Origin of the sequence: Sphingobium sp. B11D3B (genome assembly GCF_025961735.1) — a bacterium.
Taxonomy (GTDB): Bacteria; Pseudomonadota; Alphaproteobacteria; order Sphingomonadales; family Sphingomonadaceae; genus Sphingobium.
Genome location: NZ_JAOQOF010000001.1, coordinates 3140606 through 3251572, shown reverse-complemented (window position 1 = coordinate 3251572; position 110967 = coordinate 3140606). Strand labels below are relative to the sequence as shown.

Genomic DNA, 110967 nt, shown 5'->3' with positions numbered 1-110967 from the left:
GCCACCAGTCAGCGCCCGGCTCCGGCGCGCCCTTCTCCAGCAGGCCAACGACGAACTCGCTCACCGGCCCCATGCGCGCGAGATTGGGCGCCTTGGCCTTGTGAAACGTCTTGTCCGTCCGCAGCCGCTCGGTGAACGTCGCATCGCCCTTGGCCAGCGCCTCGCGGCACTGCGCCTGATAGGCATCGAGATCGCCGAAATCCTGGACGGCACGCGGCTGCAACTCGCCTTCTTCCAGTTCGTAATCCTCGGTCAGGATGAGGATCGCCGCCGTCCATGACTGGCCATTGCCGACATCCTCCGCGAAATCGGCGAGGGCATCCTGGATATCGTCTTCGTCGCTCAAAAGTCTCGTTCCTGTAAAAGCCCACTCAGGGAGAGGGTGTTTAATGTTCGTCACCCCGGACTCGATCCGGGGTCCAGCAGCCTTTCGGCGCTGCGTCGTAAGAAGCGGGATGCCGGATCAGGTCCGGCATGATGTGGGAGGACAGGGCAGAGGTCACCCCACCGAACCTTCCAACGAAATACCCAACAGCTTCTGTGCTTCCACCGCGAATTCCATCGGCAGTTGCTGGAGCACATCCTTGGCGAAGCCGTTGACGATCAGGCTCACCGCCGCTTCCTGATCCAGCCCGCGCTGCAGGGCGTAGAAGAGCTGATCGTCGCTGATCTTGCTGGTCGTCGCCTCATGCTCGACGATGGCGCTCGGATTCTTCACCTCGATATAGGGCACGGTGTGGGCGCCGCACTGGTCACCCAGCAGTAGCGAATCGCACTGGGTGAAGTTGCGCGCCCCTTCCGCATTGGCGCTCATCCGCACAAGGCCGCGATAGGTGCCGTTGGATTTGCCGGCGCTGATGCCTTTGGAGACGATCGTCGAACGGGTGTTCCTGCCGTTGTGGATCATCTTGGTGCCGGTATCGGCCTGCTGGCGGTTGTTGGTCACCGCCACCGAGTAGAACTCGCCAACGCTGTTCTCGCCGTTCAGCACGCAGCTGGGATATTTCCACGTGATCGCGCTGCCGGTTTCCACCTGCGTCCAGCTCACCTTGCTGTTGCGCCCTTGGCACAGCGCGCGCTTGGTGACGAAATTGTAGATGCCGCCCTTGCCCTCAGCATCGCCGGGATACCAGTTCTGCACGGTCGAATATTTGATCTCGGCATCATCGAGCGCGACCAGCTCGACCACGGCAGCGTGGAGCTGGTTCTCGTCGCGCTGCGGGGCGGTGCAGCCTTCCAGATAGGAGACGTAGCTGCCCTTGTCCGCGACGATCAGCGTGCGCTCGAACTGGCCGGTATTCTCGGCATTGATCCGGAAATAGGTGGAGAGCTCCATCGGGCAGCGGACACCCTCGGGAATGTAGACGAAGGTCCCATCCGAGAAAACCGCGCAGTTCAAGGTGGCGAAGTAATTGTCATGCATCGGCACGACCTTGCCGAGCCACTTCTTCACCAGATCGGGGAACTCGCGGATCGCCTCGCTGATCGAGCGGAAGATGACGCCGGCTTCCTCCAGCTCCTTGCGGAAGGTGGTCGCAACGGAAACGCTGTCGAACACGGCGTCCACAGCGACCCGGCGCGCGCCCGCGACATTGGCGAGCACCTTCTGCTCCTCGATGGGGATGCCGAGCTTCTCGTAAGTCCGGCGGATTTCCGGATCGAGCTCGTCCAGGCTGCCCAACTCGACCTTCTTCTTGGGCGCCGCATAATAATAGGCGTCCTGATAATCGATCGGCGGCACGTTGAGTTTCGCCCAATCCGGCGAGTCCATCGTCAGCCAGTGGCGATAGGCCTTGAAGCGCCACTCCAGCATCCATTCCGGCTCGTTCTTCTTGGCCGAGATGAAGCGGACAGTGTCCTCGCTCAGGCCCTTGGGCGCGAACTCCTGCTCGATGTCCGAACTGAAGCCCCACTCATAGTCGCTCACCTTCTTGGCGGCGGCGAGCGCATCTTCATTCTTGGGGCGGGTATCGACCGGGGCAGTCATTGCACGGACTCCATGGCGGTTGCGCTTGCAGGGCCAGTCAGGCCCGGAGGCGAGAAAGCCGCAACCGGCAGCGTTTCAGGGGAAGCGATGAGATGAGCCAGCGTGACATGCGCCAGCGCATCGCGGACCAGCGCGTTGACGCCGATCCAGTGCGGGCGGATGTCACAGGGCTGCGAGAGGGCGCAGCATTCCGCCCCGTGCGGCTCGAGGCAGCCAGTGAGCGCGATCGGGCCATCGACCGCTTCGATGATGTCGGCCAGCGTGATCGCCGCCGCCGGACGCGCCAGCTTGATGCCGCCGCCGCTGCCGCGCGTCGCCTTGATCAGCCCGGCCCGGCCGAGCAGGCTCGCAAGCTTCTGTCCCGTCGGCACCGGAATGCCGGCCTTGACCGAGAGGCTCGCCGCATTCGCACGCGCGCCACCGCACTGCGAGGCGGCGGTCCGCATCATCAGCACGGCATAATCGGCAAGGCTCGACAGGCGCATGTTTGCAAACGACTCTCAAATCGGAGTAAATCGGTCTGATTGCGCAAATGGGCCGACGCTCGGCGGAAATCAAGCCCGAAAGCAGAGCAATTCGCAGCGCGGGCGCTTCTGTGCCTTACGCGATGAGGGGCGAGCACGCGGCAGCGGCTGGCGGGTCAGCTGATCTGACTCAACCTGGCGATCCCGTCCTTGAGCTCCGCGCGCTTCATCGAGAGACGGATTACGATGCTGGCTCGCTCGCGCAGCTCCGTGGGCGTGAGGCCCGTGAAATGCTTGATCTCGCGGATGAAATGCGATTGGTCATAGAAGGCATCGCCACTCACTTCCGCCCATTCCAGATCTTCGCGCGCCAGAACCTGGGCACAGCGCAGCGCCCGATACTTGCGCGCCAGATATTTGGGCGGCGCGCCGTACAGCCGGTTGCACCAGCGCGCGAGCTGGCGCGCGGAAAGGCCCGTCGTCTCCTGCAGCACCTCGACCCGGGGCGACTGCTCGTCTGCCAGCCAGCGGTCCACAACCTCGATGAATCTGCGCTCTGCATCCGGGACGGGATGAAGGTGATCGCGGATGAAAGCCCAGAAGATATCTTCCGCGCTGCCAGGATCATCGATCCTCCGGAGCGCTGACAGCATATCGGTCCAGCCGGGGCCGAACCGCGCAGCGAGATCGACCACATCATCGGATGCCGCATCCGCATCGCCGGCCCGCAGCGCCGCCCAGCCCAGCGGCAGAACGGAAACGCCGAAGACCTGCAAAGGCCCGTACACATCGAAATGCGTCGCCGCGCTGGTCGCGCCGAGCAGGCAGCATTCAGGGGTCTCCGCCCGGTGCCCGTCCACGAACCGATAGGCACCCGAACCAGCGAGCATGAAGCGAATTTGCGCGAAGTCCGCACGGGTATGGTCCGCCACGCGCGGCTGGTCCGCGGTGAACAGGTACATCGCGCCAAAATAATGTGCCAGATCGACAGGCGGAACGAAGTAGCTGAGCGCTACCATGTCCGCAGTATCGGCAACGGAGAATCTGTGACGCACGCGCGACCCTGACCACTCTCCAGGGAAAGACGAGCCGAAATGTTCGATCGGAAGGACTGGCAGTTCGGCAGGGCCAAGGCCACGCCATCGCGTGCTCCACCCTGACCGACCTTTCGCACAAATCGCTGATGCGGCAAATAAAAAAGCGGCCCGGCAGGCAATATCACCCGCCAGACCGCTAAAGTTCAAGGTCTCTGAGCCAAATGACCAAGAGCCCTTCGGGTCGCAGCCTCGCCGTAACGCGATTCGTTCAGCTTGGATTGGACGGAATCGTCATGATAATGCGAATCGTAGCCCGGTTGAGATTCCGCGCCACGGCTCTGTTGCGCTGCCCTTTGACCGCTTGACCGAGCGCTGGCATAGCGCGCGGCATGTACCAGAAGCTCCGCCCTCTCCTGTTCGCGCTCGATGCGGAGCGCGCCCATGGCCTCGCCCTTGCCGCGCTGCGCCTGCCTTTGCCCTCAGCCCCCAAGCCGGACCCAATTCTGGCCCAACGGCTGTTCGGACTGGACTTCGCCAGCCCGGTCGGCCTCGCTGCGGGGTTCGACAAGAATGGCGACGTGATAGACCGGGTCGGCGCGCTGGGCTTCGGCTTTGGAGAATTGGGGACGCTGACCCCACGCCCACAGGTCGGCAATCCACGCCCGCGCATTTTCCGGCTGGTCGAGGATGGCGGCATCATCAACCGGCTGGGGTTCAACAATGGCGGGCAACCGGCGGCCTGCGCCCGGCTCGGTCGACGCGGCAAGCCACAGGGGCTGATCATCGGCATCAATATCGGCGCCAACAAGGACACCGAGGATCGCATTGCCGATTATGAGGAAGGCGTGCGGGCCATGAGCCCCCATTGCCATTACCTCACCGTCAATGTGTCCTCGCCCAATACCCCCGGCCTGCGGGCCCTGCAGGACAGGGGCGCGCTCGACGCCCTGCTCGGCCGCGTGATGGCCGCGCGTGCAGAGGACGGACCGCCGATGCTCCTCAAGATCGCACCCGACCTGGAGCCGGCGGACATCGACGACATCGCGGAACTGGCTTTGCAGCACCGCATCGACGGACTGATCGTAACGAACACCACGATCAGCCGCCCGGCCTCGCTCCGCTCCGCCAATGCCGGGGAATCGGGCGGCCTGTCCGGCGCACCGCTGCATGACATGGCCCTTGGCCGCCTGCGCGATTTCCGCCAGCGCCTGGGCGACCGGCTGCCGTTGATCGGCGCCGGCGGCATCCGTACCGCCGAGCAGGCTTATGCCCGCATCCGCGCCGGTGCGAGCCTCATCCAGCTCTATTCGGCGATGGTCTATGAGGGGCCGTATCTGCCCGCGCGCATCAATGCCGGTCTCGCCGATCTCTTGCGGCGGGATGGGTTCACATCGATCAGCCAGGCCGTCGGGGTAGATGCGCGCTGAGGAATTGGCGGCCTCAACGGATCGATATTGCCTTTGCGCTGTTTTTGCGATGAGGTCGCGCCAGACGAACTGAACGGAATTCGCCCAGCATGGATGCCAGCCCGCCACCCCGCAAGATCGAGGATCACGCCTTTCTCGCGCTGGTCATCCTCATCACGGTCGCCTTCGCGTTCATTCTGGAGCCTTATTTCCAGGCGATCCTGTGGGGCGTGATCATCGCCATCCTGTTCCAGCCGGTGCATCGCGAGATTCGCGACATCATGCCGCGCTGGCCCAGCGCCGCTGCCGGCCTGACGTTGCTGCTCATCATCGCACTGGTGATCGTACCGGCGCTGCTGCTCACCATCGCGCTGATCCAGGAAGCGAGCGTGTTCTACGCGCGCATTCAGTCCGGCGAGATCAACTTCGCGCAATTGTTCGATGATCTGCGCGCCAGCATGCCCGCTTGGTCCGAAAGCTGGCTCCAGCGTTACGGGCTCGACAATTTCAATGCCGCGCAAGAGCGGCTGCGCGAAGCGGCGGCAGACAGCTTCCAGTTCGTGGCAGCGCAGGCCGTCAACATCGGCCAGAGTGCGTTCAGCCTGTTCATCGCGTTCACCGTCATGCTCTATCTCACTTATTTCCTGCTGCGCGATGGCGAGACTCTGATGGAGAGCGTGATCAAGCGGACGCCGCTACGCGATGGCCCGCGCCGGGAATTGCTCCGCCAGTTCGTACTGGTGATCCGCGCGACCGTGAAAGGCAGCATTATCGTCGCCATCGTGCAGGGCTTCATCGGCGGGGTCGTGTTCTGGCTGCTGGGCGTCGAAGGCGCCTTGCTGTGGGGCGTGATGATGGGCTTCTTCTCGCTGTTGCCCGCCGTGGGCACCGGCATCGTCTGGGTGCCGGTCGCGGTCTACCTGCTAGTCAGCGGCGCGCTGGCCCAAGCGCTCATCCTCATCTTCTGCGGCATCTTCGTGATCGGGATGGTGGATAATCTGCTGCGGCCGATCCTAGTCGGGCGGGATACCCGAATGCCGGACTATCTGGTGCTCATCACCACGCTGGGCGGGCTGCAACTGTTCGGCTTCAGCGGGCTGGTGATCGGTCCGGTCATCGCTGCCCTGTTCATCGCCACCTGGAACATCGTAGCCGGGATGCGCGGGCAGGATGAGGCCGCGCTCCCCATCACGGAGCCAGACGACCTGCCGGATGCCGCTTCCGTGCCGGTCGGCGAGGTGGAAGCGCGCTTGCGCACGGATGCGGCAGGCACGCAGAAGCCGGCTTCATCGCCACAAGGCGGTTGACGCTGTCCCGGATCAGGGCTAATGGCCCGGCCTTCGCGCGCCTGCGGCTTCCGCCTGGCGAGTCGGGCCGCGCGCCCAAAAACAGTTTCGAGTTCGAGGAATTTCATGGCCAATACGCCGCAGGCAAAGAAGCGCATTCGTCGCAACGCACGTCGCGCCGAGATCAACGGTAGCCGCATGAGCCGCATCCGCACCCTCGTGAAGAAGGTGGAAGCAGCGGTCGCAGCGGGTGACAAGTCGGCGGCGCAGGCAGCCCTTTCCGCCGCACAGCCCGAGCTGTCGCGTGGCGTGGCCCGTGGCGTGCTCCACAAGAACACCGCCTCGCGCAAGTTCAGCCGCCTGACCAAGAGCGTCGCCGGCCTGGCCTGAGCGCTCTCGCGGATTTCAAGACAAGAACGGCGTCGGACTTTCCGGCGCCTTTTTTGTTGTCCGGACGAGCGGCTGGCCCCTCCCGTCCCTCATGATCAGCCGCGCCTCTCGCGGGCTCGTCAGTCCTGCCCGGCGATCTTGATCTTCTTCCCAAGCAGGGTCCGCACATAGATCCGCTGGACCATCACGAACACCACCACCGTCAGCGGCGCAGCCAGCAGCATGCCCATGAAGCCGAACAGAAGCCCGGCCGCCACTACCGCGAAGAGCAGCACGGCGGGCGGCACGTCCACGGCCTGCTTTTGAATCATCGGCTGCAGGAAATTGCCCTGCAATTGTTGGATGATGAGGAACACCAGGGTCGTCCACAGGGCAGTCATCGGCGACACGGTAAAGGCCAGCAACACGGCCGGCACGCCCGCGATGATCGGGCCGATCATCGGGATCACATCCAGCAGGCCCGCAATGATGCCAAGGCCGCCTGCTGCGGGCACGCCCAACGCCGCAAGCCCGGCCCAGGTCAACGCCGCCACGACCACCGACGAGACAGCCTGTCCCATCATCCAGCCTCGCAAGCCGCGCACCGCATCATCGAGTGCCTCGCCGAGCGGGGATTCGGCCCGCTGGGGCATCAGCAAGATGAGGCCGCGCCGATAGACGGCGGGATCGCTGGCGATGAAGATGGCGCCGACGAACAGCAGCACCAGATTGGCGATGCCGTTGCCCGCCGTGAGCGCATAACCGCCGGCCTGAGACAGAAGGTTGGAAAGGTCGCCCTGACCCTGCTCGATCAGGTCGCGGGTGGCGTCGCCGAGGCCAAACCGCTCCAGCAGCGCCTGCACCTGATCGATGGCGGGCGGGATGCTGTCCCGGATGGTGTCGAACTCACCCACGATCTGCGTGCCGAACAGCGTGAAGGCGCCGGTGATGACCGCCAGCAGCGTCACCACCGCAAGCGCCAGCCCCAGTCCGCGCGGCAGCCCGGGGATGCGGCAGATGACGCGGGTTATGGCATCGAGAATGGCCGCCAGCACCAAAGCCGCAAAGACCAGCAGCAGCAGGCCGGACATTTTGACGAACAGCCACGCCGTGCCCACGACCGCCAGAATGATCACGGTCGCCATGGCGATTCGCGCGCCCGGACCTTGCCGTTCGCGCGGCGCCGGATCCGCCTCGCGGTGCTGAACTGTCATGACATCCCCCTTATCGTTCACCGCCAGCTTAATGCTTGGTGGTGCCTGTGCAATGTACCGTTGGGCTCCCGCTCACCAGCCGAAGCGTGACGCGCCGCTTGCCAAAGGGCCGGCCGAAACGGTCTGCAGGCGCCGGTAACGTGCTTCGATCAGGCTGAACATGCCAAAGCCGAGCAAGCCGATGGCAATCAGAATGTCCCAGGGATTGGTCAGCCAGGCGAGCGCGTCCGACATGCCGCCGGCCTCGCTTGCCTGAGAATCCAGCCCCGCAGAGATCAGAAAGCCGCCGGTAATCAAAAACACTGCCCCGCGCGCGGCATAGCCCAACCGTCCGGTCCACTGCGCCCAGGCCTTGCGCGCGACCTGCGGTTCCAGATGCTTAAGATAGCTGCCCTTGGCGGCCTTGACGAGCTGGTACAGTCCCGTACCGATCAGGATCAGGCCGCCGATGATGAGCAGGATAAAGCCACCGGGCAGTTGGAGGGCGCTCTGTGCGCCTTCCTCCGTCCCGCCGCCCGAGCCACCGGAGGTGCCCTGCATCAACCGGATCGCCTGCCACGCCAGAAACAGGTGGATCAGGCCGCTCGCCGCCGCGCCGACGCGGCTGATCTTGCCCTTGGTATCATCATCATGCTGCTCGATGTTGAAAGCGGCGTCCGACAGCCGCCAGAGCCCATAGCCGATCAACCCCGCCGCCATCAGGCCAAGGAAAATCATGCCGCCGCCATCGCCGAGATATTCAAGGGCGCCCGACGGATCCTCGGCCCGCCCGGCCCGCAACACGAGAAAGGCAATGACGATGTAAAGCGCGCCACGGGTCGCGAAGCCGGCGCGCGCGAGCATCGTCAGTCTGGCTCCGGCATCCATGTACGCATCTCCCTGTTCACCGACGCTAACGATCAGGGCGCAGCGACGTTCCGCGCCGATGCGTCGAGCGGATCAGGTCCGCTCGACCGGGAGAGGTCGCTCATGAGGGAGGCCTTGGACCATGCAACGGTCAGGCGGTGGTGGTGCGGCTGTCCATGGGTGACACGTCCACCGAATTGAAGGTCTTCTGGGAATGGCCGCCGACGAACACGCCGTCGATCGGCGAGATGTCCGAATAATCCCGGCCCATGCCGACGACGAGATGATCGCCATTGGCGAGCACGCCATTGGTCGGATCAATCCCTACCCAGCCGCGCAGGGGACCGCACCACAAGGCCACCCAGGCGTGCATCGCATCCGCGCCGACCAGCCGCGCCTGCCCCGGCGGCGGATCGGTGCGCAGATAGCCGCTCACATAAGCCGCCGGCAAACCGGCGGCACGCAGCGCGACGATGAGGATGTGCGCGAAATCCTGGCAGACGCCGCGCCGGATGGAGAAGGCCTCGGCCACCGGCGTATCGGCTTCGGTCGCCTTGGTGTCGTAGTGAAAGCTCGCCTGAATGTGCCGGGCCAGCGCCAGCGCCGCGCTCAGGCAGTCGGCGTCGGGCGCCAGATGCGGCCGCGCCCAGGCGGCGATCTGCGGCACGAGCGGCAGCAAGCGGGATGGGAAGAGATAGGTCACGGGGGACATCGGCCCGACATCCATGACGAACAGCGCCGCCTGCGCGACCTCCGTTACGCTCATCCGGGCGCCAAGCAGATCCAGCTCGGCCTCGCTCACATCGGCGATGAACGTGGAGCGCACTTCCAGCGAGGCCACGGGCTTGAGCATCTCGATGCGGGTGAGGTTGAACGGATAGGCCCCGACGCGCTCTTGGCGCACGTCCGGCACAGGATCCACGATGAGGCGATAGTCCCGCACCTGCTGCCCCGGCCACGCGATGGGCGCGAGCCGCAAATTGAAATGCGCCAGCCGCACGGGCGGATCATAATCGACGCGGATGATGTGGCTGACCCGATATCTCATCGTCTGTTATACATCCGCCTCATCTATGCCAGCCGCGTCATGCCGGAGGCGCGCGGCGCATCCTCGCCCTTGAGGAAGAAGCGATCATCGATCCGGTCGGAGAGATCGAGCAGCGCCGTCTCGATGACCTCCAGATCGCGCGCCGTGAGCATCTCGGCCGAGGCGGCATGCAGACGGGCAGAGAGCGCCAGGGCGAGTTGCACCGGCGGCTCGGGCATCCCGTCGTCGCGCAGCGTCGGCAAGGCGCGCAGATGATCGAGAATCGCATCGACCTGAAAGGCAAGCGAGCGCGGATTGCCCGGCTCCAGCAGCAGCATGTCGCGCACCGGCGCCAGCGCCAGACCGGAGAGGTAGCGGGTGCGATAGCTGATCTGGCAATCGCAGAGATCCAGAAACAGATTGAGGTCGTGGCCATTGGCATCGTCACCCGCGAAGGTACGCGCCAGCCGGCACAGATGGATCGCGCGTTCGAGCCGCCGGCCTAGCTCCAGGAAACGCCAGCCCGCACCGCGCACCATATTCTCGGCAGACAGGCCGGAGAGCGCCGCGCAACGATCCAGCAGCCGCGCGACATGCGCCATGAGCTGCGACTCGCGCGCTTCGCTCACCCGGTCGATCTGGCGGCTGAGCAGGCGCCAGAAGTCCACCGCCAGCCGCTCGCGAAGGCCGCGACCGATCGCTTCGGCCGCCTCGAACAGGGATTGGACGCTACCCGGCATCTCCGGATCGCTGAGTGCATGGACGCAAAGCTTGCCGGTGCCTTCACCCAGCTTGTCCTTGCGGGCGCTGCCCCAGGCAACCAGCGTATCGGCCACGCGGCCGAGCGTCGGGCGGTCGAGCGCGGAGGCTGCCTCGCCTTCGATACTGCCGCCGATCAGCACGCGGATCATCCGCAGCACCATTTCGCCACGCTCCAGATAGCGCGCGAGCCAGAAGAAATTATCCGCAGCCTTGCTGGGCAGCGTGCCCGCGACCCGGCGAATGGCGACTGGCGCACCGCTGTCGAGCGTGACCACTGCCGTCTGCGGTTCATCAGCGACAATACAGACGTCGGCGGACATGTCGCCCTGCCCCATCAGCACCGCCCGCATGTCATCATGCGCTGCGAGCCGCGCAAACCCGCCCGGCATCGCCCGCCACTGGCCATGCGCGTCGCGGGCGAGGAAGGCGCGCAGGATGAACGGGCGGGGCAGCAGCACGCCATCGACCAGCGCCGGCGTGGTGGACAATTGCACCAGCTCCTGCCCGATATAATCCATCGGGCGCTGCTCCAGCTCGGCGAGGAACGCGGCATTCTCGGCAGGGCTGAGGCGCGAGGCCAGGCGCGCGCGGCCATGGGGGATCGCCGGCACCGGCAAGCCGAAGGCAGAGCCGATGGCCAACCGGTCCGCCTGCTCGCGAACATGCGCGCGCTCCTTCGCCTGCCCGCACCACCATGTCGCAACATTGGGAATGCGCAGCGGCTCGCCGAGCAGCTTGCGGCAGAGACGCGGCAGGAAGGCGGCGAGCGCCGGCGTCTCCAGCACCCCGGCGCCGGGCCAGTTGGCGATGACGAGGCTGCCGTGGCGCATCGCCTCGAAAATATCCGGCACGCCGATGGTCGAGCGCGAATCGAACGCCAGCGGATCGAGCAGGTCCGTGCCCATCCGCCGCCACAGCCCATCGACCCGCTTCACGCCCTCGACGGTGCGGACGTAAAGCTGCCCGTCGCGCACGGTGAGATCCTGCCCCTCGACCAGCAGGATGCCGAGATAGCGCGCGAGGTGCGCCTGCTCGGCATAGCTCTGATTGTAACGCCCCTGCGTGAGCAACGCGATGCGCGGATCGGGCCGGGCACAGACGGCGGCGAGGCCCTGCCGGAAATCGGAGAAGAAGGGCGCCAGCCGCACAAAATTGACGATGCCGAGCGCATCGTCCGTCGCGCGCGTCATCGCGAGGCGGTTTTCCAGCGCATAGCCGGCACCGACGGGCGTGCGCACATAATCCGCCAGCACCCGCCATTCGCCATCCGGCCCGCGCGCCAGATCGACCGCGTAAAATTGCAGCCGGTGGCCGCGCGGCGGCGGCAGGCCGCGCATCTGCCGCCAATAATCCGGCGCCCCGGCCACGATCGCCGCCGGCAGCTCGCCACTGGCGACAAGGCTGCACGCGCCATAAAGATCATCGAGCACATGCTCGAGCAGATCGGCCCGCTGTGCCAGACCCGCCTCGATGCCCTGCCACTGCGTCGCGTGGATCAGCATCGGCACGGGACTGAGCGGCCAGACGCGCTCCTCGACCTCACCGGTCAGGCGAAAGGCCATGCCGAGATCGACGACCTGCTGATCGGCCCGGGCCTGCAGACCGGCGAAGCCGCCCCGCGCGGCGCTGGCAATGGCACCGAACATCGCTTCCCAGCGATGCGCCATGGCAGGATCGCCCTGCGCCGCGAGCATGAGGTCACCGCGCCCGGCTTCGCGCGCATAGCGCGCGAGGGCCTGGCCGATGTCCTCTTCCCCGGCAGTCATGGCAAGCGACGCATTCAAAGGGTCGCGGGCCGTCGCAGATCGAGCGTCAATGGAAATTCCCCCGTTTTCTCGTCCGGTGGCAGCACCATGGAGCCCGGCGTATGGCCATGATCTTGGAACCGCGCCTTGCGCCGCGCCTCCGCCTCATAGGCATTCACCGGCACGTCGTCATAATTGCGTCCGCCCGGATGCGCCACATGATAGACGCAGCCGCCGAGCGACCGGCCGCTCCACGCGTCGAACACGTCGAACGTCAGGGGCGCATTGACCGGCAGGCGCGGGTGGAGACAGTCCGAGGGAGCCCAGGCCTTGTACCGCACGCCGCCCACGGCCTCGCCTGCCACGCCGGTGGGTGCCAGTGGCACGCGGCGGCCGTTGCAGGCGACGACATGCCGCCCCTCGACCAGCCCGGAGACGCGCACCTGCAGCCGCTCGGTTGAGCTGTCCACATAGCGCACGGTCCCGCCGATCGCGCCGGTTTCGCCCAGCACATGCCAAGGCTCCAGCGCGTGGGAAATCTCCAGCTCCAGCCCGCCGGCCCGCACCGCCCCATGGACCGGGAAGCGGAACTGCTTCTGCGCCTCGAACCAGTTGGGATCGAAATCATAGCCCGCCCGGCGCAGATCGCCGAGCACGTCGAGAAAATCCTCCCAGACGAAATGGGGCAGCATGAAGCGATCGTGCAGGCGCGTGCCCCAGCGCACCAGATTGCCCTCCTGCGGCGTGCGCCAGAACCAGGCGGTGAGCGCGCGCAGCAGCAGTTGTTGCGCCAAACTCATCCGCGCGTCCGGCGGCATCTCGAAGCCGCGGAACTCGACCAGCCCCAACCGCCCGGTCGGCCCATCGGGCGAGAACATCTTGTCGATGCAAATCTCGGTGCGGTGCGTATTGCCGGTCACGTCCACCAGCAGGTTGCGGAACAGCCGGTCGACCAGCCAGGGGGGTGGCGTGGCGCCTTCTCCCGGCCCTGATTTAAAGGGATGGGGCACCTGCGCCAGCGCCACCTCCAGCTCGTACAGCCCGTCATGCCGCGCCTCGTCGATGCGGGGTGCCTGGCTGGTGGGGCCAATGAACAGACCGGAGAAGAGATAGCTGAGCGAAGGATGGCGCTGCCAGTAGAGCACGAAGCTCTTGAGCAGGTCCGGCCGACGGATGAACGGCGAATCGGTGAGGCTCGGCCCGCCGAGCACGAGATGATTGCCGCCGCCCGTGCCCACGGCGCGCCCATCGACCATGAACTTGTCGGCCGTGAGCTTGAGCGCTCGCGCAACATCGTAGAGCGTTTCGGTCAGCTCGACCGTCTCGCCCCATGTCGCGACCGGCTGCACATTGACCTCGATGACGCCGGGATCGGGCGTGATCTTGAGCACCTGCAGGCGCGGATCGGGCGGCGGGGCGTAGCCTTCAATCCGCACTTCGACGCGCATGGCGCAGGCTGCGGCCTCCACCTGCGCGATCAGCTCCAGATAATCCTCCAGCTCGCGCACCGGCGGCAGGAAGACGGAGAGATAATGCGCCTTGGGCTCGACGGTGATCGCGGTGCGCACCGCGCCCTCGATGATCTCCTGCTCCACCCGCTCCTGCGCTGCCGCGCCGCCGGCCTCCGCGCGGGAGGCAACCATCTGCTCGCGCACATCCGGCCGGTGCGCCCGCTCCGCGCGCTGGACATGATAATCCGCAAGCGGCTCGCGCGGTTCGCTGGTGTCGCGCGGGTGGATATAGGGGAAGTCGGCCGGCGGCACGAAGGGCAGCGAGCCCAGCGGCAAGCGGTAGCCCAGCGAGCTGTCGCCCGGCACGGCATGGAGCTTGCCCCGGCGCACCGCCCAGACCTCGCTCTGCCAGCGTGGCTTGGTTTGCGCAGCCTGCCAGCGCTGGATGGGCAAGGCGTAGCCGACGGGCTCGACCAGCCCCATCGCAAACGCCTTCTTCATCCGCTCGCGCGCCTCGACATCGCTGAGCCTGTTATCGTCTGGCGTCACATTGACGGGCAAATCTTCCGCCTTGCGCGCCCACTCCTGCTCATCCTCATAGACCGGCGCGACATAATCGGGCTGAACCTCAAGGCCTGCGGCGATAGTCGCCAGAAAGCGCGCGGCAAGCGCCGGCGTCGCGAGCGGCTTGCCCTCGGCCTCTTCCCGCGCGATCAGCATCGGGTCGCGCCACACTGGCACGCCATCCTTGCGCCAGTAGACCGCATAGGCCCAGCGCGGCAGGCTCTCGCCGGGATACCATTTGCCCTGACCGTGGTGGAGCATCCCGCCCGGCGCGAATTTCTCCCGCAGCGCCCGCACGAGCTTGTCCGCATAGCCCTGCTTGGTCGGGCCGACGGCGCCGCCGTTCCACTCATCCTCCTGCCCGCCGTTCTCGGCGACGAAGGTCGGCTCGCCGCCGGTGGTCAGCCGCACATCCTGCGCGACGAGGTCGGCGTCGACCTGTTCGCCCAGCGCCTGCACGGCGGCCCAACGCTCATCGGTGAACGGCTTGGTGATCCGCACCGCCTCGGCAATGCGCGAGACGCGCATCTCGAAGCGGAAGTCCACTTCCGCCGGCTCGGCCAGCCCCTCGATGGGCGAGGCCGAGCGATAATGAGGCGATGCACAGAGCGGGATATGCCCCTCGCCGGCGAACATGCCGGAGGTCGCGTCCAGCGCGATCCAGCCCGCGCCCGGCACATAGACTTCCGCCCAGGCGTGGAGATCGACCACGTCGCGCGTCACGCCCTTGGGGCCTTCGACCGGCTCGACATCCGCGACGAGCTGGATCGAATAGCCCGAGACGAACCGCGCCGCGAAGCCCAGCCGCCGCACCAGCTGCACCAGCAGCCAGGCGCTGTCCCGGCAGGAGCCGGTGCCGATCTGCAGGGTCTCTTCCGGGGTCTGCACCCCGGTTTCCATGCGGATGACATAACCGATACGCTGTTCGAGCTGGCGATTGATCTCCACCAGAAAATCGATGGTGCGGCCCTGATGGCCCGCATGCTGTGCCACCAGCGCCTCGAACAGCGGACCCTGCGCCTCGACCTCGAAATAGGCAGCCAGATCCGTCTTCAGCGCCTCGTCATAGGCGAACGGATACTCCTCGGCATAAGGCTCGACGAAGAAATCGAACGGATTGATGACGTCGAGATCGGCGAGCAGATCCACTTCCACCACGAAACGGTCGACCGGATCGGGAAAGACCAGCCGCGCCTGCCAGTTGCCGTGCGGGTCCTGCTGCCAGTTGATGAAATGGCCCTCTGGCTCGATCCGCAGCGCATAGTTCGGCACCTTGGTGCGGCTATGCGGCGCGGGTCGAAGCCGGATGATCTGCGGCCCGAGACGGATCGGCCTGCTGTAGTGATAGGCCGTGCGATGATAGACTGCAGCTTTGAGCATCCGCGCAGTGAATGCGAATATTGTGCAATGCGCAATAGACAATGCGCGCCCGGTGGGCCAACGGCTCGGCCCGGCCTTTCCAAAACGTTAAGAAACGGCGGTCAGGGATTGCACGAGCAGGACGGCGCGCAAGCCGGGCGCAACAGAGGAAGGCATGGCGGAACAGGATTTCAGGCGGCAGGAGTATATTTCCGGGGCGCTTATCGATTGGGAGCGGCGCGGCGCTGACCATGGCGTCATCCTGACGCTGCATATCGCCGAAAGCGGCATGCGCGGCGGCCACCACCGGGTGTCGACGGCACTCAACGATCGCCAGTTGCGCGCGCTGACCCGCGATCTCATGCGGGCGGCGCGTGCGCGTGGCCTCAGCATCGAATCGCGCACGCCGCTGCGCACGCGAATCTGGCGGCGCCTCAAGTCGATGGTGAACTGAGCGGCGCTCAGCCCGCCCGGTCGATCAGCTTGCGAAATGCGTCGAGGAAGCTGCGGAAAAAATCCTCCGTCTTCTTGTCCGTCAGCCGGCCGTCATCCTCGAACAGCTTGGCCGCATTGCCGACATAGGCCTCGGGCTGCTGGAGGATCGGCGTGTCCTGAAAGACCAGCATCTGGCGCAGATGATGATTGGCGCCGAACCCGCCAAGCGCTCCGGGCGAGACGGTCATGATCGCCGCGGGCTTGCCCATCCACACGCTCTGACCATAGGGCCGCGAGCCAACGTCGATAGCGTTCTTGAGCACGCCCGGCACCGAACGGTTATATTCAGGCGTGACGAACAGCAACGCGTCGGCCGGGGCGATCTCGTTGCGAAAGCGCGTCCACGCTGCCGGCGGGCTGTCGGTCTCCGCATCTTCATCATAATGCGGCAAATCGCCGATCTCCACGATCCGCAGCGCCATATCGTCATCGGCGAGGCGCGCCAGCTCCAGCGCCGCCTTGCGGTTATACGAGTCCTTGCGCAGACTGCCCACGATTACCGCGACATCGATCTTCCCGCTCATCACTGACCCTTTCATCTGGTTGCTATCCGGCGCGGTCGAGGCGCTGCCGTCTCATCTTCCTGAACGGCCCGACGAGGCGCGCGTTCCCTGAACACGTTCCCTGCAAGCTGCGCCCGCCGACCGGGAATCGCAACCGAACCCTCGCTCAAGCATTTCATCGCCCGGAACAAACAGAAGGAAGACGATCATGAAACAGCGCGGCACATTGATTCTGCTGCTCGGCGCGGCCCTCGCACTCCAGGCTTGCGCAACTGTCAAAGGCGCCGGCAAGGACATTGAATCGGTTGGTCAGGCCGGGCAGGAAGTGATCGACGGCAACTAAGCGAGAGTGACACGGGCGGCCTTGATACGGCCGCCCGATCCTTCAAGAGCCCGCCCGCCGACTATCAACGTCCCAAGCATCACAATTTGACGGCGGCGTTGCCCCCATCCGCCCACAGCGCCGAGCCAGTGACAAAGCTCGCCATGTCGCTGGCCAGAAATAGCGCCGCCTGCGCGATTTCTTCTGGTTGTGCGATCCGCTTCATCGCGTGAAGACTAGCCGCCCAGGCCTGCTGATCGGCATCGCCTGCCATCCCTGTCGCTGTCCCGCCCGGTAGCAGAGCGTTGGCGCGGATGCCCTGCGCGCCATAATCGGCCGTGATGCCGCGCACGAGGCCAAGCAGCCCGGCCTTCGCCGTCCCATAAGCCGACATGCCCGGCAAGCCGACGCTGTTGCCTACGAAGCTGCCGGTGAAGACAAGCGCGCCGCTGCCTTGATCGAGCATGGCCGGAATCTGCACGCGGGCGCCGAGGAAAGCCGCCGTCAGGTTGACCGCCAGCACCTGCGACCAATCCTCCGGCGTGAGGTCTGCCAGCGGCTGCATCGTCCCGACAAGCCCGGCATTGTTGAATGCGACGTGCAGGCCCCCGAAGGTCTCACAGGCGACCGCAACGGCTCGGCGGTGCGTCTCCTCATTGCGCACGTCGCCCGCGACGATGGCCGCCCGCCCACCCTGCGCTCTGATGGACTCGGCCACGCTCTCAAGCGCCGCCTCGCGTCGGGAAACCAGCACGACGGCCGCGCCCTGTTGCGCGAACAGCAGCGCAGCGGCGCGCCCGATCCCCGAACTCGCGCCAGTGATGATGGCGACTTTGCGATCCAGTAATGTCATGATCCAGCTCCATAAGTGGAGCCGATCAGCTAGACGCGCGGCCGGACGGGCGCGTCCCGTTTCTTGTGGTCAAACCCCTCCCGCGCGGCTCAGCCCTGCGCGGAAGGCTCGTCCCCATAATACAGCTCGCCGATGCGGATTTCCTCACGGCCTTGGGCGACCCGGTGCGCGTTGGTATCCCGCAGCGAGAAGACGCAGCCGCAATATTCCTGCTGGTAGAAGCGCTCGCGCTTGCTGATCTCGATCATCCGCGCCGCGCCGCCACCCTTGCGCCAGTTGAACGTCCAATATTTGATGCCGGGATAATGCGCCGCCGCGCGCTCCCCGCAATCGTTGATCTGGTTCATGTTCTTCCAGCGCGAGATGCCGAGCGACGAGGTGATGACCGGAAAGCCGTGCTCATGCGCGTAAAGCGCCGTGCGTTCGAAGCGCATGTCGAAGCACATGGTGCAGCGCGCGCCGCGCTCGGGCTCATTCTCCATGCCCTTGGCGCGCTTGAACCAGTTCACCGTGTCATAGTCGGCATCGACGAAGGGAATATTATGCTGCTCGGCAAAGCGGATATTCTCCTCCTTGCGCAGCAGATATTCCTCCCTGGGGTGGATGTTCGGATTGTAGAAGAAGATGGTGTAGTCGATGCCGCTCGCGGTCATCGCTTCCATCACCTCGCCCGAGCAGGGCGCGCAGCAGCTGTGCAACAGCACCTTCTTCTCGCCATCGGGCGGCGTGATGACCGGGCGTTCGTAATCGAGGCTATTGGGGTTCGTCATGGCGCGCGCCCATAGCAGATCGCCGGGCGCGCGTCACCCTGTGCGGTGGGCGAGCGGACTGGTCTATGCCTTAACCCCGATCACGGTTCGGCCTTTCCCCACGCTGTTCGGGCTGAGCTTGTCGAAGCCCCGTTCTTCTACCCTCGAGGCTGAGCAGAGAAGGACAGCCCTTCGACAGGCTCAGGGCGAACGGAGATCATATATCTCATAATCCGCCCGACCAACCGACCGTCCTCTAAAAGGTCGAGGTCGTGGCACCGCCATCGATGGTGAGGCTCTGGCCAGTGGTGTAGTTGGCAAACTCGCTGCAGAACATCGCCACGAACGCTCCCACATCGTCCGCATTGCCGAAGCGCCCGCTGGCGATCCGCCAGTCTCGCACGAACTCGGCGACCTCATCCTCATAGGTCGTGCCCTTGGCCTTCGCGCGGGCATTGAACTGGTCCTCGACTGTCGCGGTGTGGTGCATGCCCGGCAGCAGGTTGTTGATGACGACATTGTGCTTCGCCACCACCTTGGAGACGGCGACGCTGTAGTTCACCAGCGCCGCCCGCGTGCTGCCGGAAAGCGCCCGGATTTCGCCGGGATATTTCGCAGCCACCGTGGCGATGTTCACCACCCGGCCCCATCGGCGCTCCACCATGCCATCGAGCACGCGGCGCATGAACTCAATGGGCGAAAGCAGCGAAATCTCGATAGCGCTCTGCCATTGCTCACCGGTGATCGCGCGATAGTCCGGCGTCATCGGCGGCGGGGCGCAGGTGCCGACGAGAATGTCCGGCTCCGGGCAGGCCGCCAGAATGCGCTCGCGCCCCTCGGCGCTGGCATGATCGGCGACGATTGGCACGACCCGCGCGCCGGTCTCATCGGCAATCTCCTGCGCCGCGTGCATCAGCCGGTCCTCGCCCCGCGCCGAGATGAACACGTCCACGCCCTCGCGGGCCAGCGCCATCGCCGCGCTCTTGCCCATGCCGGCGCTGGCGCCATTGACGATCGCCTTGCGGCCCCTGATGCCCAGATCCATGGCCTGCCTCTCCTGTGTTTCTCGTTCGGCCCAGCCTAGCGCGTCCGACTAAGCCGCGCCACCGCCCGCTCCCTCCGTCATTCCCGCGGACGCTGGAATCCAAGGGCGCGATGGAAATTCGGCTGGGTTCTAGATTCCCGCGTTCGCGGGAATGACGAACGGAAATGTCGTATCCTCTTATCCCAAAGGCCGCCCACTTGCCGTTTCCGCCGGCATCGCTTGCGTCACGTCCCAATGCTCGACGATCAGCCCGTCCTCGATGCGGAAGATGTTCATGACCGCACTGCCGCCATCTTCCGGCCCCATCCGTCCGATGATCTGCACGGTGGCATAATCGCCATCCACCAGCACCCGCCGGACCTGAATCTCCGTGCCTGGCTTGGAGAAGACCGGCTCCAGCCATTTGAGCGCATTTTCGCGGCCGTCGGCGATGATCGGGTTGTGCTGGATATAGTCCTCATGGACATATCCCTCAAAGGCCCGGCGGGGATCGCGCTGTTCATAGAGGATCGTCACGAAGTCGATCATCAACGCCCGGTTACGCGCCGTCAGCGCGATATGATCGGCGCTCCCGGCCTGCACCGGATCGACGACCGCGCCCTGCGCGATCGCCCGCTCCACGGGGAACAGCCCTGCAGAGGACTCCGCCATGTTCAGAGCACCGCCCAATAGTTGAACACGGACTTGGTCTTCTGCCGATCCGTCTTGCCGATGAACACGGTCCGGCTGAGCCAGCCATGCGGCCCTTCCGGCGCATCGAACTGCGGGGTCACCCGCATATAATATTCGGAGGGGTCGACCGGCTCATAATTCTGCAGGCGATCCAGCACTTCCTTGGGGCCATGGCGCACGCCGGTGTTGCGCAGCTGGATCAGCGTGCCGTCATCGGCCTCGATCAGGTAACGCGCGTTGAAGTCGCAGGTCTGGTCCGGGCGGATGCTGGGCCAATCGCCGCCGGTGTGGGGCACGATGCGCCCATTGAGGCGCGGACCGGTGATGCGGCCACCGAGCACGCCGACATAGCCGCGCTCCAGCCCGTCCGTGGTCGGGCCGTAACGAAAGCGAGGGCTCAGATCGATCTCGATGGTGAAGACATATTCCAGTTCAGGCGGTTGCATACCGGTTCCTTGCATGTGGGTGTGTGGATGAGGCGGGTGGCGGCGCTCAGGCGAGCGGCGGCGGCTTGGCGTTGACCTTGCCGGAAACGAAATCATCCTCGTCCGTCACCATGCGGACGCCATGGGTCTCGTATCGCAGCATCGAGGTGGCGAGGAAGCCAATGACCGCAAAGGCGGCGAGCGTGAGGAAGCCGGGCGTGATCGCGGCTTCCGTCGCCTGGGGCGAGAGCAGATTGCCGCTGCCGGCGATCAGCGCGAGAATGATCGGCCCGAGTAGCTTGCCGAAGCCGCTGACCATCTGGACGAGGCCGCCGCCCAGCCCGGCGAGGCGGACCGGGAATAATTCCGTCCCGTAGGGCGAGCTGTTGGAGGCGCCGCCATCGTAGAACAGCGATCCGCACATCAGGCACAGCAGGAACACGGGCACCCCGGCCACGAAATAAGGGTGCAGGAAGGCCGCCGCGCTGATCGTCACCGCCGTGCCGAACAGGCAGATGAGCGCGGAGCGCCAGCGACCGATGAAGTGCGGGGTGACCGTCCATAGCGCCCGGCCGGCGATGCCTGCGATGCTCACAAACACGAAATAGGCAGCCGCCTCGGCCGGCTGGATCTTGAGCAGCATGGTGAGCACCGTCGGCCCCCACAAGGCCACGCCGAAGCCGGCGATGCCGAGCCCGGAGCTGGTCGCCACGATCAGCCAGAAGCGACCCGGATAGAGGGCAATGTCGCGCAGGCGCGCGCGGCGCACTTCCTTGGGCACGCGCGGCAGCGGGATCTGCTCCTTGGGCAGATCGACATATTTGGCGAGCACATCATGCGCTTCGGTCGCGCGGCCCTGGGAGACCAGCCAGCGGACCGACTCCGGCACCAGGAAGTAGAGTGCGAAGGCGATGACGAGCGGGAAAAAACCGAGCAGGGCGAGGCCGCGCCAGCCGATGGTCGGCAGGAAATTGGCGACCAGCAACGAGGCCAGCAACACCCCGCCGGGCGCGATCAGGCCGCTCGCACTGGCGATCATGGTGCGCCAGCGCGTCGGCGCGATCTCGATCAGCAAGGTGATCTGCGTGCCGCCATAGCCCACGCCGACGATGAAGCGCAGGAACGCGAACAGCATCCAGCTCCCGTCCGGCACGAAGGCCGCGCAGCCGGCCGCCAGCGAATAGAGCACAATCCCGGAAATCAGTGCCGGCTTGCGCCCATAGCGGTCCGCGAACCAGGCGAAGGGCAGCGCACCCACCAATTGGCCCACGCCTGCCGAAAGCAACACGATGGAGACCTGGCCGAAGGTGAGGTTCCATTCCGGCCCGATGACGCTGACCAGAAAGCCGATGATGTAGAAATCGAAAAACTCAAACAGGCCCTGCGTCATCAGCAGGACGACGAGCAGCCAGTAGCGCGGCTTGAGCCGGGCCGATTCGAAGATGTCGATGCCATCCTGCTCTGGCATGGCCGTCGCTGCGGCAGTCATACGCGACCACCCGCGTCCGAGGCTGGGCAGACAAGGATGCTCATCCGCAGGGCGCGCCTCTCCACATCTCTCGAGAGCGACATCAATCCAGACAGTGAGAATATGGTATCCATCTCGCTCATGCTCTCATTAGTTGGCCGTGGTGATGCGGGAGTAGACCGGCGTTTCCTGTGGCGCTCCGGCCTGCTGCCGGGCGTATGCCTTGCTCTGCAGATCGATCAGATGGGCATGGATCGCCTGCACGTCGGCGCGCGTCAGCAGATCGTCCCAGCGCGGCATTCCGTTGGGCAGCAGCAGCCCTTCCAGCACGATCTGCTCGAACGCCTGATGCGCGCCCTCGCTCATGCGGGTCAGGCTCGGCAGCGGTGCGCGCGGCATGTTGGAATGGCAGATCGAACAGTTTTTCGAGAAGAGCACCCGTCCCTTCGCCAACCGATCGGCATCGGTGCCGGAGATCTGCACGGGCGGGGCCGGGATCGGCCCCTCCGCCGGGACGTCCGGCGGGATCGGCACTGGTCCGCCATCCAGCCGAAAGACTAGGATGCGATTGGCGTTCCCCTTGGCATAAGCCGCGGAATAATCGGGGACCAAGCCCCAGCCGCCCCCGCCCCAGCCGGTCTGCACCGCGATATATTGCACGCCCTTCACCCGGTAGGTCATGGGGGCGGCAAGGATCGAGCGGCCGGTGTCGATCGTGCGCAGCACCTTGCCGGTGTCCGAATCCAGGATAACCAGCTTGCCCGACAGCGTGCCGAAGATGGTGAGGCCGCTCTGCGTCGCAAGTACGCCACTGCGGTCCTGCCAGCCGTCCTCGCGCGGATAGCTCCAGATCGTCCTGCCCGTCACCGGATCAACGGCGCGCACATCGGCCGCCCAGGGCTTGTCCTTCACCCATTGCCATTGCGGCAGATCGGTGATGGTCTTCTGCACATCCTTGGGCAGACTGGGAAGCGCCGCTTCCAGAAAGGGCGTGAAGATCGATTCCGTGCCCGCGTTCAGCGCCAGCTTGCGCCGCGGCATCGCCAGATTGGCGGGCGGCACCATGATGAGATTGCCCATGTCGAGAAAATGGGCGACGTACATCTTGCGCTGCGGATCATAAGCCGCGCCATACCAGTTGCGCGCGCCGGGCGGTGCCGGGAAGACCAGCTTGGGGCCGGCATTGATGTCCGAATATTCCGGCGTGGCGATCGGCTTGCCGGTCTTGAGGTCCCAGCCCGAGGCCCAGCTTGTGCGCACCATTCTGTGCACCGCGAGCGGCTTGCCCGTCTCCCTGTCCAGCATGAAGAAGAAGCCGTTCTTGGGCGTGTGCAGCAGCACGGGGCGCTCGGCGCCGTTCACCGCCATACGCGTCAGGATCATGGGTTGGACGGAGGTGAAATCCCAGTTATCGCCCGGCGTTTCCTGAAAATGCCATTTCATCGCGCCCGTCTTGCGGTCGAGCGCGACCAGCGAACTCAGGTAGAGATTGTCCCCGCCGCCTGGCGAACGGATCGCCTGCGCATAAGGCCCGCCATTACCGACGCCGATGATGACTTGATCGAATTCGGGATCGTAAGTGATCGCATCCCAGGCCGTGCCGCCGCCGCCGATATCCCAGCGGCTTTTCGGGTTCCAGGTCTTCAGCGCCGCCTCCAGCGCCTTGCTTTCCTGCGGCCCAAGCGCGGGATCGCGCGGTATGGTGTAGAAGCGCCAGACCTCCTTGCCGGTGCGGATGTCGAACGCGATGACATAGCCGCGCGTGTCATATTCCGCGCCGGCATTGCCGATGATGACGATGTCGCCCGCCACTTCCGGCGCGCCCGTGCTGGTATAGGCCCGACTGCGATCGAGAAAACTGTCGACCTTCCAAACGACCGCACCGGTCTTCTGGTCGAGCGCATAGAGCCATCCGTCGAGCGCGGCGACGAACACTTTCCCGTCCGCCACCGCCACGCCGCGATTGGCCTGATCGCAACAGGCGTAGCGATTGACCTGCATGTCGACCTCGGGCGAGAAGACCCAGAGTTGCCGGCCCGTTGCCGCGTCCAGCGCATAGGCCCGGCCGAGATTGCCCGACGTATACATCACCCCGTCGATGACGACCGGCGTCGCTTCCTGCACGCGGGTGGTGCCGAGATCATAATCCCAGGCGAGGCCGAGCCGGCCCACATTGGTCTTGTCGATATCTGTGAGGCGGGAGTAGCGACTTTCCGCCCAGTCCCCGCCCGGATTGTCCCAATCGTCGCCCGCACCGAACGGAGGCGGTCCCGCCATGCTGCCGGGTGGCGCGTTCGAGCAGGCGGCCAGCAGGGCAAGGCCCAGCACGGCGCCAAGCAGGCTCGACAAACCGGAGGGTCGCACGGCAGGACGCCCGGACACTGCTCAGCCCATCTGCGTGACGGGGTTCACATATTCGGCGGCGCGGTCCTCCATGCACTCGTTCCAGATTTTGCGGAAGGTGAAGAGCCATGTGCCATCGACGCGGCGCAACTCATCTTCATAATGGCCATAGCCGCCGACATAGGGCGTGCGCAGGCGGGTATCGTTGTCGATTTCGAACCAGAAGGAGCGGCTCCAGGCCTTGTCGCCTTCCACCTTCACGGTGATGTTGGTGATGAAGTGGCGCAGCCGCGGCGGGCGGGTCGGCTCCTCGCCCTTGCCGCGCCCCGAGAAGTAGGTGCGCATGCCCTTGCATTCCTCGCGGATCGCCTCGCGCCCGCGCACGATGCCGCCCGCCCAATCCAGCACGCCTTCTTCGGCGAAGGTGCTGGCGTAACCATCCGGGTCCTGCCAATCGAGCGCGAACAGATAGCGCGCCTGCAGATCCTCGATTTCCGCGCGGTCGTCAGCGAAACTGGCCATGAACGTTCCTCTCCTCAGGTCTCAAATCTTGTCTTGGGCGCCGGAAGTGGGGTCAGCGCCTAGCGCCGCCAGGGTGTCAGCGCCTTGCGGGTATCGTCCCAATGCTCGACGACCTTGCCATCGGCGATGCGGAACATGTCGAAGGCTTCGCCAGAGTAGGTCTCGCCGGGATTGTGCGGATCGGGCTGCGGCTGGGTCCAGATCACCACCACATAGTCGCCCTGCGCGATTGCCTTCTTCAGCGTCTTCTTGCCGGGCGGGATCATTGCGGGCGGGGGATTGCGGATCAGCGAGATCAGCTCCAGCACGCCCTCGCGGCCCTGCCGCACATTGGGATTATGCTGGATGTAATCCTCATCGATGTATTTCATCACCGCATCGGGATCGGCGCGATTGATGACGCCGTCCCACATCGCCAGCACCATCTCGATATTGGCCTGCTCGCGCCTGCGCTCGTGATTGATCCCGAGCCACCAACTGATCGCGGCGGTCACGCCCACCAGCAGGAGGGCACCCAGCACTAGCGATATCTTCATCCTCTCACCTCTCCCCGACCCATGATCGTCCGATCCGGTGTCGCCGGCCCGTCGCGCACGCGCCGGACCGAATCGCACCCTCTCCGCGCGGTCGCCTGGCTGGCCCGACTCGGCGATCCGCATTCCCCCGCTCAACCGCTCCGCAACGAAATGGGAAACGGCAATTTTTTCTCATTGAACGGAACCAGCTTGCACTGAATGAACAAATTTGCAAGTTTCATCTCACGATTGCTAGACGATTCAGCAAAGAGTCGCGGCAGGAGCTTGGTTCACAGGAGAGGACAATGCTGCATCCCGGCTGCATCCGCGTGTCTCAGCGCGCCTTCCGATCACGGAAGGCGATGCGATGAGCGATCCGTTCTCCACCGCGCGCACAGGCGGCGCGTCACGGCGGCCACACATGGCCTTCTCGCGGCGCGGCCTGCTCGGCGCTGGCGTCGGATTGATCGCCGCGCCGTCGCTCGCCGCCATCGGCACCGTCGGTGAGCGGCCCATTGTTTCGACATCGGCCGGCAAGGTGCAGGGCATCACCGAGGGCGCGGTTTATGCGTTCAAGGGCATTCCCTATGGCGAGCCGACGGGGGGCGCCGCACGTTTCCTCCCGCCTGTCCCACGCAAGCCCTGGAGCGATGTGCGCGACGCCTCGCGCTACGGGCCGCGCTGCCCGCAGCATGGCTTTCTCGGCGGTCCCGACACGCCCACGCATTCCGAAGACTGCCTCGTCGCCAATGTCTGGACCGGCTCGCTGACCGGCAGCAAGCCGGTGATGGTCTGGGTCCATGGCGGCGGCTGGGAAGTCGGTGGCTCGGACGATCCCGTCAGCAATGGCGCCTGGCTGGCGCGCAATCATGACGTCGTGATGGTCTCGATCAACCACCGCCTCAACGTCCACGGTTATCTCAATCTCTCGGAAGCGGGCGATGAGCGTTATGCGCTCTCCGGCAATGCCGGCGCACTCGACATTGCGCTGGCCCTCGCCTGGGTGCGCGAGAATATCGGCCAGTTCGGCGGCGATTCCGGCCGGGTGATGATCTTCGGCCATTCCGGCGGCGGCCGCAAGATCAATGCGATGATGACGATGCCGTCGGCCTCGGGCCTGTTCCACCGTGCCATCTCGCAAAGCGGCCCCGGCATCCGGCTCGACTCACGTGAGGTCTCGCTAGATCGCGCCGACCGCCTCCTGCACAAGCTCGGCATCCGCAAAGGCGGGCTCCGCCGTCTGGCGGACGTGCCGACGCACACGCTCACCGCCACCGGCATCGAGGTCCGCAACGAGACCGGCCAGTTCCGTCCCTTCGTGGACGGGCTGAGCGTGGTCCAGCACCCGTTCCTGCCGCACGCGCCGCTGCTCAGCGCTGACGTGCCGATGATGCTCGGCACCACTATCGAGGAAACGACGATCTTCCTCGGCCATGTGCCTTCCTACGACACGATGAGCGATGCGCGGGTGCTGGAGGAGTCGTTGCGGTTCTTCCCGCCCGGCGAGGCGCCCAAGGCCATCGAGACCTGGCGGGGCATGTTCCCCGACCATAGCAACACCCGGCTGTTCGCACGGCTGACCACCGACCGGTCCTATCTGCTCGATGCGACGATTCAGGCCGAGAGCAAGGCCGCGCTCGGGCGGGCGCCGGCCTATCTCTATCTGGTCGACTGGCCGACCGACATCGGCAGCCTGCATGGCGTTTCGCCCCATGGCATCGAGCTGGCCTTCACCTTCGGCAATATCGAGGCGCACTCCGGCGTCGGCACGGTGACGCCCGAGGCCGATGCGTTGCGCGCAGCCATGTCCGGCGCGTGGACGTCCTTTGCGCGGACCGGCCGGCCGGACAATCCGCACATGCCGGTGTGGCTGCCCTATGAAACCTCGCTGCGGGCCACGATGCGCTTCGGCAAGACCGTGCGGCTCGAATCCGATCCGCTGGCCGCGCAGCGCAGCTACATGGCCCGCTTCGGCTCCGAGCAACTGGGCGAACGCGAGCCGCGCCCGCCCGGGCCTTGGATACGCTGATGAGCGGATCGGCAACGCCAGAGCGCCAGCCGCCCGCGCTCGATTTCGCCTTCGAGATCGAGATTGAGCTGACCAGGCGCTATCGCTATGGCCCCACCTTCTGGGGCGCCGAGCGCGGCTTCGTGGGTGTGGAAAGCGGCATCGTGCGCGGCCCGCGCCTCAATGGCATTGTGGTCCCGCACAGCGGCGGTGACTGGCCGACCATCCGCACCGACCACACCGTCAAGTTCGAGGCGCGCTATCTGATCCAGGCGGATGACGGCACGATCATCGAGCTGCAGAACCGCGGCGTGCGGCACGGTAACAAGGATGTGCTGGCCCGGCTCCAGAATTACGAGGCCGTCGACCCGGCGGACTATTATGCCGGCGCCAGCCCGGTGTTCGATGCACCGGAAGGCCCGCATGACTGGCTCTGCCGCACGATGTTCGTAGGCAAGATCGATCGCCGCGCCGACCGTGCGGTGTTCTCCTACTGGGCGGTGCTGTGATCGCGCGGCGATCCCTCACAGCTTTCAAGACCCTTGCTTTGGCGAGCCTGCTCGGCTGCGCCTCTGATGCGGTCGCCGCCGATGACGCGCCCGCCTTTGCCGATCGCTGCGCAGCGGCCCGCGCCCTCCTGCCCGCCGACGTGACGCTCACCTCACTCGAAACGGTGGCCCCCGCGCCACACTGGCAGAGCCCCACCTCGCCGACATCGCCGAAAGGCGAAGCGGTGCGGGCGGACTTCTGCCGATTGGCCGGCATGATCGACGGCGATATCGGCTTTGAGCTCTGGCTCCCGCGCGATTGGAATCGGCGCTTCCTCGGCACCGGCGTCGGCGGCGAGGCGGGCTATTATAATTATGCCGATATGGCGCGCGGCGTGGAGCAGGGCTTTGCTGCGGCCTCCAGCGATACCGGCCATCGCCAGGGCGAGCGCTGGATCGACGATGCCCGCAAGTCGGAAACGTACGCTCATCTCGCCTATCACCGGCTGACGCAGGTCTCTAAGGCGATCATCGATGGCTTTTACGGCGCGCCGGCCGCGCACGCCTATTTCCTCGGCTGCTCCGGCGGCGGACGGCAGGGCCTGCGTGAGTTGCAGCTCTACCCCGGCGATTATGACGGCGCCCTGATCGGTGCACCGGGTCTGGACGTGCCCCTGCTCGCCGCCCGGCTGCTGCATGTGCATCTCGCCCAGACGCAGAACGACGGCGTCGCGGTCAGCGCGGCGGACTGGGATCTGGTCTCGCGGCGCGCCATTGCGCGTTGCGATGAGAATGACGGCGCGGCCGATGGCATCATCGACGATCCGCGCACCTGCGCTTTCCGCGTCGAAGAGCTGGCCTGCAAGCCCGGCCAATCTAAAGACTGCCTTGCGCCCGCCACGGTCAAAACCATCGCGAACATCGTCGCCCCGCTCACCGACAGCACCGGCAAGACCCATGATTTCGGTCTGCTGCCCGGCATCACGGCCCGCCCCGGCGGCCTGCCACCGCTGCCCGTCCAGATGTTCGGCCATGCGCGTCACAGTGCAGGCCGGGGCGACGCCGGTTGGGACCCGGCCAGCTTCGATCTTGCCGCCGATCTCGCGGCCGCCCGCAAAAGCTTCGCGACCATGGATGCCCGCAGCGCGGACATGCGGGCCTTTGCGGCGCGCGGGGGCAGGCTGATCCTCTATCATGGCTGGGCCGATGCATCGGTGCAGCCACTCTCCACGCTCGATCTCTTCGCGCGCATGGGCGCAGAGGCGGAGCAGGACCGCGACGCCTTCGCCCGGCTCTACATGGTGCCGGGCATGCAGCACTGCCGGGGCGGGGCCGGCACGGACCGTTTCGGCGGATCGGAAGACCGCAGCGCGACCGGCAAGCCGGAGAGCGATCTGCTCGCGGCGCTGGTGGCATGGGTGGAGCAAGGCGCTGCGCCCGGAGCGATCCTCGCCCGGCATGCGGACGCGAACAGGGCCGTAACGGCGGTCCGCCCGCTCTGCGCCTGGCCCGCACAAGCATCACATTCCGAGGCCGCTAATACCGGGCCAAGCGCCGATCTGCGCTGTGACAGCCATGCGCGGGGAGGCACGTAACGACACTCGCGACACCCTATGGCTCGTCGCCTGAGCGACTCTGCCGGAGAGTGCGCGCCAGACACTGAAGAAGGAGGGGAAGAAGGGGGAGCAAGGCCCGATCCGGTTCACGCAATCGCGCAGAGACAAGCACGAAGCCAGAACGCAGCGACCGGGCACGACAGTTTTCAGACGACGTAAAAAGACAAATCCTGAGTCCAGACAGCCGATTTTTTCAAAATTCGAGTTGAGGGAGAGAGCCAATGATTTCCGAGTTTCTGAAAGGACGCGCGCGTGGCCATGTCCGCCTCGGTGGCATATCACGCATCACCCTGGCCGCCGCATTGTGCGTGCCCGCCAGCCTGTTCGCCACCGCGGCCGCCGCACAGACGGATGCCGCCCCGCAAGAGAGCGGGAAGACGGAAGACATCATCGTCACCGCCCAGTTCCGCTCGCAGAATGTGCAGTCGACACCGATCGCCATCACCGCGCTGAGCGCGCAGCAGCTTGAGGCACGCGGCCAGACCAGCATCACCGAGATCGCCACCAAGGCGCCGAACGTGAACCTGCGCGAGAGCAATCCGCAGGGCCCGTCGCTGCAGGCCCATATTCGCGGCATCGGCCAGGCCGACTTCAGCCTCGCCTTCGAGCCGGGCGTGGGCGTGTATGTGAATGACGTCTATTATTCGACGCTCACCGGATCGGTGCTCGATCTGCTCGATCTGGAGCGGGTCGAAGTGCTGCGCGGGCCGCAGGGCACACTGGCGGGCATGAACTCCATCGGTGGCGCCATCAAGCTCTACACCAAGAAGCCGGATGGCAATGACGGCGGCTTCGTGGAAGCGACCGTCGGCAGCCTCAATCGCGTGGATGTACGCGCTGCCGCCAACTTTACCATCGTGCCGGATCGTCTGTTCGCCCGCATCTCGGGCGTGTCGCGCAATCAGGATGGTTATGTGAAGGTCTATGACTTCGCCTGTACCCATCCGCAACTGGACGCGGTCTACAACATTCCCTCGCAAGCCGATGGCCGCAAGTGCCAGCTCGGCACGGAGGGTGGCAAATCTTATGTCGCGGCGCGCGGCTCCCTGCGCTGGGTGCCGACCGAGGATCTGGAGATCAACATCAGCGGCGACATCACCCGCGACGATTCGGAGGCCGCGCCGCAGACGCTGATCTTCGTCGGCACGGCCAACGCGACCAGCTACACGCCGGGCACGACGGGGCTGAACCTCAGCCGCAACTATCCGATGTATTCCACGGCCCCCACAAACGGCCTCAACCTGTGGAATCCCACGACCGGCACCTCGCCGTTCGTGCCCTATTCGCCCTGGGGCGTCGCGGGGGACAGCTTCACCAAGAGCCCCTATGTCAATTACTCCACCTACTGCGATGCGCAGCCCGTGGATGGCTCCGCGCCCTATTGCTTCAAGTCGCAGAGCCGCGTGAATGGCTGGGGCGTCAGCGGCAACATCGATTACAGCTTCTCTGACAATCTCAAGCTGACCTCGATCACCGCCTATCGCAGCTTCACGGCCAACTGGGTGCAGGATTTCGATGCCACACCGCTCAGCAACGCGCTGATCGATTATGAAGCGACCAACTGGCAGTTCAGCCAGGAACTACGCCTTGCCTCCAGCCTGTTCGACAACAAGGTCGATCTGGTCGTGGGCGGCTTCTATATCAATCGCTTCGGCACCTATCGCGGCACGATCAACCAGGGTCTGTTGATCTTCACCGAATATGACGAAATCCCCGCCACTAACTGGGCGGCCTTTGCCAATGCCTCCTGGCGGATCACCGACAAGCTCGAGCTGAATGGCGGCATCCGCTATTCCGAGGAGGAAAAGACGTTCCGCTTCTTCCGGGGCGGTCGTCCCGGCGTGCAGGCCGGCAACCCGGCGCCCTATTTCCCCTGCACGGTCAATGGCGTGAACTATGGCGTCGTCCACGTTGCGTTCTGCGGACTGAATGGCGCTGAGGGCGATTACAAGGGCAACAATGTCGATTGGCGCGCTGTGCTGCAATATCAGTGGACGCCGGACATCATGACCTACGCAAGCGTTGCCACCGGCTTCAAGGGTGGCGGCATCAATCCCCGTCCTTATACACCGGCGCAGGCGGTTCCGTTCGATCCCGAGAACCTCAAGGCGTATGAAATCGGCTTCAAGTCGCGGTTCTTCGATCGGCGCGCGCAGCTGAACGTCTCGGCATTCGTCAACAAATATTCGGACTTCATCGCGAGCGTCTTCTCCCGCGTGACGGCCGCACCGAATGCGGGCTGCCCGATTTCGCCCAACGACCTGACCTGCTCCTACTTCGTCAATGCAGGCAAGGCGACGCTCAAGGGTCTGGAAGCCGAACTGTCGCTCGAGCCGGTCGACAATCTGCTCATCGATGCATCGGCGGCGCTGTTGGACTTCAAGTACGATCAGCTGTCGGGCTGCTCGCCGGCCCTCACGCCGACGACCTGCACGGCACCGTCGGGCGGCCTGGGCGCCGGCCTGCGGTACGGCATGACGCTGCCCTATGCGCCCAAGCGGCAGATCAGCGTCGGCGCGCAATATAAGTTCGATCTCGGTTCCACCGGTTCGATCACGCCGCGCCTCGACTGGAGCTGGCGCTCACGGCAGCAGACCCTGACGGTGCAGAACAACGTGCTGTCCTATCTGCCCTCTTACGGTCTGCTCAACGGCCGCATCGCCTGGAACTCGGCGGATGATGACTGGCAGCTTGCCCTGCAGGTGACCAACATCACCAACAAGCTGTACTGGACCGGCATCGGCCCCAACAACAACTCGGGCACCGTGGCGGCCAACCCCGGCATGCCGCGCGAGTGGTCGCTGTCACTCAAGCGCACCTTCTGACGAACGGGCTGGCGGCGGCGGGATGGCCATCATCCCGCCGCCGCCCCGGCCATTTCTCAAATCCCCCGATGAAGCCGGAGAGGCAGCAATGTTGAACAGCAGCAGCAAGGCCCTGATATCCCTCGCACTCGGCGCGGCGCTGGCCACGGCGGCCCCAGCGACCACCTCCACCAGCGGCGGAGCCGGCCCCTATCGGGTGACGATGACCGATGAGATTGACGGCCTCGATCATCACACCGTCTATCAGCCGGCCAATCTGGCCACGCTTGGCGACAAGAAGCTCCCCATCTTCATCTGGGCGAATGGCGGCTGCGCGGACAAGGGCAATGCCTATCGCTACATGCTCGATCATATTGCCGCGCATGGCTATCTCGTCGTGGCGCTGGGCAAGATCGGTCGCAAGGGCGAGGAGAATAATTTCGGGCGCTGGCCGCGCGAATTCGGCATGCCAGCAACGCCGCCGCCGCTCGATGGCCCCACCGGCACCTTGCCGCACGAAATGAAGGCGGCGATCGACTGGGCAGTGGCGCAGAACAGCAAGGATGGCAGCCCGCTCAAGGGCCGGCTCGATACCAGCAAGATCGGCGTTTCCGGCCATAGTTGCGGCACGCTGCAGGCGCTGGCGATGTCCTCCACCGATCCGCGCGTCACGACCACGCTGATGCTCAATGGCGGCGTGTGGAACATCGGCACCGGCGGCCTGCCCGGCGCGCCCGAGATCACCAAGAAATCGCTTGAGACAATCCATGGCACCATCGCCTATATTCATGGCGAGAAGGACAGCGCCCTGCCCAACGGCACGGACGACTTCTCGCGCATCAGCAGCATCCCGGCGATGCTCGCGGTGCGCAAGGATGTCGCCCATTCCGGCACCTTCCTGCTCAAAAATGGCGGGGCTTATGGCACGGTGGCGCTGGCCTGGCTGGACTGGCAGCTCAAGGGCGACCCGCGCGCCGCGCGCTGGTTCGTCGGCGCGGACTGCACGCTCTGCACCGATCCGCGCTGGACGGTCCAACGCAAGAACTTCCCCTGAAGCCGCGCCGCAAATTGGCATTGCGCGCGACCGGGGTCCGGTGATTGCGAATTTACCGCCCACTCCCTAAGAGCCTGCGAAGCTGGGCTGCGCGGAGCGGGCGGGAAACGGCCGGCGCGGCAAGAAGGATGCGTGGTGATGGCAAAGGCCAGTGAAGCTCCCGAAATGACCGGCGCGATCGAGCGCGCGCTGCGGGCGCTCAAGTCGGTCGCCGAACATGGCGAGTTCACCCCGCGCGATCTCGCCGAGGATGTCGGCATCCCGACCAGCACCGCCTATCGCCTGCTCCAGTCGCTGGGCGCGATGAACTTCGTCGAGAAGTCGAGCCATGGCAGCTATCGCGTCGGCCGCGAGCTGGTGCGCCTCTCCTCCATGGTCGCCGCGCAATTCGATTATGGCGCCATCGCAAGGCCGTTCCTCGCCGACCTGTCGGATGCGTTTCAGGAGACCTGCGCCTTCGCGCTCTACCTGCCAAACGAGCATAGCTGCTCGATCATCGAGACGATCAACGCGCTCCACCCGCTGCAATATGTCGTGGAGACCTACAAGACCCGCGCGCTCGTCTGGGGTGCGCTCGGCCGCGCCATGCTGCCCTGGCTGGACGAGGCCGATGTGCGCATCGCCATCGAACGGCAGGGGCCACCGCTGGAGGCGGGCACGCCGCCAATGACCTACGAGCTGCTGCAGACCGAGAATGAGCGCGTGCGCAAGCAGGGCTGCTTCGTGGCGACCAGCCCCAGCGCACTCGGTACCAATGGCACGGCAGCACCGGTGTTCAATGCGCGCGGCCAGATCTTCGGGAGCCTTGGCGTGGCCATTCCCGCCGTGCGCTACGATGCCGAGATGCAGCCCAGCCTTAGCGCGGCCGTGATCAAGGCCGCGCGCGGGATGAGCGCGGCGCTCGGCCATGGCGGCAGCCGCCAGCGCAAGAGCCTCTGACCGATAGGGGCGTGGCGGAGACGCCTCGCCATGGGGCCGGGCTGCGGTCCGCGCGATCACGGCATCGCCGGGCTCGCTATCCCCCCGCCCCCATATCAGCAGACAGCAAAAAGCCCCGCCGGTCGTGCCAGCGGGGCCTTTTAAATACTTGGTCCGGTCAGGCCGGGCTGTGGCGGCCTCAGGCGGCTTCCAGCTCGTCCTCATCGGCGGTCTGCACCGGGCCGCTGTCCTGGCCCTTGGCGCTCTCGTCGCGGTCGACCAGCTCGATAATCGCCATCTGCACGGCGTCCGACGCGCGGATGTCCGCCTTGATGATGCGGGTATAGCCGCCGGCGCGATCCTTGTAGCGCTCGGCCAGCACGTCGAACAGCTTGGTGAGCTGCGTGTCATCGAGCAGGCGGGCATGCGCCAGACGACGGTTGGAGAGGCCACCACGCTTGGCGAGCGTGATCAGCTTCTCGACATAGGGGCGCAGTTCCTTGGCCTTGGGCAGCGTGGTCTTGATCTGCTCGTGCTTGATGAGCGCGGCCGCCATGTTGCGGAACATCGCGGTGCGGTGAGCGGAAGTACGCTGCAGCTTGCGGCCGCCATATCTGTGACGCATGAGTCCAGTCCTTCGTTCGTTATGGGGCCGTGCAAGGCACCCCGTACCAGGCGATGCATAACGGGCACCGCCAAAACCCGGCCTCCTGCAAGAAGGACTTGAAGCGCCGCCCTAAAGCGGGTTGGGGGCGAAGAGTCAAGGGAAAGTGCAAGGAGCGGATGCGTCACAGGCCGGCAGATCGCTGCCCCTCAAGAATTCCTGATATGACAGTTGGGACAGCGTCACGATTTAGGTTCCCGCGCACAGCATCCTACGTTCGACTGACCTCCTACAGGAAAGCTACCCAGATAGAAATTTGCTATCATGTCGTATATGCTGAGAGCTTGGGGGATGGCTCGGCAGTGAAGAACAATTTACAAACTTGGACAAGGCTGAGACGGCTCAGGCTTCAAGAACTCAGCATCGGCATTGGCGACAAAGCAATGGCCGCATTGAAGCACTGGCCCCTTTCGGGCGAGGGACGCCAAGTAAAAGCGGGAACCGAGCGCTTACTTGCTGGTCTTCACGCTACGCACGATCGAGACGTTCATTACGCGTTTGATAACCTTGCTCGAGCGATGACAGAACTACAGTTAATTTCCGACAACCCGTTTTTCGTGTAAGTGCTTTCTCAACAAGCTCATCAAATGAAATGGAGTGAAAAGCGTACCCTAGGGGAGCTTGTGACCAGCTTCATTTTAGAGTTTGATGAGTTTGTGTCCGCACACCGTCCCCAAAGATTGCTCCAAGCCGATCACGTTCACAGCAAGATGCCAGCAGTTCCCGATACTGGCGATCTCGGTCGAAAACTTATTGAAATTACACCGGATCAGCAACTCGGTCCACTTAAGTTCCAATTTCTAGATGGGTGGGTCCGTATCAAGCACGAGAAGTCCCATCCTTCTGATCAAGACCTCAGGAACGTAAAGCTTGCTCAGCGCGCTCTTGCCACAGAGGGGGCTCTGCTTGTCGAACAACTAGAAGATTCTAATTGCGACCGAAGGTTAGTTGAAATTATTCGGGACGTTAACGGGAAAATCGCAGATGAAGTCGACGTAATTGCGCTTGGGATCGTCAATCTTTCGTGCGTGCAGATGGCGGCGCGGTTCGAAAATGAATTACCTGATGTCATATCAGCACGTTTAGACGGCTTCAGCGCTGGCGTTGGCCTCTTTGTAGGTCAATATCCTGCATGGCAACGTTTTGTTGAGAACGCTGCTTCCACGGACGGCGATCTATTGGACGTAAAAAGTATATATAAAGCTGGCTCTGCACTTATTCCACATCTGAAGGCGTCTACTGAACTCGTTGACCCCGAAGTTCCGCGCTCGATCGAGTGGATTTTGGAAGCGATTTCAAATCCACGCGCGTCGAGTAAAAGGGCCTTATTCGGGGCAATTCGGACTTTAGAAAATTTGCTGGCGCTGATATTTACCGAATTCGCGGCCTTGTTGGGCTCCGCCAGTGCAGGCGTCAAAACCGGCACGCGCCGTGCTATTGCGACTATAGCTGGGGGTGCATTGCTACTCGCAGCAGCCACGACGGCTACAAATATTTCGCCCGCGGCAGGTCGTATCGCCAAAATCGACTGGCTTGAGAAAGCTGCGAAGATTGTGAAAAGGGGCTTAAACGACGCTGACTAGTTAATTCTTTTTGGCACCGATCAGGCATAGGACGTTTATAACCTACAAACAGAAAAAGCCCCCGCCTTCCGGCAGGGGCTTTTCTCATCATCAATGCTGAACCGGGTCAAAGATTACTTCGACCCGATGCCTTTAGCCCAGCAATTCCTGCTCGAGCTTCTTGGCGATCTCTTCGATGTTCTCCGGCGGCCAGCCCGGGATGTCCATCCCGAGGCGCAGGCCCATGCTGGAGAGCACTTCCTTGATCTCGTTGAGGCTCTTGCGGCCGAAGTTCGGCGTGCGGAGCATCTCGGCCTCGGTCTTCTGGACGAGGTCGCCGATGTAGATGATGTTATCGTTCTTGAGGCAGTTGGCGCTGCGCACGCTGAGCTCCAGCTCGTCCACCTTCTTGAGCAGATAGCGGTTGATCTGGTTGGCATCGCCCTCGCCTTCGTCGGCGGCAGCACCAGCGCCTGCACCCGTGCTCGGGCCGGCGGTCGGCAGCGCATCCTCGAAGTGGACGAAGAGCTGCAGCTGGTCCTGCAGGATGCGCGCGGCATAGGCCACGGCGTCCTCGGGGCTGACGGTGCCGTCCGTCTCGACGGTCAGATTGAGCCGGTCATAGTCCAGCTCCTGGCCGATGCGGGCGTTCTCGACCTTGTACGCCACCTGGCGCACGGGCGAGTAGAGCGCATCCACCGGGATGAGGCCGATCGGCGCATCGGCCGGGCGGTTGTTCACGGCAGGCACATAGCCCTTCCCGGTGTCGACGGTCAGCTCCATGTTGAAGCTGGCACCTTCGTCCAGATGGCAGATCACCAGATCGCTGTTCATCACGGCCATGTCGCCGGTCACCACGATGTCACCGGCGGTGACGGTCGTGGGGCCGGTGGCGCTGAGCTGAAGACGGCGCGGGCCTTCGCCCTCCATCTTGAGCGCGATCTGCTTCACGTTGAGCACGATGTCGGTGACGTCTTCGCGCACACCGGCCAGGCTCGAGAATTCGTGAAGCACGTTCTCGATCTTGATCGCGGTGACGGCGGCGCCCTGCAACGAGGAGAGCAACACGCGGCGAAGCGCGTTGCCCAGCGTCAGGCCAAAGCCGCGCTCAAGCGGCTCGGCGACGAAGGTCGCGCGGCGTTTCGGGTCGCCCCCGGCCTTGATCTCGAGGCCATTGGGCTTCTTCAATTCCTGCCAGTTCCGGATGTTGACAGTCATGTATTTCCCCTGGGAGTTGGGCGGAGGACGGTGGAGTGCAGCTGCGATCCGGCCCCGGCCTTAGAAGGAATGGTCGGGCAGGTATCGGGTTTCCGCAAAGAAACCCCCGCCCTGCTCGTCGGGCCGAATCAGACGCGGCGGCGCTTGCTCGGCCGCACGCCATTGTGCGGGATCGGCGTGACGTCACGGATGGACGTGATGGTAAAACCGACGGCCTGCAGCGCGCGCAGAGCCGATTCGCGGCCCGAACCGGGGCCTTTGACTTCCACCTCGAGGGTGCGCACGCCATGCTCGGCGGCCTTGCGGCCGGCGTCTTCGGCGCAGACCTGCGCGGCATAAGGCGTCGACTTGCGGCTGCCCTTGAAGCCCATCATGCCGGCGCTGGACCAGCTGATCGCATTGCCCTGCGCATCGGTAATGGTGATCATGGTGTTGTTGAAGCTGGCGTTCACATGCGCGACGCCTGCCGAGATATTCTTGCGCTCGCGCCTGCGAAGCCGCTGGGGTTCCCGTGCCATCTGACTAACTTTCCTACTCGAAACTGGTTGAACCGGTGCCTGCGCCTGTTTCGCAATTCCTGCGTCGCACACACCCTGCCATGCCTGTCCGCGCCGGGAGCATTATCCCTTTGCCGGTCCCCGTGCCGATCACCCATCCCGCCTTGGGCGCCGAATGATCGGCAGACCCGTGGGAAGAGGCGATCCCATGCGGGACCAGGACCGGAGCGTTTGAACGCTACCGGGGCGGGGAGCGAGGACCGGATGGTCCGGTGGTCGCGCCTTGCCCCTGCACGTCCCTGCCCTTGCGGGCCTTGCCGGGTCTGGCGCGCCTCCATTGGGGCGGGCCTGCTACGGCGGGGACGTCTGGTCCGGACTGTTCTGGCGGGTGCGGATGCGATGTTTCAGCACATGCGCCCGGCGGAACAGAAGAAGCCGGATCGCTCCGGCGCCGGGCGGCTCGCGATGGCATGGCCGCAGCCATGCCAGCATCGCGCCATCCGGCCTTGCGTTACTTCTTCTTGCCGGCGATCGGCTTGGCCTTGCCCTTGCGGGTGCGCGCATTGGTATGCGTGCGCTGGCCACGGACCGGCAGGCCCTTGCGATGACGCAGGCCGCGATAGCAGGCCAGATCCATCAGGCGCTTGATGTTCATCGCGGTTTCGCGACGCAGATCGCCCTCGACCGTCAGGTCGGCGTCGATCGTTTCACGGATCTGCAGCACTTCCGCGTCGGTCAGGTCCTGAACCCGGCGGCTGTGATCGATGCCGAGCTTGTCGGCGATGCCCACGGCGGTCCGGGGACCGATGCCATGGATGTAGGTCAGCGCGATGATCACGCGCTTGTTGGTCGGGATGTTGACCCCCGCAATACGTGCCATATATCCTCCTGCTCCACAGGATGCTCTGGCGGGCATCCTATCTCGTAGCGTTGAACCCGGACGCGCAAAGCACGGCGAGCGCTCGCTCGCGCTGCCGTTGACCTTGTCGCATTGGGAACGGCGGTCGTTACTGCAACGCTCGTGCCCTGTCAACGGCAGGCCGGAACGGACCGCCTCTTTAACAGTATCAAAACCCCTACCGGGTTCTTATGAGCCTTCCAGCCCGCCGCCCTGTCGCCCGTTTCCGAATCAGAGCCCCTTTTTCATGTCCCAAAGCGCTCCCACATCCTCGGTGACCACGCGACTCGTGAAGGGGGCCGGCTGGGTGATGACGTCGCAGGTCATCATCAACTTAGTCTCCTTCGCCTCGTCGATCGTGCTGGCGCGCCTGCTGATGCCGGAAGACTTCGGCCTGGTCGCCATTGCACTGGGGGTCAGCGCGGTGGTCACGGCTTTGACCTCCATGCCGCTGTCGGAGGCGCTCATCCAGATCAACGATATCGAGGACGATCACTTCCACAGCGCGTTCACGCTGGGCTTCATCCGCGCGATGATGCTGACGCTGCTGCTGGCCGGGGCGGCCTGGCCGGTGGCGGCCATGTATGACGACAGTCGCCTCGCTCCGATCATGCTTGCACTTGCAGGGCAGGCCTTCATCAGCGGCTTCTATAGCGCTCGCTGGCCGATGATCCAGAAGCAGCTCTCCTTTGCGCCGGATGCCATCGCCGGCGTCGTGACCCGCGTGGCGGCCGTTACCGCGTCGGTCGTGATCGCCTATCTGTACCAAACCTATTGGGCGATCGTGATCCCGATTGTGCTGATGCAGTTCCTCAGCGTGGTGGTCACGCATCTTTACGCGCCCTATCTGCCGCGCCTCAGGCTCTCGAAGGTGCGCGAGATCTGGTCCTTCTCGATCTGGATGACCTTCAGTTCCGTGCTGACGACCGTCAACGCGCGCATCGACAGTCTCGTGCTGGGCGGTGTTCTGGGGCAGCGCGAGGTGGGCTTCTATAGCTACGCCGATGAGAAGGCGCGGATGCCCACGCGCGAGCTCTCAACGCCGCTCATCCGGCTGCTGTTTCCCGGTCTCACCGCGGTTCGGCATGATCCCGCCCGGCTCGCCGCGGCCTATCAGCGCACGCTGACCGTCATTTTCGCCGTCTGCGTGCCGGCTGGCGCCGGCTTCGGCCTGGTTGCCGACATGTTCGTTCACGTGTTGCTCGGTCCGAAATGGATCGAGATCATCCCGATCATGCAAGTGCTGGCCTTTACCTTCGCGTTCGAGAATCTGGTCACCGCTACCGCGCCGCTCGCGATGGCAATGGGCGCGACCCGCGCGCTGTTCGTGCGCGATCTCATGACCTTTGCATTCCGCGTGCCGCTTATCATCACCGGGCTTCTGCTGTTCGGCATAACGGGGCTGTTGGGCGCGCGCGTGCTGTCCACCCTCGCCTCTGTCCTGCTCAACATGCTGCTCGCCAAGCAAATCGTGCATGTCAGCATCCGCCGTCAGTTTCTCGGCTGCGCGCGCACCTTTGTCGCCGTGGGCGGCATGTGCGCGGGAGTGATCGCCTTCAAGATGGCCCTGCCCGCCCATGTCGCGCACAGCGTGTCCGGTTTGCTGGCGACGATTGCGGTCGGCGGGGTGGCTTACATCGCCTGCCATCTGGGCGTGTGGATCCTGCGTGGACGGCCTGTAGGACCGGAAACGGATCTGATCGCCATCTTCGGCGGCGTCCTGCGCAAGCTGGGACGGTTCAAAAGGCCCCAGCCAGGACTATCCGAGCAATAAAAGGCAGGCTTAGCCGGCCGAGGCGGTCCCTGCCGTCAATCGCTGCAGCAGCATGTCGAGCTTGGGGCCATCAAGATGGCGCTTGATTGCCGCGAAGGCGCGCTCCGCGATGGCCCGGCATTCGTCGGGGCGCTTGAGCAAGTCCGCGACGACATCCTCCAGGTCCGATAGATCCCAGCGTACCGGCACATAGGTTTCCCCGGCCCGATAGATGTCGCAGAAGGTTTCCAGATGGCTCATGTCGGGCTTCACCAGCACGGCGCCGGTCAGCACCGCCTCCAGATCGCGCCAGCAGATCTCGCCAAAACCGAACGGGCTGAAGCACAGCTGCGACTGGTCCATCTCGCTCATGAACGCAGCCCGATCGACCCGCCCCTGCCACGCCACCTGATGGCGCGCAGCGAGGGCTCGCACGGCCTGCTCGGCCTCGCGGCGCATGATCACATACCAATGTGTGCGCTCACCCGCGTCGACGCGCCCCTCAGCGTGTAACTGCGCAGGTGCGAGCGCGAAGCGCGCATGAACGTCGATGGGGCGGGAACCGCTCGGGATCGCCTGACGCTGTTCGAACGCCTTGAGCAGCACCGGCGCGGTCGCAAAAGCCGGCGCTAGCACGAGGCGGTCGACGATGTCCGGCCGACAGCGCCAGTTTGGCTCGTCCACAGTCAGCCCCGCCTTGTCGCTGTAATAGGCCGCCAGATTGGTATGCGCTGCTTGAGGGACACGATAATGATCGCGATCCAGCATCAGCGATTTCTTGGCATAAAGATCGACATAATCCGCGACCCGGTCGGCAAAGCGGACATCGGTCGGCGCGAACCAGTCGAGATAGGTGATCGGCGCGTGCGGATTGGCGGACTTGACCCGCTCCAATACGCGCACGAGCTCGCCATCCGGCAACACATAAAAGGACTGGATCAGGATGGCAGACGCGTCCTTGATCAGATGCTCCGCATTCTCCGCCGGATAAGGCACGGCGCGGAACGCATAGCCCTGTCGGTCAAAGCGATCCGCGTCATGATAGAAAGGGTAGATTTGCGGCCAGGCGATCTGGTCATCGGCATAGATGAACAGAATCCGCGTCTGGGCCTGGCGAGGGAAGCGGCGCGCGAGATGGGACCGGATGACCGGCTTCACCGGATCGTAGCGGCGCCTTCCATCATCCAGAAGGCTTATCGCCCGCGCTTCGATCCCCATCACCACTATCGCTCCGTCCTCTTTGCGCCCAGCGCACCAGCCTCGTTTGCGAACGAGGGGAGGATCAGCGATCGAGAATGGTCACAATCGCGTTCGACACCTCATCGATATCCGCCATGCCGTCAACCCGGCTGACGATGTTGCGTTCCTCATAGATTGGCAGGATCGGCGCTGTTTTCGCGCGATACTCGGCCATGCGGGTGCGCACCGTTTCCTCATTGTCATCGGGCCGCCGCTTGAACTCGGTGCTCCCGCACCGATCGCAAACGCCCTCGACCTTTGGTGTCTTATACCGATCATGATAGCCTTCACCGCAGCTTGCGCAAGTGAAGCGGCCGGTGATCCGGTCGACCAGTGCATCCTCGTCGACCGCCAGTTCAATGACATGATCGAGCTGACGGTTGCGCGCGCCCAGCAGCGCGTCCAGGCTCTCCGCCTGCGCCGCCGTGCGCGGATAGCCATCGAAGATCACGCCGACATCCGGTGCGAGCTGATCCAGCGCCTCGCCGATGATGCCCGAGACGATCTCGTCCGAGACGAGCTCGCCGGCATCCATCACCGCCTTCGCCTTGAGACCTACCGGGGTGCCGGCCTTCACCGCCGCCCGCAGCATGTCGCCGGTCGAGAGCTGAACCATGCCAAGCGCAGCGACCAGACGCTGCGCCTGAGTGCCCTTGCCGGCGCCGGGCGGTCCCAGCAGGATGATGTTCATGTCACTCCCCCAAAATTCACAAGAAGGATAAGCCTGCGGCCGGGTTGCCCCGGCCGGCTCAGCGCATCCGGCCCTTCAGACGCGCCTTCTTGATGAGGTCGCGATACTGGTGGGCGATGAGATGGCTCTGGATCTGCGTGACGGTATCCACGGTCACGTTGACGACGATGAGCAGGCTCGTGCCGCCGAGATAGAACGGGATCCCGGCACGGGCGATCGCGAACTCGGGAATCAGGCAGACCAGGGCCAGATAGATGGCACCGATCACCGTGATCCGCGTCAGCACATAATCGAGATAGTTCTCAGTGTTCTTGCCGGGACGGATGCCCGGAATGAACCCGCCGTTGCGCTTGAGATTCTCCGCCGTCTCTTCCGGGTTGAAGACCACCGCGGTGTAGAAGAAGCAGAAGAAGATGATGCCCGCGCCGTAGAGCGCCATGTAGAGCGGCGTGCCGTGCGACAGATACTGGTTGATCGACAGCACGAAGTCGCCCCACGCGCCGGTCGACGCATTGGCGCCCGCACCGGAGAACTGCGTGATGGTGAGCGGCAGCAGCAGCAGCGACGAGGCGAAGATCGGCGGGATCACACCGGCGGTGTTGATCTTCAGCGGCAGGTGGCTGCGGTCCGCCTGCATCACGCCCTGCTTGGTCTGGCGCTTGGGATACTGGATCAGCACGCGGCGCTGGGCGCGCTCGACAAAGCAGATGCCCGCGATCAGGCCGAGGCCGACGATGATGATGCCGAGGATGACCAGACCCGAGATCGAACCGGTGCGGCCCGATTCGAAGAGGTTGGTGAGCGTCACCGGCAATTGGGCGACGATACCCGCCATGATGATCAGCGAGATGCCGTTGCCGATGCCGCGGCTGGTGATCTGCTCACCCAGCCACAGCAGGAACATCGTGCCGCCGATCAGCGAGATGACCGCGCTGATGCGGAACAACATGCCGGGATCGACCACGGCCTGCAGCCCGGATTGCGCGCCATAGGCCTCGAGCCCGACGGCAATAAAATAGCCCTGGATCGCCGTGAGGCCGACCGTGCCATAGCGGGTGTACTGGTTGAGCTTCTTGCGGCCGGCTTCGCCTTCCTTCTTGATCGCGGCCAGCTTGGGCGAGAGCGACGAGCCGAGCTGCACGACGATGGAGGCAGTAATATAGGGCATGATGCCCAGCGCGATGAGGCTCATGCGCTGCAGGCTACCGCCGGAGAAGGTATTGAAGATGTCGAGAATGCCGCCCTGCGTCTGTTGATAGAGCTGGGCCAGCACGGTCGGATCGACACCGGGGAGCGGGACGAACGAGAAAAAGCGGAAGACGATGAGCGCGCCCACCGTGAACCAGATCCGCTTCTTGAGCTCTGTAGCCTGGCCGAAGTTAGCGAGGCTCAGATTGGCTGCCATTTGGTCGGCGCGTGATGCCATGATCGCTTGCAATCCCGAAAAATGATGCTCGCCCAGGATTTGGGGGACGAACAGCCTTATCCCTTAGACGTCTGACCGGCGCCTGTCGAATAGCGGTGCCTGACTATATAACGGCATATGCAAGCGACCCCACCTGCCCATATCGGCGGGAGGGGTCGGCTATGCAAGCTCACAGTCAGGCCTGTCTCCCGATCAAGGAGATTATGCGGCCTCGGCCGGTGCAGCCTTGGCGAGAATCTCGACCTTGCCGCCAGCCTTCTCGACCGCCTCGATGGCAGCGCTGGAGGCGCCGGCCACCGCGAAGTTCGCCTTGGTGGTCAGTTCGCCCTTGGCGAGCAGACGCACGCCATGCTTGCCGCCTCGCGAAATGCCGGCCGCGCGCAGCGCGGCCTGGTCGATGGTCGCGGCCGCATCAAGCTTGCCGGCGTCGATCGCCTTCTGGACCATGCCGAGGTTCACGACCGCATAGTCCTTGCGGAAGATGTTGTTGAAGCCGCGCTTCGGCAGACGCATGTGGAGCGGCATCTGGCCGCCCTCGAAACCGTTAATGGCGACGCCCGAACGTGCCTTGGCACCCTTCTGGCCGCGACCGGCAGTCTTGCCCTTGCCCGAGCCGATACCACGGCCGACGCGCATCCGGCCCTTGCGGGAGCCGGCATTATCCTTGAGTTCATTCAGCTTCATAAGTGCACTCGCTTTCGCTGTTGTCGCGCTGGTGGAAAGTGCGGCCCATAGCCGCCGCACTTTGCTTTGTCACCCCATAGAATCTGTCTCGGCCGATCTCCGTCCTTCGCGTCCTGCACACGGCTCGGCGCTATCGGCGTGACAAGCCTCATGGTTAAGCGGCACCCCGGCATTCACAAATTTTGCAAGTGCGAAGGCTCAAAAAGTCATTCGCTTTAGGGCTTTACATGGTTAACGCTCGTGATCAGTCGCGCCCGAGCGCGCCCGGCTCCATCGACGAGTTGCGCATTATCGCGACCGTTCTCCTCGTCGCCTTTCATGTCGTGGGGCAGACCGACAGCGGCCTGCGAATCGAGGACGGTCATCCCGCGCGGTTCATCGTCGATCTGGGCGCCAGCTTCCGGATGCCGGCCTTCGCCTTCGTCGCCGGTTTCATCTACTGCCTGCGCCCGCCCACGCGAGGCCATATGCGCGACTTTCTGCGCGGCAAGGCGCGGCGGATCGCGCTCCCTGGCCTGATCGCCGCCGTCCTGTTTGGATCGGTTGCCTACATGCAGGGTTCGCGGTTCGGCATCCCGCCCGAAGCCCTGTGGGGGCTGGCCATCTTCCCCTATGCGCACTTCTGGTTTTTGCAGGCGATCCTCGCGCTGTTCATCGTCGTCGGCCTGATCGACATCGCACTCGATCATCGCGGGCAGTGGCCAATGTTCGCCGGCGCCTTGCTGCTTGCTTTGTGGCCCCCGCCCATCCCGACACTTTTCGCACTGCCGCAAGCGATCGTTCTGGCGCCCTTCTTCATCTTCGGCATGTGCGTCTATCGAAGCTGGGCGTGGATTGCGCAGCATGGGCGGCTGATCGTCCCGCTGGCCGCCGTGGCTGCATTGCTTGCCTTCAGTGGCGCCTTCTATGATTATCTGATGCTCGGCGTCTCTCCGAACACGAGCATTGCCTCATCGCTGCTGCTGGGCATGTCGGTCAGCCTGCTCATTCTGCTGCGCTGGCCGCACCACCCCTATGCACGCAAGGTTGGGCAGTTCAGCTTTACCATCTATCTCTATCATGTGTTCGCCACCGCCGGCGCGCGGATGGCGCTCCACACAGTCGGTATCGACGCGCTCGCGATTCATCTGCCGGTCGGCATTCTCGCGGGGCTGCTCGGCCCGGCCGCACTGCATCTCATTCTGCTCAAGACGCCCGTTGTCGGCCCACTGGCCCTGGGCATCCGGACCAAGGCGCCCGCGCCCCGCAGCGCGCCGGCCCAGCATGTCAAAGCGCGTGCACCTGCATCCGCTCTGGCTCTTCCGGCAACATCATCCCGCCCGGCCGTCCCGCGCGGTCAGTGAGCCGTCTCCAACGAGCACACGTTCGGCAGACCCACAAACGAAAACGGAGCGCGTAACCCTCAAGGCTACGCGCTCCGTTTTCAATGTCGGTCGTAAAAGGCTTCAGCCTTCGACGATCTGCACCATGTGCGGCAGCTTGCGGATCGCGCCGCGCACTTCCGGCGTGTCCTCGAGTTCGACGACACGGTTCATCTTGCCCAGGCCGAGGCCGATCAGGATCTTCTCCTGAGAGGCCGGACGGCGGATCGGGGACCCGATCTGCTTCAGCTTGATCTTCGCCATGTCAGTTACTCCGCAATCGCTTCGGCGTCAGCCGCAGCGACCTCGGCAGAGGCGCCACCGCGACGAAGCAGGTCAGCGACCTTCTTGCCGCGACGCTGAGCGACCGACTTGGGGCTGGTCTGCTCGGTGAGAGCCGCGAACGTCGCCCGGATCATGTTGTACGGGTTCGAGGTGCCGACCGACTTGGTCACCACGTCGGCCACGCCAAGGCTCTCGAACACGGCGCGCATCGGACCGCCGGCGATGATGCCGGTGCCTGCCGGCGCGGTACGAACGGTCACCTTGCCGGCGCCGAAGTGCCCGCGACCATCATGGTGCAGCGTGCGGCCTTCCTTGAGCGGAACGCGAACCATTGCCTTCTTGGCAGCGGCGGTCGCCTTGCTGATCGCCTCGGGAACCTCACGAGCCTTGCCATGGCCGAAGCCGGCACGGCCCTTGCCGTCACCCACGACCACGAGCGCCGCAAAGCCGAAGCGCTTGCCGCCCTTCACGGTCTTCGAGACGCGGTTGATGTGGACGAGCTTCTCGACGAATTCCTCGCCATTGTCGTCCTCACCGCCACGGCCGCGACGGTCGTCACGACGGCCACGGCCGCCACGATCCCGATCGCCACCGCTGCGGCCGCCACGGCCACGGCGCTGTTGCTGCTGCGGCTCGGCGGCCACACCCGTCACGTCCTGGGGCGTGGTCTCGGGCGCGAGAACAGCCTCGGGCTGATTGCCCTCACCGGTGGTGTTTTCGTCTGCCATCATCAGAACTCCAGTCCGCCTTCACGAGCGGCATCGGCCAGCGCTTTCACGCGACCATGAAAGAGGAAGCCACCACGATCGAACACGACCTTGGTAACGCCGGCCTTGGCAGCAGCCTCGGCCACGCGCTTGCCGACATCGGCTGCAGCCGATGAGGTGGCGCCGGTCTTGCCACGCACGTCCTTGTCCAGGGTCGACGCTGCGGCCAGGGTCTTGCCCTGCGTGTCGTCGATGACCTGCGCATAGATATGCCGGCCGGAACGGTGCACGGACAGACGGGGCTTGCCACCCGCCCGCGCCTTGATCGCGGTACGCACGCGCCGGGCGCGACGATCGAAGAGAGAGAGTTTCGCCATGGCTTACTTCTTCTTGCCTTCTTTGCGGAAGATAAACTCGCCGCGATACTTGATACCCTTGCCCTTATAGGGCTCCGGCTTGCGCCAGCGACGGATTTCCGCCGCGACCTGGCCGACCTGCTGCTTGTCGATCCCGCTGATTTCCACCGTGGTGTTATCGGGGGTCTTGATCTCGATGCCGGCCGGAACCGGGAAATCGACATCATGGCTGTAGCCGAGCTGCAGCTTCAGGTTCTTGCCCTGGGCCGTGGCACGATAGCCGACGCCGGTGATCTCGAGCACCTTGGTGTAACCCTCGGTCACGCCCGTGACGAGGTTCTGCACCAGCGTGCGCTGCATGCCCCAGAATGCTCGAGCCGCCTTGGTGGCGTTGGCCGGCTTGATCGAAATCGCACCGTCTTCCAGCTCATAGCTGATCTCGTCGCGCATCTGGAGCGCCAGCGTGCCCTTGGGGCCCTTCACGGAAAGCTGACCGTTCTCGATGGTGGCCGTCACCCCGCTGGGGATCGTGACCGGCTTTTTGCCGATGCGGCTCATCAGAACACCTCCGCCAGCACTTCGCCGCCGACATTCTGTGCGCGCGCTTCGGCATCCGAGAGCACGCCACGGGGCGTCGAGACGATGGTGATACCGAGGCCATTGCGCACCACCGGAAGCTCCTTGGAGCCCGAATAGACGCGACGGCCAGGCTTGGAAACGCGCGCGACGTGCTTGATCGCCGGCTCGCCTTCAAAATATTTCAGCTCGATGCGCAGGCCATCATGGCCAGCCACCTGCTCTTCGGAATAGCCGCGGATGTAACCCTCGCGCTGAAGCACGTCGAGCACACGCGCACGCAGCTTGGACGCGGGCGAAACCACGCTGTCCTTGCGGGCCCGCTGGCCGTTGCGGATGCGGGTGAGCAGGTCACCCAGGGGATCGGTCAGTGCCATCTCTTAATCCTTACCAGCTCGACTTGGTGACGCCGGGGATCAGGCCCTTGTTGGCCAGATCGCGCAGCTGAACACGGCAAAGCCGGAACTTGCGATAGTAAGCGCGGGGACGACCGGTCAGCTCGCAGCGGTTGCGTACCCGGGTCGGGTTGCCGTTGCGGGGGATCTCGGCCAGCTTGAGACGCGCGATCAGACGCTCGCTGTCATCAAGCGACGTGTCATTCGCCACTGCCTTGAGACGGGCATATTTGCCGGCGTACTTCTTCACCAGCTTCTTGCGCCGTTCGTTCTTGTTGATCGAACTCAGTTTCGCCATGGACTTAAGCTCTCTTCCTTAGAAATTGGATCCGGCCACGCTCACGCAGCCTCTTTTTCCGCCTCGGCGGGGAACGGGAAACCGAAAAGACGCAGCAGTTCGCGCGCTTCTTCGTCCGTGCGGGCCGTGGTGGTCACGATGATGTCCATGCCACGCACCTTGTCGACGCGGTCATAGCTGATCTCGGGGAAGATGATCTGCTCCTTGATGCCGAAGGCATAGTTGCCACGGCCGTCGAAGCTCTTCGGGTTGAGACCACGGAAGTCGCGGATGCGGGGCATCGCGATCGTCACGAGACGATCGAGAAACTCGTACATGCGCTCGCGACGCAGGGTCACCTTTGCACCGATGGGCATGCCTTCACGCAGCTTGAACTGCGCGATCGACTTCTTCGCCTTGGTGATGACCGGCTTCTGGCCGGCAATCAGTTCCATTTCCTCGGCGGCCTGGGTGACCTTCTTCTTGTCCTGGGTCGCCTCGCCCACGCCCATGTTGAGCGTGATCTTCTCGATCCGGGGGATTTCCATGTGGTTCTTGTAACCGAACTTCTCGCTCAGCGCCTTGACGATGGTCTCGTCATACAGCTTGCGCGAGCGCGGGATGTACTTGTCAGCCATCAGATGACCTCCCCGGTCTTGACCGCGACGCGGACCTTCTTGCCGTCACGGTCCTCGAAGCGGACGCGCGTGGCCTTGCCGTCGACAGCCAGTGCAACATTGGAAATGTGCAGCGGCGCCGGCTTGCGATCGATGCCGCCCTGCGGATTTGCCTGGTCGGGCTTGCGGTGACGGGCGTGGACGTTGATGCCGTCGACCAGCACCTTGTCATCCTTGGGCATCACCTGGAGGACGGAACCGGTACGGCCCTTGTCCTTGCCGGCGAGCACGACGACTGTGTCACCCTTCTTGATACGTGCAGCGCTCATCACAGCACCTCGGGAGCAAGCGAAATGATCTTCATGAAGTTCTTCGCGCGCAGCTCGCGGACCACGGGGCCAAAGATACGCGTGCCGATCGGCTCCGCATTCTTGTTGACCAGCACGGCCGCATTGCCGTCGAAGCGAATGACGCTGCCGTCGGGACGACGAACGTCCTTGGCGGTGCGCACGATCACGGCGCGGTGAACGTCACCCTTCTTCACGCGGCCACGGGGGGCGGCGTCCTTCACGGAGACGACGATGATGTCGCCAACGCTGGCAAAACGACGCTTCGAGCCGCCGAGCACCTTGATGCACTGGACGCGCTTGGCGCCGCTGTTGTCAGCGACATCAAGATTGGATTGCATCTGGATCATCGATCCGGTTCCTTCTCAATTGGCCTGCCGGGACACAGCCTGTGTCTGGCCCGGTGGTTCCGTTAAATCCTTGAGACCTGCTCAGGCTGCTGCGTCTGCAGCAACCTGCTCGGGAGACTTGTGGGTGTCGACCCGCGCGATGACCTTCCAGGTCTTCAGCTTCGAGATCGGCGCCGTCTCCTCGATACGGACGGTCTCACCCTCGTGATACTCGTTGGCATCGTCGTGGGCGTGATACTTCTTCGAGCGACGGATGATCTTGCCGTAGAGCGGGTGCTTCACCTTGCGCTCCACCTTGACGACGACCGTCTTGTCACCCTTGTCGGAAACCACCGTTCCCGTCAGCACGCGCTTGGGCATGGGCCTGTTTCCTTCTTACTTCGCGGACGAGCGCGAACGCTCGGCCTGGAGGGTTTTGATCCGCGCGATGTCGCGACGCACTTCGCGCACGCGGCTCGGCTTCTCAAGCTGGTTGGTCGCAGCCTGAAAGCGCAGGTTGAACTGCTCGCGCTTCAGCTCGCCCAGATCGGTCGAAAGCTGATCGTCGCTCTTCGCCTTGAGGTCAGAAATCTTGGTCATGACCATCATGCTCCCAGATGCGAGGTGTCGCCGAGACGCGCCACCACCTTCGTCTTGATCGGCAGCTTCATCGCTGCGCGGCTGAATGCTTCCGCAGCCAGCGGACCGGGCACGCCGTCCAGCTCGAACAGGATGCGGCCGGGCTTTACGCGCGCCGCCCAATATTCGATCGAACCCTTGCCCTTACCCTGACGGACTTCGGCAGGCTTCTTGGACACCGGCACGTCCGGGAAGACGCGAATCCAGAGACGGCCCTGACGACGGATGTGACGCGTGATCGCGCGGCGAGCCGCTTCGATCTGGCGCGCAGTGAGCCGCTCCGGTTCCAGAGCCTTGAGGCCGTAGGATCCGAAATTGAGGTCCGTTCCACCCTTGGCATCGCCCTTGATGCGACCCTTGAAGGTCTTGCGGAACTTGGTTTTCTTCGGCTGTAGCATGATGCTTTACCTTGCTCTCAATTCTCAGCGAGCCGGACGCACACCGGAGGTCTGAGCCTCCAGCATGAGACGGTCGGTCGCCATCGGATCGTGGCCGAGGATCTCGCCCTTGAAGATCCAGACCTTGATGCCGCAAACGCCATAGGCCGTGTGGGCCTCGGCTTCTGCATAATCGACGTTCGCACGCAGCGTGTGCAGCGGAACGCGACCTTCGCGATACCACTCGACACGGGCGATCTCCGCGCCGCCCAGACGGCCGCCGCAGGTGATCTTGATGCCCTCGGCGCCGAGACGCAGCGCGCTCTGCACGGCGCGCTTCATGGCGCGACGGAAAGCGATGCGACGCTCGAGCTGATCGGCAACGCCCTGGGCGACGAGCTTGGAGTCGATTTCCGGCTTGCGGATCTCGACGATGTTCAGGCTCACGTCGCTGGACGTCATCGCGCTCAGCTTCTTGCGCAGCTTCTCGATGTCCGCGCCCTTCTTGCCGATGATGACACCGGGACGGGCTGCATAGATCGACACGCGGCACAGCTTGGCCGGACGCTCGATGACCACCTTGGAGATCGCGGCCTGGGGCAGCGTCTTCATGACATACTTGCGGATCTTGAGATCCTCAAGCAGCAGGCGACCATAGTCCTGGCCTTCCGCGAACCAGCGGCTGTCCCAGGTGCGGTTGATCTGCAGGCGCAGACCGATGGGATTGCTCTTGTGACCCATGGATCAGGCCTCCTCTTCCGCAGCTTCACGCACGACGATGCGCACGCGGCTGAAGGGCTTCAGGATGCGGGTGGACTTGCCGCGACCACGCGCATGGAAGCGCTTCATGGTGAACGACTTGCCGACACTCGCCTCGGCGACGACGAGCGCGTCGACGTCGAGATTGTGGTTGTTCTCCGCATTGGCGACCGCGCTGGCGAGCACCTTGCGAACATCGACCGCCATCGCGCGCTTGGAGAAGGCGAGCACGTTCATCGCGTCCTCGACCTTGCGGCCACGGATGAGCGCGGCGACCAGGTTCAGCTTCTGGGCCGAACCGCGGATCTGCGTGCCGACGGCCAGCGCCTCATTGTCCGAGACGCGGCGGGGAGCTTTTGCCTTGCCCATCAGCGCTTGCCCTTCTTGTCAGCGGCGTGGCCGGGGAAGTAGCGCGTCGGCGCGAATTCACCCAGCTTGTGACCGACCATGTCTTCGTTCACCGAAACGGGAACGTGCTTGCGACCATTGTAGACGTTGAACGTCAGGCCAACGAACTGCGGCAGGATGGTGGAGCGGCGCGACCAGGTCTTGATCGGACCGCCACGGCCGTTGTTCTCCTGCGCGGTTTCTGCCTTCTTGAGCAGATGCAGGTCCACGAAGGGACCCTTCCAGACGGAGCGAGCCATCGCTTACCTCTTCTTCTTGGCGTGACGCGACCGGATGATCATCTTGTCGGTCGACTTGTTGTGACGGGTACGAGCACCCTTAGTGGGCTTGCCCCACGGGGTAACCGGATGACGGCCGCCCGAGGTCCGACCTTCACCACCGCCGTGCGGGTGGTCGACCGGGTTCTTGGCGACACCGCGGGTGAGCGGACGACGGCCGAGCCAGCGGCTGCGGCCGGCCTTGGCGAGGTTCTGGTTCTGGTTGTCGGGGTTCGACACCGCACCGATGGTCGCCATGCAGTCCGAGCGGATGTAGCGCTGCTCACCCGAGCCGAGACGGACGATGACCATGCCGCGATCGCGACCGACGAGCTGGGCATAGGTGCCCGCGCTGCGTGCGATCTGAGCGCCCTTGCCCGGCTTCATCTCGATGTTGTGGATGATCGTGCCGACCGGCATCTGACCCAGTTCCATCGCGTTGCCCGGCTTCACGTCGGTCTTCTTGCCTGCGATCACCTTATCGCCGACAGCCAGACGCTGCGGGGCGATGATGTAGGCCTGCTCGCCATCGGCATAGCTGACCAGCGCAATGAACGCCGTACGGTTGGGGTCATATTCCAGACGCTCCACCGTGCCTTCGACGTCCCACTTGCGACGCTTGAAGTCGATGATGCGATAGCGCTGCTTGTGACCGCCGGCGATACCGCGCGAAGTCACATGACCCTTGTTGTTGCGGCCACCGGTCTTGCGCTTGCCTTCGGTCAGCGCCTTGACGGGCTTTCCCTTGTGGAGGCCGGACCGGTCGACGAGGATCAGGCCGCGCTGGGCCGGGCTCGTCGGGTTATAATGCTTGAGTGCCATTGTTCAGTCCGCCCTCAAATGCCCGTGGTGATGTCGATCGACTGGCCTTCGGCCAGGGTCACGACAGCCTTCTTCACGTCCGAGCGCGTGTAGGGCTTGCCCTTCCAGCGCTTGGTCTTGCCCTTCTGGACGATCGTGTTGACCGACTTGACGCTGACATTGAACAGCGCCTCGACAGCGGCCTTGATCTCGGGCTTCGAAGCGTCACGCGCGACCTTGAACACAACCGCGTTGTGTTCGGAGACCAGCGTCGCCTTTTCGGTGATGTGCGGGGCGACAATCACGTCGTAATGACGCGTGGCCACCGCTGCTGCCTGCTTCTTAGCCATTGAAGCGCGCCTCCAGCTGCTCGACCGCGGCACGGGTCAGCACCAGGCTGTCCGCACGCAGGATATCGTAGACATTGGCACCGATGGCGGGGAGCACATTGACACCGACGAGATTGGACGAGGCCTTGGCGAAGGAGAGGTTGGTCGCCTCGCCGTCGATGAACAGCACCTTGCCGAGGTTGAGCTTGGCCAGCTGACCCGCCAGTTCCTTGGTCTTGCCGTCCTTGACGTCCAGATTGTCCAGAACCGTGAGCGAGCCGCCCTTGGCCTTGGCCGAAAGCGCCATCTTGAGGCCCAGTGCACGCACCTTCTTGTTGAGCGAGTGCCCGAAGGTACGGGCGCGCTGACCGTGCGCCTTACCACCACCGATGAAGATCGGGGCGCGGCGATCGCCGTGACGAGCCGTACCGCCGCCCTTCTGGCGACCGAACTTCTTGCCCGTGCGGGCAACGTCAGAACGCTCGCGCGTCGCCGAGGCCGGGGCACGGCGCTTTTCAAGCTGCCAGGTGACGACACGGTGCAGAATGTCCGCGCGCGGCTCGAGGCCGAACACTTCGTCATTCAGCTCGACATCGCCGGAGGCCTTGCCGCCGTCCAGAGTGAGAACCTTGATCTTCATGACTTAGCCCTCCTGGCCTTCAGTGGCCTCGGGCGCCGCGACGTCCTGCGCAGGCGTATCGGCCGGAGCCTCGGCGTTATTGTTCGCAGCCGACTTGATGCTGGCCGGGTACGGCACGTCAGCCGGACGATCGACCTTCACGGCGTCCTTGACGAGAAGCCAGGCGCCCTTCGAGCCGGGCACGCTGCCCTTCACGAACAGCAGGCCGCGCTCGACGTCCGTGCGGACGATCTCGAGGTTCTGCTGGGTGCGCTGACGGTCGCCCATGTGGCCGGCCATCTTCTTGTTCTTGAACACGCGGCCCGGATCCTGACGGTTACCCGTCGAACCATGGGCACGGTGGCTGATCGACACGCCGTGCGTGGCGCGCATACCGCCGAAGCCCCAGCGCTTCATGGCGCCGGCAAAGCCCTTGCCCTGCGTCTGACCCGTCACGTCGACGAGCTGACCAGCGATGAAGTGATCGGCAGCGATTTCCGCGCCGACATCGAGCAGGGCGTCCTCGGCCACGCGGAACTCGACGACCTGCGCCTTGGGTTCCACCTGAGCCTTGGCAAAGTGCTCGCGCTGCGGCTTGGCAACATTCTTCGCCTTCGCAACGCCGGCACCCAGCTGCACGGCTACATAGCCGTCCTTATCCATTTCGCGACGGGCAATGACCTGGTTGCCTTCGAGCGCCAGGACGGTGACGGGCACATGGCGGCCATCATCCTGGAACAGGCGGGTCATACCCACTTTCTTCGCGATCACGCCGGTACGCATGATCCAATCCTCCAATAGAGGCCCCTGCATGATGCGGGGGCTTATCCAACGAAAAAACCGCCAGGGCCCTAAGACCCAGGCAGCCAACCCGATTTTGCGATGCGTTCCCCCGTCCGGGCTGGATGCTTCCGGACCCTCGACAAACGAGGCGGAAACGACGGAGGACGCTGCCCGGCCGAAGCCGGCGGTATCCAAATGTCCTGCAAGGCGACCCGAAGGCCGCCCCGCTACGGCCATCAGGCCAGTTTGATCTCGACGTTCACGCCGGCAGCCAGATCGAGCTTCATCAGCGCATCGACGGTCTGCGGGGTCGGCTGCACGATATCAAGCATGCGCTTGTAGGTGCGGACCTCGAACTGTTCACGGCTCTTCTTATCGATGTGCGGCCCACGGTTGACCGTGAACTTCTCGATGCGGGTCGGCAGCGGAATGGGACCGCGAATGAGAGCACCCGTACGACGAGCGGTATCGGCGATGTCGCCGGTCGCCTGATCCAGCACGCGATGATCGAATGCCTTGAGACGAATACGGATATTCTGCGTTTCCATGTCCACTAACCGATGTGAAAGAGCCAAAACAAAACCGCTTCACCCTGATGGCCCCGGTGCCATTCTGGCACTCACGAGCCCGCGCGAAGCGGCGAAAAAAGCAGGCCGCTCGAATCACCTGATCCGAGCGGCTCGCTGCCTATATTACTTCGAGATCGTCGCGACAACCCCAGAACCGACCGTGCGGCCACCTTCGCGAATAGCGAAGCGGAGGCCCGGGTCCATCGCGATCGGCGCGATGAGCTTGACGGCCAGCTTCACGTTGTCGCCAGGCATGACCATCTCGGTGCCCTCGGGGAGGACGACCTCGCCGGTCACGTCCGTCGTGCGGAAGTAGAACTGCGGACGATAGTTGGCGAAGAACGGCGTGTGACGGCCACCTTCGTCCTTCGACAGCACATACACCTCGGCTTCGAACTCGGTGTGCGGCGTGACCGAACCCGGCTTGGCCAGAACCTGACCACGCTCGACTTCTTCACGGCCAACGCCACGGATCAGCGCGCCGATGTTGTCGCCGGCTTCACCCTGGTCGAGCAGCTTGCGGAACATTTCCACGCCGGTGACGGTCGTCTTCTTGGTGGGCTTGAGGCCGATGATCTCGACTTCCTCGCCAACCTTCACAACGCCGGTCTCGACGCGGCCGGTCACCACGGTGCCGCGACCCGAGATCGAGAACACGTCTTCGATCGGCATCAGGAACGGACGGTCAACCGGACGGGCCGGCTGCGGGATGTAGGCGTCGACGGCATCCATGAGCGCCTTGATCGAATCCTTGCCGATCGCGTCGTCACGGCCTTCGAGAGCGGCCAGAGCCGAACCCTTGACGATGGGGATGTCGTCGCCCGGGAAGTCGTAGCTGGAGAGCAGCTCGCGCACTTCCAGCTCGACGAGCTCGAGGAGCTCCTCGTCGTCGACCTGGTCGACCTTGTTCATGTACACGACGAGCGCCGGCACGCCGACCTGACGGGCGAGCAGGATGTGCTCGCGGGTCTGCGGCATCGGGCCGTCAGCAGCGTTCACCACGAGGATCGCGCCGTCCATCTGGGCGGCACCGGTGATCATGTTCTTCACATAGTCAGCGTGGCCCGGGCAGTCGACGTGCGCATAGTGACGGGCGCCAGTCTCATACTCGACGTGTGCGGTCGAGATCGTGATGCCGCGCTCGCGCTCCTCGGGAGCCTTGTCGATGTTGGCATAGTCCGTGAACGTGGCGCCACCGGTTTCGGCCAGCACCTTGGTGATGGCGGCGGTCAGCGTGGTCTTACCATGGTCGACGTGACCGATGGTGCCGATATTGCAGTGCGGCTTGTTCCGCTCGAATTTAGCCTTAGCCATTTCCTACCTCTTTTCGCTCAATAGCTTGGGTTCAACCGCTCGGGGAAGCCTCGCGAAGGCGCCCCCATAACAGCAAATTTACATAAATCCAGATGAAAGTGCCGGCTTAGGCCAGCTTCGCCTTCACCTCGTCCGCGACGTTCTGCGGCACCTCGTCATAGTGCGAGAACTGCATGGAGTAGTTTGCGCGGCCCTGGGTGAACGAGCGGAGCGAGTTCACATAGCCGAACATGTTGGCCAGCGGGACCATCGCCTCGACAACCTGCGCATTACCGCGGCTGTCGGTGCCCTGGATCTGGCCACGACGCGAGTTCATGTCGCCGATGACGTCACCCAGATATTCCTCAGGCGTCACCACCTCGACCTTCATCACCGGCTCGAGCAGCGTGATGCCGGCCTTCTGCGCGACTTCACGCATCGCACCGCGACCGGTGATTTCGAATGCCAGCGCCGACGAGTCGACGTCGTGATAGGCGCCGTCATACAGGTTGATCTCGAAGTCGATGATCGGGAAGCCGATGAGCGAGCCCGTGGCCGCCGTCTCGCGCATACCCTTCTCGATCGCCGGGATATATTCCTTGGGAATATTACCGCCCTTGATCTCGTCCTTGAAGATGATGCCCGCACCGCGCTCGCCCGGCGTGACCTTCACCTTGATGCGGCCGAACTGGCCGGTGCCGCCCGACTGCTTCTTGTGAGTGTAGTCGACGTCGACGGCCTTCTTGAGATACTCGCGATAGGCCACCTGCGGCGCACCGACGTTCGCCTCGACCTTGAACTCGCGCTTCATGCGGTCGACGAGAATTTCGAGGTGAAGCTCGCCCATGCCCTTGATGATCGTCTGGCCCGATTCGTGATCGGTCGAGACGCGGAACGACGGGTCCTCGGCAGCCAGACGATTGAGCGCAACGCCCATCTTCTCCTGGTCGGCCTTGGTCTTGGGCTCCACGGACAGCTCGATGACCGGCTCGGGGAATTCCATGCGCTCCAGGATGATCGGCTGACGCTCGGCGCACAGTGTGTCACCGGTCGTCGTTTCCTTCATGCCGGCCAGCGCGACGATATCGCCGGCATAAGCCGTATCGATGTCCTCACGGCTGTTCGCATGCATCAGGAGCATACGGCCGATCTTTTCCTTCTTGTCCTTTACGGAGTTCAGATAGGTGCCCTTGCTCAGCGTGCCGGAATAGACGCGCAGGAAGGTGAGCGAGCCGACGAACGGATCGTTCATGATCTTGAACGCGAGACCCGAGAACGGCGCCTCGTCGCTGGTCGCGCGGCTGTCCGGCTCTTCCGTGTCGGGGTTGATGCCCTGCACGTCCTCGATGTCCAGCGGGCTGGGCAGATAGTCGACGACCGCATCCAGCAGCGCCTGCACGCCCTTGTTCTTGAAGGCCGAGCCGCACAGCACCGGCACGAAGCTCTGGTTCAGCGTGCCCTTGCGGATCAGCTTCTTGAGCGTCGCGACGTCGGGCTCGTTACCCTCGAGATAGGCTTCCATCGCGGCATCGTCCTGCTCGACGGCCAGCTCAACCAGCTTCTCGCGATACTCGGCAGCCTTGTCGGCGAGGTCGGCCGGAATTTCTTCATAGAAGAATTCGGCGCCCAGATTCTCATCCTTCCAGATGATCGCGCGGTTGTTGACGAGATCGACGAGACCCTTGAAGTCCGATTCCGCGCCGATGGGCAGATACAGGACGGCCGGGGTCGCGCCCAGGCGATCGATGATCGTCTGCACGCAATAATAGAAATTGGCACCTGTACGGTCGAGCTTGTTGATGAAGCACATCCGAGGCACGCCGTACTTGTCAGCCTGACGCCACACCGTCTCCGACTGCGGCTCCACGCCGGCAACGCCGTCGAACGCGGCGACCGCGCCGTCGAGCACGCGCAGCGAACGCTCCACCTCAATGGTGAAGTCCACGTGGCCGGGGGTGTCGATGATGTTCAGGCGATGCTCGGGGCCCTTGCCCTCATCGGCTTTCCACAGGCAGGTCGTCGCAGCCGACGTGATCGTGATGCCGCGCTCCTGCTCCTGCTCCATCCAGTCCATCGTGGCGGCGCCGTCGTGCACTTCGCCAATCTTGTAGGACTTGCCGGTGTAATAGAGGATGCGCTCGGTCGTCGTAGTCTTGCCGGCGTCGATGTGCGCCATAATGCCGAAATTGCGGTAACGCTCGAGCGGGTGGCTGCGGGCCATGATCTTTACTCCATTGCCCGCGTGCGGCGGGGCTGCGGTCTGAAAGGTTCCTCTCCGTTCGGGTTGGCTCGGCGGGGACCCGTTTCTCCCCTCACGGAAGAACAGCCCTTCGACAGGCCCGAGCGAACGGTGATGCAGGAAGCCGGGACAGTCCTGTGACGGCCCCGGCATCCAATATAGTGCTTACCAGCGGTAATGCGAGAAGGCGCGGTTGGCTTCGGCCATCCGGTGCGTGTCTTCACGCTTCTTCACAGCATTTCCGCGGTTGTTCGCGGCATCCAGAAGCTCGCCGGAGAGGCGGGCCGCCATCGTGGTCTCGCTGCGGCTGCGCGCCGCATTGATGAGCCAGCGAATGGCCAGCGCCTGGGCGCGCTCGGGACGGACTTCCACCGGCACCTGATAGGTCGCACCACCAACACGGCGGCTGCGGACCTCGATGCCCGGCTTCACATTGTTGAGGGCGTCATGAAAGACCGAGATCGGATCCTTCTTGGCGCGGGTTTCAACGGTGGCCAGTGCGCCATAAACAATCTGCTCAGCGACAGCCTTCTTGCCGTCATACATGACGCTGTTCATGAACTTGGACAGAACCTGATCGCCATACTGGGGATCGGGCAGGATGACGCGCTTTTCGGGGCGACGACGACGTGACATATCTCTGTTCTCCCCTGCTTACTTCGGACGCTTCGCGCCGTACTTGGAACGGCTCTGCTTGCGGTCCTTGACGCCCTGGGTATCCAGAACGCCGCGAAGAACGTGATAGCGCACACCGGGAAGGTCGCGCACACGGCCGCCACGGATCAGCACGACGCTGTGCTCCTGGAGGTTGTGGCCTTCGCCCGGAATGTAGCTGATGACCTCACGGCTGTTGGTGAGGCGCACCTTGCAGACCTTGCGGAGAGCCGAGTTCGGCTTCTTCGGGGTCACGGTGTAGACACGGGTGCAGACGCCGCGCTTCTGCGGGTTCTGCTCCATCGCAGGGACCTTGCTCTTGGCCTTCTGCGGCTCGCGGCCCTTGCGGACCAGCTGGTTGATCGTTGGCATGAAGCCCTTCACCTTTTTTCAGTTACTCTGCCATCTGCATGTCCTGGGTCGGCCGATGGCCAGCCGGGGCTGACCTCCAAACGACAAGAGACCCGGCGGTCGGTAAAGACCCCCTGGCCCCGCAAGAGCATAGGCAATGTTCAAGCTCTGTATGACCCAGCGGACGAGCGACCGAATCCTAGTGAAAGCACAGGTTGCGGGCCGCGAGGCAGGCGGGCCTATACAGAGAGGCCGCCAACCGGTCAAGCACGGCTCACCCCAAGGGGCACGCGTGGCGGCGAGGCGTTTTGAAATGCCGCCTTGCCTCTTTCGGCCTGCGCGCGCACATCCCAATCACCCGGCCCAATCACCCCGGCCCAATACCCTGGCAGCAAAGGCGAGAGCTGATGACCCTGACCATGCACGCGATCACCGTTCCCCTCCTCGTCAACAGCTTGACCAACATGGAGAGGTGGCTCGCGCGCCCGGATGTGCGGGCTGCCGAGGCCGATCTGCTGGCCGCCCGGCTGATCGAGGACATGCGCCCGCTCACGGCGCAATATCAGATGGCGTCGGACAGCGCCAAGAATGGCATCGCCCGTCTCGCCGGCATCGAGCCGCCCGCCATGCCGGACACCGAGGCGAGCCTCGATGCCCTGCAGGAGCGGTGCGCAAAGACCATCGCCTTCGTCCAGAGCGTGACGCCCGCGCAACTGGAGGGCAGCGAGGACCGCGAGATCGTGCTGCGCTTCCCGAACGGTCAGGGATATCGGTTCCACGGGCGGGATTATGTCACCGGCTTCATGCTGCCCAACTTCCTGTTCCACGCGACGACGGCCTATGCGCTGCTGCGGGCACGTGGGATCGCGATCGGCAAGCCGGATTTCCTGGCGCATCTCGGCGCGCCGGTCCCGCTCGCCGACCCGGCATGAGCTGACAGCGGCCTATCCCGCGCGGCATCGGCCGCTCCGGCATGGTTCGCCCTTTGCGCGACCGACAGAGTCGGCTAGAGCCCGGCCCCATGAGCGAGACAGTGTCCTTTGGCTATCGTGAGGTAGCCCCCGAGGAAAAGACGAAGCTGGTCGGCGACGTCTTCTCCAATGTCGCCCGCAACTACGACATCATGAACGATGCGATGTCCGGCGGGATGCATCGGCTGTGGAAGGACCAGTTCGTCCGCCGCATAAAGCCGCGCAAGGACGAGGCGATTCTCGACATGGCGGGCGGCACCGGCGACATCGCCTTCCGCATGGCCAAGCATGGCGCGCGCGTGACGGTGAGCGACATCAACGAGGATATGCTCGCCGTGGGCATGACGCGGGCGCAGAAGCGCGGCATCGAGGGGCTGGTCTGGCAGCCGCAAAATGCCGAGCAGCTGATCTTCGGCGATCGCAGCTTCGATGCCTACACCATCGCGTTCGGCATCCGTAATGTGACTGACATCCCGGCGGCGCTGCGGGAAGCACATCGCGTGCTCAAATATGGCGGCCGCTTCTTCTGCCTGGAGTTTTCCAGCACCACCTGGCCCGGTTTCGGCGATGTGTATGACGCCTATTCGCACAAGCTGGTGCCCAAGCTGGGCAAGATGATCGCAGGGGATGCGGAGAGCTATCGCTATCTCATCGAATCCATCCGTCGCTTCCCGGACATGCCGAAGTTCAAGGGCATGATCGAGGAGGCGGGCTTCGTGCAGGCGAAGGCCGAGCCGATCATGGGCGGCCTCGTCGCCATTCATTCTGGATGGAAGATATGATTCGCCAGCGCAGCAGCGCCATGGTGCGTTTCGCAAGGCGATAAGGTCATGACAGCCCACATCACCCATCTCTGGCGCCTGCTCTCATGGGGACGGACCCTCGCCCGGCATGGCGCGCTGCGCGGTATCGAGCGGGATGGCAATACGCCCGCGCCGGTCCGCCGCCTCGCACGGCTGGCACGGCTCGGCGCGCGCGTGCCCAAGGAGCCGCGCTATGCGGAGGCGTTTCAAGCCATTGGCCCGGCCGCGATCAAGCTCGGCCAGTCGCTGGCGACGCGCCCCGATCTGGTCGGTGAGGATGCCGCCCGCGATCTGCTGTCGCTGCAGGACGCGCTGCCGCCCATGCCCTTCTCCGCGATTCGCGCCGAGATCGAAGCCAGCTTCGGGCGACCGCTCGAATCGATCTACGCCAGCGTCGATGAGCAGGCCGTCGGCGCGGCGTCCATCGCGCAGGTGCATCGTGCCGTGACGACGGACGGCCGCGCGGTCGCCATCAAGGTGCTGCGCCCGGGCATTCGCGAGCGATTCAACCGCGACATCGACACTTATGAATGGGCGGCGGCGCATCTGGAGCAACTGGGCGGCGAGGCCTCGCGCCTCCGACCGCGTCTGGTTGTGGCCAATCTCAAACGCTGGACAGCGCGCGAGCTGGATCTGCGGCGCGAGGCGGCCTCTGCCTCCGAACTGGCCGAGGCCATGTCCGCCGTGCCGCGCTATCGCATCCCGCAGATCGACTGGGATCGCACCAACGGCCGGGTGATGACTCTCGAATGGATCGACGGCATCAAGATCAGCGACCGAGCGGCGCTGGTCGCTGCCGGGCATGATCTGAGCGATCTGGCCGCGCGACTGGTCAACACCTTCCTGCGGCAGGCCATCGCCGACGGCTTTTTCCATGCCGACATGCACCAGGGCAATCTCTTCGTGCAGGCCGATGGCACCATCGTTGCCATCGACTTCGGCATCATGGGGCGGATCGACCGGCGCGCGCGGCTGTGGCTGGCCGAGATCCTTTATGGTCTTATCACCGGCAACTATCGCCGCGTGGCGGAAATCCATTTCGAGGCGCAATATGTGCCGGCCCACCACAATGTCGCCGAGTTCGCGACCGCCCTGCGTGCCGTCGGCGAACCGATGCGCGGCAAGCCGGTCAGCGAGCTGTCCGTGGGCCAGATGCTGGATGGCCTGTTCGCCATCACCCGCGATTTCGATATGCAGACGCAGCCCCATCTGCTGCTGCTGCAAAAGACGATGGTCATGGTCGAAGGCGTGGCGACCATGCTCGACCCGACGATCAACATGTGGGACGTTTCCGGCCCCTATGTGAAGAGCTGGCTGCGCGACGAACTCGGCCCCGAAGCCAAGCTCGCCGATTCGATCCACGAAACGGTGGACACGATCCGCCGCCTGCCCGGCCTCGTCCGGCGGCTGGAGGAAGCCTATCCCGAGCCGGGTGGCGCCCCGCCCCCGCCGCCCTTGCCGGCGGTGAAGCTGGTGCAGGTGAAGGTCGGCTGGTTCTGGCGCTATGCGGGCGTGGCAATTCTCGCTGCGGCGGCCGGCGCGGGTGCCATGGCGCTCCTTGGCTGACATCCCGCCCCTGCCGATCCGCTAGCCGGACCGGCGCCCAGCCGCTATGGAACCATCATGACCCAGCGGATCCTCCTCATCGTCTCCGGCGGGATCGCCGCCTACAAGGCGCTGGAACTGGTGCGCCTGCTCAAGGGCAAGGGCCTTGCCGTGCGCGCCGTGCTGACCGACGCCGCCACCAAATTCGTGACGCCGCTCTCCTTCGGCGTGCTCACCGAGGATCATGTCTATGGTGACATGTTCGACCTCAAGGAGGAGCGCGAGATCGGCCATATCCAGCTCAGCCGCGAGGCAGACCTGATCGTCGTCGCGCCGGCAACCGCCAACATCCTCGCCAAGATGGCATCGGGCATCGCTGACGATCTCGCCGCAACCGTGCTGCTCGCCACCGACAAGCCGGTGCTCGCCGTACCCGCAATGAATGTGCGGATGTGGGACCACAAGGCCACCCAGCGAAACCTCGACACGCTGCGCGGCGATGGCATCCATGTGATGGAGCCTGACGTCGGCGCCATGGCCTGCAACGAGTGGGGCAAGGGTCGCCTGCCCGAGCCGGCCGCCATCGTGCAGGAAATCGAGCGGCTGCTGGCAGAGGCGCCGTCACCGGCCGCGCTGCTGACCGACACCAGCCGAACGATCCATGCGCCCGATCTCAGCCACGCCAATCTGCTTGGCCGCCATGTGCTGGTGACCGCCGGGCCGACACACGAACCGATCGACCCCGTGCGCTACATCGCCAACCGGTCGTCCGGGCAGCAGGGCTTTGCGATTGCCGCCGCCGCCGCCCAGGCCGGTGCGCGCGTCACGCTCGTCGCAGGGCCGGTCAGCCTGCCCACGCCGCGTGGCGTCACCCGGGTGGACGTGCAGACCGCGCGGGAGATGCAGGCCGCCGTGGAGGGAGCCTTGCCAGCCGATATTGCCATATTGGTCGCAGCAGTGGCCGATTGGCGCGCCGCCGACGAGGCCGGCCAGAAGATCAAGAAGGATGGCTCGGGCGCGCCTGCCCCGCTCGCGCTGGCCGAGAATCCGGACATTCTCGCCACACTGGCGCGGCACATCCAGCGGCCCGCCTTGCTCGTCGGCTTCGCGGCCGAGACGGAAACTGTCGTCGACCACGCCATCGCCAAGCGCCAGCGCAAGGGCGCGGACTGGATCGTCGCCAATGACGTGTCAGGCGATGTCATGGGCGGATCGCATAACAGCGTCCATCTGGTCACGGCGCAGGGCGTCGAAGACTGGCCGGACATGCCCAAAGGCCTTGTCGCCACGCGGCTGATTGAAAGGATTTCCGATGAACTGGCCGCTCGTTGACATTGCGGTGAAGCGCCTGCCCCATGGCGAAGACCTGCCATTGCCCAGCTACGCCACCGCCGGCGCAGCCGGCATGGACGTGGTCTCCGCCGAGGATGTGATGCTGCCGAGCATGGCCCGCCATGCGGTGGCCACCGGTCTCGCGCTTGCTATTCCCGAGGGGTTCGAGGTGCAGGTGCGCCCCCGGTCCGGGCTGGCGCTCAAGCATGGAATCACGCTGCCGAACACGCCTGGCACGATCGACAGCGATTATCGCGGCGAATTGAAGGTGATCCTGGTCAACCTTGGCGAGGATGATTTCGAGATCAAGCGCGGCGACAGGATCGCCCAGTTGATCGTGGCGCCGGTGCAGATCGCGCGCATGGTCGAGGTCGCGACGCTCGATGATACGGCGCGCGGTGCGGGCGGTTTCGGTTCCACCGGCGTCCGCACGGTCTGACGCACAGCCGCACTGATGGACTTCACCGACGATCAGCTTGAGCGATATGCCCGCCACATCGTGCTGCGCGAGATCGGCGGCGCGGGGCAGGCACGGCTGGCCGGAGCGCATGTCGCGATCATCGGCGCGGGGGGCATCGGGTGCCCGGCCATCGCTTATCTGGCTGCGGCCGGCATCGGCACCCTGCGCATCATCGACCATGATACGGTGAGCCTCTCCAACCTGCAGCGGCAAATCCTGTTCGCCAGCGACGACATCGGTCGCCCGAAGGCGGAAGCCGCGCGGGACGCCGTGCGCCGCCTCAACCCGGATTGTCATGCCATTCCGATCAACACCGCGCTGGATGCCGACAATACCGCGACGCTGCTGCGCGATGCCGACATCATTCTGGATGGCTGCGACAATTTCGAGACGCGCCTCGCCGTGTCTGACGCTGCGACGCGTCTGCGCATTCCGCTGGTGAGCGCCGCCGTCGGCCAGTTCGAGGGGCAGATCGGTGTCTGGCGGGGATGGGAGGACGGCCAGCCCTGCTATCGCTGCCTGGTCGGGGAAACCCGCACCGACCCCGCCCGCACCTGCGCCGAGGAAGGCATTGTCGGGGCGCTGACCGGCATCATTGGCTCGATGGCGGCGCTGGAGGTCATCCGCGCCCTCGTGCCCTTCGGTGAAGCGGCGACCGGCAAGCTCATTGTCTTTGATCTGCTGGCCCGTCGCCTGCGGACCATGGCCATTCCGCCGGACCCGGCCTGCAAGGCCGCGCTGGCCTGCGCATGAGCGCGCGGCCGCCTCTCGCTCTCGTCGTCGTCAGCGCCGATCCGGCCCGATTGCGCGCGGCCCTGTCGCTCGCGCGGGCGGAGGTCGCTCTGGGAAGTGCGGCCCGCGTCTTCCTGCAAGGCGAGGCGGCTGCCCTGTTGCACACCCCGATCGGCGCCCCGCAGGACACCGCCTGGGCTGCAGCCGGGGAGCCGACGCTCGCGCAATTGCTGGATGATGCGCTGGATGAAGGCGTGGCGATCAGCCTCTGCCAGAGCGGCCTCGCCATGGCGGGCGTGGCGGCGGACGGCCTCGACTCCCGTATCGAGATCACTGGCCCCATTGCCTTTCTCGCGGCGGCTGGGCCGGACATCCGCCTGCTGACGCTCTGACCATGAGCCTGGCTCTGTCTCCATCGCTGCTCGGGCTTCTCGCTGCTCTCGCCGCCGGCCTTCTGATCGGCCTCGAACGAGGCTGGACTCAGCGCGACAAGCAGGCCGGGCAACGGGTGGCGGGGTTCCGCACCTTCGGCCTGATCGGCTTTGCCGGGGGCCTGTCTGCGCTCCTGCCGGAGATGATCGCCGCGATCATGGCGCTTGGCGTGGTCGGCGCGCTGCTCATTGGTTTCGGTCAGGCGATTCGCGACGACCAGCTTTCCGCCACCACGATTGTCGCGGCGCTCCTGACCTTCGCCATTGGCTATGCCGCAGTGGCGCTCTCGCCAGCCATCGCTCTGGCGGCGGCGGGCGCGGCCTTCGTGTTGCTGAGCGCCCGCCACTCGATGCACACCCTGCTGCGCGGGCTGACGGAAGGCGAGATTGAGGGCGTTGCCCGCTTCGCGCTGGTCGCCCTCGTCGTCCTGCCGCTGCTGCCCGATGCCAATTATGGCCCCTACGATGCCTGGAACCCCCGCCAGATCTGGATGGTGGTGGTGCTGGTCGCCGGGCTCTCCTTCGCTGGCTATGTCGTCGCGCGCCGGTTCGGCAGCAGCCGGGGCGTATTGATGATGGCGCTGACCGGCGCCATCGTCTCGTCCACGGCGGTGACGGCCTGGTTCGCCCGCCGCCTGCGCACCGAGCCGGAATTACGCGGCGTGCTGACCGCTGGCATCGCCATCGCCACCATCGTCATGTTCGTGCGCGTGCAGGTGTTGACTGCCATCCTCGTGCCCCGCGCCCTGCCCACGCTCGCGCTGGTGCTGGCGCCGGCGCTGGTCGTCTCTGCCATCATGGCCCTGCTCGCCTGGCGCCGCGACGATTCGCCGGATGGGGCACCGGTGAAGCTCGGCAATCCCTTTGATTTTGGCCCGGCGCTGATGCTGGCGGGCTTCGTCGCGGTCTTCTCGCTGGTCGCGCGCTGGGCGCTGGATGTCTGGGGCGACGAAGGCATCGCGGTTGTCATCGGCCTCACCGGCTTCATGGATGTGGACGCGGCGGTGCTCACCCTTGCCGGCCTGCCCGCACAAACGCTCGACAATGCCACGGCGGGCTTCATCCTCGCCGCGCCGGTCTTCGCCAATACCGCCGTCAAAGGCGTGATGGCGCTCGTGCTGGCCGGGGGACGCAATGGCATCGTCGCATCCGCTCCGCTCTTTGCGTCCCTGCTCGCCTCGCTGGCGGGCGCTGCTCTGTTCTGGCTGAGCTGAGCGCGGCGCACCTGCAACGGCGCGGCAACCGATGCCACCAGCGGACGCGCGGGGGCATGACAGCCTGCGTTTATCCTGATACCGCCTGCGCCACCTGAACCCATCCAGCCTCAATGGACAGATTTCGCATGTTGGACTTCACGACCCAGCCGCTCGCCACCCCCACCTCGCCCGAGGACCGTGTTGCCGCCATGGCCACGCTCGGTTTCGGCACGCTCTTCACCGATCATATGGTGACGATCCGCTATACCGAGGGGCAGGGTTGGCATGATGCCGTACTGGGTCCGCGCCAGCCGATCCCGCTCGATCCGGCAGCGGCGGTGCTCCATTATGCGCAGGAGATTTTCGAGGGGCTCAAGGCCTATCGCCTGCCCGACGGCTCCGTCGCCAGCTTCCGCCCAGAGGCCAACGCCGCCCGCTTCAACCAGAGCGCCACGCGTCTTGCCATGCCGCATCTGCCCGAGGAGCTTTTCGTCGAGAGCATCCGCAAGCTGGTCGCGGCGGACATCGACTGGGTGCCGGATGCGGACAAGGGCAGCCTGTACCTGCGCCCCTTCATGTTCGCCAGCGAGGCCTTCCTCGGCGTCCGCCCGGCGCGCGAATATGTCTATTGCGTGATCGCGTCCCCGGTCGGCGGATATTTCAAGAGCGGCAAGTCGGCCGTGACGCTGTGGGTCAGCCATGATTATGTCCGCGCGGTCCCCGGGGGCACCGGTGCTGCCAAGTGCGGCGGCAATTATGCCGCGAGCCTGCAGCCGCAATCCGTCGGCATCGAGCATGGCTGCGACCAGGTGCTGTTCCTCGACGCGGTCGAGCGCAAATGGATCGAGGAACTGGGCGGCATGAACATCATGTTCGTGTTCAATGACGGCACGATCATCACCCCGCCGCTCAACGGTTCGATCCTGCCCGGCGTCACCCGCGATTCGCTGAGGCTCGTCGCCGAGGACGCCGGCTACACGGTGAAGGAGGAACCCTACAGCTTTGAGCAGTGGATGGCCGATGCCAAGAGCGGCAAGCTGAAGGAAGCGTTCGCCTGCGGAACCGCTGCCGTCATCACGCCCATCGGCGAGGTGCGCTCGACCCAGGGCGATTTCATCATCGGCAATGGCGATGGCGGCGAGGTGGCCCGCGCGCTGCGCGAGGCGCTGGTCGGCGTGCAGCTGGGCCAGAAGCCGGACCAGCATGGCTGGATGACCCGCCTGGCCTAAGCGGGTTGGCCTGAACGGGCCGGCAGACGGCCGGGAACGGAGCGGGTCATTCTGCAAGGATATGAACCAGTCTATCTGAAGGAACAGACCCGATGACCTTGCGCCCGACCGGCATCGACAATGTCGACATGATCATCCTGCCGCCCGTGCGCGATTTGGGCGACGGCTTTCAGGTCCGGCGCGCGCTGCCATCGGCCCATCGCCGGATGGTCGGCCCCTTCGTGTTCTTCGACCAGTTCGGCCCGACGACCTTCTCGGCCGGCGAGGGCCTGGACGTCCGCCCCCATCCGCACATCGGCCTCGCCACGGTGACCTATGTGCTGGAGGGCGAAATCCTCCACCGCGATTCACTGGGCAAGGTGCAGCCGATCCGCCCCGGCGCCGTCAACTGGATGACGGCGGGCCGCGGCATCGTCCATTCCGAGCGCAGCGCCGATGATACCCGCGCCGCAGGCGGGCCGTTGTTCGGCCTCCAGACCTGGGTCGCGTTGCCGCAAGCGAAGGAAGAGGTCGATCCGGCTTTCTTCCATCACCCCGCCGACACGATTCCCGAAACGGAGGCAGAGGGCGTGCGCATCCGCGTCGTGGCGGGCAGCAGCGACGGGCTGACTTCGCCGGTGCAGGCCTTCTCGGACATGCTGTACGCCGACGTCACCCTCCAGGACGGCGCGCGCTACCGGCTGGGTACCGACCATATCGAACGCGCGGTCTATGTCATCTCGGGCGGGCTGGCGGTGGAAGGCCAGAGCGGCGGTTTCAACGCCGGCGAGCTGGTGATCTTCAAGCCGGACAGCGAGATCGTCCTGCGCGCCAATGGCCCGACCCGCATCATGCTGGTCGGCGGCGAGCCATTAGATGGGCCACGGCACATCTACTGGAACTTCGTTTCCAGCTCCCGCGATCGCATCGAACAGGCCAAGGACGACTGGCGGCAGGGCCGATTCGACACCGTGCCCGGCGAGCGCGAGTTCATTCCGCTGCCCGACTAGGCCTGAACGATCTCAGGCCGGGCGGAGGCCTTCAATCCCGATCCATTTCCTGGATCGCCCGCTCCCGATCGAGCTGGACTTCGGCATTATGCGTCAGCGCATCGAATGTCGTCATGAAGCTATCGAGCTGGTCGGCAGGGATGCCCTGAAACAGGAACTCGCTGCGCCGAACCGCTGTCTCCTCGATGATCTGGCTCACCGCGCGTCCCTTCTCGGTCGGACCGAAGAAGCCGTGGCGGCGTCCCGGGCGTCCGGTCCGCTCGATCAGGCCGATCTCGATGAGATGATTGACGGTGCGGCCCGCCTGGCTCTGGTCGCGCGCCAATGCCAGCACCAGCTGGGGCCAGCTGATCGGCGGATTGCGGCAGATTTCCGCCATGACCCAGGTCTCGAAATTCGACAGGCTGGTCTGGCGCTTATGGGCAAGGGCACCGCCGCGCAGCATGTAGGAGCACAGAGTGACGAAGGGCGGCAACACGCGTGAGCGGTCCGCCGCCACACCGTTTTCGTCCGGCAGGCCTTCATCGACGAGATCCTGAAATGCCACGGTTTCGAGCCGCTGGTTGCTCGCCGCCTGCTTGCGCTCCTGCTCGAACAGGGCGATCGCGCGGGTCAGCAGCAGGTCCAGCACGCCGGAGAGCGTCTGAAGCTCCTCGTCGCTGATGCCGAAGGTCAGCTCCCGATTGCGCAGCTCGGCATGGCGCTGCAGCCGATCCGCCAGCTGCTTGCCGCTCGGGCTAAGCCGGATGGGGCTGCGGATGCCGCTGCGCAGCAGCAGGGCGACCTCGCCCATGCGCTTGATCGCACGGCTGATCTGCGCCTTGTCGACACCGCAGGCCAGGGAAATCTGCGCGAGGGTCATGCCGCCCTGGACATGAAGGAGCAGCAGGATCCGGCGGTCCAGCTCGTTGATATGCGCCGTGCGGGCGAAGGAGATATTCGCGCTCTCGCGGGCATTGCGCAGAAAGACCCAGAGCTTGGACTGGAACCGGGCCTGACGCTCATCCCGCGGCCCGGGCGCCGGCGACGGCGCATCGACGGCGATGCCGTCGAGCAGGACATCCAGCTGGCGATCGAAGGAACTGTCAGTCCCGGAAGGCTCTACGCGGGCCTGCTCGACCAGCGTCCACCCGATCACGAAATGCTCGAGCGCCTGCGCGATCACGCGGGCTTCATCGAGCGCGAGGCCGACTTCGCACAAGGGTGCGACGGCGTCCGGCGTCCCCACCGCGAGAGGAAAGCGCGAGGCGACATGCGCGAACAGCCTGGCGCCATCGCGACTGGAGAGCATAGCGACCCGGCTGGTCTGCGCGCGCAAGGCAAGGCGACCGCGCCAGCCCGGGCCTGCGGCGGCGCCCTCGGCAGCACGCACCATATCCTGCGCCAACGCCGTCAGAAGTTGATCGTCGCTCGCGAAATGCTCTTCGATTTCGGCCGGATCGGCTTCAAGGTCGGCAGCGACGGCCTGCAGGGTGCAGCCGTCCAGGCCCGCCCGGCCCAACAGGGCCAGCCCGGCGCTGATAATCGAAGCCCTGTTGATTCGCGCCCGGACCGAACCGAGCGCCGCGCGCCCCTTATTCATGATGACCGATCCCCAAAGACCCACCTTTCGCGTGATTCGGCCAGATTCATCGCATTTTCGAGCAGCGGTCAATGTTTATGCAAAATAATCAGACATGATCGTCATCCCCGAGCGATCCGTAAAATCGTTAGACCCGCAATAGATGGCGTAGTAAGATTTTCGCCACGCGGACGACCGCGTCACGAGAAGACAAGATATGTGGGAGCGAGAGGACCGGTGATCAGCAAATCCGTGGCGGCAGTCAGCGCCTTCATCATCGTCGCAACCGGACTGAGCGGTGTGGCCCAAGCACAGGGCAGCCTGAACGACCAGTTGGCAACCTGCGCGAGAATTGGGTCCACGGAAGCCCGCCTCGCCTGCTACGATTCGGTGGCGCAGCATAATCAGCCGCAAGGCGGTGCCTCTTCTCCCGCGCCTGTGCCAGGCGCCTCCGAGTCCGGCAGTGCGAGCCGCACGTCCACACCCGCACCGGCTGCCCTGCCTGCCCCTGCAGCGACGACCGGCTTTGGCGCCGAGCAGGTGGAGCGCGCCACGCGCCAGCCGCGCGCATCTCAGGACGACAAGGAAACGAGCGCCACCGTGGCAAGCGTGCGCGAGATCGGCCCGGGGCTCTGGCAGGTCACGCTCGGGGATGGCGCCGTCTGGCGGATGACCGAGCGGATGACCGCCTTCCAGCCGCCCGCCCCCCAGGACTCGGTCACCATCCGGAAGGGCGCGCTCGGCAGCTATCTGATGCAAGTCGGGCGGCAGGCAGCTGTGCGCGTCAACCGCGTGCGCTGATCGCGCGCGGCATCCGGCGGAAAGACCTAATCAACAAACCGCCGGCTTGCTGCGAGCGGGATCGGCCCCGCGCCTACCGCCAGGTTATCGCACATGGGCCCGTTGCTCGCCCCATCCACACCAGGCACGCGCTGCCGCTTTTTTGTGGACTTAGTCATTCTGATCTCGATAGGGCCGTGCCATCCCGCATGACCAGGCGGATTGAGGAGAGGTGATCTGATGTTGAACGTGAGTGGCAAGACGGCCTTCATCACCGGCGGCGCAAGCGGCATGGGCTGGGGCATGGCAAAGGCCTTCGGCGAAGCGGGGATGCGGGTCATTATCGCCGACATCCGTCAGGACGCGCTCGATCAGGCGATGGAAGGCTTTGCCAAGACCAATCTGGCCGTTCACGCCATCAAGCTGGATGTCGCAGACCGCGATGGCTGGGCACGCGCCGCCGATGAAGCCGAGGCGCAGTTCGGCAATATCCATGTGCTGGCGCTCAATGCCGGCGTGGGCGTGACCGGCTCGATGCTCACGGCGACCTACAAGGACTGGGATTTCAACATGTCCGTCAATGTCGGCGGCGTCGTCAACGGGCTCGTCACCATGCTGCCGCGGATGCTCAAGCATGGCGAGGAAGGGCAGATCGTCGTCACATCCTCGACCGGCGGCTTTTCTGCCGTGGGCAATGCCGGGCTCTATTGCGCCGCCAAGTTCTGCGTGGCCGGCATGTTCGAAAGCCTCGCCACCGATCTGCGCGGCACCGCGCTTGGCGCCTCGGTCTTCTTCCCCGGCCCGGTGCAGACCCAGCTCGGCAGCACGACCAACGCCACCCGCCCCGAGCATCTGCGCAATGATGCGCCGCCCCCGGCCCCCGAGGCCGTCGGCGCGAAGAAGGATGCGCGGCCGGCACCCGGCTTCGACCCAAGCCTCTTCATGTCCAGCGAGGAAGTAGGCGAGCGCGTGCTGCGCGGTATCCGCCGCCGCGACCTGTTCATCATGACCCACCCGGAGTTCCAGCACGGGATCGAAGCGCGCAGCAACGCGCTGGTCCGTGCCATTCCGGTTGAAGCGCCGAACGAGGCCCGGGCCAACCTCGTCGCCCAGTTCGGAACGCTCATGTACAACCCGATCTACGACGAGCAGCAGCCGCTCGACGAACCGCTTTGAGACGGCGGAACTGACCGCAACAGGAGAGAACAGATGGCAAAGGTCGTCCGCGTGCATGAACTGGGGCCGCCTGACGTGCTCCGTTTCGACGAGATCGCGGTCGGCGCGCCCGACCCTGGTGAAGTGCGGATCAGGGTCGAAGCCATAGGCCTCAACCGCTCCGAAGCGATGTTCCGCGCAGGGCGCTATCCCACCAAGCCGACATTGCCGACGCTGATCGGCTATGAGGCCTGCGGCATCATCGAAGCTCTGGGCGATGGCGTGTCCGGCTTCGCCGTCGGTGATCGGGTCTGTGCCCTGCCCATGTATCCGCTCGGCCAATATGGCGTCTGGGCCGAGCAGGCGATCGTGCCGGCCCGCTGCCTGCTGCACGCACCACCCGGGCTCAGCGCCGCGCAGGCTGCGGCAGTGTGGATGCAGTATATGACGGCCTATGCGATCATCGAGGTCGGCAAGGCCGGCATCGGCGATTATGTCATCATTCCCGCCGCCTCCAGCAGCGTCGGTCTCGCTGCGATCCAGCTCGCCAACTGGGCCGGCGCCGTCTCGATTGCCGCCACGCGCACCAGCGACAAGGCCGAGGCGCTTAAGGCGCACGGGGCCGCCCATGTCATCGCGACCGGGGAGACGGATCTGGTCGAGGCCGTGATGCAGATCACCGACGGCAAGGGTGCGCGGCTGGTGTTCGACCCGGTGCAGGGGCCCTATGTGCAGACGCTCACCAGCGCGATGGCCGAGCGCGGCATCCTGTTCATCTATGGCGGCCTGTCCGAACAACCGACCCCCTATCCGCACTGGAACATGGCCTTCAAAGGCCTGTCGATGCGTGGCTGGGTCGCCTCGGAAATCTGGAACCATCCCGAGCGGTACAAGCGCGCGCAGGAGCACATCCTGCTGGGATTGAAGCTGGGTAAGCTCAAACCGGTGATCGCGCGCACCTTCCCGTTCAGCGAGATCGTGGAAGCCAATCGCTATCTGGAATCGAACCAGCAAATCGGGAAGATCGTCGTCACTGTCTGAACCGGATGGCGGCGTCGCTGCGGGAGAGAAATATGGCGGATGAAGAGCACGGCCAGACCAGCGTGAAACTCCCGGCGCGGGACATCCCGCCGCCACGGACGATCAGCCCGCAAGCCCGGCAAGCGCTGATCGAAGGCGCCGCCACGCCGGCGACGAACTGGCCTGCCGCGACCGATCTGGCAGGCTGGCGGGAACGGCTGGCGGCCAGCAACGCCATGTGGGAGCCGATGGCGCAAGCCATGCTCGCCGCGCTACCGGTGACCATCGACACGGTGCAGATCGCCGGCGTGACCTGCCATGATTGCGTGCCGGATGCCGGAACAGCTAATGATGGTCCGGTCTATCTCTTCATTCATGGCGGCGCCTTTGTCTTCGGCGGTGGCGCATTTGCCAAGGCGACCGGCGCCCGGCAGGCAGCGGCGCTGGGCTACCGGGTCGTTTCGGTGGATTATCGTATGCCGCCCGACCACCCTTACCCGGCTGCGCCGGAGGATTGCCTTGCGGTATATCGGGCGTTGCAGGCCGGGACCGATCCGCGCCGCATCGTGATTGGCGGCAGTTCCGCCGGCGGCAATCTCGCCGCGGCTGTGACGCTGATGATTCGCGATCAGGGCCTGCCGCTCCCCGCCGGTCTCGTGCTGCTGACGCCCGAAGTCGATCTGACCGAGTCGGGTGACAGCTTCCTCACCAATGAAGGGCTGGATGTGGTGCTCAAGCGCGGGCTGCCGGAGTGCAACGCGCTCTACGCCAACGGCCATGACCTCACGCAGCCCTATCTCTCCCCGCTCTTCGGCGATTTCACCAGCGGCTTTCCGCCGACACTGGTGCAGACTGGAACGCGCGATCTCTTCCTGTCCAATTCCGTGCTCTTCCACCGCAAATTGCGAGAGGCGGGCGTCGATGCCGAATTACATGTGTGGGAAGCGATGCCGCACGCCGGGTTCGGTTGGGGCGAGGTGCCGGAGAACAGGGAAATCGAGCGCGAGGTTGCGCGGTTCATCGCGCGCGTAGTGCCGCAGCCTACCTAACGCTGCCTCAGGCTGGCCATGAAAAAAGGGAGAGCGCGCGCCCTCCCTTTTCCTATCTCACAGCGAATTGCGCGCTTACTCAGCGGCAATCGCGTCGACGCGGGCCGGAATGTCCAGCCCATAGAGCTTGGCGGCATTCTCATAGGCAATCTTGCGCACCAGCGCCGGATCGGCGCCCTCGGTGAACTCGGCCAGCACCTTGCGGCTGTTCGGCCAGATGCTGTCCGGGTGCGGATAGTCCGTCGCCCACAGCAGCTTGTCCTCACCATAGAACTTGTGCAGCGCGATTGCCGTGGGGCTCTGCTGGAACGTGCCGTAGACCTGCCGCTTGAACAGCTCGGACGGCTTCATCTTGTGCGGAATGCCGCCACGCGCGTTCCAGAATTCTTCGGCTTCCCACAGGCGCCAGTGGCGATAATCCAGTTCCTCGATCACCCAGGGCAGCCAGCCAATGCCGCTTTCCGCGATGACGATCTTGAGGCCGGGGTGACGCTCGAGAATGCCCCAGGCAAAGAGGTCCACAAACGGATCCATGAACTGCTCGATGAACATCTTCACATGCAGGAAGGTGGCGCCCGGGCTGCCCTTATATTTGTCGAACGCGCGGCTGACGCTCGGGAACACGGTCACGTGGAAGGAGAGAATGATGTTATTCTCCTCCAGCATGGTCCAAAGCGGCTCCCAGCGCTCGTCCTCAAGGCGCGGCTGGGCCATGGCGATCTGCAGATTGGCCTGCTTGAAGCCGCCCAGATCGACGATCTTCTGCAGCATCGCGACGGCCGCCTCCGGCTCGGGCGGCAGCATCGGCACGCCGATCAGCCGGTCGGGAGCGGCGGAGCAGAACTCCTTGAGCCATTCATTATAGGCGCCGTAACAGGCGTCGCGCAGTTCCTTGTCGTCGAAATCGAGCGAGGTGACCGGGCCGAAGATGACATGCGCGTACACGCCATCCCGATCCATGTCGGCCAGTCGCAGTTCGGCGACCGCAGGGCGGCGCTCGGTCTGATCGACGATGCCGCCGCGATCCAGGGCGGTGAAGATCGGCTTGGGACCGGTCATCGTGCTCGGCGCACCGGACCAGCCGCCCAGGCTCTTGCCGTCGCTCATCCAGGTGGCGCGGCCATCGACCATCTCGACCTTGGGGCCGCGATCCTTCAGATGGTCGGGCAGCCGGCTCGTCCAGAGATCGGTGGGAAGTTGATTGAGATCGAGGTGATCGTCACAACTGATCAGCGGATAATCCATGGGCCTGCTCCTCTCGCCTGAAGACCGAATGAAACGAGGACGGCTTTGTGCCGACAGCCTTCGGTCCTCAGCAATGTAATTAGCTACCTAACTATCTTGCAGCTTTTCATGGAGCAATGCAAGCATTTCCGTCGCCTTTGCCCTTCGGTTCAACCGGTCGGCGCTCGTCAGTCGGAAATAGCGCGCAACGGCGCGGTGATCGCGCTGCGCTCCTTGCCATATTCATTGACGTTCGCGCGGCGCAAATCGCGCTTGTAGCGCACATAATCGAACGCAGTCCCGCGGTGCAGGGCATAGCGATTGTCCCAGATCAGCAGGTCGCCCTGGCGCCATTTGTGCGCGTAGATAAACTTCTCCTGACTGGCGAAGGCGATCAGTTCGTCGATCAGGGCCGTGCCCTCGGCATCGCTCAGCCCCTCGACGCGGAACGCATGGCTGCCCACGAACAGGCTCTTGCGACCCGAGGGGCTGATTCGGACCATTGGCTGCATCGCGCCCGGCATGATCTCGCGGATTCGGGCCGCTTCTTCGGGGCTGGCGCCGCCCTTGATGCGGCTGGCCGCAAAGCTGTGCTCGGCGACGAGAGGCTCGATGCGATCCTTCATCGCCTGCGGAAGTTCATCGTAGACATGGCGCAGATCTACGAACTCGGTGTCGCCGCGCTCCGGGGGGACGATCACGCCGCGCAGCATCGACCATTTGCTCGGCATGTCGTTGAAGCTGCTGTCTGCGTGGAAAATCTCATTGCCCTTGGCAAATTTGGCCCGCAGCGATTCGCGGTCCACGATCTCGCCGTTCACGTCGAGATTGGAGGCATCGTAGAGGCCGTAGGCCATCCGCCGCGGCTCATCCGGCCGATAGACGCCGGGCAGCTCGAGCGGGCCGAAGGCGCGGGCAAAGCGCAGATGCTCCTCATCCGTGATATGCCCCTGGCCGCGGATGCACAGCACGACGTGCTCGTCCATCAGGCGTTCGACGAGATCGATCAGCGGCTGATCGGGGACTTGCGACAGGTCAGGGCCGGACAATTCGGCGCCAAAAATCGGATGCAGCCTCCTGACTTCCATAGCACCTCTCCCGTCTCACACGTTTGTGCAGCTTCTATTAATTCCGATTCAAATGATTTGCAAATTCAATGCTTGCGATGCCGAGCCGTCAAGGATCGACCAGGATGATCCGCAAATCGTTGACGTTGGTGAGCGTCGGTCCGGGCGTGAACAGCGCACCCACTTGACCGAGAGCCCCCCCGGCGTCGTTGGCGGCCTGCACCGCCTCAACATCGATGCCGGCCTCGTCCAGCGCAAAGCCGGTTTCGCCATCGACATAGGCGCCCGCGACATCCCGGTTGCCGTCCACCCCGTCCGTATCGGCGGCCAGCGCGGCGACGCCGGGATGGTCGGCGATCTGCCCGGCCAGCTCCAGCGCATATTCCTGATTGGGACCACCGACCCCGTGGCCGGCAACCGTCACCGTCAATTCGCCGCCCGAGAGCAGCGCGCAGCGTTGGGTGCGATTGTGCGCCAGGATCGCGGCCTGGGCATGACGGCGCGCGACCTCGCGCGCATCGCCATGGGCCTCCCGATCGAGAATGACCGGTTCATAACCCTGCGCCTGCAAAAATGCGGCGGCGGCATCCAGCGCGTCATCGGGGCGGACGACCACCTCAAACCGGCTCTCCGCCAGGCGGGGATCATCCGGCTTGATCGATTCGCTCCAGCCGCCCGGATCGGCAATGCCATAGCGCGCCAGCACGGCCTGCGCCTGTGCCACCGTGCTTTCATCGCCCACGGTCGGGCCGGAGCCGATGTCCTGCGGCACATCGCCGACCACATCCGAGACGGCAAGGGTCACGACCTGCGCCGGCCAGGCGGCCGCCGCGAGGCGTCCGCCCTTGATGCGCGACAGGTGGCGCCGCACCATGTTGATCTCGCCGATCGACGCGCCGGAGCGCACCAGCGCGCGGGTCACCGCCTGCTTGGCCGCGAGATCGAGCGGCGGGGATGGCGCTGCGAGCAGGGCCGAGGCCCCACCCGAAAGCAGCACCAGCAGCAGATCGTCTTCCTCCGCACTCTCAGCGAGCGCAAGACAGCGCTCTGCCGCCGCAAGACCTGCGGCATCCGGCACGGGATGGCTGGCTTCGACCAGCTCGATGCGGGTGAGCGGGCCGCCATAGCCAGTGCGGGTCACGGCGAGGCCGGTGGCATCCGACCAGTGCTGCTCCACCGCCTGCGCCATCGGCACGGCGCCCTTGCCTGCGGCGATGACGAGCACGCGCCCCTCGGGCCGGGGCGGCAGGGCCGCAATGATCGTCTCGGGCCGCTTGCACGCCGCCACAGCGACGGCAAAAGCCTCCTCCAGCAAAGCGCGCCGGTTCATCGCCATTTAGCGGGCCGCCAGGAAGGTTGCGACATTCTCGCCGGTGCGCCGCGCCACTTCCGTCACCGCCTGTGCGCTCAGCCATGCCGAGTGCGGCGTGACGATCACATTGTCGCGTTGAGCAAGGCGCAGAATGGGGCTGCCCGGTGGCGGCGGCTCGACCGGCGCCACATCGATTCCGGCGCCGCCGATATGGCCTGACGCCAGCGCGTTCTCCAGCGCATCGAGATCGATCAGGGCGCCGCGCGCGGTGTTGATGATGACGGCACCAGCCTTCATGCCGGCCAGCGTCTGCGCGTTGATCATGTGCCGCGTATCGTCCGTCAGCGGGCAATGCAGGCTGATGATGTCGCTGGTCGCCAGCACTTCCTCGAAGGCCATACGTCCCTCACCGGCAGGCTGCCCCTGGCGCCCGGCGAACACGACATCCATGCCCATCGCCTGCGCGCGACTGGCGACGGCCTGCGCAATCGCGCCGCTGCCGAACAGACCGAGCCGCTGCCCGACAAGATCCCGCACGGGCGCGGCGAAGACGCAGAAGGCCCGGCCGTTCTCCCATTGGCCATCAACCACCGAATTGCGAAACGGCACCAGCCCGCGAGCGAGCGCGAGGATCAGCATCATCACATGCTCGGCGACGGATGTGCCGGCGTAACCCACCACATTGCGCACTTCGATGCCTTGGGCCTTGGCCGCGACGCTGTCGACCACGTCCGTCCCGGTCGCCGTCACGGCAATGAGCTTGAGGTCCGGCAGCGAGCCCAGCATGGCGGCGTCCAGCCGCACCTTGTTGATGATCGCCACCTGCGCGCCGGCGAGGCGGGCAGCCACATCGTGCGGCTCGGTGAAATCATGCTCGATCCACTCATGCGCGATATCGGGGCGGGGAATCTCGAAGCCGCCCATCGTTATCTTGTCGAGATGCACAATGCGCGGCGCGCCGTGCGCTGCCTGCTGGTTCGTGCCCGTTGCCATGCGGATCGCTCTCCCTAGATCGTTCGCAATGCAACTATCTAGCGCGGCAGGCCAAGTCCAGCGCCTGATGCGCCGGACCCGACGGGCAATCAGCCCATCGGCGATTCGTACAGTAATCTCATGAGCTTGTCGGTGACGACATTGACCTGATCGATCTCCTTGTCGCTCAGCCCTTCCAGCACCGACGCGCGGAAGGCGTGGGCAACCGCCATGATTTCATCCAGCGCTTCCTGCCCGGCCGGCGTGAGCTGGATCAGCTTGGTGCGCCGGTCGCTGGGGTCCTGCAACCGCACCACCAGGCCATCGGCTTCCAGTGTATCGAGCATCCGCGTCAGGGTCGGCCCTTCAATGCCGATCCGCTTGGCGATGGCAATCTGGGCGCTCGGTTCCGGTGACCGGGCGATCGTCGAGAGCGCTTCCATGCGGGCCGAACCATAGCCCAGCGGACGCAGGCGCTCGTCCAGCATCGCGCGATAGCGGCGCGCAACGAGGATCATGCGATAGGTGAACCCATATTCGCGATCCAGCCGGCTCCCACCGGTGATCGTCGGCAGGACGATGGCTGCCGGTTCCTCAGAATTCTCAGCCAATAGTAACCCCCACGTGGCCGGCGCGCCTGATTGCAAGTCGTTCCAAAGGCCCGATCATTTGCCCCCTGTCAACCCGAGAGCTGACGCCCGGCCGGATTGCCGCCCAGCCGGCCGGCGTATCGCAATGCACAATTGAGTGTTGACGCTGCCCGTCCGCCACGCCAGATGCTTGGGCACAAGCCCGCGAGGGTTGGAGAGGACGACAGAAAAGATTGTTGGGAGTTGCTGCAATGTCCACCCTTCGCGCGCTGTCGACTCGCGCTCACGCTGCCCTGATCCTGCCTTGCCTTGCCGTCCTTTCGGCCTGTGGCGGCAGTGCCGAACCGGTCCAGAACAATGTTTCCGAACCTGACAATGTGCAGGAAAACGCCGTGAACGCGGCGGCGGTGCCTGTCACAAATGAAGCCAGCAATCAGGCGGCGGCCACACCCGCGCCGGCTGCGGAGGCGACAGAGGCTGCAGCGACAAAGCCTGCCGCCGAAACCGCAGCACCCAAGGAAACCGCAGCGGCCACCCCGGCCCCCGCGAAGGTCGCAACCTCGGCGCCCGCCAGTGCCCCGGCCGCCGCGCCGGAGGGCGATGCCGCCAATGGTGCCAAGCTGTTCGCACAATGCCGCGTATGCCACTCTGTCGAGCCTGACAAAAATGGTCTTGGCCCCTCGCTTCACGGCGTGGTCGGCCGCAAGGCCGGAACGCTCGCCGGGTTCAATTACTCGCCGGCCGTCAAGGGGAGCGGCATTACCTGGTCGGCATCTGCGCTGAATACCTATCTGCGCTCGCCGATGAAGGCGATGCCGGGCACCAAGATGGCGTTTGCGGGCATTGCCGACGATGCCAAGCGCGCCGACGTCATCGCCTATCTCCAGACCCTGAAATAAGCCGCCAGGCTGAAGCCGAGCCCATGAGGTCCGGCTTCAGCGGGACGACCCGAACCGATCCGGCGCATAGATGGATGCATCGATGTGCCGGACCGCCGTCGGCAGCGCCTCGCCGAGCAACGTGGCCGCGCCGATCTGTGCTGCGGCAGGCGCCGTCTGCATGCCGAAACCGCCCTGCCCCGCGAACCAGAAAAAGCCGGGCACAACCGGGTCATAGCCGTAGACCGGCAGCCGGTCGGGCGCGAAGCTGCGGAGTCCTGCCCATTTATGCTCCACGGCCGCGACCGGCCAGTCGGTGACCTGCATAAACCGATCGACCGCGCGCGCGACATCCAGCTCTTCCGGCACCACGTCGCGTGCATCGTCCGGCGTTTCGTCATGCGGGGTCACCCACAAGCGCCCCTGCCCTTCCGACTTGAAGTAGAAGCTTCCATCGAGCGCGATGACCAGCGGGACATGCGCGGGCGCCGTTGGGCAGCGCAGTTGCACGACCGTCCGGCGCAGGGGCGTGATGCCCAGCGGCACGACGCCGCAACGCCGGGCGACATCATCGGCCCAGGCGCCGGCTGCATCGACGATGATGCCGCACACCAGCGGCCCGTCGCTGGTCTCCACAGCCCAGCCAGCGCCCTCCCGGCGCGCTGAAAGCAGCCGATTCGTCAGCCGCTCTTCCGCGCCGCCGCGTCGTGCGGCCCGCCGATAGGCAGCGAGAAGCCCGCCGGTATCGATGTCCGCACAGGAGGGGGCCGCGACACCGATCGTCCATTCGTCGCGGATGCCCGGCACAGCCTCGGCAAGCGCCTCCCGCCCGAGTCGCGTGAACTGGACGTCGCTGCTCGCGAAATCGGCAATCAAGCGGTCGGCTAGCACCTGTTGATCATGACGGCCGAGATGGATGGCGCCGCGCGGCGAGAGAAAGCCATGCTCGGAAAATGACGGCTCCGGCCGCGCCAGCATCGGCCCGCTCGCACTGGTCAACGGCTGCACGCCGGGGCCGCCATAGGTTTCTTCCCAGAACGCCACCGACCGCCCGGACGCGTGATAGCCGGGCTGATCTTCCTGCTCGATGAGCATGACCCGAGCGTTGCCGGCAATGCCAGCGGCCAGACTGAACCCGGCGATCCCGCCGCCGACAATCAAGATATCGACCGAGGTCATCGGCACCGCTCCGAATCGGTGGCAGCGCGGCAAAGCCAGGGAATGCGCGGGAGATAGTGGTTACGCTTTGGTAAGGCGTACACTCTAGTCGTGCCCCATCATGTCGGGTGTCTGGATATCGACAGCGCTCAGCGCCATGCTGGCTTTGCTCCTCATATGGGGAGCGACGACGGACCTGCGCAGCCGAATCATATCCAACCGACTCAATCTGGCCATCGCGCTGCTCGCGCCCTGCTGGTGGTGGGCCAATGGCCTGTCCTTCTATCCTGACGTTCTGCTGCAAATCGGCCTGGCCGCCGCAGTTTTCCTGCTGTTCACGGGCTTGTTCGCGCTCGGCATGATGGGCGGGGGCGACGTCAAGATGCTTGGCGCGCTGGCCTTGTGGCTTCCGCTGGCGGCAATGTCGACCCTCATCATCGTCATGGCGCTGATCGGCGGCCTGGTCACCATCGTGACCGTCGTCCACCACCGGACGACGCGCCGAATCGGCCAGCCGGAGATCCCCTACGGCGTCGCCATCGCGCTCGCGGGCCTTTGGGTTCTCGGCGAACGCTATCTTAACCATTTGACTTAATGATCACGCGGATTGGGGCCGGGGGTGGCTCCGCCGACTGGAGGCGAGTTTCGAAATGGAACCGAAGAAGATCGCGCTGCTTGCTGGCGCGTTGATCATAGCGGTGGCGGCGGCGTTTCTCGCCCGGTCCATGTTCACCAGCGGCGGGGGATCGCCACAGGCAACGGCATCGGCCATGCCCGATACCGCGCAGATGCCGCATGTGCTCGTGGCCACCAAGCCGCTGCCGGTCGGCACGATCGTGGGGCCGGATGCCTATCGCTTCCAGCCCTGGCCCAAGGAACTGGTCGAGGACGCCTATTATATTCAGGGGAAAGCCGACGAGGCCCAGATGGTCGGCGCCGTGGTGCGCACCGCCATCGCGGCAGGCCAGCCGGTCACGCAGGGATCGCTGATCAAGCCGGGCGATCGCGGCTTTCTCGCCGCAGCCCTCAGCCCCGGCATGCGCGCCGTGACGGTGCCCGTCTCGGTGCAGAGCAGCGTTGCCGGTTTTGTTTTCCCCGGTGATCGCGTCGATCTGGTTCTCACGCAGAGCGTGCCTGGCGGCGGCGACGGCCCGCCCCTCAAGGTCTCCGAGACCATCCTGCGTAACCTGCGCGTGCTGGCGACCGATCAACGCACCAACGCCCTCGACGAATCGGGCAATCCGGTGGTGCGGACATTCTCCAACGTGACCATGGAAGTCACGCCGCGCATGGCCGAAAAGATCAGCGTCGCCCAGACTGTCGGTGCCCTGTCGCTGGCGCTGCGCTCGCTGGCGGACAACACGCAGGAGCTGGAAGCCGCGCTGGCCTCCGGCGACATCGATGCGGTGGATGCCGAGAATGGCGGCAACACGCTGATCACCGCCGCGCGGCCGGTCGATGGCCGCTCCACCTATTCCACCGGTGCCGACGTCTCGCGCTATCAGCGCAGCACGGTTCCCGCCAAGCCCATTGACCCCTCGGGCGCGCCGTCCGGCAATGGTCCGATGGTGCGCGTGGCGCGGGGGACGGCGGTCACCAATGTCGAGCTGGGGAGCAAGTGAGATGAGCAGCCCGTCTAGGCTCCGTATGGCGCGCACCGCGACCGGCGTTCTTGCCACCGCGCTCGCCCTGACCGTCAGCGCTACCGTGGCGCCGGCCCTTCATGCCCAGGCGACCATGGCGCCCAAGACCGACGGCACGCTGCTGCTGGCCGTTGGCGAAAGCCGGGTGATCAACCTGCCGGCCAATCTCACCGACGTGGTGATCGCCAACCCCAATGTGGTCGATGTGCATGTCCGCTCGCAGCGGCAGGTCTATCTGATCGCAAAGGCATCGGGCGAAACCAACGTGTTCATCACCGCGCGCGACGGCAAGATGCTCTACGCCAATGCCGTGCGGGTGGGGAACAACATCACCAGCATCGACCAGATGCTCCGCCTCGCCATGCCCGAATCGGATGTGCAGGTGAACACCATGAATGGCATGGTGCTGCTCACCGGCACCGTTGCGGCGCCGGAAGACGCAGCGGAGGTCCAGCGGCTCGTCCAGGCCTTCTCGGGCGCCGACACCAATGTCGTCAGCCGGCTGCGCACCGCGACGCCGCTGCAGGTCAACCTGCAGGTCCGCATTGCGGAAGTGAACAAGAACTTCACGAAATCGCTCGGCTTCAACATCCTGACGCAGGATACGACAGGCGGCTTCCAGTTCGGCATCGGCCGGGGCAACCCCGGCTCGCTGGCGACGGGCCAGTTCAACGTCATCGAGAATGGCACGTCCATGGCCTTCGCGGGCAATCTGCTCGGCCTCAATGTGCTCAGCACGCTTGATCTGGCTGAAAATCAGGGCCTGGCGGTTACGCTGGCCAATCCGAACCTGACGGCGCTCTCCGGCGAGACCGCGAGCTTCCTCGCGGGCGGCGAGGTACCGATCCCCATCGCGACCCAGCAGCAGGTCAGCGTCGAATATAAGCAATATGGCGTCAGTCTGGCATTCACTCCCACGGTGCTCGCCAATGGCCGCATCTCGATGCGCGTGCGGCCCGAGGTCTCGCAGCTCGACAGCAGCTCGGCGGTGCGCGTGAGTGGGTTCGACATTCCCGGCATCCAGACCCGCCGCGCGGAGACGACCGTGGAACTGGGCTCGGGCCAGAGCTTCATGATCGGCGGCCTGCTCTCCACGGCGAGCGGCAACACGATCGAGAAGACGCCGTTCCTGGGCGACATCCCCATTCTCGGCAATCTGTTCAAGTCGCAGAGCTATCGGCGCCAGGAAACCGAGCTGGTGATCATCGTCACGCCCTATCTCGTGCGCCCGGTCGACGCGCGCCAGATCGCGCTGCCGACTGACGGTTATCGCAATGCCGATGACGCGCAACGCATTCTGGGCGGGCAGATCCAGGACGGCAGATCCGGCGATGCCCGGCCCACGCCGCAAGCCCTGCCCCCCAAGACGGTCGAGCAGGGCAGCGTCGCCGCGCGCTCGGGCAATGCCGCACCCGGCTTCAGCTTCTGAGGTGGAAGGACGAGAGATGACCAAGACAAGCTTCTTCCGCACAGCCGGCACCGCGACCCTGATGGCACTGGCCCTCATCGGCCAGTCCGCCGATGCCCGCTCCCGCGAGGTCAATCGCGGGGTCGAGCCAGTGCATCAGCCGGTCGTCGAGCGTACCGATTTCGTCTTCGACCTGAACCCGGACGGCGCAGGCACGCTCAGCCGCATGGACGAGCGCCGGTTGACCGTCTGGTTCAACGCCCTTGGCCTTGGCTATGGCGACCATGTGACGCTCGCCGGCGATACCAGCGGCTCGCTGGCGCTGCGCGACGGCGTGACGCAGGTCGTGGGGCGCTACGGCCTGCTCGTGGATGGCGAGGCGCCACTGACGGCAGGCGCACCGCCCATCGGCGGCCTGCGCGTCGTGGTCAGCCGCTCGGTCGCCAGCGTGCCGGGCTGTCCCACATGGCGGGACAAGGCGGAAGCCAATTTGAGTGGCGGCCTGAGCGACAATTATGGTTGTGCCATGGCCACCAACCTCGCAGCCATGGTCGCCGATCCGCGCGATCTGGTGGAAGGGCGCGAGGGCGGCCTGGACGTCACCAACGTCGTGAACAGCAAAGCCATCAAGACCTATCAGGAGACGGCCCCGACGGGCGCCGGCGGCCTGCAGGGCATGTCGGTGGGAGGCAAGTGAGATGAACGCACCCTGGAAAGCCGGCGGACCGCATGGCCGCGATGCGTTTCACGCCTATGTCTGCGACGATCATAGCCTCGAGGTACTGCGGACAGCGGTGCAGGAGATGGGTTGGCCGACCGAAAAGCTCTACAAGGGCGGGCTGCGCAATGCCGTGCAGTCGCTCTCGATGTCCGCAAGCCCCAACATTCTCTTCGTCGACCTCTCCGAATCGGCCGACCCGCTCACCGACATCAACAGTCTGGCGGAGGTCTGCGAGCCGGGCACGGTGGTGATTGCCTCGGGGCAGGTGAACGACGTGCGCCTGTACCGCGATCTCGTCGCCAGCGGCCTGCAGGATTATCTGCTCAAGCCGCTCGCCGTCGACACCATGCGCGACATTCTCACCGGCGCTCAGGCGGTCTTCCTGACGCCCAAGCCCGAGGTGGCGAGCGAGCGGGCGCACATGATGGTGTCTGTCGTTGGCGCGCGCGGGGGCGTCGGCGCCTCCACTGTCGCCACGTCACTCGCTTATCTCACCAGCGCGCGCGGCAAGCGCTCGACGGCCCTGCTCGATCTCGACGTGCATTTCGGCACCGGCGCCCTCGCGCTCGATCTCGAACCGGGGCGCGGCCTCACTGATGCGGTGGAAAATCCCAGCCGCATCGACGGGCTCTTCATCGAGCGCGCGATGGTCCGCGCCAGCGAAACGCTGGCCGTGCTCTCGGCCGAAGCGCCGATCAGCCAGCCATTGCTGACCGATGGATCGGCTTATTTCCAGCTGGAGGAAGAGCTGCGGTCTGCTTTCGAATGGACGTTCGTGGATATGCCGCGTGGCATGTTGGTCCAGCACCCGCATTTGATCCATGAATCCAGCGCCATCGTGCTGGTCACCGACTTCACGCTCGCGGCGGCGCGCGACACCATCCGCATCCTCTCCTGGCTCAAAACGAACGCCCCGCAATCGCAGGTGATCGTCGCCGCCAACAAGGTGCAGGTCGGCGTGGCGGAGATCACCCGCAAGGACTTCGAGCAGAGCATCGAGCGGGCCATCGACGTTGTGCTGCCCTATGACGCCAAGGTCACCGCACAGGCGGCCAAGCTCGGCAAGACGGCAGCGGAAAGCGGCCGCTCCAGCAAGCTGGGCCAGGCTTTGCTCGATCTGAGCAACCGACTGAACTCGGCCGACCTCGGCGAGACGGGCGCAAAGGGCAAGAGCGGCGGATCATTGATCGGACGGCTGCTGGAGGTGAAGATCCCCGGCAAGACGAAGAAGAAGATGGATGCCGATTCCGTGCCGGGCAACGATTGACGCGATGCCGGCGCCTGCGAGCAAGACGTAACTGGATGACACTCTGATGAATAGCCAGCTTCTCCTGCTGATCCTGCTCGCGGCGATGGCCATCGCCTTGCTGGTCATGGCCCTCTCCGGGCCGTCCGCCGACCGCGTGGGGAGCCGCCGGATCGCTGCCATTCGCGGGCGCCATGCGAGCAGCGAGAGCAACCAGATCGAAGCGCGGATGCGCAAGGCGATTGCCGCGCGGGGACTCGATCAGGGGCATCTGTTCACATCGCTGATCCCGAACCCGGAATTGCTCGCCACTCGGCTGCGCATGACGGGCAAGAAATGGACGCTCAGCCAGTATGTCACGACGTCCGTCGCGCTGGCGATTGCCGTGCTCGCCATCATGGTGCTGCGCGATTATTCGTTTCTTCTGTCGGTGCTCGTTGCGACCGCGATCGGTTTCGGGATTCCGCATTTCGTCGTCGGCCGGCTGATTGCCCGGCGGGTCAACAAGTTCACCACCAACTTCCCTGACGCGCTCGACCTGCTCGTGCGCGGCCTGCGTTCCGGCTTGCCGGTGGGCGAGACGATGATGGTCGTCAGCCAGGAAATCCCCGGGCCGGTGGGTGAGGAATTCAAGCTCATCACCGAGCGGATCAAGATCGGCCAATCGATGGACCAGGCGCTGCAGGAAACCGCCGCCCGGCTCGGCACGGCGGAATTCAAGTTCTTCTGCATCACCATCAACATCCAGCGCGAGACGGGCGGCAATCTGGCCGAAACGCTCGCCAACCTCAGCAATGTGCTGCGCCAGCGCGCGCAGATGAAGCTGAAGATTCGCGCCATGTCGTCCGAGTCCAAGGCATCGGCCTACATCATCGGCGCTCTGCCCTTCATCGTCTTCGGGCTGATCAGCTGGATCAACTTCAAATATATGTCGGCCTTTTTCATCGGCGATCCCAATGGCGTGTTCGGCCTCAGCCTGATGCAGGTCATCGCCATCGGCGCGATGATGTGGATGAGCATCGGTGTGTTCATCATGGCCAAGATGATCAGCTTCGAGATCTGAGGGGAGCGCGCGATCATGCAATCCACCGGCGCCACGCTCTTTGGCCTCACCGCAGCCGATCTCGGCACCTTACTTGCCGCCATGGCGACCTTCGCCGTGCTGGTCGCGCTCTACGCCGCCACGACGGTGCGCAATCCGATGGGCCGGCGACTGCGGGCGCTGAACGATCGCCGCGAGCAGCTCAAGGCCGGCATCATCGTTGCCCCGTCCAAGCGGCGGACCAAGATCGTCCACCAGAGCGACACGACCGACTGGATGCAGCGCTTCCTGTCCTCGCTCAAGGTGCTGCAGGACGATCAGGTCAGGGATGCGCAGAAGAAGCTCGCCCAGGCCGGCATCCGCTCCAAGGAATATGCCATCGCGGTGATTTTCGCGCGGCTGGTGCTGCCGATCGCCGTGGGCGGCTCAGCGGCTCTGCTGATTTACGGCTTTGACCTCTGGCCCCACTGGGGACCGCTCAAGAAGTTCGGCGCCTTCGCCGGGGCCCTGCTGCTCAGCTACAAGGCGCCGGATCTCTATGTCGGCAACAAGGTCACCAAGCGCTCCGACGCGATCCGCAAGGGTATTCCCGATGCGCTCGATCTGCTGGTGATCTGCGCCGAGGCCGGCCTAACCGTGGACGCCGCCTTCGCGCGCGTCGCCCGCGAACTGGGCTCAGCCTATCCCGAACTGGGCGAGGAATTTCAGCTCACCTCCATCGAGCTCTCCTTCCTCACCGAGCGGCGCATGGCCTTCGAGAATCTAGCCGAGCGGGTGGATGTCGAGGCGCTCAAGGGTGTCGTCACCACGATGATCCAGACCGAGAAATACGGCACGCCGCTGGCCTCTGCGCTGCGCATCCTTTCCGCCGAATTCCGCCATGAGCGCATGATGCGCGCCGAGGAAAAAGCGGCGCGCCTGCCGGCGATCATGACCATCCCGCTGATCCTGTTCATCCTGCCGACGCTGTTCGTCGTCATTCTTGGCCCGGCGGCCTGCTCCATCAAGAAGGCACTGCTTTAAACGGGCATTTCATCGCGGCTCGCCTTGCGGCCGCGTGGACCGTGCGCCACTAGGACAACAGTCGCCATCGTGGAACCGGCTATCAGGAGACCGTCATTGCCCGCTCAGATCATCACGCCGGTCATCCTCTCGGGAGGATCGGGCACGCGGCTCTGGCCGGTCAGCCGCAGCGAGCATCCCAAGCAGTTCATTGCCCTCACGGCGCCGGAAACCATGTTCGAGCTGACGCTGGGCCGGGTAGCCGGTCTCGAAGGCGGCGCGACGCCCCTGGTTGTTGCGAACGCGGCCCATGCCGAGATCATCCGCAAGCAGGCGGGGCCCGAGTTGACGCTGATACTCGAGCCGAGCGCCCGCAACACGGCGCCGGCCATCGCGCTGGCGGCGTTGGCTCTGGAAGAGAGCGACAGCGCCCTGCTGGTGATGCCGAGCGATCATGTGATCGCTGACGTCCCGGCTTTCCATGCCGCCATCGAGCGCGCCCGGCCGCTGGTCGCCGATGGCTGGCTCGTGACCTTCGGTATCGAGCCGACCGCACCGGAAACTGGTTTTGGCTATATCGCGCTCGGGAACGAACTGGCTGCGGGCGTCAACACGGTCAGCCGCTTTGTCGAAAAGCCTGACGCGACGCGCGCCGCGCAGATGCTCGCACAGAGCGGGCACGTATGGAACGCCGGTATCTTCCTGTTCGGCGCCCGCGACTTTCTGGCCGCACTGGCGACGCACCAGCCCGCGATGTTGGCCGCTGCGCGCGCGGCGATGGCGGCAGCCACCCGCCAAGGTGCCGCGATTCTGCCGGATGCTGTGGCCTTCGCGCAATGCCCGTCCGACTCGATCGATTATGCGGTGATGGAACGGGCGGACAAGGTCGCCTGCGTCCCGGTCAGCATGGGCTGGTCCGACGTGGGGAGCTGGGATGCGCTCTACGACCTCGCCGATAAGGATGAGGCGGACAATGCCCTGCAGGGCGCCGCCTATGCCATCGATGCCAACGGGTGCCTGATCCGCAGCGATGGCCCGGCAGTGACCGTCGTCGGCGCGGAGGACCTGATCGTCATCGCATCGGGGGACGAGATCGTCATCCTCCCGCGCGGGCGCTCTCAGGATGTCCGCAAGGCTGTCGCGGCATTAAGCGAGCGGCCGGGGCATTCATGAATCGCGCCCGCCCTCACTGGCTGCGGGCACTGCTGATCGTCCTGGCGTTGATGATCGTCCTGCCGGTCGTCGCGCAGTTCGTGTAGTCGCGCGACCGCCAGGGGCACTTCCAAGCGCAACAGGCTCGTGGCAAGGCGGCCCCACGCAGCAAGGACAATCCGATGACCGACAAGCCCACCATCCTCGTCACCGGCGGCGCCGGCTATATCGGCAGCCACGCCGTGCTGGCGCTGGTCGATGGTGGATGGCCGGTCGTCGTGGTCGATAATCTCACCACCGGCTTCCGCTGGGCCGTGCATGAGAATGCCGCGTTCGTGGAAGGCGACATTGGCGACACGGCTTTCATGGAAGGGGTGCTGCGGCAGCACGGCGTCAAGGGCATCATGCACTTTGCCGGGTCCATCATCGTGCCCGAATCGGTCGAGAATCCGCTCAAATATTACCGTAACAACACTGCCAACAGCCGCGCCCTCATCGAGGCGGCGGTGAACGCCGGCGTGCCGCATTTCATCTTTTCTTCCACCGCCGCCACCTACGGTATTCCGAAGGAAAGCCCGGTGCGCGAGGACAGCCCAAAGCAGCCGATCAATCCCTATGGCATGTCCAAGCTGATGACCGAGATCATGCTGGCGGACGTCGCCGCGGCCCATCCGCTCAATTTCTGCGCGCTGCGCTATTTCAACGTCGCCGGCGCTGACCCGCAGGGGCGGTCCGGCCAGTCGACAGCGGGTGCGACGCACCTCATCAAGGTCGCGGTGGAAGCGGCGCTGGGCAAGCGCGAGAGCGTGGCAGTGTTCGGCACGGATTTCGATACGCCGGATGGCACGGGCGTGCGCGATTATATCCATGTGAGCGATCTGGCTGCCGCGCATGTGCTGGCGCTTGAAGCGCTCATGGCCGAGCCGGAGCGCAATCTGACGATGAACTGCGGCTATGGTCGCGGCTTCTCGGTGCTCGACGTGCTCGACGCCGTGGACCGGGTCACAAACCGAAAGGTCGAGCGCCGCATCGAAGGCCGACGCGCTGGCGATCCGCCGGCGCTCATCTCCGACAACAGCCGCATCAAGGCCACCCTGCCCTGGCAACCCGCTTATGCGGATCTCAACACCATTGTCGATCACGCGCTGGCATGGGAGCGCAAGCTGTCGGACATCCGCGGCGACAGCTGAGCGGTTCAGCGCCGGCGCGGCGGGATAGCCCAGTTCGCGGCAAAGTCTGAGGGTTTCTCGGCGAACAACGCCTCGCCCGGCCGGGCGGCCTTGCGGGCAAGAGCCTCGGCGCGTTGGTGCGCCAGGGCAGCGAGTTGCGCCGCCGCAGCGGGGTCGGACAGCAATCCACCATCCTGAGGCAGGCGCGCGATCAGCATGTCGAGATCGTGCCGGTCGCCCAGTAGGTCGCCGAGACGATCGGTCCTGGTGAGGCGCCGCTTCGCGAGGTCCGGGTTCAACCGGCTCAGAAGGCGGATATGCTGGCCGTGATATTTGACGTGCTTGCGCCATGCATGACTGGCTTGCGCAGCAGCGGGGGTTCGGCTGACGGCCTCGAGCGCGCGCATCGCTTGCCGGGCCTGCCGATACGTCTTGCGCAAGCCCGGCAGGATCGCGTCCTCGCCCCGCGCGGTGAGCGCCCATGTCGGCGCGCGGACGCGGGCTGCGAGCAACGGCGCCCGACATGACTCGATCTGCTCGGCCATAGCCCCGGCAGCACCATGCCCCGGCGCTGCCCAATGTGAGCGCAGCATCGCCCAGTCCTGGCGCGCCTCGTCCGCATCGATCAGGCTATCCAGCGTCTCGATCAGCACCGCGCTGTCCCGCGCGCCGGAAAGCATTGCTGCGATATCCCGGAAGGCGGCATTTTCGGTTTGATAGGCTGGAAAGGCGGGGCGGACGAGCCGCAGCAGGCCGCGCATCGCCTTGCAGGTCCGCCGCAGCTGATGAACGATCCGAGCGGGCGGCGCCTCACCGCTGCGAAGGAGAGCGAGGGCCTCGTCCAGTCGCTCACACGCGATCCGGCGGAAACCCTCCTCCACGGATGTATCGGACGATCTGAACCGAAACGGCATGTCGCGCCCACCCCCTCGTGACGGGCCTGACGCTAAAGACTCGGGGCAGGTTGGTCCAGCTGGGATGCTGCGGAAGCCGGCCGCGCACGCCCTGCGCGCAGCCGCATGACCGCTCGCCAGCCGAGCAGCGCCGCCACGATCCCCCCGTAGATCAGCGGCGAGCGTGTATCGGCCTTTACCAGCAGGAAATAGTGCACGACGCCCATGATCGCGATGAGGTAGACAAGCTGGTGCAAGCGCCGCCATGCGCGCACGCGCATTTTGCGCCGGATGCGATTGGCGGAGGTGATCGCCAGCGGGACCAGCAGCACGAAGGCCGCCATGCCGATGGTGATATAAGGCCGCTTGACGATATCCGCGACGATGAACGACCAGCCGAACTGCTGGTCCACCGCCACATACATGATCAGATGCAGCGCCACATAGGCAAAGGCCCACAGGCCAATGCGGCGGCGATAGCGCAACAGCGCCGGCATTTTGAGCAGCTTGGCCAGTGGACTGATCGCCAGCGTAATGCACAAGAAGCGCAGGCCCCACAGGCCCAGCTCACGCAACACATATTCGATGGGATTGGCCGTGAGTCCACCGGTCAGGCCCTGCCAGACGAACAGCAGTAGGGGCGCCACGCACAGCAGCCAGATCAGCGCCGAGATCAGGCGATCGCGCGTCTTCCTGGTCATGCCGTCAGTAAAGCTTCTTGGGGTTCATGCCGCGATAGAGACTCGCAACCTGATCGCCATAGCCATTGAACGGCAGCGTCTTGCGGCGCAGCAGCTCGCCGATGCGCCGCTCACGCGCCTGCGACCAGCGAGGATGATCCACATCTGGGTTCACATTGCCGTAAAAGCCATATTCGTCGGGCGCGAGCATCTGCCAGCTGGTGCGCGGCTGGCGGTCGGTTAGCGTGATCCGCACGATCGACTTGATGCCCTTGAAGCCATATTTCCACGGCACGACCAAGCGAATGGGCGCGCCGTTCTGGCGGGGCAGCAGGCGGCCGTAGAGGCCCACCGAAAGCAGCGTGAGAGGATTCATCGCCTCATCCAGCCGCAAGCCTTCACGATAGGGCCAGTCGATCACGTTCCGGCGCTGGCCGGGCATCTGCTTGGGATCGTTGAGGGTCTGGAAAGCCACATATTTAGCGCTACCGAGCGGCTCCACCTCGCGCAGCAGCGCGGAGAGCGGAAAGCCGATCCATGGAATGACCATCGACCACGCCTCGACGCAGCGCATCCGGTAGATGCGCTCTTCCAGCGGAAAGCGGCGCACGATGTCTGAAATATCGAACTTACGCGGCTTCTGGCACAGGCCATCCACGGCGACGGTCCAGGGCGCGATTCGCAGGCTGCCGGCATTGGCCGCCGGGTCGCTCTTGTCGGTGCCGAACTCGTAGAAATTATTGTAGGTCGAGACGTCCGCAAAGGGCGTCGGCGTCTCGTCGATCTTCATTTTGTTGGGCGAGAACTTTACCGTCGCGGGCGCATCCGCCGCCATCGCCGCCGGCGCGATCAGTCCGGCGGCGCCGATGCCGGCCACACCGGCAATGAACTCGCGCCGGCGCAGATACAGCGCTTCATCGGTGACGTCGTTTTCGGTCAGTTCAGCGGATTGACGGATCAGCATGGCAAGACTCTCCTGCCCCCAGAGCCGGAACAATGCCTGCCCTTGGCTGCATGTGCAATGAACATGCCCATGGCCGAAGGGGCAATAACCCCTCCCGCCAGACGCAAAAGCCGGTTTCCATCCGCCGCACCAGCCTCTAGGGGCGCAGATCATGGATCATTTCGCTTACAAGGATGGCGTGCTGCACGCCGAAGACGTGCCGATGGCGGCGATTGCCGAGGCCGTCGGGACACCGGTCTACATCTATTCGCGCGCCACGCTGGAGCGCCATGCCCGCGTGTTCCGCGAGGCGCTGGCCGGCCTGCCCCGCAAGCACATCGCCTTTGCCATCAAGGCCAACCCCAATCTCTCCGTGCTGCGCGTACTGGCGCGCGAGGGTTATGGCGCGGATATCGTCTCGGGCGGCGAGATGCAGCGCGCGCTGGCGGCAGGGATGCCGGCCAAGGACATCGTCTTCTCCGGCGTCGGCAAGACCCGCGCCGAGCTGAGCGCGGCGCTGGAAGCCGGGATCGGCCAGTTCAACATCGAGCTGGAGGAGGAAGGCGCCGTTCTCGCCGAGATCGCGGCCGCGATGGGCAAGACCGCCGATGCCGTGCTGCGCGTCAACCCGGATGTCGATGCCGGCACGCACGCCAAGATTTCCACCGGCATGAAGGAAAACAAGTTCGGCGTCGCCATCGATCAGGCGGGCGGCATCTTCCAGCGGCTCTGCGCCCTGCCCGGCCTCAACCTGCGCGGCATCGCCACGCACATCGGTAGCCAGTTGTTCGACCTCGCCCCCCTTGAAGCCGCCTATGGCAAGATCGGCGCGCTGATGGGCGAACTCCGCGAGGCCGGCCACACCATCGACCGTATCGATCTGGGCGGCGGCCTGGGCGTGCCCTATGAACGCACGAAGGTGCCGCCGACGCCGGCCGATTATGGCGCAATGGTGGAGCGGGCGACCAAGGGCTGGGACGTCACGCTCTATTTCGAGCCGGGCCGCGTGATCGTCGGCAATGCCGGTGTGCTGCTCACCCGCGTTATCTGGGTGAAGCCCGGCGTCATCCGCCCCTATGTGATCGTCGATGCGGCCATGAACGATCTCGCCCGGCCCGCCATGTACGATGCCTTTCACGATTTCGAGGCTGTCGCGCCGACCGGCGAGCGGATCGTGGCCAACATCGCTGGCCCGGTCTGCGAGAGCGGCGACACCTTCGCGATGGCGCGCGATATCGACGTGGTGAAGACCGGCGATCTCGGCATCTTCCGCACCGCCGGTGCCTATGGCGCGACGATGGCGAGCACCTATAATTCGCGCGCGCTCGTGCCCGAAGTGATGGTGGATGGCGACCGGTTCGCCGTCGTTGCCGACCGCATCATGCCCGAAGCGATCATCGCCGCCGAGCGCCTGCCGGATTTTCTCAAGGACTGAGCATCGGCCGCAAGGGGCAGACGGACGGGCCCGGACCGGCTAGGAGAGCGCCATGCACAGCCTTCCGCTCTTCGTCACCCTGTCGGCCCAGCCGGTCATCCTGCTTGGCACTGGGGAGGCCGCGGACGCCAAGCGCCGGCTGATCGAGCGGGCCGGCGGCGTGCCGGTTGCGGACGAGAATGCCACTGCCCGCATCGCCTTCGTGGCGCTGGAGGATGAAACAGCCGCTCAAGCCGCCGCAGAGCGGCTGAAGGCACGCGGACTGCTGGTCAATGTCGTCGACCGGCCGGCGCTGTGCGATTTCACGACGCCCGCCATTGTCGACCGCGATCCGGTATTGATCGCCGTTTCCACGGGCGGCGCCTCCTCAGGGCTGGCCGCAGCCTTGCGCCAGCGGCTGGAGACGATCCTCCCTGCCCGGCTCGGCGCCCTCGCCAGCGCGCTCAATGCCGCCAAGGCCGCAATGCGGGAGGCCTGGCCCAATGCCCGCGACCGCCGCCGCGCGCTTGGCGAGGCGCTGGCGCCGGGCGGCATGCTCGACCCCTTCGGCACGCCTGCGGTGGACCCGTGGCTGGAAGCACGCATCGCGCCCGCCTCGCGCGCCGTGCATGTCATCGCCTTGCGCTCGGATGACCCGGATGACCTGACGGTTCGGGAAGCCCGCACGCTGGGCCAAGCCGACCGCATCCTGTTCGCCCCCGACACCCCGCCCGCCATTCTCGCCCGCGCCCGCGCCGACGCGGAACGCCTGCCGCTCAGCGCGGAAGAAGCCCCGCCCGAACTGCCGGGGCTGACCGTCTGGCTCGTCCCGGCCGAGGATTGATAGGCCTTTCCGCCGTGAGCGCCGGGAATACCGGCTCAGGAGATCGTTCATGACGTCACATCCCTCCGCCCCCGCAGCTTCGCCCGCCGTATCGGTCGCGCTCGATGCCCGCGCCGCGCTTGGCGAAGGGCCACGCTGGCACGCAGCCGAGCGCCGGCTCTATTGGGTGGATATCCTGCGCAATGAACTGCACCGCTTCGACCCAGAAACGGGCGCGGACGAGATGCGCGCCTTCGCCCAGCCGGTCGGCTGCTTCGCCTTCCGCGCAGCCGGTGGCTTGCTGCTGGCGATGAAAGACGGCCTCGCCATTCTGGCCGACTGGGGCTCCGAGCCGCAGCCCTTTGGCGATCAGATTCTCGCGGACAAGCCGGACCTGCGCTTCAATGATGGGCGGACGGATTCGGCCGGGCGGTTCTGGGTGGGCAGCGTCAACATGGCCAAGAGCGCGCATGATGCCGCGCTCTATCGCGTCGGCAGGGATGGGGCGATCGACCTGATCGAAGGCGGCATGCTCACCTGCAACGCGGCTGCCTTCAATGCGTCGGGGACGACCTTCTGCCACGCGAACACCCCCAGCCACGCCCTGCGCGCCTATGATGCCGATCCGGCGAGCGGCACGCTCTCCAACCGCCGCATCCTTCACCAGTTCGAGCACGGCACCGGGCGCCCCGATGGCGGATCGTTCGATGCAGAGGGTTGTTACTGGAGCGCCTTGTTCGAGGGTGGCCGGGTGGTGCGGCTCTCGCCCGAGGGCGAACTCCTCCAGACGGTGACACTGCCGGTCACCCGGCCGACCATGATCGCATTCGGGGGTGAGGATCGGCGCACCGCTTATGTCACCACGGCGCGGGCCGGGCTGGACGAGACGGCACTGGCGCGCGAGCCGCATGCGGGCGCGATTTTCAGCTTTCCCGTCGATGTGCCGGGTCTGCCCGAGGCGCCCTTTGGCGGCTAAGCTTAGGCTTTGCTGGCTCGCTTGGCGAAGCGGGTCACGAACACTGGTGGGCTGGTCGGGTAGCAGGCCTGTGCGAGCGGCAGCGCCGTTTCGCATACGGCGCACTGGGCGCTGAGCCGTCCGACATACCATTGGGTGCTGGCGCAATCGGGACAGTGATTGAGCTTGCCTGGCTCGTAGCGCGCGCCAATGGCCGTGCCATCGAATGGTTTGACGTGAATGCCCGGGTGACGAACGGCAGAGCTCAAAGCCTGCACAGGTGAATGCGCCATGTCACGATCCTTCCGGCGATGAAAACGTCCCGCGCGTTCGCGGGTTCCTGCCTATGCCAACGGCTCGGCGCATCCTGTCTCTTGTCGGGACGATTTACCGCGCGCGCCTGATCGCTACGCCCGCCCCCAAGGGCGGGCCGATCGGCGCAATCCCCCTCGCCTCTGTCACAGAGCGGGGCTATAAGCGCCCGTGATGATGACCGACCCCCGGACACGCCCCCTCTCCAAGGACAATCATGTCAGAGCATAATCCCGGCCTGCGCCCGTGGCGCGACATTGCGCGGCGCGAGTGCCGCCAGATCATGGTGGGCAACGTGCCGGTCGGCGGCGGCGCGCCCGTGACCGTGCAGACCATGACCAACACGCCTACCTCCGACGCGAAGGCGACGATCGACCAGATCCGCCGCTGCGAGGAAGCCGGCGTCGACCTCATCCGGGTCTCCTGCCCGGACGTGGAGAGCACGGCGGCGATGAAGCAGATCGTCCGCGCGGCCAAGGTGCCGATCATCGCGGACATTCATTTCCATTATAAACGCGCGCTGGAAGCGGCCGATGCGGGCGCGGCGTGCCTGCGAATCAACCCCGGCAATATCGGCTCTGCCGCGCGCGTGAAGGAAGTGGTGGATGCCGCCAAGGCCAATGGCTGCGCGATCCGCATCGGCGTCAATGCCGGCAGCCTCGAAAAGGACCTTCTGGAGAAATATGGCGAGCCCTGCCCCGAGGCTCTCGTGGAAAGCGCGCTCGACCATATCAAGCTGCTGCAGGACCAGGATTTTCACGACTACAAGGTCGCGGTGAAGGCAAGCGACGTGTTCCTGGCCGTCGCGGCCTATATGCAGCTTGCCGATGCAGTGGATTGCCCACTGCATTTGGGCATCACCGAGGCGGGCGGGCTGATCGGCGGCACGGTGAAGAGCGCCATTGGCATCGGCAACCTGCTGTGGGCCGGCATCGGCGATACGATCCGCGTCTCCCTCTCCGCCGAGCCGGAAGAGGAAGTCCGCGTCGGCTACGAGATTTTGAAGTCGCTCGGCATCCGCACGCGCGGCGTGCGCGTCGTCTCCTGCCCGAGTTGCGCGCGGCAGGGCTTCGACGTGATCCGCACCGTCGAGGCGCTGGAGAGCCGCCTGCAGCATATCAACACCCCCATCTCGCTCTCCGTGCTGGGCTGCGTGGTCAACGGGCCGGGCGAGGCGCGGGAGACCGACATCGGCCTCACCGGCGGCGGCAATGGCAAGCATATGGTCTATCTCTCCGGCGTGACCGATCACCACATCAACGATGCCCAGATGGTCGACCACATCGTCGCGCTGGTGGAAGCCAAGGCTGCCGAGATCGAAGCCGCCAAGATCGAGGCCGAGATGAGCGATGCCGGCAATGCCAGCGCCGTGGCGGCTGAATGACCGACCGGCCCGACATGGCCCCCTCCGCGCCGAGCCGTGATCTGCGCGCGCCGCAGACGCAGGCTGCCTCACGCGTCACAGGCGCAAGCGCCACGGGTGCAGTGGCGACCGGTGCGACGGCGACGGGGGCCTCCGCGACCGGCGCAGTTGCGGTCGGCGCCTTCGCGTTGGGCGCCCTCGCCATGGGCGCGATTGCCATCGGCGCGCTCGCCATCGGGCGGCTGCGCATCGGACAGGCCCGCATCAGCCGGCTGCGGATCGACACGCTGGAAATCGGGACCGCCATTCGCACCGGGGAAACGCCTCGCCGGTGAGGCTGGCAGTCCCGGCGCCTGCCGAAGCGCGCCCAGCATACCGAAAAACCGGGGACTCTTGACGCCGAGTCCGTGAAAGAGGATTGTCGCCGCGCGGAACATTTCGGGCACGGCGCGTGCGTGACCCCGCCGCGCCGGACGAAGGAGTGAGTGGCAATGGCAAGTCGGGCACCGATGAATCGGACCCCCGAATGGCAGGCGATGCTGCGCCGGAGCCTGATCCGCATCGGCACCTTTGCTGGCTCGGTCGGGCTGTACGCGCTGGCGCTGTTTCTGCTGCTAGCCCTGCTCAGCTACAAGGTGAGCGACCAAGCGCTGAACACCGCCGCCGGGCCGGAGACGCGCAATTTGATGGGCGCCGCCGGTGCCTGGGCAGCGGACATTCTCTTCACCTTCGCCGGCCTGCCTGCCTTGCTGTTGCTGCCCTTCATCCTCGTCTTCGCGCGGCGCCTGTGGGCAGACGCAGACATGAGCGGCTGGCAGGGCCAGATCGCCAAATGTCTCGGCGGCCTGCTGCTCATCGGCACCGGCCTGTGGATTGCCCAGCCCGAACCGCTGGTCGGGCTGCCGGCCCGCTGGGGCGGCGTCATCGGCTTCCTGTTCGCCCACGGCCTCACCGCCCTGACGGCGCGCCTTGGCGAAACCGCCGACCTCATTCTGCAATGGCTACTGCTGGCGGCGTTCATCGCGTCCGGCCTATGGCTGTGGGTCCGCAGCCTCGCGCTCGAAAAGCCGCTTTGGCACCTCGCCCGCCCCGCCCTGCCGCTGCTCTCCAGCCTTGGCTCCTTGCGAACGGCGAAAACCGGCAGCCTGGATGTCGCCGAGCCCGAACGCGACCCGCATCCCGAGCGCGAGGCGGAACCACGCCGCCCGGTGGACACCACCCCGCGCCAGCCGATCACCATCCAGTCGCCGAGCAGCGCCGCCATCCCCAAGGCGTTCGGCCCCGTCTCGGGACAGGAAGACCTGTTCGGCAATGGCGCGCTGCCATCTCCCGACCTGCTGTCGCCCGCGCCCGCCAGCGCGGTCAGCAAGATCGACCGGCCCGGCCTGGAGCGTAATGCGCGGCTGCTGGAAAGCGTGCTCGATGACTTCCACGTCAAGGGCGCGATCACCGAGGTGCGCCCCGGCCCCGTCGTCACCATGTATGAGCTTGAGCCAGCCCCCGGCATCAAGGCCAGCCGCGTCATCCAGCTCGCCGACGACATCGCCCGCAACATGTCCGCGCTCTCGGCGCGCGTCGCCACCATTCCGGGGCGGACGGTGATCGGCATCGAGCTGCCCAATGCTGACCGCGAATCCGTGGTGCTGCACCAGCTCATCACCAGCCAGCAGTTCGCCGAACAGAAGGGCGGCCTGCCCATCATCCTCGGCAAGAACATCTTCGGTGAGCCGGTGATCGCCGACCTCGCCGGTATGCCGCATCTGCTCGTCGCGGGTACGACCGGCTCGGGCAAGTCGGTCGGCCTCAACACCATGCTGCTCTCGCTGCTCTACCGGATGACGCCGGACGATCTGCGCCTGATCATGATCGACCCGAAGATGCTGGAACTGAGCATCTACGACAACATCCCGCATCTGCTCTCCCCGGTCGTCACCGAGCCGGCCAAGGCCATCCGCGCGCTCAAATGGGCGGTCGAGCAGATGGAGGATCGCTATCGCATGATGGCCTCCATCGGCGTGCGCAACCTGGCGGGCTATAATGAGAAGGTCCGCGGCGCCCGTGCCAAGGGCAAGTCCCTGGGCCGCCGCGTGCAGATCGGTTTCGATGAACAGACCCGCCAGCCGATCTACGAGGAGGAGGAGCTGGATTATCAGCCGCTGCCGCAGATCGTGGTGGTGGTCGACGAGCTGGCCGACCTGATGATGACGGCCGGCAAGGAAGTCGAATTCCTGATCCAGCGCCTCGCGCAGAAGGCGCGCGCGGCCGGCATCCACCTCATCCTCGCGACCCAGCGCCCCTCGGTCGACGTCATCACTGGCGTCATCAAGGCGAACCTGCCGACCCGCATCAGCTTCTTCGTCACCTCGAAGATCGACAGCCGCACCATCCTGGGCGAGCAGGGCGCCGAGCAGCTGCTGGGCAAAGGCGACATGCTCTACATGGCGAGCGGCAAGGGCCTGATGCGCGTCCACGGCCCGTTCGTGAGCGATGACGAGGTGCGCGGCGTCGCCGACCATTGGCGCTCCAAGGGCCAGCCCGATTACATTTCCGCGGTCACCGAGGAGCCGGAAGATGGCAGCTTCGCCCTCGATGGCGTCGATCTCGGCGATGACAGCGCTGATGCCAAGCTGTTCCGCAAGGCCTGCCAGCTCGTGTTCGAGAACCAGAAGGCCTCGACCAGCTGGCTCCAGCGCCAGATGCGCATCGGCTATAACAGCGCGGCGCGCCTGATCGAGCGGATGGAGAATGAAGGCATGGTCGGCGCACCCAACCATGTCGGCCGCCGGGAAGTGCTGCGCGACGAAATGGGCAATCCCAAGTAAGAGCGGCCCGTTGCCCCGCCGCCGGGCGCGGGAACGCGCTGCGGCGCGCGGCATTCAGTGGATATTCAACGGCAGGGACCTATCCGGGCGCGATGATCAGACTTCCCAAATTCACCCGGCGTTCCGCCATGCTCTCTCTGATGCTCAGCGCGCTCGCGGCACCGGCCTTGGTGCCGGCGAGCCCGGTTGCTGCGCAAGCCGCGCGGTCGAGCGATCTGGCGAGCGTCAGCACGGCGGTTCGCGGCATCACCACGCTGAGCGGCGACTTCACCCAGACCGACCGCAACGGGCAGGTGCAGAACGGCAAGCTGCTCTGGAAGCAGCCGGGCAAGATCCGCTTCGATTATGGCGCCGGCGATCTGCTCATCGTTGCCGACGGCAGCTCGCTCTACATGATCGACTATCAGGTTGCGCAGGTGCAGCGCTGGCCGATCCGCAATTCACCGCTCGGCGCATTGCTCGACCCCAAGCGCGACATCACCCGCTATGGCAAGATCGTCGATACCGGCGATCCGCGCGTCGTCTCAGTGGAAGTGCGTGACCCCCAGCACCCCGAATATGGCGTCATCACGCTCATCTTCACGCGCAAGGCAGGCGTGCCGGGCGGGCTCTCGCTCTATGGCTGGGTGGCGCTGGATGCGCAGGGCAACCGTACCAACATCCGCCTGAGCAACCTGAAATATGGCGCGCCCATTGCCGATTCGGCCTTCCGCTGGCGCGACCCGCGCGGAACCCGCGGCCCGCGCTGATCCGGCCGCGAAACCGGCGACCGGCCGCGCCGCCCCGAAAGGGGCGGACGCGGTCGCGATGATCTGAAAAGCTGGATGCCCCGCGAGGATTCGAACCTCGATTGACGGAGTCAGAGTCCGTAGTCTTACCTTTAGACGACGGGGCAAGAGCGGGCGCAGATAGGGCGCGGACTGCCTGCGGTCAAGGCGATTTTCCACCCTCATCGTTCGGAGCATGGCAGCCACCTTGCGTCGCCCGCCACGCACGTCTAGCGTGGTAGCAAGTCCCGGCGGAAGTCCCGCCGGAAGAGAAGGTCAAGAAGTCATGGCGCATAAGGCGACGCCCGCGCCGCGCATGGGGCAGGAGCCCGGCACACTGGTGTCCGCCGGGAGCGCGAAACAGAAGGCGCGATCCTTCAATCGTCCGCTGCCGCGCGGCAATCTCGCTGCGCTCGACCTCGGCACCAACAATTGCCGCCTGCTCATTGCGCGGCCGGATGGCGACCGCTTCGTGATCGTGGACGCCTTTTCCCGTATCGTGCGCCTTGGCGAAGGCCTTTCCGCCACCGGGCGCCTGTCGGACGCCGCGATCGACCGCACCTTGTCCGCCCTCTCCGTCTGCGCCGAGAAGCTGCGCCGCCGCCGCGTGGTCCTGGCGCGCTCTGTCGCGACCGAAGCCTGCCGGCAGGCAGAAAACGGGCGCGCCTTTGTCGACCGGGTGCAGCGCGAAACCGGGATCATGCTCGACATCATTTCTCCCCGCGAGGAAGCGCGGCTTGCGGTCCTCGGCTGCAAGGCGCTGCTGGAGCGCGGCGAAGGCCCGGCGCTCATCTTCGACATCGGCGGGGGCTCGACCGAGCTGGTGCTGCTCGATGGCGATGGCGACCAGTTGCGCATCGTCGACTGGCACAGCGCGCCGCACGGCGTCGTGTCGCTGGCGGAAGCCGTGGCGGGCTATGGCGACACCGCCAGCGAGCGCGCTGCGGCCTATGCCGAAATGCTCCGGCGGATGCGCGAAGCTTTTGCCGCCTTTGCCGAGCGACTGCCCAAGACCGGGCCGGTGCGCCTGCTCGGCACGTCCGGCACTGTCACCACGCTCGCCAGCGTCCATCTGGGCCTGCCCCGCTATGATCGCAAGGCGATCGACGGGCTGACCGTGCCGGCCGATGCCATGCGGGAAATCGCCGGCCGCCTCTCCACCATGAGCATAGCGGAGCGCATCGCCCAGCCCTGCATCGGCGACGAGCGCGCCGATCTGGTGGTGGCGGGCTGCGCCATCTTGGAAAGCATTCTCGACATCTGGCCGGCAGACCGGCTGGGCGTCGCCGACCGCGGTATTCGCGAAGGGATTCTCCGTGCGCTGACGGACAGCGCCTCAAGCCGGGACCTGGGATAATGGCCAGAGGTGACAAATCTGTCGGCACGCGCGTGCGCACGGCACGCGGGCGCACGGCCCAATCGACGCGCTGGCTGCAGCGCCAGTTGAACGACCCCTATGTGAAGCGGGCCAAGGCAGAGGGCTATCGCAGCCGCGCTGCCTACAAGCTGCTGGAGCTGGACGAGAAGTTCGGCCTGCTCAAGGATGTCCGCCATGTCGTCGATCTGGGCGCGGCGCCTGGCGGCTGGACGCAGGTGGTGCGAAAGGTGCTGCCCAAAGCGAAGGTGGTGGGCATCGACCTCTTGCCCATCGAGCCGCTGCCCGATGTGACGCTGCTCCAGATGGACTTCATGGCAGACGAAGCGCCCGACCAGTTGATCGCGGAACTGGGCGCCGCGCCGGATCTGGTCCTGTCGGACATGGCGGCCAACACGGTCGGCCACCAGCAGACGGACCATCTGCGCACCATGGGCCTGGTCGAAGCGGCCGCCGATTTCGCGATGCAGACTCTGCGGCCCGGCGGCGCCTTCGTCGCAAAGGTCTTTGCCGGCGGGACGGATGATGGCCTGCTGCGCCAGCTCAAGGCAGCCTTTCGCACCGTCAAGCACGCCAAGCCGCCATCCAGCCGCAAAGGGTCGGTGGAGTGGTTCGTCGTCGCGCAGGGGTTCAAGGGCCGGCAGGCGCCATAAAGACGGTTGTGCGGTTGACCCGGACCGCACAAGGGGACTAGCGCGATCTGGCCTGCCACTGCGCGGGCAAGCAGCGTCGCTCACCCGCATGGACATGCGACCAGACGCCGCGTCGGGCGTTGTGCCGGAACAGGATAGAGGAGGCGGCATGAGGTCAGGCGGCAATGGCATGTTTCGCTCCCTCTCCAACCGCAACTTCCGGCTGTGGGTCAGCACCAACCTCTTTTCCAACATCGGCACCTGGATGCAGGGCACGGCCCAGACATGGTTGGTGCTCACCGAACTGACCGATCATAGCGCCGGCGCGGTCGGCATTCTCACCGCGCTGCAGTTCCTGCCGCAGGTGCTGCTGGTGGCGGTGACCGGCTCGGTCGCCGACCATGTCGACCGGCGCAAGCTGCTCATCACGATCCAGTGCTTCCAGACCCTGTTGGCGCTCAGCCTTGGGGCCCTGATCATTTCCGGGCTGGCGGAGCTCTGGCACGTCTATATCTTCGGCTTTGCGCTTGGCTGCTGCATGGCGTTTGAGGCGCCCGCGCGGCACAGCTTCGTCTCCGATCTGGTGGGGGACGAGATCATTGGCAACGCGGTGGCCATGAACAGCACGGCCTTCCAGACCGCCCGCATGATCGGCCCGGCACTGGCGGGCCTGTGCATCGCGCTGGTGGGCACGGGCTGGGTGTTCGTGATCAATGGCCTGTCCTACCTGATCGTCACCACCGGCCTGCTCAATGTGCGGGTGACGCGGCATGCCCATGCGGCGGCGCAGCCGCGCGGGGTGAGCCGGCTGCTCGATGGCTTTCGCTATGTGGCCGGGCGACCGGACATTCGCACCGTGTTCCTGATGCTGTTCTTCTTCGGCACGCTGGGCATGAACTTCGGCATTTTCATCAGCGTGATGGCGGCGACCGTTTATCAGCAGGGTGCCAGCGAATATGGCTTGCTGACCTCCATCATGGCAATCGGCTCGGTCACCGGCGCCTTGCTCACAGCCCGGCGCGACCGGCCCCGGATGCATCACGCGGTCATCGGCACCTTCCTGTTCGGCTGTTTCATGACCGCCGCCGCGCTCTCGCCAAGCTATATCCTGTTCGGACTGGTGCTGATCGGCGTGGGCCTCGCGGCTCAGACATCGCTCACCTCATCCAACGGCTTCGTCCAGTTGGCGACGGACCGGGCGATGCGCGGGCGGGTGATGGCCATCTATGTCGCGATCACCTTGGGCGGCCTGCCGCTCGGCGCGCCGCTGATCGGCTGGGTCGCCGACACCTATGGCGCGCGCGCCGCGATGGGCGTGGGTGGCGCGGCCGGCTTTCTCTCCGCGGCGATTGGCCTCAGCTATCTGATCCGCGTGCGCAACCTGCGCTTCATCTGGGATGATGAAGGACCGCGCCTGCACATGAACCCGGACCCGCATCTGCGTGAGCCGGGCCCGGCGGTGCTACCGCCAGATCGGGCGCTTTAGGAGCGCCCACCCTCCCGCACGCGGCGGGAGGGTGGGCCTGGTCCTCGTCAGCCCCAGACCTCCTGGGCCACCTCGGCGACCAGCTCCATCTTCGCCTTCTGCTGGTCGAAGGCGATGTCATTGCCGTGGACGGTCGAGGCGAAGCCGCACTGCGGCGACAGGGCAAGCTGGTCGAGCGAGGCATATTTCGTCGCGTCGTCAATCCGACGCTTCACCTCGTCCTTGGTCTCCAGTTCACCCAGCTTGGTGGTGATCAGGCCGAGCACGACGATCTTACCCTTCGGCAGGAAGCGCAACGGCGCGAAGTCGCCCGAGCGCGCATCGTCATATTCGAGGAGGAAGGAGTCGATATCGACCTCATTGAACATGATTTCGGCGACCGGCTCATAGCCACCCTCGGCGGCCCAGCTGGAGCGGAAGTTGCCCCGGCACAGGTGCATCGCCGTGAACATGTCATCCGGCGCGGTGGCCAGCGCATCGTTGATCATCTTGGCATAATGGCGCGGCAGGTCATCGGGATCGAGGCCGCGCTTGCGGGCATTCTCGCGCTGCTTGTCATCGCACAGATAGGCCAGATTGGTATCGTCGAGCTGCAGATAGCGGCAGCCGGCATCGGCGAGATCGGCGACTTCCTCTTGATAGGCCGAGGCCACGTCCGCGAAGAAATCGGCCATGTCTGGATAGACCGCCTCGCTGATGCCTTCACGCCCGGCGCGGAAATGCAGCATGGTCGGCGAAGGAATGGTGACCTTGGGGGTCTCGCTCACCACGCTGGCGAGATACTCATAATCCGCGCGCTGGATGGGCTTGGCGTGGGCGATCTTGCCGGTCACCACCATTTTGGGCGGCGCGAAATGCACGTCCTTGCCGATCGCATTCTGGAACTGCACTTCCATGCCGCCCTGCTCCTCGATCCCGTCGAGTTGCAGCAGGAAGTCGGTGTGGAAGAATTTGCGGCGGAACTCGCCGTCCGTCACCGCCTTGACGCCGACGCTCTCCTGGAACGCCACGACATCGGCAATGGCCTTGTCCTCGATCGCGCGCAGAGCGGCAGCGTCGATCTTGCCGGCGGCATGATCGTGTCGGGCCTCGATAAGCGCCTGCGGGCGCAGGAAGCTGCCGACATGGTCGGCGCGGAAAGGGGGTTTGGACGTCATGGCAGTCTCCAGCTCCAACCGGCGCAACGCACGCCGTACGAAATCATCATATAAAGGATTCTTTATATATAGGAAGCTTTATGTGACAGACCGGCACGCTGGGCCGACAAACGAAAAAGCCCGGCGCAAGGCCGGGCTTTCCTGGGATGCTGTGAAGAGAGCGAAACCGCTCAAACGCGCACCTTCGCAGGCGCTTCCGCGATCTCCTTGGGCCGCAGCACGATGTGGCCGACGGCAGTGTTGGAGGCCGGGACATGATAAAAACGATGCAACGCCTCCACCTCGGCGCCGAGCGCGGCGCGCATGATGAGCCACATGATGAGCTCAATGCCCTCAGTGCCCGCCTCGCGCAGATATTCCAGCCGCGTGATGGCGCGCAGCTCATCGGTCTCGCCGACGAGCTTGTCCAGAAAGGCATTGTCGAACTCGGGATTGATCAGCCCGGCGCGCGGCCCCTGCAACTGATGGCTCATGCCGCCAGTGCCCCAGATCTGCACGTTGAGATCTTCGGGATAGGTCTCCACCGCGTAGCGGATCGCCTCGCCCAGCGCCCAACAGCGCGCGCCTGAGGGCGTAGGGAACTGCGTCACGTTCACCGCAAGCGGAATGACCTTGCACGGCCATTTGTCGACCTTGCCGAACATCAGGCTGAGCGGAACCGTGCAGCCATGGTCGACATCCATATTGTTCATCAGGGTCATGTCGAACTCGTCGATGACGAGTTGCTCGGCCATGTGCGCGGCCAGCTCGATATGTCCCTCGACAACCGGAACCTCGCGCTTGCCCCAGCCTTCGTCGGCCGGCTCGAATTCCTCTGCCATGCCGAGCGCGAAAGTCGGCACCACGTCCAGCATCATCGCGGAGGCATGATCATTGTAGCACAGGATGACGACGTCGGGCTTTTCTTCCTGCTCGAAGGTCTTCACCCACTCATAGCCATCGAAGATCGGCTTCCAGTAATCGTCCGTCGAGCGACCGGTGTCGAAGGCCGCGCCGATGGCCGGCACATGGCTGGTGGCAATGCCGGCAGTGATCCGTGCCATGTCAGTTGCCCTCCCGCTTGGAGCGCTGGCCAGTCGGCGAGCGACCGCCGGACCGCATCATCGCGGCATATTCGTCGGGCGTCATGTTGGTCATCGAGCTCACGGCACGCTGCGTGCTCCAGCCATCGGTATTGGAGAGCTTGACGAGGAAGTAGATGTTACCGCCCAGATCGATGAGCTTGCTGAAATCGCGATCCTGCACGGCGCGCTTCTGCTCTTCGCTCATCTTGAACTTGTCGAGATAGGCGCGCTCATGGTCCTTGAATTCGGCGCGATTGCCCGCGTCCATCAGCGACATGCAGAATTTATGCAGGTGATAGGCCTCACGCGAACGGCGGGCGTTGAACACGGTCGTGCCGGGAATGTCTTCCAGCTCGCTGAGCGGATAAAGGCGAGTGCGCATGGCGGACCTTTCGATCGGTCGAATGAAGAATATAATGGAAGGCCTGCGCCTTTCCAATGGCAGAGGCCCTTGTCATTGTGCGCCTGCGAAATCAAGCGGGGTGATGGGCGGAGGGCAGCAGACAGGCGATACCGCAGTGCAGAATCCTGCATGTGCCTAAACGGTTGACTGTCCAGTCCTCCTCTACCGTCACCCCGGACTTGATCGGGAGTGATATAGATGACAAAGCAGACTGATCCTGCTATGTTGGCGATCGATAGGCTGGCGCTAAAGAATACTATCCTAGGGGGTCTGCCTAATCAGGCCTTCGAACTCATTGATCGTGTGGCTCACGATTCCGGCAATCTGCGTGAGCGTTGGAACAACAGGCTCGTTCTCGAAAAGACTACCTTGAGCGAAGCTTACGCGAACGGACGTCTGGAGATCGTTCTGTACGGTAAAGCGCTTATCGTGGGTGATGAGCTTTCTTACGCGATTTGCATCTCCAAATGCTCCGCAGTCTCGGATAATGGCTCCTCCGACATTGGCGTTGAGACCGTCAATCGTAATGAACGCGATTGTCGGCAAGATGAGGTTATGTTTGTCGTCGTTGTCGAGGGAATGGAAGGACCAAAAAGGCTCGTTAACTCCGTTGGCAGGCCTTATTTTATCAAGAATCAACGCCTCGGCACCGGGGAGGGCCTTCTCTATCGCCGCGAACGCGGCGCTCAGCCCTTTGGGTCTATTGGTTATGAGGTCCTGCCGGTCTTTCCGCATTGGGAAATGCAGTTCGGCCTTGGGATCATGCGTCCGCGCAATACCCGTGCAGAGGTGGTCCAAGGCCCCTCTGAGGTTGTGTACGGCATCACCGATGCAAAGCGCGACCATCTGCGCAATTGGTTTCAGCGGGCGGTAAACCAAGCTAAAGCTGGCTGCCTGAGTATTTGGGGGGATGAAATCAGGCTCAACTTTGATAGTGTACCATTCTCGGCTCAGCGGCTCGGTCATGGCTCTGATCTCATCAATGTGGCGGTAGGCCCGCTCAACTTTTAGGCGCGGGCCATCAAGGATAGTGAGTTCAAGCATGCCAGACACCGATGAACAGCAAGAGGATGACGTGCTGCGCCGGATGCTCAGCACCCCGCCTAAGCCGCATAAACCGGCGAAAGAGTCGAGTCAGAAAGAGAAATCCGACAAGGATCAGCGCAAGTAACGCTTGCGCTTCTCCCCGCGTTTTTTGGGAGGGCCGACCTTCTTAGGCGGCGACTTGACCAGTCCGCCGATAGGTAAGGCGCTTGCCAGTGATGCCTCTCAGAGCAGTCATGCAGCGCTCGAAATCCGTATCCTTGCGGGTGTTGTAACGGAAATCGAACTCGACGCAGTAGCGATGCAGGTGCGCCGCGCTCAGGTGGTAATAGGTGCCTGTGATGCCGCGCTTTAGGATCGAGAAGTATCCTTCAACCGTGTTTGTATGGGCTTTACCACGCACATACTCATCCTTGCCGTGGTTCACGACTTCATGAGTGAAATCGCGGTTCATGTGGCGGTATTGGCCGGCGTCGTCAGTGTAGAGAGTCGTAGCCTTATCGACCTGCGAAACGAGGATCGGACGTAGGTTGGCGGCGGTCACGCTCTGAACGTGGGTTGAGCAAACCTTGCCGTCACGCTCGACAAGCGTGAACACCGTTTCCTTGCCCCAGCTACCGCCAAGGCGACGGCCAGCGCGCTTGCTTTTGTGACGGTTCTTTTCCTTGCCGCCGATGAATGTCTCATCTGCCTCGACGGCCTTACCCTCGCCACCGAGAG

General features: G+C 64.9%; 117 protein-coding genes and 1 tRNA gene (2 of these 118 only partly in view). 51 read left to right on the top strand and 67 right to left on the bottom strand.

Annotated elements, in window-relative coordinates; all coding sequences use genetic code 11:
- The 4 genes from M2333_RS15115 to M2333_RS15100 form a co-directional block, all read right to left on the bottom strand.
- Positions 1-346 carry the 5' portion of a hypothetical protein gene (locus M2333_RS15115; protein ID WP_264612299.1) on the bottom strand. It extends 122 nt beyond the left edge of the window, so 346 of the gene's 468 nt are visible here — the first part of the coding sequence; its start codon is at positions 344-346; its stop codon lies off the left edge, out of view.
- 153 nt (positions 347-499) lie between these two features.
- A complete protein-coding gene (gene sufB, locus M2333_RS15110; RefSeq protein WP_264612298.1) occupies positions 500-1987 on the bottom strand; it encodes a Fe-S cluster assembly protein SufB in 1488 nt (495 codons plus the stop codon).
- Positions 1984-2472 (bottom strand): RrF2 family transcriptional regulator, encoded by a 489-nt coding sequence (locus tag M2333_RS15105; RefSeq protein ID WP_181558408.1) that lies wholly within the window; start codon positions 2470-2472, stop codon positions 1984-1986. The genes sufB and M2333_RS15105 overlap by 4 nt, the downstream gene beginning before the upstream one ends.
- Positions 2473-2627: 155 nt before the next feature.
- A complete protein-coding gene (locus M2333_RS15100) occupies positions 2628-3506 on the bottom strand; it encodes an AraC family transcriptional regulator (RefSeq protein WP_264612297.1) in 879 nt (292 codons plus the stop codon).
- 371 nt (positions 3507-3877) lie between these two features.
- Between M2333_RS15100 and M2333_RS15095 the strand changes: the two genes are divergently transcribed.
- The 3 genes from M2333_RS15095 to rpsT all read left to right on the top strand — a co-directional run bounded on the left by M2333_RS15095 (position 3878) and on the right by rpsT (position 6570).
- Positions 3878-4915 (top strand): quinone-dependent dihydroorotate dehydrogenase, encoded by a 1038-nt coding sequence (locus M2333_RS15095; RefSeq protein ID WP_264612296.1) that lies wholly within the window; start codon positions 3878-3880, stop codon positions 4913-4915.
- A gap of 89 nt (positions 4916-5004) precedes the next feature.
- Complete coding sequence (locus tag M2333_RS15090; RefSeq protein WP_264612295.1) at positions 5005-6201, top strand: AI-2E family transporter; 1197 nt, start codon at positions 5005-5007, stop codon at positions 6199-6201.
- Between the two features lie 105 nt (positions 6202-6306).
- Complete coding sequence (gene rpsT / locus M2333_RS15085; RefSeq protein ID WP_181558404.1) at positions 6307-6570, top strand: 30S ribosomal protein S20; 264 nt, start codon at positions 6307-6309, stop codon at positions 6568-6570.
- A gap of 119 nt (positions 6571-6689) precedes the next feature.
- On the opposite strand, the gene M2333_RS15080 is transcribed toward rpsT, so the two are convergent.
- From M2333_RS15080 to M2333_RS15060, 5 genes are all read right to left on the bottom strand, one after another.
- On the bottom strand, positions 6690-7763 hold the full coding sequence (locus M2333_RS15080; RefSeq protein ID WP_264612294.1) for an AI-2E family transporter: 1074 nt from the start codon (positions 7761-7763) through the stop codon (positions 6690-6692).
- A gap of 72 nt (positions 7764-7835) precedes the next feature.
- Positions 7836-8630, bottom strand: coding sequence for a DUF1206 domain-containing protein (locus M2333_RS15075; RefSeq protein ID WP_264571811.1), 795 nt, complete (start codon positions 8628-8630; stop codon positions 7836-7838).
- Positions 8631-8760: 130 nt separating this feature from the next.
- Entirely contained in the window at positions 8761-9657 is an 897-nt protein-coding gene (locus tag M2333_RS15070; RefSeq protein ID WP_264612293.1) for a transglutaminase family protein, read from the bottom strand.
- Between the two features lie 23 nt (positions 9658-9680).
- Complete coding sequence (locus M2333_RS15065) at positions 9681-12164, bottom strand: circularly permuted type 2 ATP-grasp protein (protein ID WP_264612292.1); 2484 nt, start codon at positions 12162-12164, stop codon at positions 9681-9683.
- A 14-nt stretch (positions 12165-12178) separates the two neighbouring features.
- Entirely contained in the window at positions 12179-15538 is a 3360-nt protein-coding gene (locus tag M2333_RS15060; RefSeq protein WP_264612291.1) for a DUF2126 domain-containing protein, read from the bottom strand.
- A 154-nt stretch (positions 15539-15692) separates the two neighbouring features.
- Here M2333_RS15060 and M2333_RS15055 point away from each other — a divergent pair, with 154 nt between their 5' ends.
- Positions 15693-15971: a hypothetical protein gene (locus tag M2333_RS15055; protein ID WP_264612290.1), complete on the top strand. Its 279-nt coding sequence runs from the start codon at positions 15693-15695 to the stop codon at positions 15969-15971.
- Between the two features lie 7 nt (positions 15972-15978).
- On the opposite strand, the gene M2333_RS15050 is transcribed toward M2333_RS15055, so the two are convergent.
- Positions 15979-16536: an NAD(P)H-dependent oxidoreductase gene (locus M2333_RS15050; protein ID WP_264612637.1), complete on the bottom strand. Its 558-nt coding sequence runs from the start codon at positions 16534-16536 to the stop codon at positions 15979-15981.
- A gap of 187 nt (positions 16537-16723) precedes the next feature.
- On the opposite strand from M2333_RS15050, the gene M2333_RS15045 reads away from it, so the two are divergent.
- Complete coding sequence (locus M2333_RS15045) at positions 16724-16858, top strand: entericidin A/B family lipoprotein (RefSeq protein WP_181558396.1); 135 nt, start codon at positions 16724-16726, stop codon at positions 16856-16858.
- Positions 16859-16937: 79 nt separating this feature from the next.
- On the opposite strand, the gene M2333_RS15040 is transcribed toward M2333_RS15045, so the two are convergent.
- The 9 genes from M2333_RS15040 to M2333_RS15000 form a co-directional block, all read right to left on the bottom strand.
- Positions 16938-17690: an SDR family oxidoreductase gene (locus tag M2333_RS15040; RefSeq protein WP_264612289.1), complete on the bottom strand. Its 753-nt coding sequence runs from the start codon at positions 17688-17690 to the stop codon at positions 16938-16940.
- A gap of 89 nt (positions 17691-17779) precedes the next feature.
- On the bottom strand, positions 17780-18460 hold the full coding sequence (locus tag M2333_RS15035) for an epoxyqueuosine reductase QueH (protein ID WP_264612288.1): 681 nt from the start codon (positions 18458-18460) through the stop codon (positions 17780-17782).
- A gap of 235 nt (positions 18461-18695) precedes the next feature.
- Positions 18696-19484, bottom strand: coding sequence for an SDR family oxidoreductase (locus M2333_RS15030; protein WP_264588020.1), 789 nt, complete (start codon positions 19482-19484; stop codon positions 18696-18698).
- A gap of 177 nt (positions 19485-19661) precedes the next feature.
- Positions 19662-20135 (bottom strand): nuclear transport factor 2 family protein, encoded by a 474-nt coding sequence (locus M2333_RS15025; RefSeq protein WP_264612287.1) that lies wholly within the window; start codon positions 20133-20135, stop codon positions 19662-19664.
- A gap of 2 nt (positions 20136-20137) precedes the next feature.
- Complete coding sequence (locus M2333_RS15020) at positions 20138-20602, bottom strand: DUF3237 domain-containing protein (RefSeq protein ID WP_181558391.1); 465 nt, start codon at positions 20600-20602, stop codon at positions 20138-20140.
- Between the two features lie 46 nt (positions 20603-20648).
- Positions 20649-22070 (bottom strand): MFS transporter, encoded by a 1422-nt coding sequence (locus M2333_RS15015; RefSeq protein WP_264571802.1) that lies wholly within the window; start codon positions 22068-22070, stop codon positions 20649-20651.
- A 129-nt stretch (positions 22071-22199) separates the two neighbouring features.
- Complete coding sequence (locus M2333_RS15010; RefSeq protein WP_264612286.1) at positions 22200-24431, bottom strand: PQQ-dependent dehydrogenase, methanol/ethanol family; 2232 nt, start codon at positions 24429-24431, stop codon at positions 22200-22202.
- 3 nt (positions 24432-24434) lie between these two features.
- Positions 24435-24914, bottom strand: a complete 480-nt coding sequence (locus M2333_RS15005) for a nuclear transport factor 2 family protein (protein WP_264612285.1) — start codon at positions 24912-24914, stop codon at positions 24435-24437.
- A 59-nt stretch (positions 24915-24973) separates the two neighbouring features.
- On the bottom strand, positions 24974-25450 hold the full coding sequence (locus M2333_RS15000) for a nuclear transport factor 2 family protein (protein ID WP_264579941.1): 477 nt from the start codon (positions 25448-25450) through the stop codon (positions 24974-24976).
- Positions 25451-25796: 346 nt separating this feature from the next.
- Here M2333_RS15000 and M2333_RS14995 point away from each other — a divergent pair, with 346 nt between their 5' ends.
- The 6 genes from M2333_RS14995 (at position 25797) to M2333_RS14970 (ending at position 34338) form a co-directional block, all read left to right on the top strand.
- Positions 25797-27458, top strand: a complete 1662-nt coding sequence (locus M2333_RS14995) for a carboxylesterase/lipase family protein (protein ID WP_264612284.1) — start codon at positions 25797-25799, stop codon at positions 27456-27458.
- Positions 27458-27946, top strand: coding sequence for a DUF3237 domain-containing protein (locus tag M2333_RS14990; RefSeq protein WP_264612283.1), 489 nt, complete (start codon positions 27458-27460; stop codon positions 27944-27946). Before M2333_RS14995 ends, M2333_RS14990 begins: the two co-directional genes overlap by 1 nt.
- A 38-nt stretch (positions 27947-27984) precedes the next feature.
- Entirely contained in the window at positions 27985-29520 is a 1536-nt protein-coding gene (locus M2333_RS14985; protein WP_264612282.1) for a tannase/feruloyl esterase family alpha/beta hydrolase, read from the top strand.
- Positions 29521-29762: 242 nt separating this feature from the next.
- Positions 29763-32366, top strand: coding sequence for a TonB-dependent receptor (locus tag M2333_RS14980; RefSeq protein ID WP_264612281.1), 2604 nt, complete (start codon positions 29763-29765; stop codon positions 32364-32366).
- An 88-nt stretch (positions 32367-32454) separates the two neighbouring features.
- A complete protein-coding gene (locus M2333_RS14975) occupies positions 32455-33399 on the top strand; it encodes a hypothetical protein (protein ID WP_264612280.1) in 945 nt (314 codons plus the stop codon).
- A 138-nt stretch (positions 33400-33537) separates the two neighbouring features.
- Positions 33538-34338, top strand: coding sequence for an IclR family transcriptional regulator (locus M2333_RS14970; protein WP_181558382.1), 801 nt, complete (start codon positions 33538-33540; stop codon positions 34336-34338).
- Between the two features lie 178 nt (positions 34339-34516).
- Here M2333_RS14970 and rplQ read toward each other — a convergent pair whose 3' ends face one another.
- The gene (rplQ, locus tag M2333_RS14965; RefSeq protein ID WP_264571794.1) at positions 34517-34942 is read right to left on the bottom strand and encodes a 50S ribosomal protein L17; all 426 of its coding nucleotides are present in this window, start codon (positions 34940-34942) and stop codon (positions 34517-34519) included.
- A gap of 341 nt (positions 34943-35283) precedes the next feature.
- Here rplQ and M2333_RS14960 point away from each other — a divergent pair, with 341 nt between their 5' ends.
- Together M2333_RS14960 and M2333_RS14955 are read left to right on the top strand one after the other, a co-directional pair.
- Entirely contained in the window at positions 35284-35544 is a 261-nt protein-coding gene (locus tag M2333_RS14960) for a hypothetical protein (protein ID WP_264612279.1), read from the top strand.
- A gap of 24 nt (positions 35545-35568) precedes the next feature.
- Positions 35569-36564 carry a hypothetical protein gene (locus M2333_RS14955; RefSeq protein WP_264612278.1) on the top strand — a complete coding sequence of 332 codons (996 nt, stop codon included), beginning with the start codon at positions 35569-35571 and terminating at the stop codon, positions 36562-36564.
- 132 nt (positions 36565-36696) lie between these two features.
- Here the strand turns inward: M2333_RS14955 and M2333_RS14950 are convergent, their stop codons facing one another.
- From M2333_RS14950 to rpsM, 3 genes are all read right to left on the bottom strand, one after another.
- Positions 36697-37761, bottom strand: a complete 1065-nt coding sequence (locus tag M2333_RS14950) for a DNA-directed RNA polymerase subunit alpha (RefSeq protein WP_181558380.1) — start codon at positions 37759-37761, stop codon at positions 36697-36699.
- A 128-nt stretch (positions 37762-37889) separates the two neighbouring features.
- On the bottom strand, positions 37890-38279 hold the full coding sequence (rpsK, locus tag M2333_RS14945; RefSeq protein ID WP_014077853.1) for a 30S ribosomal protein S11: 390 nt from the start codon (positions 38277-38279) through the stop codon (positions 37890-37892).
- A gap of 490 nt (positions 38280-38769) precedes the next feature.
- Entirely contained in the window at positions 38770-39138 is a 369-nt protein-coding gene (gene rpsM / locus M2333_RS14940) for a 30S ribosomal protein S13 (protein ID WP_181558379.1), read from the bottom strand.
- 292 nt (positions 39139-39430) lie between these two features.
- On the opposite strand from rpsM, the gene M2333_RS14935 reads away from it, so the two are divergent.
- Positions 39431-40930 (top strand): lipopolysaccharide biosynthesis protein, encoded by a 1500-nt coding sequence (locus M2333_RS14935; RefSeq protein WP_264612277.1) that lies wholly within the window; start codon positions 39431-39433, stop codon positions 40928-40930.
- Positions 40931-40939: 9 nt separating this feature from the next.
- Here the strand turns inward: M2333_RS14935 and M2333_RS14930 are convergent, their stop codons facing one another.
- The 4 genes from M2333_RS14930 to rplO all read right to left on the bottom strand — a co-directional run bounded on the left by M2333_RS14930 (position 40940) and on the right by rplO (position 44949).
- Complete coding sequence (locus M2333_RS14930) at positions 40940-42127, bottom strand: glycosyltransferase (RefSeq protein ID WP_264612636.1); 1188 nt, start codon at positions 42125-42127, stop codon at positions 40940-40942.
- 64 nt (positions 42128-42191) lie between these two features.
- Entirely contained in the window at positions 42192-42839 is a 648-nt protein-coding gene (locus tag M2333_RS14925; RefSeq protein WP_264612276.1) for an adenylate kinase, read from the bottom strand.
- Between the two features lie 58 nt (positions 42840-42897).
- A complete protein-coding gene (gene secY / locus M2333_RS14920; protein WP_181558375.1) occupies positions 42898-44265 on the bottom strand; it encodes a preprotein translocase subunit SecY in 1368 nt (455 codons plus the stop codon).
- A 201-nt stretch (positions 44266-44466) separates the two neighbouring features.
- Positions 44467-44949 (bottom strand): 50S ribosomal protein L15, encoded by a 483-nt coding sequence (rplO, locus tag M2333_RS14915; RefSeq protein WP_264573848.1) that lies wholly within the window; start codon positions 44947-44949, stop codon positions 44467-44469.
- Between the two features lie 227 nt (positions 44950-45176).
- On the opposite strand from rplO, the gene M2333_RS14910 reads away from it, so the two are divergent.
- Positions 45177-46292: an acyltransferase family protein gene (locus M2333_RS14910; RefSeq protein WP_264612275.1), complete on the top strand. Its 1116-nt coding sequence runs from the start codon at positions 45177-45179 to the stop codon at positions 46290-46292.
- Between the two features lie 102 nt (positions 46293-46394).
- Here the strand turns inward: M2333_RS14910 and rpmD are convergent, their stop codons facing one another.
- The 24 genes from rpmD to rpsL form a co-directional block, all read right to left on the bottom strand.
- Positions 46395-46574, bottom strand: a complete 180-nt coding sequence (rpmD, locus tag M2333_RS14905) for a 50S ribosomal protein L30 (RefSeq protein ID WP_181561266.1) — start codon at positions 46572-46574, stop codon at positions 46395-46397.
- Positions 46575-46579: 5 nt separating this feature from the next.
- On the bottom strand, positions 46580-47323 hold the full coding sequence (gene rpsE, locus M2333_RS14900; RefSeq protein ID WP_264572349.1) for a 30S ribosomal protein S5: 744 nt from the start codon (positions 47321-47323) through the stop codon (positions 46580-46582).
- A 2-nt stretch (positions 47324-47325) separates the two neighbouring features.
- Complete coding sequence (rplR, locus tag M2333_RS14895; RefSeq protein WP_181561265.1) at positions 47326-47679, bottom strand: 50S ribosomal protein L18; 354 nt, start codon at positions 47677-47679, stop codon at positions 47326-47328.
- A 3-nt stretch (positions 47680-47682) separates the two neighbouring features.
- A complete protein-coding gene (gene rplF / locus M2333_RS14890) occupies positions 47683-48216 on the bottom strand; it encodes a 50S ribosomal protein L6 (protein WP_181561264.1) in 534 nt (177 codons plus the stop codon).
- Complete coding sequence (gene rpsH, locus M2333_RS14885; RefSeq protein ID WP_181561263.1) at positions 48216-48611, bottom strand: 30S ribosomal protein S8; 396 nt, start codon at positions 48609-48611, stop codon at positions 48216-48218. The genes rplF and rpsH overlap by 1 nt, the downstream gene beginning before the upstream one ends.
- Positions 48612-48621: 10 nt before the next feature.
- The gene (gene rpsN / locus M2333_RS14880) at positions 48622-48927 is read right to left on the bottom strand and encodes a 30S ribosomal protein S14 (protein WP_181561262.1); all 306 of its coding nucleotides are present in this window, start codon (positions 48925-48927) and stop codon (positions 48622-48624) included.
- A gap of 41 nt (positions 48928-48968) precedes the next feature.
- Complete coding sequence (rplE, locus tag M2333_RS14875) at positions 48969-49544, bottom strand: 50S ribosomal protein L5 (RefSeq protein ID WP_181561261.1); 576 nt, start codon at positions 49542-49544, stop codon at positions 48969-48971.
- Positions 49544-49852, bottom strand: a complete 309-nt coding sequence (rplX, locus tag M2333_RS14870; RefSeq protein WP_181561260.1) for a 50S ribosomal protein L24 — start codon at positions 49850-49852, stop codon at positions 49544-49546. Before rplX ends, rplE begins: the two co-directional genes overlap by 1 nt.
- Entirely contained in the window at positions 49852-50220 is a 369-nt protein-coding gene (rplN, locus tag M2333_RS14865) for a 50S ribosomal protein L14 (RefSeq protein WP_014077869.1), read from the bottom strand. Before rplN ends, rplX begins: the two co-directional genes overlap by 1 nt.
- 81 nt (positions 50221-50301) lie before the next feature.
- Positions 50302-50580, bottom strand: a complete 279-nt coding sequence (rpsQ, locus tag M2333_RS14860) for a 30S ribosomal protein S17 (RefSeq protein ID WP_181561259.1) — start codon at positions 50578-50580, stop codon at positions 50302-50304.
- Between the two features lie 15 nt (positions 50581-50595).
- A complete protein-coding gene (gene rpmC, locus M2333_RS14855; RefSeq protein WP_181561258.1) occupies positions 50596-50799 on the bottom strand; it encodes a 50S ribosomal protein L29 in 204 nt (67 codons plus the stop codon).
- A 5-nt stretch (positions 50800-50804) separates the two neighbouring features.
- Positions 50805-51236: a 50S ribosomal protein L16 gene (gene rplP / locus M2333_RS14850; protein WP_264612274.1), complete on the bottom strand. Its 432-nt coding sequence runs from the start codon at positions 51234-51236 to the stop codon at positions 50805-50807.
- A 24-nt stretch (positions 51237-51260) separates the two neighbouring features.
- On the bottom strand, positions 51261-51956 hold the full coding sequence (gene rpsC, locus M2333_RS14845) for a 30S ribosomal protein S3 (protein WP_181561256.1): 696 nt from the start codon (positions 51954-51956) through the stop codon (positions 51261-51263).
- A 3-nt stretch (positions 51957-51959) separates the two neighbouring features.
- Positions 51960-52343 carry a 50S ribosomal protein L22 gene (rplV, locus tag M2333_RS14840; RefSeq protein WP_181561255.1) on the bottom strand — a complete coding sequence of 128 codons (384 nt, stop codon included), beginning with the start codon at positions 52341-52343 and terminating at the stop codon, positions 51960-51962.
- Positions 52343-52621 (bottom strand): 30S ribosomal protein S19, encoded by a 279-nt coding sequence (gene rpsS, locus M2333_RS14835; RefSeq protein WP_181561254.1) that lies wholly within the window; start codon positions 52619-52621, stop codon positions 52343-52345. Before rpsS ends, rplV begins: the two co-directional genes overlap by 1 nt.
- Positions 52622-52624: 3 nt before the next feature.
- Complete coding sequence (gene rplB / locus M2333_RS14830) at positions 52625-53461, bottom strand: 50S ribosomal protein L2 (RefSeq protein ID WP_181561253.1); 837 nt, start codon at positions 53459-53461, stop codon at positions 52625-52627.
- 14 nt (positions 53462-53475) lie between these two features.
- Positions 53476-53790, bottom strand: a complete 315-nt coding sequence (locus M2333_RS14825; protein ID WP_181561252.1) for a 50S ribosomal protein L23 — start codon at positions 53788-53790, stop codon at positions 53476-53478.
- A complete protein-coding gene (gene rplD, locus M2333_RS14820) occupies positions 53783-54409 on the bottom strand; it encodes a 50S ribosomal protein L4 (protein WP_181561251.1) in 627 nt (208 codons plus the stop codon). Before rplD ends, M2333_RS14825 begins: the two co-directional genes overlap by 8 nt.
- Before the next feature lie 3 nt (positions 54410-54412).
- Complete coding sequence (gene rplC, locus M2333_RS14815; RefSeq protein WP_181561250.1) at positions 54413-55171, bottom strand: 50S ribosomal protein L3; 759 nt, start codon at positions 55169-55171, stop codon at positions 54413-54415.
- A 236-nt stretch (positions 55172-55407) separates the two neighbouring features.
- Entirely contained in the window at positions 55408-55719 is a 312-nt protein-coding gene (rpsJ, locus tag M2333_RS14810) for a 30S ribosomal protein S10 (RefSeq protein WP_014077880.1), read from the bottom strand.
- Between the two features lie 144 nt (positions 55720-55863).
- A complete protein-coding gene (tuf, locus tag M2333_RS14805; protein WP_181561249.1) occupies positions 55864-57054 on the bottom strand; it encodes an elongation factor Tu in 1191 nt (396 codons plus the stop codon).
- Between the two features lie 106 nt (positions 57055-57160).
- Entirely contained in the window at positions 57161-59254 is a 2094-nt protein-coding gene (gene fusA, locus M2333_RS14800) for an elongation factor G (RefSeq protein WP_264571786.1), read from the bottom strand.
- Positions 59255-59437: 183 nt separating this feature from the next.
- Positions 59438-59908, bottom strand: coding sequence for a 30S ribosomal protein S7 (gene rpsG, locus M2333_RS14795; protein ID WP_181561247.1), 471 nt, complete (start codon positions 59906-59908; stop codon positions 59438-59440).
- An 18-nt stretch (positions 59909-59926) separates the two neighbouring features.
- Positions 59927-60298, bottom strand: coding sequence for a 30S ribosomal protein S12 (gene rpsL, locus M2333_RS14790; protein ID WP_181561246.1), 372 nt, complete (start codon positions 60296-60298; stop codon positions 59927-59929).
- Positions 60299-60684: 386 nt separating this feature from the next.
- Between rpsL and M2333_RS14785 the strand changes: the two genes are divergently transcribed.
- The 10 genes from M2333_RS14785 to M2333_RS14740 all read left to right on the top strand — a co-directional run bounded on the left by M2333_RS14785 (position 60685) and on the right by M2333_RS14740 (position 69965).
- Positions 60685-61209: a DUF1993 family protein gene (locus M2333_RS14785; protein WP_264612273.1), complete on the top strand. Its 525-nt coding sequence runs from the start codon at positions 60685-60687 to the stop codon at positions 61207-61209.
- 89 nt (positions 61210-61298) lie between these two features.
- The gene (locus M2333_RS14780; RefSeq protein ID WP_264612272.1) at positions 61299-62030 is read left to right on the top strand and encodes a class I SAM-dependent methyltransferase; all 732 of its coding nucleotides are present in this window, start codon (positions 61299-61301) and stop codon (positions 62028-62030) included.
- 48 nt (positions 62031-62078) lie between these two features.
- The gene (gene ubiB, locus M2333_RS14775; RefSeq protein ID WP_264585919.1) at positions 62079-63617 is read left to right on the top strand and encodes a 2-polyprenylphenol 6-hydroxylase; all 1539 of its coding nucleotides are present in this window, start codon (positions 62079-62081) and stop codon (positions 63615-63617) included.
- A 57-nt stretch (positions 63618-63674) separates the two neighbouring features.
- A complete protein-coding gene (coaBC, locus tag M2333_RS14770; RefSeq protein WP_264612271.1) occupies positions 63675-64928 on the top strand; it encodes a bifunctional phosphopantothenoylcysteine decarboxylase/phosphopantothenate--cysteine ligase CoaBC in 1254 nt (417 codons plus the stop codon).
- Positions 64909-65367, top strand: coding sequence for a dUTP diphosphatase (dut, locus tag M2333_RS14765; RefSeq protein ID WP_264571781.1), 459 nt, complete (start codon positions 64909-64911; stop codon positions 65365-65367). Before coaBC ends, dut begins: the two co-directional genes overlap by 20 nt.
- A gap of 15 nt (positions 65368-65382) precedes the next feature.
- On the top strand, positions 65383-66141 hold the full coding sequence (locus M2333_RS14760) for a HesA/MoeB/ThiF family protein (protein WP_264612270.1): 759 nt from the start codon (positions 65383-65385) through the stop codon (positions 66139-66141).
- Complete coding sequence (locus tag M2333_RS14755; RefSeq protein WP_264612269.1) at positions 66138-66512, top strand: DsrE family protein; 375 nt, start codon at positions 66138-66140, stop codon at positions 66510-66512. The genes M2333_RS14760 and M2333_RS14755 overlap by 4 nt, the downstream gene beginning before the upstream one ends.
- Before the next feature lie 2 nt (positions 66513-66514).
- Positions 66515-67765 carry an MgtC/SapB family protein gene (locus M2333_RS14750; RefSeq protein ID WP_264612268.1) on the top strand — a complete coding sequence of 417 codons (1251 nt, stop codon included), beginning with the start codon at positions 66515-66517 and terminating at the stop codon, positions 67763-67765.
- Between the two features lie 113 nt (positions 67766-67878).
- Positions 67879-68976, top strand: coding sequence for a branched-chain amino acid aminotransferase (locus tag M2333_RS14745; protein WP_413716505.1), 1098 nt, complete (start codon positions 67879-67881; stop codon positions 68974-68976).
- Between the two features lie 92 nt (positions 68977-69068).
- Complete coding sequence (locus M2333_RS14740; protein WP_264577164.1) at positions 69069-69965, top strand: pirin family protein; 897 nt, start codon at positions 69069-69071, stop codon at positions 69963-69965.
- Positions 69966-69996: 31 nt separating this feature from the next.
- On the opposite strand, the gene M2333_RS14735 is transcribed toward M2333_RS14740, so the two are convergent.
- Positions 69997-71547 (bottom strand): winged helix-turn-helix transcriptional regulator, encoded by a 1551-nt coding sequence (locus M2333_RS14735; protein ID WP_264612266.1) that lies wholly within the window; start codon positions 71545-71547, stop codon positions 69997-69999.
- A 216-nt stretch (positions 71548-71763) separates the two neighbouring features.
- Between M2333_RS14735 and M2333_RS14730 the strand changes: the two genes are divergently transcribed.
- From M2333_RS14730 to M2333_RS14715, 4 genes are all read left to right on the top strand, one after another.
- The gene (locus M2333_RS14730; protein ID WP_264612265.1) at positions 71764-72327 is read left to right on the top strand and encodes a hypothetical protein; all 564 of its coding nucleotides are present in this window, start codon (positions 71764-71766) and stop codon (positions 72325-72327) included.
- 219 nt (positions 72328-72546) lie between these two features.
- Positions 72547-73482, top strand: a complete 936-nt coding sequence (locus M2333_RS14725) for an SDR family NAD(P)-dependent oxidoreductase (RefSeq protein WP_264612264.1) — start codon at positions 72547-72549, stop codon at positions 73480-73482.
- A 33-nt stretch (positions 73483-73515) separates the two neighbouring features.
- Complete coding sequence (locus M2333_RS14720) at positions 73516-74502, top strand: zinc-dependent alcohol dehydrogenase family protein (protein ID WP_264604627.1); 987 nt, start codon at positions 73516-73518, stop codon at positions 74500-74502.
- 32 nt (positions 74503-74534) lie between these two features.
- Positions 74535-75530 carry an alpha/beta hydrolase gene (locus tag M2333_RS14715; protein WP_264612263.1) on the top strand — a complete coding sequence of 332 codons (996 nt, stop codon included), beginning with the start codon at positions 74535-74537 and terminating at the stop codon, positions 75528-75530.
- Positions 75531-75605: 75 nt separating this feature from the next.
- Here M2333_RS14715 and M2333_RS14710 read toward each other — a convergent pair whose 3' ends face one another.
- The 5 genes from M2333_RS14710 to M2333_RS14690 form a co-directional block, all read right to left on the bottom strand.
- Positions 75606-76775: an amidohydrolase family protein gene (locus M2333_RS14710; protein ID WP_264571772.1), complete on the bottom strand. Its 1170-nt coding sequence runs from the start codon at positions 76773-76775 to the stop codon at positions 75606-75608.
- 167 nt (positions 76776-76942) lie between these two features.
- Positions 76943-77842: a TauD/TfdA dioxygenase family protein gene (locus M2333_RS14705; RefSeq protein WP_264612262.1), complete on the bottom strand. Its 900-nt coding sequence runs from the start codon at positions 77840-77842 to the stop codon at positions 76943-76945.
- Between the two features lie 88 nt (positions 77843-77930).
- On the bottom strand, positions 77931-79157 hold the full coding sequence (locus tag M2333_RS14700; RefSeq protein ID WP_264612261.1) for a glycerate kinase: 1227 nt from the start codon (positions 79155-79157) through the stop codon (positions 77931-77933).
- Positions 79158-80126 carry an NAD(P)-dependent oxidoreductase gene (locus tag M2333_RS14695; RefSeq protein ID WP_264612260.1) on the bottom strand — a complete coding sequence of 323 codons (969 nt, stop codon included), beginning with the start codon at positions 80124-80126 and terminating at the stop codon, positions 79158-79160.
- 89 nt (positions 80127-80215) lie between these two features.
- Positions 80216-80716, bottom strand: a complete 501-nt coding sequence (locus M2333_RS14690; protein ID WP_181561226.1) for a MarR family winged helix-turn-helix transcriptional regulator — start codon at positions 80714-80716, stop codon at positions 80216-80218.
- Between the two features lie 230 nt (positions 80717-80946).
- Between M2333_RS14690 and M2333_RS14685 the strand changes: the two genes are divergently transcribed.
- The gene (locus M2333_RS14685; RefSeq protein ID WP_264612259.1) at positions 80947-81594 is read left to right on the top strand and encodes a c-type cytochrome; all 648 of its coding nucleotides are present in this window, start codon (positions 80947-80949) and stop codon (positions 81592-81594) included.
- A gap of 36 nt (positions 81595-81630) precedes the next feature.
- On the opposite strand, the gene M2333_RS14680 is transcribed toward M2333_RS14685, so the two are convergent.
- A complete protein-coding gene (locus M2333_RS14680) occupies positions 81631-82752 on the bottom strand; it encodes an NAD(P)/FAD-dependent oxidoreductase (RefSeq protein ID WP_181561224.1) in 1122 nt (373 codons plus the stop codon).
- Between the two features lie 100 nt (positions 82753-82852).
- Here M2333_RS14680 and M2333_RS14675 point away from each other — a divergent pair, with 100 nt between their 5' ends.
- The 9 genes from M2333_RS14675 to galE all read left to right on the top strand — a co-directional run bounded on the left by M2333_RS14675 (position 82853) and on the right by galE (position 92135).
- Positions 82853-83326, top strand: a complete 474-nt coding sequence (locus M2333_RS14675) for a prepilin peptidase (RefSeq protein ID WP_181561223.1) — start codon at positions 82853-82855, stop codon at positions 83324-83326.
- A 55-nt stretch (positions 83327-83381) separates the two neighbouring features.
- The gene (cpaB, locus tag M2333_RS14670) at positions 83382-84353 is read left to right on the top strand and encodes a Flp pilus assembly protein CpaB (RefSeq protein ID WP_181561222.1); all 972 of its coding nucleotides are present in this window, start codon (positions 83382-83384) and stop codon (positions 84351-84353) included.
- A 1-nt stretch (position 84354) separates the two neighbouring features.
- Positions 84355-85803, top strand: coding sequence for a type II and III secretion system protein family protein (locus M2333_RS14665; protein WP_264571765.1), 1449 nt, complete (start codon positions 84355-84357; stop codon positions 85801-85803).
- Between the two features lie 16 nt (positions 85804-85819).
- Complete coding sequence (locus M2333_RS14660; protein ID WP_264612258.1) at positions 85820-86479, top strand: CpaD family pilus assembly protein; 660 nt, start codon at positions 85820-85822, stop codon at positions 86477-86479.
- A gap of 1 nt (position 86480) precedes the next feature.
- Complete coding sequence (locus M2333_RS14655) at positions 86481-87770, top strand: AAA family ATPase (RefSeq protein ID WP_264612257.1); 1290 nt, start codon at positions 86481-86483, stop codon at positions 87768-87770.
- 46 nt (positions 87771-87816) lie between these two features.
- On the top strand, positions 87817-88812 hold the full coding sequence (locus M2333_RS14650) for a type II secretion system F family protein (RefSeq protein WP_264604618.1): 996 nt from the start codon (positions 87817-87819) through the stop codon (positions 88810-88812).
- 15 nt (positions 88813-88827) lie between these two features.
- Positions 88828-89814 (top strand): type II secretion system F family protein, encoded by a 987-nt coding sequence (locus tag M2333_RS14645; protein ID WP_264577623.1) that lies wholly within the window; start codon positions 88828-88830, stop codon positions 89812-89814.
- Positions 89815-89910: 96 nt separating this feature from the next.
- A complete protein-coding gene (locus M2333_RS14640; protein WP_264612256.1) occupies positions 89911-90966 on the top strand; it encodes a mannose-1-phosphate guanylyltransferase/mannose-6-phosphate isomerase in 1056 nt (351 codons plus the stop codon).
- A gap of 161 nt (positions 90967-91127) precedes the next feature.
- Positions 91128-92135, top strand: coding sequence for a UDP-glucose 4-epimerase GalE (galE, locus tag M2333_RS14635; protein WP_264612255.1), 1008 nt, complete (start codon positions 91128-91130; stop codon positions 92133-92135).
- 5 nt (positions 92136-92140) lie between these two features.
- On the opposite strand, the gene M2333_RS14630 is transcribed toward galE, so the two are convergent.
- Genes M2333_RS14630 through msrP form a run of 3 tightly spaced genes read right to left on the bottom strand, consistent with a single transcriptional unit; the run spans position 92141 to position 94651 of the window.
- Positions 92141-93028: a CHAD domain-containing protein gene (locus M2333_RS14630; RefSeq protein ID WP_264612254.1), complete on the bottom strand. Its 888-nt coding sequence runs from the start codon at positions 93026-93028 to the stop codon at positions 92141-92143.
- Between the two features lie 32 nt (positions 93029-93060).
- Positions 93061-93708 carry a sulfite oxidase heme-binding subunit YedZ gene (locus M2333_RS14625; protein WP_264612253.1) on the bottom strand — a complete coding sequence of 216 codons (648 nt, stop codon included), beginning with the start codon at positions 93706-93708 and terminating at the stop codon, positions 93061-93063.
- Between the two features lie 4 nt (positions 93709-93712).
- Positions 93713-94651 (bottom strand): protein-methionine-sulfoxide reductase catalytic subunit MsrP, encoded by a 939-nt coding sequence (gene msrP, locus M2333_RS14620; protein WP_264612252.1) that lies wholly within the window; start codon positions 94649-94651, stop codon positions 93713-93715.
- A gap of 151 nt (positions 94652-94802) precedes the next feature.
- Between msrP and lysA the strand changes: the two genes are divergently transcribed.
- From lysA to M2333_RS14605, 3 genes are read left to right on the top strand one after another with little or no spacing between them, the layout of a single operon-like run.
- Complete coding sequence (lysA, locus tag M2333_RS14615; protein WP_264612251.1) at positions 94803-96065, top strand: diaminopimelate decarboxylase; 1263 nt, start codon at positions 94803-94805, stop codon at positions 96063-96065.
- A gap of 52 nt (positions 96066-96117) precedes the next feature.
- Positions 96118-96888 (top strand): siroheme synthase, encoded by a 771-nt coding sequence (locus M2333_RS14610; protein WP_264612250.1) that lies wholly within the window; start codon positions 96118-96120, stop codon positions 96886-96888.
- A 49-nt stretch (positions 96889-96937) separates the two neighbouring features.
- Positions 96938-97843: an SMP-30/gluconolactonase/LRE family protein gene (locus tag M2333_RS14605; RefSeq protein ID WP_264612249.1), complete on the top strand. Its 906-nt coding sequence runs from the start codon at positions 96938-96940 to the stop codon at positions 97841-97843.
- Between the two features lie 2 nt (positions 97844-97845).
- Here the strand turns inward: M2333_RS14605 and M2333_RS14600 are convergent, their stop codons facing one another.
- Positions 97846-98115, bottom strand: a complete 270-nt coding sequence (locus M2333_RS14600; RefSeq protein WP_264585944.1) for a hypothetical protein — start codon at positions 98113-98115, stop codon at positions 97846-97848.
- Between the two features lie 236 nt (positions 98116-98351).
- Here M2333_RS14600 and ispG point away from each other — a divergent pair, with 236 nt between their 5' ends.
- The 4 genes from ispG to M2333_RS14580 all read left to right on the top strand — a co-directional run bounded on the left by ispG (position 98352) and on the right by M2333_RS14580 (position 103068).
- Positions 98352-99518 carry a flavodoxin-dependent (E)-4-hydroxy-3-methylbut-2-enyl-diphosphate synthase gene (gene ispG / locus M2333_RS14595; RefSeq protein WP_264612248.1) on the top strand — a complete coding sequence of 389 codons (1167 nt, stop codon included), beginning with the start codon at positions 98352-98354 and terminating at the stop codon, positions 99516-99518.
- The gene (locus M2333_RS14590; RefSeq protein ID WP_264612247.1) at positions 99515-99832 is read left to right on the top strand and encodes a hypothetical protein; all 318 of its coding nucleotides are present in this window, start codon (positions 99515-99517) and stop codon (positions 99830-99832) included. The genes ispG and M2333_RS14590 overlap by 4 nt, the downstream gene beginning before the upstream one ends.
- 156 nt (positions 99833-99988) lie before the next feature.
- Positions 99989-102319, top strand: a complete 2331-nt coding sequence (locus M2333_RS14585; protein ID WP_264612246.1) for a DNA translocase FtsK — start codon at positions 99989-99991, stop codon at positions 102317-102319.
- Positions 102320-102411: 92 nt separating this feature from the next.
- Entirely contained in the window at positions 102412-103068 is a 657-nt protein-coding gene (locus M2333_RS14580) for a LolA family protein (protein ID WP_413716504.1), read from the top strand.
- A 72-nt stretch (positions 103069-103140) separates the two neighbouring features.
- Here the strand turns inward: M2333_RS14580 and M2333_RS14575 are convergent.
- A tRNA-Gln gene (locus M2333_RS14575) sits at positions 103141-103214 on the bottom strand.
- 158 nt (positions 103215-103372) lie between these two features.
- Here M2333_RS14575 and M2333_RS14570 point away from each other — a divergent pair.
- The 3 genes from M2333_RS14570 (at position 103373) to M2333_RS14560 (ending at position 106579) form a co-directional block, all read left to right on the top strand.
- Positions 103373-104443 carry a Ppx/GppA phosphatase family protein gene (locus tag M2333_RS14570; RefSeq protein WP_264593615.1) on the top strand — a complete coding sequence of 357 codons (1071 nt, stop codon included), beginning with the start codon at positions 103373-103375 and terminating at the stop codon, positions 104441-104443.
- On the top strand, positions 104443-105114 hold the full coding sequence (locus tag M2333_RS14565; protein WP_181561204.1) for an RlmE family RNA methyltransferase: 672 nt from the start codon (positions 104443-104445) through the stop codon (positions 105112-105114). Before M2333_RS14570 ends, M2333_RS14565 begins: the two co-directional genes overlap by 1 nt.
- A 148-nt stretch (positions 105115-105262) precedes the next feature.
- A complete protein-coding gene (locus M2333_RS14560; protein WP_181561203.1) occupies positions 105263-106579 on the top strand; it encodes an MFS transporter in 1317 nt (438 codons plus the stop codon).
- A gap of 47 nt (positions 106580-106626) precedes the next feature.
- Here M2333_RS14560 and M2333_RS14555 read toward each other — a convergent pair whose 3' ends face one another.
- The 3 genes from M2333_RS14555 to ligA all read right to left on the bottom strand — a co-directional run bounded on the left by M2333_RS14555 (position 106627) and on the right by ligA (position 109182).
- A complete protein-coding gene (locus tag M2333_RS14555) occupies positions 106627-107736 on the bottom strand; it encodes a 5-methyltetrahydropteroyltriglutamate--homocysteine S-methyltransferase (protein ID WP_264583757.1) in 1110 nt (369 codons plus the stop codon).
- Positions 107737-107906: 170 nt separating this feature from the next.
- The gene (locus M2333_RS14550) at positions 107907-108779 is read right to left on the bottom strand and encodes a class III extradiol dioxygenase subunit beta (protein ID WP_264612245.1); all 873 of its coding nucleotides are present in this window, start codon (positions 108777-108779) and stop codon (positions 107907-107909) included.
- Between the two features lies 1 nt (position 108780).
- Complete coding sequence (gene ligA, locus M2333_RS14545; RefSeq protein ID WP_264571743.1) at positions 108781-109182, bottom strand: protocatechuate 4,5-dioxygenase subunit alpha; 402 nt, start codon at positions 109180-109182, stop codon at positions 108781-108783.
- A 219-nt stretch (positions 109183-109401) separates the two neighbouring features.
- Here ligA and M2333_RS14540 point away from each other — a divergent pair, with 219 nt between their 5' ends.
- The gene (locus tag M2333_RS14540; RefSeq protein WP_264612244.1) at positions 109402-110214 is read left to right on the top strand and encodes a hypothetical protein; all 813 of its coding nucleotides are present in this window, start codon (positions 109402-109404) and stop codon (positions 110212-110214) included.
- A 31-nt stretch (positions 110215-110245) separates the two neighbouring features.
- Entirely contained in the window at positions 110246-110374 is a 129-nt protein-coding gene (locus M2333_RS14535; protein ID WP_264612243.1) for a hypothetical protein, read from the top strand.
- A 42-nt stretch (positions 110375-110416) separates the two neighbouring features.
- Here M2333_RS14535 and M2333_RS14530 read toward each other — a convergent pair whose 3' ends face one another.
- Positions 110417-110967, bottom strand: partial view of an IS1595 family transposase gene (locus M2333_RS14530; RefSeq protein WP_264612242.1) — the 3' portion only. It continues 409 nt past the right edge of the window; 551 of the gene's 960 nt are visible here — the last part of the coding sequence; its start codon lies off the right edge, out of view — the gene reads right to left on this strand; the stop codon is at positions 110417-110419.

Excerpts from the sequence above, each read along its gene's own strand:
- rplC (WP_181561250.1), bottom strand. The coding sequence starts at position 55,171 with ATGCGTACCGGCGTGATCGCGAAGAAAGTGGGTATGACCCGCCTGTTC.
- rpsJ (WP_014077880.1), bottom strand. The coding sequence starts at position 55,719 with ATGGAAACGCAGAATATCCGTATTCGTCTCAAGGCATTCGATCATCGC.
- M2333_RS15075 (WP_264571811.1), bottom strand. The coding sequence starts at position 8,630 with ATGGATGCCGGAGCCAGACTGACGATGCTCGCGCGCGCCGGCTTCGCG.
- M2333_RS14955 (WP_264612278.1), top strand. The coding sequence starts at position 35,569 with ATGAAATGGAGTGAAAAGCGTACCCTAGGGGAGCTTGTGACCAGCTTC.
- M2333_RS15020 (WP_181558391.1), bottom strand. The coding sequence starts at position 20,602 with ATGCAACCGCCTGAACTGGAATATGTCTTCACCATCGAGATCGATCTG.
- galE (WP_264612255.1), top strand. The coding sequence starts at position 91,128 with ATGACCGACAAGCCCACCATCCTCGTCACCGGCGGCGCCGGCTATATC.
- coaBC (WP_264612271.1), top strand. The coding sequence starts at position 63,675 with ATGACCCAGCGGATCCTCCTCATCGTCTCCGGCGGGATCGCCGCCTAC.
- M2333_RS14600 (WP_264585944.1), bottom strand. The coding sequence starts at position 98,115 with ATGGCGCATTCACCTGTGCAGGCTTTGAGCTCTGCCGTTCGTCACCCG.
- rpsE (WP_264572349.1), bottom strand. The coding sequence starts at position 47,323 with ATGGCAGACGAAAACACCACCGGTGAGGGCAATCAGCCCGAGGCTGTT.
- cpaB (WP_181561222.1), top strand. The coding sequence starts at position 83,382 with ATGGAACCGAAGAAGATCGCGCTGCTTGCTGGCGCGTTGATCATAGCG.
- M2333_RS14950 (WP_181558380.1), bottom strand. The coding sequence starts at position 37,761 with ATGACTGTCAACATCCGGAACTGGCAGGAATTGAAGAAGCCCAATGGC.
- rpsM (WP_181558379.1), bottom strand. The coding sequence starts at position 39,138 with ATGGCACGTATTGCGGGGGTCAACATCCCGACCAACAAGCGCGTGATC.
- dut (WP_264571781.1), top strand. The coding sequence starts at position 64,909 with ATGAACTGGCCGCTCGTTGACATTGCGGTGAAGCGCCTGCCCCATGGC.
- rpsC (WP_181561256.1), bottom strand. The coding sequence starts at position 51,956 with ATGGGTCACAAGAGCAATCCCATCGGTCTGCGCCTGCAGATCAACCGC.
- M2333_RS14700 (WP_264612261.1), bottom strand. The coding sequence starts at position 79,157 with ATGGCGATGAACCGGCGCGCTTTGCTGGAGGAGGCTTTTGCCGTCGCT.
- M2333_RS14540 (WP_264612244.1), top strand. The coding sequence starts at position 109,402 with ATGACAAAGCAGACTGATCCTGCTATGTTGGCGATCGATAGGCTGGCG.
- M2333_RS14550 (WP_264612245.1), bottom strand. The coding sequence starts at position 108,779 with ATGGCACGGATCACTGCCGGCATTGCCACCAGCCATGTGCCGGCCATC.
- rplO (WP_264573848.1), bottom strand. The coding sequence starts at position 44,949 with ATGAAGCTGAATGAACTCAAGGATAATGCCGGCTCCCGCAAGGGCCGG.
- M2333_RS14645 (WP_264577623.1), top strand. The coding sequence starts at position 88,828 with ATGCAATCCACCGGCGCCACGCTCTTTGGCCTCACCGCAGCCGATCTC.
- M2333_RS15105 (WP_181558408.1), bottom strand. The coding sequence starts at position 2,472 with ATGCGCCTGTCGAGCCTTGCCGATTATGCCGTGCTGATGATGCGGACC.
- sufB (WP_264612298.1), bottom strand. The coding sequence starts at position 1,987 with ATGACTGCCCCGGTCGATACCCGCCCCAAGAATGAAGATGCGCTCGCC.
- rplD (WP_181561251.1), bottom strand. The coding sequence starts at position 54,409 with ATGAAGATCAAGGTTCTCACTCTGGACGGCGGCAAGGCCTCCGGCGAT.
- M2333_RS15060 (WP_264612291.1), bottom strand. The coding sequence starts at position 15,538 with ATGCTCAAAGCTGCAGTCTATCATCGCACGGCCTATCACTACAGCAGG.
- M2333_RS14580 (WP_413716504.1), top strand. The coding sequence starts at position 102,412 with ATGATCAGACTTCCCAAATTCACCCGGCGTTCCGCCATGCTCTCTCTG.
- M2333_RS15015 (WP_264571802.1), bottom strand. The coding sequence starts at position 22,070 with ATGACTGCCGCAGCGACGGCCATGCCAGAGCAGGATGGCATCGACATC.
- M2333_RS14630 (WP_264612254.1), bottom strand. The coding sequence starts at position 93,028 with ATGCCGTTTCGGTTCAGATCGTCCGATACATCCGTGGAGGAGGGTTTC.
- M2333_RS15095 (WP_264612296.1), top strand. The coding sequence starts at position 3,878 with ATGTACCAGAAGCTCCGCCCTCTCCTGTTCGCGCTCGATGCGGAGCGC.
- rplR (WP_181561265.1), bottom strand. The coding sequence starts at position 47,679 with ATGGCGAAACTCTCTCTCTTCGATCGTCGCGCCCGGCGCGTGCGTACC.
- M2333_RS14725 (WP_264612264.1), top strand. The coding sequence starts at position 72,547 with ATGTTGAACGTGAGTGGCAAGACGGCCTTCATCACCGGCGGCGCAAGC.
- M2333_RS14735 (WP_264612266.1), bottom strand. The coding sequence starts at position 71,547 with ATGAATAAGGGGCGCGCGGCGCTCGGTTCGGTCCGGGCGCGAATCAAC.
- M2333_RS15035 (WP_264612288.1), bottom strand. The coding sequence starts at position 18,460 with ATGACGAACCCCAATAGCCTCGATTACGAACGCCCGGTCATCACGCCG.
- M2333_RS14590 (WP_264612247.1), top strand. The coding sequence starts at position 99,515 with ATGACCGACCGGCCCGACATGGCCCCCTCCGCGCCGAGCCGTGATCTG.
- M2333_RS15000 (WP_264579941.1), bottom strand. The coding sequence starts at position 25,450 with ATGAAGATATCGCTAGTGCTGGGTGCCCTCCTGCTGGTGGGCGTGACC.
- M2333_RS14665 (WP_264571765.1), top strand. The coding sequence starts at position 84,355 with ATGAGCAGCCCGTCTAGGCTCCGTATGGCGCGCACCGCGACCGGCGTT.
- M2333_RS15065 (WP_264612292.1), bottom strand. The coding sequence starts at position 12,164 with ATGACTGCCGGGGAAGAGGACATCGGCCAGGCCCTCGCGCGCTATGCG.
- M2333_RS14930 (WP_264612636.1), bottom strand. The coding sequence starts at position 42,127 with ATGGGGATCGAAGCGCGGGCGATAAGCCTTCTGGATGATGGAAGGCGC.
- M2333_RS14910 (WP_264612275.1), top strand. The coding sequence starts at position 45,177 with ATGGTTAACGCTCGTGATCAGTCGCGCCCGAGCGCGCCCGGCTCCATC.
- M2333_RS15090 (WP_264612295.1), top strand. The coding sequence starts at position 5,005 with ATGGATGCCAGCCCGCCACCCCGCAAGATCGAGGATCACGCCTTTCTC.
- M2333_RS14585 (WP_264612246.1), top strand. The coding sequence starts at position 99,989 with ATGGCAAGTCGGGCACCGATGAATCGGACCCCCGAATGGCAGGCGATG.
- rplV (WP_181561255.1), bottom strand. The coding sequence starts at position 52,343 with ATGGGCAAGGCAAAAGCTCCCCGCCGCGTCTCGGACAATGAGGCGCTG.
- rpmD (WP_181561266.1), bottom strand. The coding sequence starts at position 46,574 with ATGGCGAAGATCAAGCTGAAGCAGATCGGGTCCCCGATCCGCCGTCCG.
- rplE (WP_181561261.1), bottom strand. The coding sequence starts at position 49,544 with ATGGCTGACAAGTACATCCCGCGCTCGCGCAAGCTGTATGACGAGACC.
- M2333_RS15070 (WP_264612293.1), bottom strand. The coding sequence starts at position 9,657 with ATGAGATATCGGGTCAGCCACATCATCCGCGTCGATTATGATCCGCCC.
- M2333_RS14990 (WP_264612283.1), top strand. The coding sequence starts at position 27,458 with ATGAGCGGATCGGCAACGCCAGAGCGCCAGCCGCCCGCGCTCGATTTC.
- rpsQ (WP_181561259.1), bottom strand. The coding sequence starts at position 50,580 with ATGCCCAAGCGCGTGCTGACGGGAACGGTGGTTTCCGACAAGGGTGAC.
- M2333_RS14685 (WP_264612259.1), top strand. The coding sequence starts at position 80,947 with ATGTCCACCCTTCGCGCGCTGTCGACTCGCGCTCACGCTGCCCTGATC.
- M2333_RS14720 (WP_264604627.1), top strand. The coding sequence starts at position 73,516 with ATGGCAAAGGTCGTCCGCGTGCATGAACTGGGGCCGCCTGACGTGCTC.
- M2333_RS14570 (WP_264593615.1), top strand. The coding sequence starts at position 103,373 with ATGGCGCATAAGGCGACGCCCGCGCCGCGCATGGGGCAGGAGCCCGGC.
- M2333_RS14695 (WP_264612260.1), bottom strand. The coding sequence starts at position 80,126 with ATGGCAACGGGCACGAACCAGCAGGCAGCGCACGGCGCGCCGCGCATT.
- M2333_RS14925 (WP_264612276.1), bottom strand. The coding sequence starts at position 42,839 with ATGAACATCATCCTGCTGGGACCGCCCGGCGCCGGCAAGGGCACTCAG.
- M2333_RS14610 (WP_264612250.1), top strand. The coding sequence starts at position 96,118 with ATGCACAGCCTTCCGCTCTTCGTCACCCTGTCGGCCCAGCCGGTCATC.
- M2333_RS15045 (WP_181558396.1), top strand. The coding sequence starts at position 16,724 with ATGAAACAGCGCGGCACATTGATTCTGCTGCTCGGCGCGGCCCTCGCA.
- rpsS (WP_181561254.1), bottom strand. The coding sequence starts at position 52,621 with ATGGCTCGCTCCGTCTGGAAGGGTCCCTTCGTGGACCTGCATCTGCTC.
- M2333_RS14535 (WP_264612243.1), top strand. The coding sequence starts at position 110,246 with ATGCCAGACACCGATGAACAGCAAGAGGATGACGTGCTGCGCCGGATG.
- rplP (WP_264612274.1), bottom strand. The coding sequence starts at position 51,236 with ATGCTACAGCCGAAGAAAACCAAGTTCCGCAAGACCTTCAAGGGTCGC.
- M2333_RS14655 (WP_264612257.1), top strand. The coding sequence starts at position 86,481 with ATGAACGCACCCTGGAAAGCCGGCGGACCGCATGGCCGCGATGCGTTT.
- M2333_RS15025 (WP_264612287.1), bottom strand. The coding sequence starts at position 20,135 with ATGGCGGAGTCCTCTGCAGGGCTGTTCCCCGTGGAGCGGGCGATCGCG.
- rpsH (WP_181561263.1), bottom strand. The coding sequence starts at position 48,611 with ATGGCACTGACCGATCCCCTGGGTGACCTGCTCACCCGCATCCGCAAC.
- msrP (WP_264612252.1), bottom strand. The coding sequence starts at position 94,651 with ATGCTGATCCGTCAATCCGCTGAACTGACCGAAAACGACGTCACCGAT.
- fusA (WP_264571786.1), bottom strand. The coding sequence starts at position 59,254 with ATGGCCCGCAGCCACCCGCTCGAGCGTTACCGCAATTTCGGCATTATG.
- M2333_RS15080 (WP_264612294.1), bottom strand. The coding sequence starts at position 7,763 with ATGACAGTTCAGCACCGCGAGGCGGATCCGGCGCCGCGCGAACGGCAA.
- rpsT (WP_181558404.1), top strand. The coding sequence starts at position 6,307 with ATGGCCAATACGCCGCAGGCAAAGAAGCGCATTCGTCGCAACGCACGT.
- M2333_RS14750 (WP_264612268.1), top strand. The coding sequence starts at position 66,515 with ATGAGCCTGGCTCTGTCTCCATCGCTGCTCGGGCTTCTCGCTGCTCTC.
- rplF (WP_181561264.1), bottom strand. The coding sequence starts at position 48,216 with ATGAGCCGCATCGGCAAAAAGCCGGTCACGATCCCCAGCGGGGTGACG.
- secY (WP_181558375.1), bottom strand. The coding sequence starts at position 44,265 with ATGGCATCACGCGCCGACCAAATGGCAGCCAATCTGAGCCTCGCTAAC.
- M2333_RS14565 (WP_181561204.1), top strand. The coding sequence starts at position 104,443 with ATGGCCAGAGGTGACAAATCTGTCGGCACGCGCGTGCGCACGGCACGC.
- M2333_RS14975 (WP_264612280.1), top strand. The coding sequence starts at position 32,455 with ATGTTGAACAGCAGCAGCAAGGCCCTGATATCCCTCGCACTCGGCGCG.
- M2333_RS14660 (WP_264612258.1), top strand. The coding sequence starts at position 85,820 with ATGACCAAGACAAGCTTCTTCCGCACAGCCGGCACCGCGACCCTGATG.
- M2333_RS15050 (WP_264612637.1), bottom strand. The coding sequence starts at position 16,536 with ATGAGCGGGAAGATCGATGTCGCGGTAATCGTGGGCAGTCTGCGCAAG.
- rpsL (WP_181561246.1), bottom strand. The coding sequence starts at position 60,298 with ATGCCAACGATCAACCAGCTGGTCCGCAAGGGCCGCGAGCCGCAGAAG.
- M2333_RS15055 (WP_264612290.1), top strand. The coding sequence starts at position 15,693 with ATGGCGGAACAGGATTTCAGGCGGCAGGAGTATATTTCCGGGGCGCTT.
- rplB (WP_181561253.1), bottom strand. The coding sequence starts at position 53,461 with ATGGCACTCAAGCATTATAACCCGACGAGCCCGGCCCAGCGCGGCCTG.
- M2333_RS14970 (WP_181558382.1), top strand. The coding sequence starts at position 33,538 with ATGGCAAAGGCCAGTGAAGCTCCCGAAATGACCGGCGCGATCGAGCGC.
- M2333_RS14705 (WP_264612262.1), bottom strand. The coding sequence starts at position 77,842 with ATGGAAGTCAGGAGGCTGCATCCGATTTTTGGCGCCGAATTGTCCGGC.
- M2333_RS14745 (WP_413716505.1), top strand. The coding sequence starts at position 67,879 with ATGGACAGATTTCGCATGTTGGACTTCACGACCCAGCCGCTCGCCACC.
- ligA (WP_264571743.1), bottom strand. The coding sequence starts at position 109,182 with ATGCGCACTCGCCTTTATCCGCTCAGCGAGCTGGAAGACATTCCCGGC.
- rplN (WP_014077869.1), bottom strand. The coding sequence starts at position 50,220 with ATGATCCAGATGCAATCCAATCTTGATGTCGCTGACAACAGCGGCGCC.
- M2333_RS14650 (WP_264604618.1), top strand. The coding sequence starts at position 87,817 with ATGAATAGCCAGCTTCTCCTGCTGATCCTGCTCGCGGCGATGGCCATC.
- ispG (WP_264612248.1), top strand. The coding sequence starts at position 98,352 with ATGTCAGAGCATAATCCCGGCCTGCGCCCGTGGCGCGACATTGCGCGG.
- M2333_RS14675 (WP_181561223.1), top strand. The coding sequence starts at position 82,853 with ATGTCGGGTGTCTGGATATCGACAGCGCTCAGCGCCATGCTGGCTTTG.
- M2333_RS14680 (WP_181561224.1), bottom strand. The coding sequence starts at position 82,752 with ATGACCTCGGTCGATATCTTGATTGTCGGCGGCGGGATCGCCGGGTTC.
- M2333_RS14605 (WP_264612249.1), top strand. The coding sequence starts at position 96,938 with ATGACGTCACATCCCTCCGCCCCCGCAGCTTCGCCCGCCGTATCGGTC.
- M2333_RS14555 (WP_264583757.1), bottom strand. The coding sequence starts at position 107,736 with ATGACGTCCAAACCCCCTTTCCGCGCCGACCATGTCGGCAGCTTCCTG.
- M2333_RS14760 (WP_264612270.1), top strand. The coding sequence starts at position 65,383 with ATGGACTTCACCGACGATCAGCTTGAGCGATATGCCCGCCACATCGTG.
- M2333_RS14980 (WP_264612281.1), top strand. The coding sequence starts at position 29,763 with ATGATTTCCGAGTTTCTGAAAGGACGCGCGCGTGGCCATGTCCGCCTC.
- M2333_RS14785 (WP_264612273.1), top strand. The coding sequence starts at position 60,685 with ATGACCCTGACCATGCACGCGATCACCGTTCCCCTCCTCGTCAACAGC.
- M2333_RS14780 (WP_264612272.1), top strand. The coding sequence starts at position 61,299 with ATGAGCGAGACAGTGTCCTTTGGCTATCGTGAGGTAGCCCCCGAGGAA.
- M2333_RS15005 (WP_264612285.1), bottom strand. The coding sequence starts at position 24,914 with ATGGCCAGTTTCGCTGACGACCGCGCGGAAATCGAGGATCTGCAGGCG.
- rpsG (WP_181561247.1), bottom strand. The coding sequence starts at position 59,908 with ATGTCACGTCGTCGTCGCCCCGAAAAGCGCGTCATCCTGCCCGATCCC.
- rpsK (WP_014077853.1), bottom strand. The coding sequence starts at position 38,279 with ATGGCACGGGAACCCCAGCGGCTTCGCAGGCGCGAGCGCAAGAATATC.
- M2333_RS14995 (WP_264612284.1), top strand. The coding sequence starts at position 25,797 with ATGAGCGATCCGTTCTCCACCGCGCGCACAGGCGGCGCGTCACGGCGG.
- rplX (WP_181561260.1), bottom strand. The coding sequence starts at position 49,852 with ATGAGCGCTGCACGTATCAAGAAGGGTGACACAGTCGTCGTGCTCGCC.
- ubiB (WP_264585919.1), top strand. The coding sequence starts at position 62,079 with ATGACAGCCCACATCACCCATCTCTGGCGCCTGCTCTCATGGGGACGG.
- M2333_RS14715 (WP_264612263.1), top strand. The coding sequence starts at position 74,535 with ATGGCGGATGAAGAGCACGGCCAGACCAGCGTGAAACTCCCGGCGCGG.
- M2333_RS14625 (WP_264612253.1), bottom strand. The coding sequence starts at position 93,708 with ATGACCAGGAAGACGCGCGATCGCCTGATCTCGGCGCTGATCTGGCTG.
- lysA (WP_264612251.1), top strand. The coding sequence starts at position 94,803 with ATGGATCATTTCGCTTACAAGGATGGCGTGCTGCACGCCGAAGACGTG.
- M2333_RS14710 (WP_264571772.1), bottom strand. The coding sequence starts at position 76,775 with ATGGATTATCCGCTGATCAGTTGTGACGATCACCTCGATCTCAATCAA.
- M2333_RS15030 (WP_264588020.1), bottom strand. The coding sequence starts at position 19,484 with ATGGATCTGGGCATCAGGGGCCGCAAGGCGATCGTCAATGGCGCCAGC.
- M2333_RS14560 (WP_181561203.1), top strand. The coding sequence starts at position 105,263 with ATGAGGTCAGGCGGCAATGGCATGTTTCGCTCCCTCTCCAACCGCAAC.
- M2333_RS14740 (WP_264577164.1), top strand. The coding sequence starts at position 69,069 with ATGACCTTGCGCCCGACCGGCATCGACAATGTCGACATGATCATCCTG.
- M2333_RS14825 (WP_181561252.1), bottom strand. The coding sequence starts at position 53,790 with ATGGCTAAGAAGCAGGCAGCAGCGGTGGCCACGCGTCATTACGACGTG.
- rpsN (WP_181561262.1), bottom strand. The coding sequence starts at position 48,927 with ATGGCGAAACTGAGTTCGATCAACAAGAACGAACGGCGCAAGAAGCTG.
- M2333_RS14755 (WP_264612269.1), top strand. The coding sequence starts at position 66,138 with ATGAGCGCGCGGCCGCCTCTCGCTCTCGTCGTCGTCAGCGCCGATCCG.
- M2333_RS15040 (WP_264612289.1), bottom strand. The coding sequence starts at position 17,690 with ATGACATTACTGGATCGCAAAGTCGCCATCATCACTGGCGCGAGTTCG.
- tuf (WP_181561249.1), bottom strand. The coding sequence starts at position 57,054 with ATGGCTAAGGCTAAATTCGAGCGGAACAAGCCGCACTGCAATATCGGC.
- rpmC (WP_181561258.1), bottom strand. The coding sequence starts at position 50,799 with ATGACCAAGATTTCTGACCTCAAGGCGAAGAGCGACGATCAGCTTTCG.
- rplQ (WP_264571794.1), bottom strand. The coding sequence starts at position 34,942 with ATGCGTCACAGATATGGCGGCCGCAAGCTGCAGCGTACTTCCGCTCAC.